This is a genomic window from Bacillus sp. z50, assembly GCF_058313585.1.
Window position 1 is genome coordinate 461,370 of sequence record NZ_JBZFQL010000003.1, and the last position, 115,343, is coordinate 576,712.

Sequence of the window (115,343 nt, forward strand, 5' to 3'; positions counted from 1 at the left end):
ATGACTGAGACATTTACACAGCTAGGGGTGGCCATGATTGCAGCAGTTGCAATTGTCTACTTTATCCTAGTTGTCACATTCCGTGAAGGATTGGCGCCATTTGCCATTCTGTTCTCCTTGCCATTTGCAGTAATAGGTTCATTTGTTGGATTATATCTAACTGATCAAACCATTTCTGTATCTGTTATGATGGGTCTGTTAATGTTAATTGGTATTGTTGTTACAAATGCCATAGTGTTAGTTGACCGTATCATTCACATGGAACGTGAAGGAATGAAGATGCGTGAAGCCATTCTTGAGGCTGGAGCAACAAGATTGCGCCCAATTCTCATGACTGCTATTGCTACAATTGGTGCAATGATACCAATGGCACTCGGTGATGGCGGCGGTGGAGGTCTTGTTTCAAAAGACCTGGCTATTACCGTTATTGGCGGTTTGATTAGTTCCACGCTATTAACTTTAGTAGTAGTACCGATTGTTTATGAGGTACTTTCTAAAATGCTTAAGAAGAATCGTAAGGATATAGTAGAAGACTAAACAACTAAAAACACAGTTTCCTAGCAACCTAGTTTGCTAACGAAACTGTGTTTTTTTGTCTAGCCATTAATCAATATGAGTATGAATTGTGGTATAATTCACAAATATAAATCAATTTAGGTTTAAGGAGTGAACGGAATGACGATGGAAGTAATGGCGGGTTATAACGTAATCGTTCTTACGGAAAAAGCCACAGATTCAAGAGCGGTTTTATGTCCGGAAAGAGGGGGCATCTTAATTCAGCTAACTCTTCATGGAAAGGACATTTTATATTTACAAGAGGAAACGTTTGCGGATCCAGCAAAAAATATCCGCGGAGGAAACCCGGTTCTGTTTCCAATCTGTGGTCCATTACCAAACAATGAATATCAATTAAACGGACATACATATACAATGCGACAGCATGGATTTGCCCGGAATAAAGCTTGGAAAGTAATCGATCAAGCTTCAAATTGGGCTACTTTACAACTGCAGGATGATGAAGAAAGCTTTAAACAATACCCTTTTCATTTTTCTCTAGAATTTACGTATAAATTGGAAGACGGAAAACTAAGTATCTACCAAACCTACAAAAATTTATCATCAGAAACCATGCCATTCTATGCTGGTTTTCATCCTTATTTTAATGCGAATCATCCAAACAGTCGTTATGAAATTCCAGCAACTCAATATGTTGATAATGAAGATGGCATAACAAAAAAGTACGAAGAAAATCTAAAAGATTTACCTATTCAGGATGCAAAGAATTTCAATCCGGTATCTGAAGGGATATCCAGACTAAGTAATAATCAAGACACTATAGAAGTAGAGTATAGCAACGACTTTACTACCATTGTTGTGTGGTCAGAACGGCCGGATCAATATGTATGTCTTGAACCATGGATGGCATTACCTGGTGGATTTGAACAGATGGAAGGTGTTGTTCGTTTACCTGCGCACGATGAGTTACAGGCTAAATGCAGTATCTCAATCAAGCTGGGATAAACCTGGAAGGATACAACTCGGTAAGGCTAGTTACCGGGTTTTTTTATTTGATTGAAAGGAATAGAAGGTTTTTTGTCGAAATAAGGGATAGGAGCATAACAGAGTAAATATCTATCCTCACGTATAGATAGTAAAAGATAAGCAGGGATGTGGAGCAATGTATTTACAGATTCAAGAACCGACGCAGAGAATATCGAAGGACAGTATATTGGTTTGGAGGCTGTCCAAAACACTTGGGCATGGAGCCACTATCCTCGTAGCTGGGGTATTATGGTATCTATCTGAAATGTATGAATGGAAAACGTGGATCACCTATACTTTAATCGTGCTTATAGGTTTGACAGTGCTTTCAGCTATTTATGAAATTTTATTTGAACCGTACTATAAATATAAAACCTGGAGATACGAGATTGACGAGGAATACGTTCAATTGAAGCGTGGCCATTTTATTGTAGAGCACATTGTGATTCCGATGGCAAAAGTAGAATATGTATCGACACATCAAGGCCCCTTCTTACGAAAGTATCAGCTTTATGATGTTGAAATAGGAACCACAACTACAAATCATACGATTCCAGCGATACCAGCTGAACAAGCGATCGCTTTAAGGGAGCAAATTGCGATTTTCGCGAAGGTTAAAGACCGTGATGAAAAAGGAATGGAGCAGGAGTTATGAATCACTCTAAAAAAAGACAGCATCCTGCCTGGATTCTTATAGAAATCGTTTCATTTATTAAAAGTCTCTTATTTATTATCATCTTCCTATTTATTTTAAATGCTGGCACAGAGACCGGTTGGGTTGTATGGGCGCGATATGCATTTTGGGCTGTTGTTGCCTGGGCCCTTATATACATTCCATTAAAATGGTATTCAAATACCTATGAATTGAACGAAGAAGCGATCGTTCTTCATGAGGGTGTGTTGGTTAAAAAGCTGCGTACAACAACCTATGAACGAATTCAGGACCATCATATTCAAACAAACTTTATTCATAAGCTGCTTGGGCTAACAACGATTAAACTTGAAACCGGGACTACGGATGACGAATCGACTCTAATCTTTGAGGCTGTTAGTTCAGAGGAAGCGGATCGCATCCTTGATTTAGTATACAGGAAAAATTCCAATCGGTTAGATGAAGCAAAAGAAGAAGAAGTCGTTGAAAAACAGATCTACTTCCGCTCCACTCAAAAAGATAACCTAAAAGCTGCGCTGACGTCATTCAGTTTTCTAGCCATTTTCCCTCTTCTGGCAGCTGTGTACTCAAATATTGATGATTTTTTTAATGTAGAGGAATCCACTAAAGCAGTGTTTACCTACTTTATGAATCACTTAGGTTTATTGGTTCCGTTGATTATAATTGCGCTTCTTCTTTCTTTTGGAATAGGATATATCCAAACTGTCATCAAGTATGGGAATTATGAAATAGCCGGTGATAATCAAAGGATTTATATTTCTAAAGGAGTGTTGAACAGAAACACTTTTTCTATACAAAAAAGCAGGGTTCAGGCGATTACGATTAAACAGTCTTTAATCAAGCGTCTTCTGGGGATGGCCGAGGTCAAGGTAGTAAGTGCCGGCCAAACAGAGAGTAGTGAACAGGAGATTAGTTCACTTTATCCATTTTTACCAAAGCATGAAGCCTATTCGTTAACGAATGAATTATTGCCAGATTATCATATTGAAGAAGAAATGACTCATTTACCGAAGCACGTATTATGGCTAAGGCTAATTCGCCCTTATTACTGGACGATTGCTGCTTTGATCGGTCTCTTTTTATTCAAGAAAGACTGGATTTGGTTGGCTATAGGTGTATTTGTAATTGAGCTGATTCTCCGCCTCCTTAATTATAAATTTACAAGCTATTTGCAAACGGATGCTTTCATCCAAGTACGAAATGGCGGTTTAATTACAGAAACCTTTTTAACAAAACGTAAGAATATTCAGCAAACCGTGAGTAAATATTCATGGCTGCAGCGTAAATTTAACGTGGCTACATTGGAATTCACCAATCGCTCCAAGCCGGTTGTCATTACTTCATTACCTGATGTACCAAAGGAAGTCGTTGTCGAATTTCATGAATGGTATAAGGGTAGTGAAAATATAAAAAGATTGTAAGTGCATCCAAAATTCCCCTGTAATTTACATAAGAAAAATGATACTATGGAGATAGAAATGTTATCTGTCTCACATGTAACTGATACGATCAGGCATGGTGGTAAAGTGATAGGTTAGAAGTAACCTATTTCTAATTCCGCCATGCCTTTTTTGTTCAATGGGACAGGATGAAGATTAATTTCTAAATACAATTCATATCTATAGACAGAGAGGAGCAATTAAGAATGGCATTTAGTTTTTTTAAGAAGAAAGAGAATAATTTGGTGGCACCGTTAAATGGTACAGTTATTTCAATTGAAGAGGTTCCCGATCCGGTATTCAGCCAAAAAATGATGGGAGAGGGTATTGCAATTCAGCCATCGGGCGGCCATGTATATGCGCCTATTAATGGAGAGATTATCATGATTGCTCCAACCAAACATGCCATTGCGATCCGTAGTAAATCTGGTATTGAGGTCTTAATTCATATTGGTCTTGAAACTGTTGCCTTAAATGGAGAAGGATTTCAGCCTTCTGTTAAAGAAGGAGAACAGGTGAGAGCTGGACAATTGTTGATAGAGGTGGATTGGGCGTATTTAGAGGAGCGAGTTGAAAGTACGGTTACTCCAATTATAGTGATGAATAGCGATAAGGAAATTACCTACGGCAGTAAGGGAACGTGTACACAAGGTGAAACGGTTATTATGACAATCTAAAACTATTTTTTATTATACATGAAAGGAGGTGATGAGAACTTTAGGAAAGTGCATTATTTTGAAAACGTTTTCAAAATCTGGTCAAATTTATGGCTTGAAAGCGTAGTCTAGCTCACTAATTAAAAGAAGTGGAGGGAGTAAAGTGAAGAAGTATATACAAAGGCTGGGCGGCTCGTTAATGTTGCCTGTCGCAGTTTTGCCTGCTGCTGCTGTTTTGATGGGACTTGGTTACTGGATTGACCCGAGTGGCTGGGGTGCAGAGAGTCCTGTGGCAGCCTTCTTAATCAAAGCCGGATCATCAATTATAGACAGTATTCCAATCCTGTTTGCAGTCGGTGTGGCGCTTGGAATGTCAAAGGATCGGGATGGTTCAGCTGCTTTAAGTGGCTTAGTTGCCTTTTTAGTTGTAACGACCCTGCTGGCACCGGAGACGGTTGCGATGTTAAAGGGGATTGAATTAGAAAATGTGCAACCAGGCTTTGATAAAATCAAAAATGCATTTGTCGGAATCATATCAGGTATTATAGCATCTTCCATGTATAACAGATTCAGTCATGTCAAGCTTCCGGATGCATTGGCTTTCTTTAGCGGTAAACGTTTGGTACCAATTATGACAGCCTTAGCCATGCTGGTTGTCTCTATCGTTTTACTCTTTGTTTGGCCTCCTGTTTATACAACACTGATTTCATTTGGTGAAGGTATCTCTAAATTGGGAGCTGTAGGTGCCGGTCTTTACGGATTCTTCAATCGATTATTAATACCAACCGGTCTACACCATGCGTTAAACCAAGTATTCTGGTTTGATGTTGCGGGCATTAATGATATCAGTAACTTCTGGAAAGGTGAAGGTGTAAAAGGTGTCACTGGAATGTATCAGGCCGGATTCTTCCCGGTAATGATGTTTGGGTTACCTGCTGCTGGATTGGCTATGTATCATACGGCGAAAACAAAACATAAGAAACAGATTGCTTCCTTAATGCTTGCTGCAGGCTTTGCTGCATTTTTTACAGGTGTGACAGAACCTCTTGAGTTTGCTTTTATGTTTGCAGCCCCATTATTATACTTAGTCCATGCTGTATTGACAGGAATTTCTCTAGCGGTTGCCGCCACTTTTCATTGGACAGCGGGGTTTGGATTCAGTGCTGGTTTTATAGACTTTGCCCTAAGTTTCAGATTACCGCTTGCTAATCAGCCTTATATGCTGATTGTCCAAGGATTAATTTTTGCAGTCATTTATTATTTCTTGTTCCGGTTCATTATTGTGAAATTTAATCTTAATACACCTGGAAGAGGAGAAGAATTGGAGAATGAGGCAAATGGAATGCAATCTGCTGCGGCCACTATTGAAAATAAATATGCTAGTTTAGCTGCTGCGATTTATACAGGATTGGGTGGGAAAGAAAATATCGTTTCTGTTGATAATTGTGCAACTCGCCTTAGACTGGAAGTCAAAAATATGGAAGCGGTTGATCAAAATAAAATTAAATCAACCGGTGTACATGGTATTAAGATAACCGGAAGGGAAAGTCTGCAGGTTATTGTCGGTACAAACGTTCAGTTTGTTGCTGATGAATTAAAAAAATTAGTAAAGAACTAGTTCATAATCGTTTTAAATGAAAGATACAATCATAGAATTTCAAGTGGATCCTATTAAATTGGCAACTTAGCTTCATTTTTTGCAGGCATCTAGCCTATAATGCAACTCAAACGAAAGCTCCTTCCAGTCGATATGGAAAGAGCTTTTTTTAGTATTACAAGTTCAACTATGAGAGAAGCGGTCAAAGCTATCAGCAATAAATAACATAATCATCCCTTTCTGCCTCGCAATCTCTCAATATGAATCGTAATATAGCCAATTTCCTCAGAGGGAAGATGTATGCCATGCTGTGTAGATAGATGTTCTGCGATTGTTTTAGCACATTGGTAAGAGGAAGGAAACTTACTGCTTATCATCATTAGCATTTCTTCATCCATTGTGCGTTCAGGAGCTTCATTGACTCTATACAGGGTGTAGCGAAAATGAGTTATTAAGCGCTCGTAGGAAAGTCCTGTTTCTTCTAAACTGATAGAAAAATAGTCCCTGATCATATGTACAATTTCATTAATAATAGAAGTTTGGCGCAGGGAGACTTGCAGATTTCCAGACGGAATAGATGCCGTATGCAGATGGAGCGCGATAAAGGCAGCTTCATCTATGGGCATTTGTATACCTATTTTCTCCTTAACATGATTGATCGCCCAAATGCCTATGTCAAACTCCTTTTTATATAAAACTCTTATTTCGGGGATAAGTTTATTTTTTATAAATATACCATCTTCATGGCGTTCAATCGCAAACGTAAGATGGTCTGCGAGAGCAATAAAGATATGGGGATTTAATTTTACTTGAAGGCAATCCTCAGCATACTGAATAATCTCCTGTGTTAGAATCATATGCTCATTGGGGATTTGGGGCAAAAGCTGATCAAAATGATCACTGTTTTTGATAACAAATAGTTTATCGATCTTATTCCTATTGATGATATCGTTTTTCCCTTTATTAAATGCAATTCCTGGACCCAGCGCAATTTTTTCCTGATTTTCATCCATGACAATAACGGCATTATTATTAAGGACTTTCTTGATTTTCATGCATCTTCATCTCCTGCAATCCTTGGCATATTAGTTTTATATCGATGGGAAAGTGGTTACTTCTATCATATTAAAATAGATAATAGATGTAAAATTTATATTTAATTGGAAGAAAATTGTGTAGTTGTTAAAAATATAACAGGAAATAGACGGTTTATAACGAAGTATGTAAAAGAAGTCTTTAGATTTTCAGTAAAGAGTCATTAATAGAGAAAAGGAGGCTGTGATGGTGTTGTCTACTATTAAATTACCAAGTCAAACTTTTATCGGCTGGGGTTCAATGGAGAGACTGGATGAAGGTTTGCAATCTATGAAAAGTAATAAAATCCTGCTAATCACTGACCAAATATTACTTGATATTGGATTGCTTACACCTTATATGACTCCATTGCAATCAAAATATAGAGTTGAAATTTACACAGATGTAGAGCCAGAGCCGACTCTTGCTTGTGCTCAACGATTGGTCGATTTTGCAAGAATAGAAGATTTTGATTGTATTGTAGGTATTGGCGGAGGATCGGTATTGGATTTAGCTAAGCTGGCCGCGGTTATATCTGACAATGAAGGGGATGTTGCCGACTATTTAAATTTAACTGGGACAAAACCAATCCTCCGTAAAGGGAAACAAAAAATATTAATCCCGACCACCTCGGGGACTGGAAGTGAAGTGACGGATATTGCCGTGTTATCACTTGATGGAACAAAAGATGTCATTACCCATAAGTATTTGTTGTCTGATCTGGCAATTGTCGATCCGCAGCTGACTGTTTCTGTACCAAGACGAATTACGGCTGCTACCGGTGTGGATGCTTTGACACATGCGATAGAGTCATATCTTTCAGTCCAAGCGAATGATGTGACGGATGGGATTGCCATTCAAGCAATTAAGCTTATTGGAGGGGCAATCCGCAGGGCTGTACAAAATGGTGAGACCCCGGAAGCAAGATCAGCAATGAGCCATGGGAGTTATCTGGCTGGCCTGGCTTTTCACAATGCAGGTGTAGCCGGTGTCCATGCACTTGCGTATCCACTAGGAAGTCAATACAAACTGCCTCATGGTGAATCGAATGCTGTATTGCTGCCTTATGTAATGGACTATATTAAGGAACATTGCCAGGATAAAATGAGTCATCTAGTAACGATGCTGGGAGATGAAAAGCAGACGCCATTCGAGGTGTTTCATCAATTGATAGAGGACGTTGGATTGCCTGTCACATTGAAAGAATATGGTGTGAAGGAAGCCTCGTTGGTAGGATTGTCCGATGATGCGAACAAACAGACAAGGCTGCTGGCCAGAAGTCCGCTCCCTTTAAATAAGGATGATATATTGAACATTTATCAGCGTGCATATAAAGGAGTGCCTTTGAGTAGGGAGGCGGGAGGCCGGTATGTATAAGAAAACGATAGAGCCGAGAGTTTCTGAAACAGATGGCATTGGCCATGTCAATAATACGACGATTCCCATTTGGCTTGAAGCAGCAAGGAACCCGATTTTTAAACTGTTTACTCCAGATCTCTCATTTCAGAAATGGAAAATGATCATTCTAAATATGAATATAGATTATAGTAGACAAATATATTTCGGTACAAATGTCGAAGTTTTCACATGGGTTAAACGCATTGGAAATACAAGCTTGGAGCTGTATGAGGAGATTCACCAGAATGGTCAGGTTTGTGCCAAAGGGACAGCAGTATATGTTAATTTTAATTTGGAGACTCAGAAAACAGAACCTATACCGCAACATTTAAAACATGAACTTTCCCAGCATGTATATATTGAAAATTGATTAGAGACTTACGGATTACGTAAGTCTTATTTCTATTAGGGCAGCTAGTTGGTACAGAACGGAAATGGCATGCATGAATAGTATGTTTATATACTTTTCTGAGGGGTATCCTGTTTTATTATGGACTATATATGAGGAGCTGTTGATATGAAAGGTATAAAAGAAATTCCTCGTGAAAAAACCGTTGATAACACCCTTACCCTATTATCAGAAGGGTACGAATTTATTTCTAACAGGCGAAAGCAATTCAATTCGGACATATTTCAGACTCGCCTTCTGGGACAGAAGGTTATTTGTATGACAGGAGAGGAAGCTGGAAGAGCCTTCTATGATGAAGATCGATTTATTCGTAAACCGGCAATTCCGATGAGAATTCAGAAATCTCTTTTTGGTAAAAATGGTGTACAAACGCTGGATGAAGAAGAACACCGACATCGTAAAGGGATGTTCATGTCGATTATGACACACCAAAGTTTGGACAAACTCCAGGAAATCACAAAAAAACAATGGATATCGGTTATCCCTAAATGGGAAAAGAGTAAAAAAGTGATTTTAATGGAAGAGGCTAAACAAGTTCTTTACAGGATTGCCTGTGAGTGGGCTGGAGTTCCGTTAAAAGAAAAGGAAGTAAAAAAGAGAGCAGAAGAAATGTTTAATTTAGTTGATTCTATTGGTGGAGTGGGTCCAAGATACCAAAAAGGCAGATGGGCAAGAAGAGACTCAGATAAGTGGGTTGCTGATATTATTGGACAAGTACGGGATGGGAAACTAAGAGCTGAGCAAGGTACTGCTTTATCGATCATAGCTAATCATCGTGATTTGACTGGTGAATTGTTGGAACCGGAATTGGCTGCGGTCGAATTAATTAATATCATTCGACCTGTGGTGGCTAATTGTTATTTTGTTGTATTCTGTGCTATAGCGATGCATGATTATCCTGAGGTACGTAAATTATTGAAAACCAATAATGAAGTGTACAATAAAATGTTTGTACAGGAAGTACGTCGCTATTATCCTTTTGCACCATTTTTAGGAGCCAGAGTCCGCAAAGACTTTTATTGGAATGAATATCCGTTCAAAAAAGGGACATTGGTTCTTTTGGATCTATACGGAACCAATCATCATCCGAATCTTTGGGATGATCCAGATACATTTAACGTTGAGCGATTTAGAGAATGGAAGGACAGCCCATTTGCCTTTATTCCACAAGGCGGCGGAGATTATGATAAGGGACACCGTTGTGCAGGGGAATGGGCTACCGTCAAGATTTTGCAAACAACTGTTGATTTTCTAGTTAAAGATATTGATTATGAAGTACCCGAACAGGACTTAGCAATCAGTAAGACCAGAATACCAACCTACCCAAAAAGTGGATTCATTATCCAAAATGTAAAAAGTATTTAAATGAAGGGCACCCAGAGTGGGTGTCTTTTTTATGTTAAAGGGATTATAGGAAGCCACCTGTCTCTTGATGGGCTATTTTAATAAATATATAACCCCAGGGTGCATATAGGACACTTTTCTGCTATACGCATAATAGTGAGGCTAAAATTCGGGAGGTCTGAATTATATGTATCCATACTATAAGTATTTAAGGAAGGAAAGATATTGTAAAGATGTACCGATTGCTTTTCCTCCTCAACATCAAAGCGAGCATCCGGGGTTGGAATATGTAATGAATCCTAGACCTATATCTGAAAATCCATACTACAAAGGGAGCGGAAAGCTGGAGAGGAAGACTGCGCTTATTACAGGAGGAGATTCAGGTATTGGCAGAGCGGTCGCCTATTCTTTTGCGAAAGAGGGTGCGAATGTTGCTATTGTATATCTGTATGAGCATGAGGATGCCGAGGAAACAAAAGAAAGAATCGAGAAGCTAGGGGTTAAGTGCCTGCTTATATGTGGAAATCTTACCCATGAGGATATGTCAGTGGCTGCCGTTCGTCAATGTTTGGACGAATTTGGAAAGATCGATATTTTGGTAAATAATCATGCTGTACAGTTTGTTCAAAAACGGATTGAGGATATTACGGAGGAACAACTTGATTTAACATTTCGTACGAATATTTATTCCTATTTTTTTATGGTGAAGGCTGTCCTGCCACATCTCCAGCGTGGGTCTTCTATTATAAATACAGCTTCCGTAACAGCATATAATGGTCACCCTAAGCTATTGGATTATTCAGCAACGAAAGGGGCGGTTGTTACATTTACGCGTTCGCTTTCTCTTTCTTTAATAAAAAAGGGGATTCGGGTAAATGGTGTAGCTCCAGGACCAATTTGGACACCGCTGATTCCGTCTTCATTTTCAGCTGAAGAGGTAAAGACTTTTGGAACATTAACTCCTGAGGTACCGATGAAGCGAGCAGGCCAACCATTTGAAATTGCCCCCAGCTATGTATTTTTAGCATCAGATGATTCGAGCTATATGTCGGGGCAAATCCTCCATCCAAATGGAGGGGATATGGTAAGTTCGTAACAAGTAGTGACGAAACTGCAAGCCAAGGCATCCCCATCTGAATTGATCGAATATAGTATAGGTTTAGATTGTATCCATTGATATATCGTCCCATTCCTCATCCAAGATATTAATCATCCAATTTAGAGCATATCTTCTCTCGTAAACAACACCGGGACTAATTTCAACCGGAAATTCTTCATTATTCATACGAGTTTCGGCAATAGCCCAATGGAGTCTGTACAAAAGATCGAGTGCATCCAGTATTTCATTTTTGTCCCGATAGGAAGCCCGTTCCAATAGCTCTTCCTTGGTAGAATGCAATACAAGATCATAAAGTGTTTCTACATCGGATAAAGTATGTGGGAATGGAAGATCGGGTATCAGATTAATGGCCCATAAAAGGGCAGAGTTACATTCAATTTTCCAGGAGTAGGTGTTATATTCGTCCTGGTCAGGTTCTTCATTCTCAATGAACTCTTTTTCCTCAGGAGAAAATAATTCTTTCGCATTGTAACTCTCTAAAAATTCGTCGATCGTTTCATCGGGGGCACCGCTGCCTTTAGCCGATACTATGGTGATGGCAATAATTCGGTCAATCACCTGTTCAATATCTTTAAAATGCAGGCTATTTTCACTTTCTAATGTATGTAAGTGTGTATTTATTGGGATTCCCATCTCTTTTAATAATTTTTCTGTCCGCTTTTTTCTTCCTATTGGACTATTCATTTAAATCTCCTCTTTCTGTACAAAGGCCTGCCTTTTATCTTGTAAATATGGATAATCATTTTGTCATGATGATTTTAACATATTTTGGTTAAATGATTGAATATTCTGCACTGGGAGGAGAATTTTGTAATTTTTTTTATGTAAGAGGGTTTGTATAAGAGAGGTTTGATTTGAGTGGGCAGTTCACTCAGAAAGATAAGGTAGTGCAAAAGAAAAAGAACGATGACATTACCACAGGATGTGGCGAATTTAGTCTTCGTTCCTTAACCCAGCCCTTCAGCCTTTTGCTTAATCCAGATTCAGGGCCTAGGAGCTCAGGACATAAGCATGAACTCTACAGGAGGGAGAACACCTCCTTCCGAGTTCCTGTCTTATGCTCCTCGCTTCTGGGCAAGCCGTCTCCGCTTTTTGCTTAATCTAGCTTCAGGGCCTAGCCGCTCGAGGTCGTAAGAATAGCCGCTACGGGAGGAAGAATCGTTCTCCCTGCGCGCCTCTTCTTACGCTTGTCGCGGCTGAGCGGGGCCCTTCAGCCTTTTGTTTTTTTCCATTTAGCTTTTTCCGCGAGTGCGGCGCGTTGGTTTTCTTTTCGGTTTAGGTAGGCGAGTTCGCGTTGGAGTTTTAGGTAACTGGCAAAGCGTTCTTTACTCAGCGTTTTATTGGATATTGCCTCCTGTACTGCGCAACTTGGTTCGGTTTTGTGTTTACAGTCTGTGAATTTACATTGTGAAGCTAATTCTTCTATATCAGTGAAACTATGACTGATTCCTTCGTCGGCTTCCCATAATTGTAATTCCCTCATTCCGGGAGTATCAATTATGATCCCTCCTCCATTAAGGATAACTAGTTCTCGGTGTGTAGTTGTGTGTCTCCCTTTATCGTCATCTTCCCGAATGGATTTAACCTCTAGGATGCTGTCTCCGTATAGTACATTTGTTAATGTTGATTTACCGGTACCAGATGAACCAAGTAAAGCAACTGTTTTACCTTCTTGGATATAAGGGTCTAATTGCTCTAAACCTATCCTATTTTCCGCACTGATAGCATGAATGGGTACACCTAATGAGACTGCCTCTACTTCTCTGATTTTTTGATCAACATCATCACATAAATCAGATTTGCTTAAAATAATGACAGGATTTGCTCCGCTTTCCCAAGCCATTAATAAGTAACGTTCCAGCCTGCGCATATTAAAATCGGTGTTAAGTGCGTTGACTAAGAAAATGGTATCGATATTGGCTGCGACAAGTTGCTCTTCAGTAGTCACTCCAGCTTTCTTTCTTGAGAATTTACTTCTTCTTGGCAGTACTGCGTGGATGGTTGCTTTTTGCTCCTCTTTTCGGGAAGTGATGGCAACCCAATCACCGACTGCGGGAAAATCTGAGCTTTCCTTTGCTTCATGACGCATTTTGCCTGTAACTTCAGCTAAAAGATTACCATCTGCCGAGAAAACACGATACATACCTTTATGCTCTAAAGCCACGCGGCCTACTGTATATTCTTTATTGCTATATTGTTTGAAAGCTTCTTCAAAATGCTGATTCCAACCTAATTGTTTTAAATTCAATTTAAATTCCTCCATATGATTGTTTTTGATTGCAAAATAAAAAGGAGGCCAAATACGTTGGTCTCCTTCATGTCGTTTCTGTGTTATAGACAGATCGGACAAATAAAAACCATGGGCGCACACAGCCCATGGATATATGCAAATTCAATCATGTTAAAATAAAGGAATTTTATGCATCCTTACCAGAGGGCTGTGATATGAAATTGACAGAAACTATATTTACGATTTGAGTTTCCATAATACATTCCTCCTTTAAGTAAGTGATTACATTAACTATAGTTTAATTATGTATGATTTGCAAATGAATTATTCAGTTTATTCTAAAATGTTTGTATATGACATATGTCATGTTCACCTATTGACGTTTATGACTAGTTTGGAGTTGAACTATTCTATAACATTAAGAATAAATATTGTTATAGAGGTGAATAAAATGTCCAAGGAGAAGAATATATCCTTAAGAAAACAAATTGCTCCCTATGAAAAGGCGAATACAAAATCAAGTGTAAAACAAATTCTAAATACATTTATTCCGTTTTTAATTCTTTGGTTTGCTGCCTATCAAAGCCTGGAAATTTCGTATTGGCTGACATTGTTTTTTGCGGTACTTACATCCGGTTTTGTTATTAGATTGTTTATTATCTTCCATGATTGCTGCCATCAATCCTTTTTTAAAAATAGGAAATGGAACGACATTTTAGGGACGATAACTGGAGTTATTACCATGTTTCCATATGAACAGTGGAAAAGAAGTCATTCCATTCACCATGCGACAAGCAGTAATTTGAATAAGCGTGGAACCGGAGATATTTGGATCATGACTGTCGAGGAATACAAGATGGCCTCGTTTAAGGAAAAGTTAATATATCGACTATATCGGAATCCAATTGTCATGTTTGGATTAGGTCCAATCTATTTATTTTTAGTTACAAATCGTTTCAATCGTAAAGGTGCCAGAAGAAAAGAACGCATAAACACGTATATTACCAATCTATCTATCGTCGTCATTTATGCGTCTATGTGCTTGCTCATCGGTTGGAAAGAATTTTTATTGATTCAATTGCCGATCTTGTTTATTGCAGGTGCTCTGGGAATCTGGTTATTCTATGTACAGCATCAATTTGAAGATTCATATTTTGAGGAAGAAAAAGATTGGGACTATGTCAAAGCGGCAATCGACGGAAGCTCCTATTATAAACTTCCAAGAGTTCTTCAATGGGTGACAGGGAATATAGGATTTCACCATGTCCATCATTTAAGTCCAAGAGTACCAAATTACCATCTTGAAAAAGTCCATAATGAGACTGCTCCTTTACAGCAAGCTACAACCATTACGATATCTTCAAGCTTAAAGGCCATCCGTTTTCGCTTATGGGATGAAAAAGGTAAAGGATTTGTGAGCTTTAAAGATATAAATGGGCGTGCTGGTAAGGTAAAATCATAATTTAGATGTTACAAAAAAATACAGTAAATTTACTGTATTTTTTTAATTTACTGGTATATGCTGAAGTAAAATCAATGGAGGGGGAGAGGGCAATTGAACGCTTTGAATCAATTATTTCCAAATAATAAAGGATTGAATCTTTATATTTGGCTTGTATTTAGTATTCTCCCTTTCTACTTCATTTTCCACACAAAATCTATTTTTATGATGGTGTCAGGAGTCATTCTTATTCTGCTATTTTTTATTAGTAATCGTATTTCAGCCATTTCAAAAGGTGGATTTGTTTATTTCTGGGTAGGAATTCAAATGGCAATTTGTATAGCTATGTCATTAATTTTTGGATTTGTTTATTTTTCACTCTTTCTGGCTTATTATATTGGAACTGTTGAGAATAAGGTAGGTTTCTTTATTTTATATGGTATTCATGTTGGAGGCACAGTACTGACGGTTAATTGGGGATTCATTACTCAGAATCCACTCTTCTTTTCACAATTTCCTTTTATTTTAATATGTGTAATTGGTGTTATTTTACTTCCATTGAGCTCCTATAATATTCACAAAAGAGAAAGGCTGGAGGCTGAGCTGAAAGATGCTCACAAACAAATATCAGATTTAGTTAAGCTTCAGGAACGCCAGCGAATTGCAAGGGACTTACATGATATTCTTGGTCAGAAACTCTCGTTGATTGGACTGAAAAGTGATTTGGCCGGTAGGCTGGTACAAATAAATCCGGAGCAGGCAAAGAATGAATTGAAAGATATTCAAGTGACTGCAAGAACAGCATTAAAAGAAGTGCGTGACATTGTAGCTGATATGAGGGGCACCAAAATGGAGGATGAATTAATCCGTATCAAGCAAATATTGAGAGCAGCTCAAATGGAATTTTATGTTGAAGGAGAAGAGAGTATCCAGAAGATTCCGCTGCTTGTGGAAAATGTATTGAGTATGTGTTTAAAGGAAGCTATTACTAACATCGTGAAGCATAGCAGGGCCAATGAATGCAGACTCGATATTAAAAAAACGCATACAGAATTAACAATGATTATTCAGGATAATGGAACAGGAATTGTTGAAAAAGAAATGGGTAAAGGGAATGGATTAAAGGGAATGAGGGAGCGGCTTGAATTTGTGAATGGAAGCCTTGATATTCGGGTTAATTCAGGAACAGAATTAATTTTTAAAATTCCACTGATAGAGCGGAACGTTCAACAGGAGGTAATGGCATGATTAAAATCGTAATAGCTGAAGATCAAAGAATGCTGCTTGGTGCATTAGGCGCATTGTTAGATTTAGAACCAGATATGACGGTAGTTGGTAAAGCTAAAAATGGAGAGGAAGCTATATCCATGATCAAACAGCATAAGCCAGATGTTTGTGTGATGGATATAGAAATGCCTGGAAAAAGTGGACTCGATGTCGCAGAAGAATTAAAAGGAAGCGCATGCAAAGTAATTATACTTACAACCTTTGCGAGATCAGGTTATTTTGAAAGGGCACGAAAAGCGGATGTACGCGGGTATTTGTTAAAGGACAGTCCGAGTGAAGAACTGGCCAACTCTATCAGGGTTATTATGGATGGACGACGTATTTATGCACCCGAACTGGTTGACATGATTTATGAAGAGGAAAACCCTCTTACGGAACGTGAACAGCAGGTTTTGGGCTTAATAGCTGATGGGAAAAATACGAAGGAAATTGCCAATCAACTATTTATAACAACAGGGACGGTTCGAAACTATATCTCTGTCATACTTGATAAACTGGACGTCAATAATCGAATAGAAGCTATCTCTCGATTTAAAGAAAAAGGCTGGTTTAAGTAGAATATGTTATAATTTTTAAAAAATATGATTGATAATGTTATAATATACCAGTAAAATCTAAATTATATGATGAAATATAGGTAAAATAGGATTGAACAAATGTAGTAACATGTTCCTATTTTGCTTTTTCATTTATCGGAGGAAATATTCCTTTTAAACATCTTTAGATCTACATTTCTATTACCTCAGAGTATGACACTTCTTAGTACAGCAAGTTTTACATCTAGATGAGATGAATTTGCTACTTCAATTCTATTAGAATGATTAAACCACTACACACAGATAATAAAATAGTATATTCCCATGATAATAAGAGGTTATTTCATGAATCTTATCTAAGTATAATTACCCCAAAAATGGAAAACATTGTTTTAATTTGGTTGACGGACAAACTTTATATACATATAATTCTAAGTAGTCCATATAATATCAGAAAATATAAAATATTGCCGCAAATATCAGCAAGGGGGAAGTATTTTGATTGTCTTTGATCATGTAAATAAGTATTTTGGTGATTTTCATGTTCTAAAAGATATAAATCTACAAATTGAAAAGGGAGAAGTAGTAGTCGTAATTGGACCTTCGGGATCTGGTAAAAGTACGATGCTCAGATGTATTAATCGTCTCGAAGCGATTAATAGCGGTACTTTAAAAGTAAATGGTATTTCGGTGACGGATAAAAAGACAAATATCAACGAGCTTCGTCGTGATATCGGTATGGTATTTCAGCATTTTTATTTATATCCTCATAAAACAGTCCTTCAAAATATAACATTGGCTCCTATGAAAGTGTTGGGTAAGTCTGAAGAGGAAGCCGTAAAGACCGCAAAACTATATCTTGAAAAAGTAGGTATCCCTGATAAGGCAAATGCATTTCCTGCCCAGCTTTCCGGCGGGCAGCAACAGCGTGTTGCTATTGCGAGAGGATTAGCGATGAATCCGGAAGTTATGCTTTTTGATGAACCAACCTCTGCTCTCGATCCTGAGATGATTGGTGAAGTATTGGATGTTATGAAAGCGCTGGCGAAGGAAGGCATGACGATGGTTGTCGTCACGCATGAAATGGGCTTTGCGAAAGAGGTTGCTAATCGTATTGTCTTTATGGATGAAGGAAAAATTTTAGAAGAATCCACACCGGCTGAATTCTTTACGAATCCACAGGAAGAAAGGGCTCGTTCATTCTTAAGCCGTATTTTAAATCATTAATAAGGGGGAAAAAGAATGTCATTAAAAAAGTTTTGGAAGGTATCAATACTCTCAATCATTGCTGTATTCATGTTGACAGCCTGCGGTAGTAAAGAAGAAACAACCGGAGGATCATCTGAAAACGGTCTGGAAAAAATTAAGGATAAAGATAAAATCGTATTTGGTGTGAAAAATGATACACGTCTGTTTGGATTGAAAAATACAAGCACTGGTAAAGTAGAAGGCTTTGATGTGGACATTGCAAAAGCATTGGCTAAAGAGGTAATCGGGGATGAAAATAAAGTAGAGTTCGTAGAAGTAACTTCTAAAACGCGTGTGCCACTGCTACAGAATGGAAAAATTGACGCTGTTGTTGCCACTATGACAATTACAGAGGAACGTAAAAAAGAAGTAGATTTCACAGATGTTTATTTTGAAGCAGGTCAATCATTGCTTGTTAAAAAGGGAAGCAAAATTAAAAGCATAGATGATTTAAAAGCAGGTACCAAAGTTCTTGCTGTTAAAGGTTCTACTTCTGCTATTAATATAGCAGAAAAAGCACCGGATGCAGAAGTTCTGCAATATGAAAACTATGCAGAAGCTTTTACAGCACTTAAATCCGGACAAGGAGATGCTTTAACAACGGATGATGCCATCCTGTATGGAATGGTTGATGAAGATCCTTCGTATGAATTAGTTGGCGGACAATTTACGGAAGAGCCATATGGAATCGCTGTTAAAAAAGGTAATACAGAATTAGTGGATGAATTAAATAAAGCTCTAAAAACAATTAAAGATAACGGAACTTATGATGAGATACTTAATAAATGGATCAAAAATAAATAATTTCTCCAATCAGGATGGGCATACAGGCTCATCCTGATTGATTAAGAGGAGTGAATCAATTGCTGGATTTTTCTATACTCGCAGAAAATATGGATATGTATTTAGAGGGTTTTCTAAAGACGATACAAATAAGTTTATTAGCCCTCGTAGGAAGCTTTTTTTTAGGAGCAGTGATCGCAGTCATGAGGATTGCGCCTTTCAAGCCACTTAATTGGATTGGGACTGCCTATGTTGAATTTGTACGAAATATCCCCTTATTGATCATTGCATTTCTCTTTTATTATGGGGCGAAAATGCCAGGCTTTGCGGCGGGATCATTAGCATTAACGATCTATACGGCGGCTTTTATAGCAGAGGCCATTCGTGCAGGGATTCTTTCAATTCACAAAGGGCAAATGGAAGCAGCCCGTTCATCAGGCTTAACCTATGGGCAGGCCATGAGAATGATTGTTTTGCCTCAGGCTATAAAAGTTGTTATTCCTCCATTAGGCAATCAATTTATTAATTTAGTCAAAAATTCATCCATTTTGGCTGTCATTGCTGGCGGTGAATTAATGTATCAGGCTGATTTGATCTCTCTCCACACATTTGTTGTATTTGATGTCTATATTTTTGTTGCTATATTCTATTTGGTTATCACCATTCCACTCAGTTTAGGTGTAGGGTATTTAGAAAAACACCTGGCAAAAAGCTCGTAAGGAGGCGTAATCATGGATTTTGCAGGAGCATATACGCCCGATAATCTTAAATTTTTAGTAGATGGATTTCTTGTTACGCTAAAGGTTGCTGTAATTTCTATTATCCTTAGTTTTATTATCGGGGGGATATTAGGAATAATCCGTTATGCCAAGGTACCATTGTTATCAAAGATTGTGGCGGTTATCGTAGAAACGATCCGAAATCTGCCACTAATCCTAATTATTTTCTTTGTTTATTTTGGTTTACAGGATCCAAGCAGAGGCTGGTCCTTGAATATGAGTGTAACGACTGCGGCCATTATGGCGTTAACCATTTTTGAATCTGCCATGATTTCAGAAATTATCAGAAGTGGCCTAAACTCAGTGCCAAAAGGACATATAGAAGCAGCTCGTTCATCAGGTTTAAATTACATACAGACACTTATTCATATTATTTTGCCACAGGCCTTGCGGAACATGGTTCCACCTATTGTTAGTCAGTTTATTTCCTTGTTAAAAGATACATCATTAGCGGTTATTATTGCATTGCCAGAACTGACACATAACGGCCAGATTATTTACGCGCAAAACGGGAACTATATTTACCCCATCCTGATTCTCGTTGCACTTATGTATTTTGTGGTTAATTACGGTTTATCCTTAGTTGCAAGAACATTAGAGATTAAAAGGGCTTAGAGTGTGTACTTAGCATCATCCTTAAGGAGGGATGATGCTTTTTGCACATTAGTTTAGGTATATGTCATATACATAAAGAAAAATGGTTCATTTAATTAACTCGATGTATCTTGGTATAGATATAACTATTTTTTTATAGGGCATATTTATAGTATGATAGTCAATGAGGTTGTTCTAAAGATATCTCACTAACAGGATTATCGTTTTACTCATGAATGTGATTTTAGCGATTTCCAACCATTTGCAGTGATTTCCCAGAGTGAATCATGTATATAATAAGATATGACAAATATAAATTCAGAAGGTTGAGAGTATGAATAAACAAAAAACAATTGAAGAATTGCAGCAGATTATTCAAGCAGAACATATTAAACAGGATGAACCTTTACGTGAATATACATTTACTAAAACGGGTGGGAATGCAGACTTTTTGGTGTTGCCTACAACCTATGAAGAGGTTCAAAATACGATACTTTATGCACATAAGAATGATATTCCGTTGACGATTTTAGGAAATGGATCGAATTTAATTGTTAGAGATGGTGGAATTAGAGGAATTGTCCTGATTCTAAACCATTTAGATAAGATTTATATGGAAGATGGAAAAATTATTGCCCAGAGCGGTGCAACCATTATTGATGTATCCCGATTTGCTTTAGAACAGAAGCTGACGGGATTAGAGTTTGCTTGCGGAATCCCTGGTTCAGTCGGTGGAGCTGTGTATATGAATGCTGGTGCTTACGGTGGAGAAATTTCACAGGTCATTGAGTCAGCTATCGTGTTAAATGAGAAGGGTGAGCTTCTTACATTGACGAAGGATGAGATGGAGCTTACTTACCGTAGCAGTTTGATCGCCAAGCAAAATTATATCGTTTTAGAAGCCCGTTTTGTTCCAGTACCGGGAGATGTAAAAGTAATTAAAGAAAAAATGGATGAGTTAACCTTTTTAAGGGAGTCCAAGCAACCGCTTGAGTATCCTTCCTGTGGAAGTGTATTTAAACGTCCGCCTGGCTATTTTGCGGGTAAACTGATTCAGGATAGCGGTTTGCAAGGGGCTCAAATTGGTGGAGCACAGGTATCTACAAAGCATGCCGGTTTCATCATTAACACTGGCGATGCTACTGCTACTGACTATCTGGCGCTGATTAAGCATGTTCAGGACACGGTTAAAGCTAATTTTGGCGTCAGCCTGGAAACAGAAGTAAAAATAATTGGTGAAGAAGAATAGAATTTGATAAATTGAATGTCTGGCCCCTCATAAAAGAGGGGCTTTTTTAGTGTCAATTCTTATGCAAAAGGGTATAAAGGAGCAAAAAAGTTTAGATTTTCCCGAAATAGGATATAGTAATAAGTAGGGGAAAATGGTTTGTTTCAAAAAAATACATAGAAGGAGTGGTTGTTTGCAGCCAAAGATAAGTATAAAAAATGTTGTAAAAGTGTTTGGAAAATCTCCACAATCTGCACTTGAATTATTGAAGCAGGGCTCTTCAAAAAAAGATATCTTAAAGAAAACAGGATGTACGATTGGGGTTAATAATGCCAATCTTGATATCTATGAAGGAGAAATTTTTGTTGTTATGGGGTTATCGGGGAGTGGGAAATCCACGTTGATTCGAATGTTAAACCGTCTAATTGCCCCGACATCCGGTGAGATTTTGATTGATAATGAGAATATTGTTAACATGTCACCGGCTGAATTACGTGAAACTAGAAGAAAGAAAATTAGTATGGTGTTTCAAAACTTCGCCCTATTTCCTCATAAAACTATCCTGGAGAATACAGAGTATGGATTGGAAATTCAAAAAATACCTGAACAGGAACGAAAACAGAAGGCAATGGAATCACTAGAAGTAGTTGGCCTAAAAGGATATGAAGATCAATATCCATCCCAATTGAGCGGCGGGATGCAACAGCGTGTTGGACTTGCGAGGGCTTTGGCCAGTGATACAGATATTCTTCTTATGGATGAGGCATTTAGTGCCCTTGATCCACTTATCCGCAAAAGCATGCAGGATGAGCTGCTGGAGATCCAGGATAATTACAAAAAAACAATTGTGTTTATTACGCATGACTTGGATGAAGCTTTAAGAATAGGTGACCGGATCGCTTTGATGCGTGATGGCAGGGTAATTCAAGTGGGAACTCCTGAGGAAATCATGATGAATCCTGCCAATGATTATGTTGAACGATTTATTGAAGATATCGATTTGTCACATGTTCTGACTGCGTCTTCGATTATGACTCGGGCGGAACGTATTACAATTGACAGAGGTCCTCGTGTTGCCTTACAAATTATGAAAGACAGGGGATACTCCAGTATATTTATCGTAGACCGCAAGCAGACACTGCTTGGGGCGCTCTCCGCCGACCAGGCAAGAGAAGCTATTCTAAAGAAAATCCCTATAGAAGAGGTCATGACAAAAGAAGTGCCAACAGCATTGGAAAATACGATTCTATCTGATTTGCTCGACGATATGGCAAATGCACAAATCCCATTAGCAATCGTTGATGAAGCTAACAGATTGAAGGGTGTTCTTGTACGTGGTGTTGTCATTGGAGCATTGGCTGGTAACAAAGATGTACTCCAAGATAAGGAGGAAAGTCAATGAACCTAGAAAAATTACCGATAGCTTCTGGAGTAGATCGTTTTATTGATTGGGTAACAGAAGTATGTGGACCACTATTTAATTGGATTTCGATGTTCATTCAAACTATTATTGATACAAGTGTGGAAGTACTGGGCTTAGGACCTTCCATTCTGTTAATTATCCTGATTACTCTGCTAGTTTTATATACAAATAATTGGGGCATGGCATTATTAACGTTTATAGGATTATTATTGATTGATAATTTAGGATTATGGGATGCTATGATTCAAACATTGGCATTAGTATTGGCATCCGTACTGATTACGGTTATTGTCGGAGTCCCAATTGGTATTTGGGCGTCACAGAGTAATACGGTGAAGAGAATTGTAATGCCGATTCTGGATTTCATGCAAACGATGCCTGGCTTCGTTTATCTGATTCCTGCCATCCTTTTCTTTGGAATTGGAGTCGTTCCGGGAATCGTGGCCTCTTTTATTTTCGCTGTTGCGCCGACGATTCGAATGACGAACTTAGGAATCCGGGAGGTTCCGGCAGATTTAATAGAAGCTTCTCAAGCCTTTGGTTCCACCACGTGGCAGAAAATCACAAAGGTCCAACTGCCATTGGCTGTTTCAACGATAATGGCCGGAATCAACCAAAGTATCATGCTTTCTTTATCTATGGTGGTTATGGCATCCCTTGTTGGTGCGCCTGGATTGGGTGCCGAGGTATACCGTGCCGTTTCGCAAATAGCAGTAGGTGAAGGATTCGAAGCTGGTTTAGCACTTGTTATCATTGCAATTATTTTAGACAGATTATCGCAAAACCTCAGAACTCCTGTATATGAAAGAGTAATTGCTAAGAAATGGGTTTATAGTTTCATCATCTTAATTTTCCTTGGAGGATACGCATATATAGCATTATCTTCTTCTGCAGAAACAGGTACAAAAGATGATGCTTATGTGGGCAATCAGGTGGATTATAAAATTGTGGGTATTGAGCCTGGAGCAGGAATTATGTCAGCAACTGAAGAAGTGTTGAAGAAATATGGACTGGAAGAAGACTGGACTTTGCAGGAAGGATCATCTGCTGCTATGGTTGCTGAGCTTCAAAAAGCTTACGATAATCAGGATCCAATTATTCTGACAGGTTGGACACCGCATTGGAAGTTCCAAAAATATGATCTGAAATATTTAGATGATCCCAAGAATGTATATGGCCAAAGTGAAAACATCCATACATTGGTCCGAAAAGGTTTGAAAGAAGAGTTGCCTGGAGCAGAACAAATCTTAGATCAATTTTACTGGACTCCAGCTGATATGGAAGAGGTAATGGTGGACATGGAAGGAGGAATGACACCAAAAGAGGCAGCCGCCAAATGGATTGAAAAATATCCAAATAAGGTGGATCAATGGCTGACAGGTGCAGAAAAGGGAGAAGGACAAAGTATTAGTCTAATCTATGTTGCCTGGGAGTCAGAGATCGCATCAACAAATGTTATTGGTGAAGTATTAAGAATGCATGGATATAGTCCGGAATTAAAGCAGGTAGAAATTGGGCCGATGTTTGCATCAATTGCCAATCAAAAAGCAGATGCCATGGTTGCGGCTTGGCTGCCATTAACTCATAATGCCTACTATGATAAGTATAAGGAAGATTTAACCGATCTGGGTCCAAATCTAAAAGGTGCCAAGAGTGGACTCGTTGTTCCTACTTACATGGATATAGATTCAATCGAGGATCTAGTGAAAGAATAATTGAGTAAATGACATATTGTTTTGCAGATGATTTAGGGCATGAGTTCGGTACTTTACTGGACTCATGCTTTTTGTTTTGCCTGCATGATAAATCAGAAAGTTGGACGGCTGCATAAAGGGGTGGAACAATGTGGTGCCTCAAAGGATGTTAATCTTTTTTACGTGATCTTTTTGTAAATTTAAATGTTCAATAATTGAAACATATTAGCGTTTATGCTGGAAAGTACAAAATTCTCTTGAATTCGAGGTAAAAGGCGATAAAGAATCGCCTTTTATCTTTCAATCACTCGATTTAATTCTGAATTTAGTATTCGTAATCCTTCCTGACTTAACACAATCTTTCCATTGGCTAATGAAATATTCTGATTACTGACTTCACCTGTAATGGCACAAGCCTTACCCGGTGTATATTTTTGCAGGATAATTTTGTCTTCATCCGTAAAAATCTCTATAGAATCTTTTATGTTAATATCAAGAGTTCTTCTAAGTTCAATCGGCAGTACAATTCTGCCGAGTTCATCGACTTTTCTAACAATCCCAGTTGACTTCATTTTCACACCACTTTTCTTTCCTTTTTATAGAATAATAGTCTTAAATTGGTTATAAGTAAATAGTTTTGCTCAAATATTAACATGATTGTAATACTAAATGCTATACCAGTAATAATAATATATATACCAATATTTCGATTGACCTTCTGCATTTTTGGTATAATTTGTCGCCTTAATGGACAATTTACATAAGAAGGAGGTGGATGTTATGGCTAAAATTGGTGTGGAGCAATCTTTATCAGACGTTCAACAAGCTTTACGTGATAAAGGACATAATGTAATCGAATTAAAACAGGAAAATGACACACAAGGGTGTGACTGCTGTGTTGTATCCGGCCTGGATATTAACGTAATGGGTATGCAGGATACAGCAACAAAAGCTTCAGTGATCAACGCTGATGGTCTTACTGCTGAGGAAGTATGTCAGGCAGTTGAAAACAGAATTCAATAAAAAATAACGGCTGCCGTGTACAAGCAGCCGTTATTTTTTTTCTAAGAAATAGATTTACATCAATACGATCGTACAGGGGATATAAGGTGAAGATGAGACGGATTGTTAACTGGTTCAATCAAGACGGGTCTTAAGGATCCGCCAAAACTTAATTTTACTTCTTTTTCTTTTATGGCTTTTAAAGCATCGAGTAGAAATTCTCCATCAAGAGATATACTTAAATTAATTTCACCTTGAACCATTCTGATATCCATTATTTCTTCGATTTTCCCCATGTCTGTTGAGTTTGATGCAATCTTTATTTGTTTACCATCTATCATTTCAATCAATATATTGTTATTTTTCCATTCACTTGCAAACAGCCGAGCCCGATCTATCCCCTTTAATAACTTTACTGTATCTAGTATCATGACGGTTTTCGAATCGGCTGGTATAAGTTTAGAGATGCCAGGGAAATTACCTTCAATAAGTCTGGAATATAATGAGGTAGTCGACGATTTGAATACGATATAATTGTCTAATATGTAAATATGTATAAGATCTTTTTCATTATTCATTAGTTTTGTGAGCTCAGTAAGGCTGGCACCAGGAACAATGAAAGAAGCTTCAATTTGTGAGTTTATTGGTACTTTCCTTAAAGCCAGTCGATGGGAATTGGTCGCAACACAGGTTAGCTTATTCTCTTTAAACGACATATTCACACCAGTTAGAACAGGTCTTGTTTCACTTTTGGAGACTGCAAATGTAGTTTGTTTGATTATTTCCATTAAGGCAGAGCTGTGTATCTGTATAAAATGGTTTGTCTTTATTGAAGGGTAAGTGGGATACTTGCCAGGATTAAATCCATTTAGGTATACCATGACTTCATCAGATTGAATTTTAGCTACGTTATTTCCAGTTACCTTTATATGAATATCATCAGATAATTTTTTTACAACTTCACATAAATATTTAGCTGGAAGAACTGCGCTGCCAGTTTCATCTATGTTTAATATCCGGATACCGTTCATTTCTAAAGGAATTATTTTTTCTATTGCAATATTGGAATTGCTGCCAATCAGGATTAAACAATCCTCCTTAGCGACCAACTTTATGCCTGTTAGAATTGGTAAAAGCGATTTTGTTGTCACTGCCCTGCTAACATCGGATAATGCCTCGTTGAAATAATCTTTACTTATTGTAAGTTCCATTAGAAGTCTCCCAAGTCCATAATTAGTTTCATGTATATTCAATTCTCCAAAAAGAATCATATTCCTTCTTTCAGCATGAATCCTTCCGGTTAACTTACTAGCCATTAAGTTGCATAAAATTAAGTAAAGGCTCCCCGCTAACAAAATGTTAGTTATGATATACCTATATTCTATAATTCACTCAAAATTCCTCCTAAATATAGACCGAATCTAGATTGCAAGTGAAATAGCGGAAAGGAAACTGATGATTAGGATATTCTAGGGAGAGTAACAGGGGGAATCCCGCCGATTCGGCAGGAAATCCAGCGGGAAAGAGGCAGAAACCAGCCAATTAGGTGAATAAACCAGCGGAAAGCAGGAATAATCAAGCCGGATTGAGGAAAAAACCAGCCAGCGCCTGCCCATAGCGCTTAAGATTACCTCTTATAAAACAAAAAAGCCTCCGATGGTAAAAATCGAAGGCTTCAATACTATAATTTTATAAAGCTTGAACTTTTCTTGCCTGAGCATGGTAAACCTGATAAAGCAATAATGCACCTACAGTCAGAATAGCTCCTGAAATATAAGGGAGTCCAACGGCGAATGAATACAGTAAACCTCCAAGTGGCGGGCCTATGATCCTGCCAAGGGAATCAAAGGATGAAAGTAGTCCGGTTGAGCTGCCGTGTCCTCCTGTTGAGGTCTTTGTCAGCAATGCAGTGACAGCTGGACGAATAAGCCCATTGCCTAACCCGAAGATTGTTATAAAGAGTGTTGCAGTCCAGAAGCTATTGGTAAATAGGATTAGTATAAACCCGATGATTGAAACGATTAGCCCGATTTGAATGACTCGGCCTTCTCCCCATTTCTTCGTCATAATTCCAATGAGTCCTCCCTGCACAATCGCACTGCCAAATCCCATAATCATAAAGATATATCCTAATTGGACCGTATCAATTCCAACCTTATTAGCGGCAAAATAAGCAAAAGTTGCTTCAAGACCAGCCATAGACAAAGATACGACGCATTGAAGCACAAACAAGATAGAAGCAGCACCGCTAAAATTCATCCACATCGATTTGTTGCCCGAGCTTTGTTTTCCTAATTGTTCAGCTGTTAAGGATTCCTTAAGAACAATAAGTACTAATAAGAACGTCAAAGTAGAGAGGATTCCGGCAATTAAGAAAGGCGTATTTAAGCTGGATTTTGAAAGAATCCCGCCAATTGCTGGACCGAAGATGAAGCCTAACCCGGTCGCTGCTCCTATAATCCCCATTCCTTTTCCACGATCTTCTTCAGTCGTAATATCTGCTACATAGGCCATGGTAGTTGGCATATTGGCTGAGGAAAGGATACCACCAATGATCCGTGCCACAAACATTATCCATAATGAATTGGCTATGGCCATGATGAAGAATGATAAAGCCAGACCAAATATACCGATTAACATGACTGGTTTTCTGCCGATTCGATCCGATATCTTTCCCCAAATCGGAGCGAAAATTAACTGCATTAACGAATAAACTGCCATTAGTAAGCCAAGCTGGGTAGGTGTGCCGCCGACCTCTTCTGCTAAAAATGGAAGGACCGGAATGATAATCCCGAAGCCAACCATCACTAAAAACATGACCAGGAATAGAACGGGCAATATTTTTTTATTTTCCATGAGTTTCTCCTCTAAAACCGCTCAAAATGCTTAGATAATTATGTGTCTATGAAGTATAAAAAAATCTATGTATCAAGCGGTTATATTAATAGTTATATTCTTTTCAACTGTACATAATCAATATTTCTAACGTCAATTGTAAAGCTTTTCATACAAATATAATAGTTTCGCCTACACAAATATTTTTAGTTTTGTTTGACATTTTATCGACACATTATGGTCGTAAGATTTTTTATAGAAAAGCTTTTCTAAGGATTTACCCGGTATAGATTGTCAGAAAGGATGAAAAAGATGAACTTTATAAAAAGGGCTTTTTTAAGTGTAAAAGCCAGAAAAGGGAAGAGCATTCTACAGTTAGTTGTATTCACAGTTATCTGTGTGCTTGTTTTATCTGGCGTATCGATACAAACAGCAGCAAACAAATCAGCAGAGCTCGCAAAACAGAGTCTTGGCAGTGAAGTCACACTAAGTGCTGATCGAGAAAAATTAATGGAGCAGCAACGGCAGGAGCGTGAAAATCAAGAAAACAGAGAACCTGTTAGATTAACAGAAGAGCCTGTCGCGGTTGAGGATGCAAATGAATTACTATCTTTGTCACAGATAAAAGGATATAACTATTATTCTACTACATTTGGAGTGGCTGGAAATTTTGATCCAATAGAAACAGAGTCAACAAGTACAACAAATGAAACGAACAAAAATGGCCAAGGTCCGGGATTTGGAGGAGGCGGCAGTCCAAGTATGGCGGATGCCGATATTAGTCTCCAGGGAGTAGCTTTTACAGATACAACAAGCGAATTTATGGATGGAGATGCCGAAATGGTAGAGGGCACTCATCTATCAGATGACCATTTAAATAAAAATGTAGCCATTATCGAAGAGACACTGGCTGGAGAGAACGAATTGGTAGTTGGGGACCAATTAGAGGTGACCTCTTCAACAGATGAAGATACAACTGTTGAAGTCGAAATAATCGGCATTTACAAAACTTCTTCAATATCTACTGATTCAGGTATGATGAACTTCACTGCCATGAATCCGTATAACAAAGTATATGTACCATACACACTTGTTAATGAATTGAAGGGTGAAGATTACAAGGATACAATCGAAAGCGCAGTCTACTACATGAATGACCCAGCGGATACGGATTCTTTTATTGAGGATGCAGAAGCGACCGGAGCTATTGATACGGACATATTTAAATTGGATGCCAACGATCAGTTGTATCAACAAATGGTTGAACCAATTAACAATGTAGCATCCTTTTCTAAGAACGTTGTCTATCTCGTGACTATTGCAGGTGCGATTATTTTAGGACTGATTGTAATGCTTGGTATACGGGAGCGTAAATATGAAATGGGCGTACTGCTTGCCATTGGAGAAAAGAAGAGCAAGTTGATAGGGCAGTTTATTGTAGAAATACTAATCATTGCTGTATTTGCACTTGGTATAGCTTCTGTCACTGGTAATGTAGCAGCTGATAAAATCGGCGATCAATTATTATCCCAACAAGTAGAAACGGATACACAATCCACAATGGATCCATTTGGCGGTAAAGGAATGCAAATGGAAGGCGGCATGGGCCCTGGAATGGGAGGAGGAGGAAACGCTCCTGGTGCACCGAATCAGGCACAGGTGGAAACAGCTCAAGTGGATGATCTAGATGTTAAAGTAACTGCTTCCGATCTTGGTATGTTAACCGGTATTGGTTTACTGATTGCCATCCTGGCTACATTGATCCCATCATTATCCATACTTCGATTGCAGCCAAAAGCAATACTTTCAAGACAGGATTAGGAGGAACCGTAAATGAGCGCATTATTGGAGTTTAAGGATCTAAGTTATTGGTACAGACATAATAATAAACAGCATGATATAGTAAAGAAAATTAATGTTTCTTTTAATAAAGGATTATTTTATGCAATTGTCGGTCCTTCCGGTTCAGGAAAAACTACGCTTCTCGCCTTGGCGAGTGCGCTGGATGCTCCTAAGGATGGACAGGTATTATACGAAGGAAAAGATATTAGAAAAATTGGATATACCACGTTTCGAAATAAATATGTTTCGATTGTCTTCCAATCCTATAATTTACTGCCCTATATGACTGCGTTACAAAATGTCACTACAGCGATGGAGATTACCGGAAATAAGGTTAAGGACAAAAAACAGTATGCACTCGAGATGCTTAGAAAAGTGGGCATCGATGAAAAGCAGGCTGGACAAAAGGTGCTCACACTGAGTGGCGGTCAGCAGCAACGTGTCTCCATTGCACGAGCCCTTTGCTGTAAATCAGATTTAATTGTAGCAGATGAACCGACTGGAAACCTCGATGAGGATACCGCTCAAGACATCATTAAGTTATTTATGCAGCTGGCACATGAGGAAAATAAATGTGTCATCATCGTTACGCATGATCAGCATATTGCTGACATTGCAGATCAAACGATTCGCCTTTCTAAAGGCCAAATAACGATTGTTAATAATATAAGCGAACATTCGCACCAATAAGTGAATTTTGTTTAATGAAAATCTCCGAGTTATCGGGGATTTTTGTCCTATCTTTTAATCCTCGAGGAGTGAGTACGAAAGATGCAAAAAATCATGATTGTAGAAGATGAAAAAGCCATCAGCCAGGTTTTAAAGGCTTACTTGAAGAAAGTAAACTACGAAGTTGAACAAGTATTTACAGGTGGTGAAGCCATTGCTAAATTTGAGGAGTTTCAACCGAATCTTGTTTTGCTCGATGTTATGCTTCCAGGTATGAGTGGATGGGATATATTAAAAGAAATTCGTACGAAAAGCGCATGCCCTGTTATTATGCTCACAGCACTTGGTGATATTAATTACAAGCTCACAGGCTTAAATGATGGAGCTGACGACTATATCACTAAACCCTTCATTGGAGATGAAGTGGTTGCCCGTGTCCAGGCAGTATTGAGAAGATCTGGACAGGTCATTGATGATAAGGAAAAGAAACAGTTTGGCGCGTTGTGCATTAATATGAAAGCTCATAATGTTACATTAAATGGAGTAGAGCTTGACTTAACACCGCGCGATCTCTCACTGCTCATCTTCTTGGCACAAAATCCTAATCAATTATTTACGAGAGATCAATTAATTGATCATGTATGGGGGATGGATTACGACGGCAGTGACCGAGCGGTAGATTTGTCCATCAAAAGGCTGAGAAAGTCTCTGCAAAACTGGCCTGCATCTGAAGGAGAAATTAAAACTCTGCGAGGATTGGGGTATCAATTAAGTGTCTATGAAAAAAAATAATAAACTGCAAATGTATTTTCTGAAGCACTTGGGTCAAAAAAAGAAAAACCATCCGACTAAACGTGTCAGTTTGTTGAAATACTGGACGACACGATATCTGGTTACCCTGTTTATTGGACTTATTGTCATAGGATTCCTTACAGGAATCATTATCAGGCAATCCACTCTTAATAAGAACCTGGATATTAATAAATATTTGGCTGAGGAAGTAGCAGCGCGAATACTGGATCAAATGGTTGGAACTGATATTCAAACAGAGCAGAATCCAGAGGTTTTTGCCAATCGAAAAAAATTATTAGAGGTCAGCGGCAATCCGTCCATTTATGTGGTGGATGTAAATGGAAAAATAGTAATTGAGAATCGTTCAAGTAATCACCTTAATGTATCTTCATTTTCAACTGCACTGCTTAATAGTAAGGATGAAGTGAAACAATTAAACAATATTGGTGGCAGAGATTATTATTTGGTTAAGCGGCCTATGATTGTGAATGATACGGTGATTAGTTGGATTGTCGTTATGCAATCTGAGGATGAGTTAACTGCAGTAGATCAGGAATACAAATTACTTTTGATTATGATTTTAAGTTTGGCCTTGCTCGGATGGGTTGCGATTTACTTTTTATCCAAAAGACTGGTTAAGCCGATTGAGAATGTAGCTGAAGCAGCTAAGCAGGTTCAAAAAGGAAATTATAATATTGAACTTATTGAAGAGGTAAATGAACAGGAAGTTTATGATTTAGTCCATTCCTTTAAGGAAATGGCTATTAAATTGGAGCAGCTTGAAGCTATGCGAGCTGAATTGCTGGCAGGTGTAACACATGAATTAAAGACGCCTGTAACGTCTATCAGCGGTTTGCTTCAAGCCGTTAATGATGGAGTTGTAACAGGGGAAGAAGCAAAAGAGTTTCTGGCCATATCCTTACAGGAAACGACTCGTATGCAAAAAATGGTGGGAGACTTATTGGAGTTCAACTCCTTTACAGCCAATGCCATCCCTGTTAACAGAGAGTCTGTAAAAATTGGTGAGGTCATTAATGAAATGATTTACCAATGGGATATTGTGCAGGATGATCAACTTGTTAAAGTTACTGTACAGCAACCAAAAGAAGATATGGTAGTATCGGCGGACCCTCTGCGATTGCAGCAAATTATGATTAATCTCTTGAATAATTCCAAGCATGCTATTCAAGGAGAGGGAACGATAGAGGTCCGTATTTATAAATATGATGAGGATCATGTCGCAATCGATGTACAGGACAGCGGTTCGGGAATCCCGCTTGCCGAGCAGGATTTAATATTTGAACGTTTTTATCGAGGAGAAGATAAAAAATACAAAATCCGCGGTCTAGGACTAGGACTCCCATTCAGCAGAATGCTCGCCAATGCAATGGATGGAGATTTGGTATTAACGAATAGCAGTGAAGAAGGTACAACCTTTACTATAGTACTGAAGAGCCTTATCTTAAGGAACGAAGACTAAGAACGCCACGTCCTGTGGCAACGTCTTCATGACCTACATCCTGTAGGCCCGTGAGGAGCATAAGACAGAGGCTCGAAGGGGGATGTTCTTCCCCGAAGAGGCTATGCTTATGTCCCGAACTCCTAGGCTCTGAAGCCGGATTACCATAGTGCTGAAGAGCCTCGTTTAAGGAACGAAGACTAAAAGCGCCACTTCCTGTGGCAACGTCTTTGTGACCTACATCCTGTAGGCCCCCAGAACATAATGATTATGTTTAAAAGCTGCCAAAGAACAGGCAGCTTTTAAATTTTTTAAGAGGAGAAAAGATTTTGACATTTTGTTGACACATACAGTTAGTAAATTAGATAGTGAGAAGAGCAGAAATGCAATTATTCTACAATTATCGTAATATATTAAATAGACAGTTTAATGAGTGAGGAGAGGAATTTGGATGGAAAACAATAACCGTCGTGATTATGATGATTTTGATAGACCAATAGATACTGCTAATCAGGATAATATTCAGATTCCTGCATTACCAGATGAGAAAGATATTGAAACAGAAATTATTTCATATCGTGGATATCATGAACTAAGCTCTGCCAAGGAAGAAGATATGACAGATGAAAATAATGAACAAGTAAATGAATGTTTGGAAGTACAACCGCTTCAAGCATCTGATGATCAAGCAGAGGTTAGATCTAAAAGAGAGAAGAAAAAAAGGTCCAGATGGCTGACACCAGTCATTACCGCAATTCTTGGTGGAATGGTGGCACTTGGAGCAGGTTCTTACTTAGGTTTTGTTGATTTATCAGGCGTACTGCCAGGTGATGATGGACCTGTTAAAACAGCCATTGCTACAAATGATAAGGTAAATGATGAGGATGGCCTGAAGATTGTTGACTCTACGAAAACAACCTCTGAACTAATTCAAATGATTGAGGAGGTTTCTCCTGCGGTTGTAGGTATAGTGAATATACAAAACTCATCTAATTACTATGACTACCGCCAACCAACAATCAATGAGGAGTCCAATAACAGCCAGGAGAGCGGGACTGGTTCTGGGGTTATTTTCAAAAAATCGGGAAAAGATGCATTTATTGTGACCAATAATCATGTTATTGAGAATGCAGATACTATTGAGGTGTCCTTGGCAGAAGGTACAAGGATAACGGCTGAACTGGTTGGAACAGATCCATTAACAGACTTGGCGGTATTAAAAATTGATGGAAGCAAAGTGACAAAAGTAGCCGAATTCGGAGACTCTGAAAAGCTAAGTGTTGGTGAACCAGTGTTGGCAATAGGTAACCCTTTGGGTCTTGACTTCTCGGGGTCCGTAACCCAGGGAATTATCAGCGGATTGCAGCGTACAGTAACGGTTGCTACATCTGCTGGTGAATGGGATATGGATGCAATTCAAACGGATGCAGCTATAAACCCTGGGAACAGTGGCGGAGCGCTTGTCAATTCCGACGGACAAGTTATTGGTATCAACAGTATGAAAATATCATCTGAAGAGGTTGAGGGAATAGGGTTTGCTATTCCAAGTAAGGATGTTTCAGATATTGTTAATGACCTTCTTGCCGATGGAAAAGTACAACGTCCATATATTGGTGTAGGCTTGCAATCTATATCCGAAATACCTCAATATGTATTGCAGCAACAATTGAATCTTCCTTCCGAGATAACAAGTGGAGTGTTAGTAACTCAGGTGGAAACCGGTTCTCCCGCTGCTGAAGCAGGTATAGAGGCTAAGGACGTGGTAGTGGCAATCAATGATGCGGAAGTCACTACACTTGGGGAGTTCAGAAAATACTTGTATTCTAATGCTGCAAATGGAGATAAGGTCAAAATCAAGCTTTATCGAAATGGAGTGGAGAAAACCGTATCTGTTACAGTAACGGAGAAATAATAACTGAGAATAACTGTCGACTGCCTTGCCCCCTTGGGTAGAAGACATTATTTAAATAGATGAAGATTTCGCTTTGAAGCCTTATTTTAAGGCTTCTTTTTTTTGCATTTATGAGCAAGTTGGTATTTTCGTGTACATATATATAGAAGAAAAGATATGAGGGAGATCAAAATGGGAGTGTCGTACTGTCCTAAACGGAAAATATTCCATTTGCAAGCTGGTGAAATGAGCTATGTGATAAAAATCTATCATCAAGCATATCTGTCTCATTTATATTTGGGGAAAAGGATCAAGGATGTGAATGAAAGCAATCAATTACAGTTTAAGTACCGATTGTTCTCTCCACAACCAGAAGGGTTTGACAGAACGTTTTCCCTTGATACGTTGCCTCAGGAATATCCAGCAAACAACACTGATTTTCGTACGCCGGCCTATCAAGTTCAATTTTCGGATGGTTCAGCCGTTACTGATTTAAAATATAAACATTTTCACATATATAAGGGGAAACGAAAATTAACCGGATTACCTGCTACGTACATTGAAGAAGAAGAGGAAGCAACCTCTATAGATTTTACCCTTATGGATAATCAAACGGGGCTTCAGGCGATATTGACGTATAGTACATACGAACAATCCAATGTGATCACTCGGTCAGTCCGGTTTATCAATCATGGAGATAACCCAGTGAGTATACTGAAAGCCATGAGTGCTTCTGTTGATTTTAGAGAAAGCGAATTTGATTTGCTCACTTTATATGGCGCCCATGCAAATGAATGTAATCTATCCAGAAAACGTTTAACAGCCGGAAGCCATCTCATCGAGAGCAGACGTGGGGCCAGCAGTCATCAGCATAATCCCTTTATGTGCCTGGCAAAGCCAGATGCAAATGAAGAGTATGGAGAAGTATACGGTTTCAGCCTGGTTTATAGTGGGAATTTTATAGCGCAGGCTGAGGTTGATCAGTATGAAACCACGCGCCTTTCCATTGGTATTAATCCCTTTAATTTTAGTTGGCATTTGGGGAGTGGAGAAATCTTTCAAACACCGGAAGTCGTTATGGTTTATTCTTATAAGGGTTTCAGTGACATGTCGAGAACTTATCATGAATTATATCGTTTTCGATTGGCGAGAGGGCAGTACAGAGATTGTCTGCGGCCAGTATTGTTGAATAACTGGGAAGCTACTTATTTTAAATTTAACTCTGACAAGCTTTTACTGCTTGCACAAGAAGGCAAGGATCTTGGAATTGAATTATTTGTTCTGGATGATGGATGGTTTGGAAAACGTAACAACACTAAAACTTCTCTTGGAGATTGGTCTGTAAATAAGCAAAAATTGCCTGGTGGGTTAAAAAAGCTGGCAGAGCAAATTAATCGGCTTGGGATGAACTTTGGGCTTTGGTTTGAACCGGAAATGGTATCTATGGAAAGTGACTTATATCGAAATCATCCCGATTGGTGTATTCAAGTTCCCAATCGCCCGAAATCATTAGGACGTCATCAATTGGTCCTCGATCTAACAAGAGTCGAGGTATGTGAGTACATTATTGAATCGGTTTCAAATGTCTTATTATCTGCTCCTATTAGCTATGTGAAGTGGGATATGAATCGACATATGACGGAAGTGGGGTCACTTGCTTTACCTTTAGAACGCCAAAGAGAAACAGGGCATCGCTACATTCTGGGACTCTATTATATATTAGAGGTGTTGACTACCCGCCATCCAACGGTCTTATTTGAGAGTTGTTCGGGGGGAGGGGGAAGATATGATCCAGGGATGCTGTTTTATATGCCTCAAGTATGGACGAGTGACAATACAGATGCTATCTCAAGGTTAAAAATCCAGCACGGAACAAGCCTTGTGTATCCACCGGTGACAATGGGTGCTCATGTGTCAGCAAGCCCAAATCATCAGGTGCATCGTCACACTTCTTTAAACATGCGTGGACATGTTGCTATGTCAGGAAATCTAGGATACGAGCTGGATTTTTCCAAACTGAGTCAATTAGAAAAGAAAATGATTAAAGACCAGATTTCCTTGTATAAGGAAATTCGTTCGATTATACAATTTGGCACGTATTATCGATTACTTAGCCCATTTGCAGGAAATCAGGCAGCTTGGCAATTTGTTAGTCAAGATTTATCTGAAACGGTTGTGATGTATTTCAGAATGATGGCACAGCCTGCAGAACCGTTCCGTATTCTGAGGCTCAGGGGGTTAAATCCCGAGAAAGAATACCTCGATAAACATACATCCTTAATATATGGTGGAGATGAATTAATGTATGCAGGACTTTCTATCCCGGAAATGAGGGGGGATTATTGCAGTATGTTTTGGAGGCTCGCCTTTGAAGGTTACGAAAAGATTAATAATATAGAGTTCTAGCTTTTATGAGTTTAGATTAATATACTGAGACTTCTAAAAATAATAATTTACTTTGGATATATTTTCCTCTAAACTTCAAGTATAGATGTATTTAGAAGGAGAATCAGATGACAAGTGAATTCATTGCAAAGTTATTTATTAATCTATTTATCATTCTGATTATTATTCAATTCATTTACTTTTGGCATGTTAAATATGGGGTACTTGGAGTGATTAATCCTTTAATCGTTGGAATTGGTCAAGCGATTGCGATTCTTGTTAATATTGTATTCTTCACTGCTGAATCACCTCCTGGCATTCAGATCATGAATTTTAGTTCTATATCCATTGTTATCGGTATATTTTATGGTGGGTATGCAATCGGTATCAGTTTATACATGCTGACATTTACTGCGTCTATCCTTTACACCTCTTCATTTGAATGGTTTCACTTTTTTTCAGGCATGTTTGTCCTTTTCTCTGCAATGGTTATGAGAAAGCAATACTTCAAACTAATGACCAGGCAGCGTTTAGTTGCCTCCTTTGTAACGGCGCTTATTTCCTCTTTGGCTATTATGGAGATTTTTACAATTATAATGATTAACGATATTAAAACACTAAATCAAATTTTATATGTTTTCTTGTATATAACTGGAACGGTCTGGCTTGTTTATTCAATAGAAAGGCTAGAGAAAAACAGAAACTTTAAAAGTAAATTGATTGATACGGAAAAGATGCAGTCTGTCAGTCATTTAGCAGCCTCAATTTCACATGAAGTTCGTAATCCATTAACAGCCACGAAAGGATTTTTACAATTATTAAGAAGTGATGAGAATCTTACGAAGGAAAAAAAGGAGCAGTATATTGATATTGCGCTATCCGAATTGGACCGGGCTGATAACATTATTAAAGATTTTCTGGCGTTTGCTAAACCGCATATTAACAGTAAAGAAGATATCAATATTCAAGCAGAGTTGAATAAAGTAGCTGATATTGTTCAGCCGCTGGCTACTATGCGAAATGTACGTATTCAGATTGAAGTAGCTTCCTTTATAGTGAGAGGAGAAAAGCAATTATTTCAGCAATGTTTCGTTAATATCTTAAAAAATGGAATCGAATCAATGGGTCATGGGGGTTCTCTTACAATCAACACGGATCATAAGAGAAAAGGTGTAGATATACATATCATCGATACGGGCATTGGTATGACCAATGAACAATTAAAGCGTTTGGGCGAGCCCTATTATTCAACAAAAGGGGTAGAAGGAACAGGTCTTGGAATGATGGCGGTATATCGGATAATTGATTCGATGAAAGGGTCAATCCGTGTAAAAAGCAAGCCTGGTGAAGGGACAGCCTTTACCATCTATTTTCCGGGACAAGAATAAATAACTCCATAAATGGAGAAGACCTGAAGGGTTATAGCCCATTCAGGTCTTTTTATGCCTTTAATCAACATGGTATAAATCAGTCGGTATCCCATCAAGAAATGGACTCATTTCATCACTGCTAACCAGATAGAGTTCGTGCATAGCTCTTGTACAAGCCGTATAGAATAATTTTCTCTCCAATTCGCGGCTATAGGTTTCTTTTGATGCATCAAAAATAATGACAGCATCGAATTCAATTCCTTTTGATAAATAGGAAGGCAGAATTAATATTCCCTTATTATACGAATAGGTGTTTTTTTGCATGAGCTGGACATCGAGGTTTTTTGATAATTCTACGTAGGCATTCCGAGTTTCTTCTTCTGTTTTGCATATAATCGCAATGGTTTGATGACCAGCGTTCTCCAAAGAAGCGATCAGATTCATTATTTCCTGGGTCCGTTCTGAATTGTTATTTACGATTTTTATTGTAGGTTTTGGCCCAGTTCTATTAAATGGCTCAATTTGGACATTGCCCAAAATTTCCTTCGTAAAGTCAACAATTTGACGGGTTGATCGGTAGCTCTTTGTCAGAACCATCTTCTCAAAGCTCTCTGACTCATACAGCTCATTAGACAGAAGGGTTGGCGCATTCATCGAATGAGCATAAATAGCCTGATTAAAGTCGCCTAAAATGGTCATTTTACTATTTGGAAAAAGTTGTTTAAGAACAGCAAATTGAAATGGCGAATAATCCTGTGCCTCATCAATAAATAAGTGCCGGATAATATTATTAGTTTTTCGCCCCTCCAATTGTGCCTTTAAATAAATATAAGCTGTTGCATCTTCATTGGCTAATTGGTTTTGTTTGCATTTGTCTAAGGTGTAATCACAAATCCTTGGCCATGATTCAGGATAATCTGCATCATTGATATATTTATAGCCATTAAGGAAGAAGTTCTTATAGATAGCTTTTACATGGATAAATTTTAGATTTTTAATGGCTTTTTTTATTGGATTAAAATATTTACGAACTAATTTTTTTGCCAATTCATCTTTCTCGTGTTCAAAATCATTAAATGTGTCCTCTGACCAGCGATCTTTTGCCTGAATCTCCAAATAAGTCTCGGTATATTCATCTGTTTCAAGTAACTCTAGTTCATCTTCTACCCATTCTTTTTTATATTCGAGTTTTTCTTTATGATCCAGCTTTTGTAAAAGCCAATCCTTCACGGTCTGCATACGAAGTTGGATAGGACTCCTGTTATCAAGAGAGTAAAAGTATTCCGCAATTTCACTTGCCGAAATAAGTGTTTCACCGCGAAAAGAAATTGTTTTAAATTTTAAATCCTGTCGACTGAGATGGTGAATATAGGCATCTATCAATTGTTTATACTGCAAATGGGATTTAAAACGAATTCCTTCAAGTCGAGCCTGGTAATATTCATCCTGTTCATTTTTCAATACGTATTCCATTTGCTGAAAAGGATCCTCGATATCAAATTCGTTACCTACATACTTTTCGATATAATCCTGAAAAGTAATTTGTTGCATGTTTTCTTCACCTAAATTAGGCAGAACAGTGGCTATATAGCTGTTGAATAAGGGATTTGGAGAAAATAATAAGATATGATCTGATTTAATCTTCCCAAAATAACGATATAGTAAAAAAGCCACGCGCTGAAGGGCAGCCGAAGTTTTACCGCTTCCGGCCACACCCTGGACGACCAAATACTTACTTTGTACGTTACGAATAATTTTATTTTGCTCTTTTTGAATCGTGGCAACAATATTCTTCATTTGATTATCCGCACGGGTGCCAAGAACTTCTTTTAAGAGTTCATCCCCTATTGTTAAGCCGGTATCAAACATACTTTTAAGCTTTCCATTTTTGATGATATATTGTCTCTTTAGCTCCATCGTGCCCGTGATGGACCCTTCGAGTGTTTGATATTCAGCGGGTCCGGGTGAGTGGTCATAGTATAGACTCGAGATTGGGGCACGCCAATCATAGATCAGGAAATTTTCATTGTTCTGATCCATTAGAGAAGCAATTCCAATATAGACTTGATCTATTTGTTCTTCACCGTCTTCATGAAAATCAATCCTGCCGAAATATGGGGAGTCTTTAAGTAGGTCCAGTGTTTTTAGTTGCTTCGTAATCTGATGTTGGGTTCTTTCTCTTTCTGACAGTAATTCAGATTGCTGTTTTATGCTCGCCAATGTTTCGACTGCATCCTCAACATTGTCCATATTGACGGTGACATCTTCCCAAAAGGTTTTGCGAATATAAATGACTTCATCCTTGAGTCCACCTGATGATTGGTTCAGCTTATTGGCTTTATTCTCAATAATCTTGATAATGGTTGATAGTCGTTGTTCTTCCTGTTGTTTAGCAAAATTTTGTTCGGTCATATCCTGTCCTCCTAGTGATTCGGATATTGATACACAGTCATACTTTCTATAATGGTTGATTTTGGTGAATATAATGAAAGACGGATCAAATTATTCTTTTCCAAACTATAAAATATCAATACCCGGTATCGGTGACATTTAAATCCTGTCATCAATACCGGGTATTGGTGGGTTAAATTACAGTTTAGTTGAATGAACTTCTTTCTGTTGATCTGCATCTTTTTCAAAGAACAGGATTAGAGAAGGCAGTAATAGGCCTCTTACAAGGAATGTATCCAATATAATGCCTATTGCTACAATAAAACCAAAAACAAATAAAACGGCAATGGGCTGCGTCATTAATACAGCGAATGTGGCCGCAAGAATAATTCCTGCGGAGGAAATGACACCGCCTGTATTGGCCACCGCGATTTCTACGGCTTTTTTAACAGGGTGCTTTTCACGTTCTTCTTTGTATCTGGATATTAAAATAATATTATAATCGATACCCAGTGCTACAAGGAATACGAAAGCATACAGCGGTACACGGGTGTTAATAGCATCAATACCAAATAGGATATCTGTTAAAAATGTTCCAAGACCTAAAGCTGCCAGGAAGGATAGCAAAATCGTTCCCATCATATAGATAGGCATCTTGAATGATCTGGTCAAAACAAATAGTAGAACTAAAATGAGTAATGTTTCTGCAATGACAATCACGATAATATCTCGATCATTAATAGTTCGATCGTCCACTTTGGTAGCAGTTTCTCCAGCGAAGTATAGCTCCCCTTCAATGTCTGCTTCTTTTAAGAGTGTATCTGATTTGTCTCGTATAGACTCTAAAGCATCTAAGGATTCTAATGCATATGGACTTTCTGAAAATGAAAGGCTGTACTGTAGTGCTTTCCCATCTTCAGTAGCACCTGATTGGCGAATACTTGCCACCAGATTTTGTTCTTCAAGTGACTTTGCAAGTTTTTCACTTTGTTCCTTTGAAATAGATTGTTCAGATTTAAGTAAAACAGTTGTTGGTGCCAAGTCACCTTTATCGAACTTTTCTTCCACAATCTCATAGCCTTCGCGAGATTGCATATCCTCTGGGAATCCTTTTACTGTATCAAATTCATATTTTATATTAAATATGTTTAAGGCAGAGATAAGCAGAATAGCAAATACAATTCCTCCAGCCATTAAAGGCTTGGTGGTAACAAAGTTTGCAGTTCTGGACCAGAAAGTAGCTTTTGTTTGATTACTTTCCCCAACCTGAGGGACCTTAGGCCAAAAGGATTTTCGGCCAAATAGGGTAAATAAAGCCGGAACGAGTGTCACTGATGCGATCATGATGATAAACATCGTTGTGGCAAAGGTAGGTGCAAAGCTTTGATAGTCCCCATTTTTAGCCAGGAATAGGACAAGCATGGCAGCCAAAACCGTCCCGCCTGAGAAGAAAACAGGTTCGCCTGTTTCTCGCATCGCCAAACTCATTGCTTCATGCTTGCTGGTATAACGTTTCAGTTCTTCTCGATATCGTGCAAAGACAAATAGAGAATAATCTATTACAGCTGCAAATAAGAGAATGGTCATAATGGATAGAGATTGGGTACTCATTTCCAAACCGGCTTTTCCCATTATACCAAGTACCTGATCAACCACTATATACACAAAACCGGCTGCCAGAAGTGGAATAAGTGCCAATAATGGGGAACGATAAATAACAATTAACAGGATTAGAATCAATCCAACTGTTGAAAATAATAAAACAAGGTCGGCTTTTGAAAATAAGCCCAATGTATCAGCGGCAATTCCCGCCGGTCCAGTAATCTTGAATGTCATGTCAGCAGTGGTATCTTCTACTGCAGCATAGATATCCTCAATGCCGGCTTCAATCTCTTTTGATTCAAGTGAGCTTTCGAAATTAAGCGGAATAACAGCTGTTGTTTCATCCTTTGATAAAAATTGTGCCTGTGCCTGTGGAGGCAGTTGAGAAAAAGGAACTGCTTCCTTAACACCCTCTATATTTTCCTTAATAATGACATCCATCGCTTGACTTATTGTCTGCGTGTCTGCTTTTCCTGACTCAGCTGAGAATACTAAAAGGGCTGGGACCCCCTGATCATCTTTAAAATATTTGTTCAGTTCTTCGTTGGCAATAACGGATTTTGCATCATCAGGTAATGTTTGTATACTCGACACATCATAATCTTTGGCACTTGGTGCAAATAAGAATAATCCTAAGGTCACCACTAACCATGCAATTAACGTTATCCACATGCCGCGTTTAGTAGTAACCCTATCTGTTAGTGCGGCTAATAATCTCTTCAATTAAATTCCTCCTTCAGGAAAGGTTATGGGAATTATACGCATACCATAATTTAATTAAATAATTTATACAGCAATTTATCAAATTTGATGATTCCTTAAATTGTACTAATATTGTCTGTACACTGAATCGTATTGGTTGAAACATTCCATATAGTAAGATATAAAAAGAATAAATGAGCGTATAGAAGGAAAGAAGGTAACAACTTGGAAACAAAGACATGCAGTGAAACAAGAATTGTAAAAACAAACCGTATATTTCCGAGCGATGTAAACGATCATAATACGTTATTTGGCGGAAAGTTAATGAGTGATATTGATATGACAGCTTCACTTTCAGCGACGAGACATAGCCGTAAAACGGTGGTTACGGCTTCAACAGATTCTGTAGATTTTCTAAATCCCATTACAACCCGGGACTCTGTATGTTTGGAGTCATATGTGACCTATACTGGTAAGAGCTCTATGGAGGTATTTGTAAAGGTAATTGCTGAAAATTTAATGAGTGGAGAACGTAAAATTGCAGCCACAGCATTTCTTACTTTTGTTGCACTAGATGAAGGAGGAAAGCCATGTCGTGTTCCAACCATCGTCCCTGAAACTGAGGAAGAGAAGAAACTGAATGAGACAGGGAGCATTCGCGCTGCTAAACGAAAACTGCATCGTATTCAAAGTAAGGAGCTTGCTGAATACATCACAACAAAAAGACCGTGGGAATAACAAGATGTTACTAAAAAGAAATGCAGAAAATGGGGACAGCCATGATCTACATTTCTTTTTTTGATTCCAATCACCAGCTAATGTCTTTTTTTAACCGATAGGATGTTATAGCCGCGTACTCCCTGACATGTGACTTTAGCCTTGAAATTTTAGGTGTTTTAGCTGGGATCCCAGTTAATTTTAAACCTAGTTTCTCAGCTATTTTGATTGTTCGATAGAGGTGGTAATCATTTGTTACAACGGCCCCAGAATTTAGGTGGCTTGGTATAAGTTCTTTCGAAAATGATATATTTTCTTTCGTGTTTGTCGAAGCATCTTCGAGGATTAATCTGTTGCTTGGTATACCGTATTCCTCTAATCCTCTTTTCATTGCCTCAGCTTCTGAAATATCCTCACCCTCTCCCTGGCCACCGGATAGGATTGCCATACATTTAGGATGGTTTATTAAAAAATCAGCCGCAGCATCAATACGGTACTTTAGTGACAGAGATGGTGTTTCACCTTTTACTCTTGCACCGAGTACAATAATATAATCAATTGTTTCCTCCTGTTCTTGATTAGCGTAGCGATACATATTGAATTGAAGAATGGATATGTAAATAAGTAAGATTATTATAATAGCTATAAAACTTATGAATAGCATCCTTTTCACCTTTGGCAGCTCCTTTACACATTTCTAAGATAATCATATAGGAAATATGGAGGGATGTGTAAAACAAAAAGGTAATAATTAACAAAAAAGTTCAAAATGTAAGCATTTATTTGAATGGAATCTGAGTTATTATTAAGGCAGAAGGATCATATACAAAGTTTTAACCTATAAAGAGGCTCAATCAATGTGTTTGTCTCGTAAAAGGTAAGTCACTGGAGAAGGCGAACAAAGTAAAAATATTTATTATATCCTTAAAATTAAATGGAATCGCAGCATAAAGTGTGCGAATTATTCTAATCTTACAGATTATGTAAAGGGATATGATAGAGGATACAGGGATAGAGAAATAATATACAGTTAAGTTTCTTGTAATGTTAGAATACGGAACCTGCACAATCAGCTGATTCGTATTTTATAAGTAACCGATGACAAATTTATTTCAGCTGTTTATGATTGAGTCTCTTTGTATGTTAACTGATGGATCCTTCGATTACGGAAATAGGGAAATGAAAAAAGAGATTGGAGGTTGAGAAACCATCTGATCTCTTTTTTTATAGAAGTTGATTTTAACAGGACAATCCTAGATAGTCTTAGGAGCATCAGGACGGATGTCCGTTTTAAAAATAGTGCCTATTCTTCTTGCTTGTAAATACTGTGTTTCGGAATGGCCATCTCATCAAAATTGGATGCTAGGATGTTAAGCTCTTTTTTTAAATATTCCTCAAGGAGAGGAAGACCATGACCTGTTACAGCAAAGTTTGGATTTAGCTGGTTTAATTGTATGACTGAATCTTTTGCGGCTTTCCAGTCTGTTGTGAAATAACGGGGCGGACCGCTGATTTCTTGTTTTTGAGTAAGGACTTTATAAAGGGATTCCTGTTTTACACCAACAAATGCATCTCCGGCAATCAGGAAGCCGTCATCTTCTCGGTATAATGAAATATGTCCAGGTGTATGCCCAGGCGTATGGATCCATCTCCATCCAGGCATTTCAGGAACACTCCCATCAGCAGGAAGAGGTTGCACTTTATTGCCAAGATCAATGCCGTGATTAGGAAAGAAGCGGGCAATATCCGGAACAAGTCCGCCCTCTGCTTTATAGTCAGGTTCAGGATAATTCTTTTGTCCGGTTAAATAAGGGATTTCCAGCTCATGTGCATATACGGGCACATCCCACTTATCCAGTAATTCTTCGAGTGCACCAACATGGTCAAAGTGGCCGTGTGTTAAAATAATCGCTTTTGGCATACTGCCTTCACCGAACCGTTTGTTTACTGCTTCAATAATTTCGTCATCTGCTTTAGGCATACCGGCATCAATCAGAACAAAATTGTCTTGATTAGGAAGTCCGGCCAGTGTCACATTGACAATTTGCGTATTCAGGACATAAATATCTTCTTTTACCTCAATACCCATTCCGCTTGTAGAGGAAGTTAAAGGAATATATGTATGACGGAATGTTTGTTTAGATTTATGTTCCATAAAAGATCACTCCTTTAGTCAGCTCTTTAGTAGTATGTACCCTTATTACTTTTCTCATTAACACTAATCATGGAAAATAGAAAAAATTAACGATTTCAAGATTCCTTGCAGATGCAAATGTTTGTAGTTCAAATCTATAAAACTGGTACAATTAGAATCCATTAAAAATAGTAAAAAGAAGAACTGTATTGCAGAAAGTGGAATTGATAATGATTTATATGTATAATTATCTTTTTCAGGAATTATATTCTTGATGCCGTGTCAGTTGTGATTTTATCTTGTTCAAGTATAATAAAGAAAATGGCTACTGGCCTAACTAGTAATGAATATGGTGGTTTATCATGTCTAACAATAAAAATTTCACGTCGAGAATAGATTATGGTCTTCTATTTATTGTATTTTTGCTTTTTATAACAAGCTGTATGGCTATATATAGTGCACAAACGACAGGTCAATATGCCGAAAACTTTCTTGTAAAGCAAATTGTCTGGTATATCGTAGGAATCAGCCTTGCATTTGTGATCATGAGATTTGATGCTGACCAAATGAAAAAAATGAGCTGGTATTTATACTTCTTTGGCTTATTTCTATTGATGACCATTATAATTGCACCAACAAGTATTGCTCCAGTTGTCAATGGAGCAAAGAGCTGGTTTAGATTTCCTGGTATTGGTTCAATTCAGCCATCGGAATTTATGAAGGTATTTCTAATTTTGGCGTTGGCGGCTCTTATCCAAAATCATCATTTGAAGCATCGGATTAAAACACTTCAAACGGACTTCATCCTTTTATGTAAAATCGTACTTACTACAGCTATTCCGATTTTGCTTGTCATGAAACAGCCCGATTTGGGTACTTCTCTTGTCATGATTGCGATTATGGTTGGGATGATTTTTGTATCGGGTATCACTTGGAAATTGCTTTTACCGATATTTGGCGGTGGCACACTGTTAGTTGGAGTTATTTTTTACCTCGTTGTATGGCATCCAAATATTATGGAGAAATATTTCCATGTTAAACAGTATCAATTTGGGCGTATATATGCATGGCTTGATCCGTATAACTATACTTCCTCAGAAGGATACCAGTTAATTAAATCACTATTAGCGATTGGATCCGGCACCACATCCGGTAAGGGATTTGGAAATAGGGAAGTTTACTTGCCAGAAGGTCACACAGATTTCATATTTGCTGTCATTGGAGAAGAATACGGATTCCTTGGTTCAAGTATTGTCATCAGCTTATTCTTCTTATTGATCTATAACATGACAAAAATTGGACTTGAAACTAAAAATGATTTTAATACCTATATATGTGTTGGTGTAATCTGTATGCTGACTTTCCATGTGTTTGAAAATATTGGGATGACGATCGGCTTGCTGCCGATTACCGGTATTCCTTTACCATTTTTAAGCTATGGGGGAAGTTCATTGCTCGGCAATATGATGGCGCTCGGATTAATATTCAGCATAAGATACCATCATAAGAAATACATGTTTTCTACATCTTCATAAGGAAATTAACATTGAATACCTCTTGCTGATCTTAAATCGGCAGGGGGTATTTTTTGTTTAATAACAATCTAATATGGCTCAAAATAGATGTTTTTTATGAATGATAAATTACTATTTTATATTTAGTTTAAGAATATGTTACATGGCATTTATTGTTATTTTTTATTTTATAATAAAGAGATAGTCATATAAAACCACATAAGTGCGAACTATATAAATAATATGTAAAGAAAAGGTGAATGAATGAGACAAAAGTCATATGGAAAATTACCGGGTTTATTTATAGGATATTATCCGGTATTTCTCACTCTGTTTCTCTTGTTATTAGGCTTGAATTTTATAGTAATCCTATTTGATTATGAACATTTGGAATTTGGAACAATCCTCCTCTCTGGTTTATTGATTTTTGTTATTAGTCTTCAATCCTATTACATATCCAGACAGCCAATAAACGTGGGTGATATGGAGAGGGGACAATCTATTAATTCGATTTTATATGGAATCATTATCAGTGATTCCCAAGGGAAAATTATTGATATAAATCGAGTTGGGAGTGAGATCCTTGGAATAGCAGCTGAAAGTGCTTCTTCTGTATCATTGATTGATGGCCTATGGGGACTCGTAGACAGAAATGGAAATCTAATGCATAAAAATGATATCCCAATATCGGTTTCATTAAATACGTGTAAACCGGTTGAAAAAGAAGTTATAGGCATAAAAAATTTCAAATTTCAACAGCCTATTTGGCTCGAAGTTAGTGCCAATCCTGTTTTAAATGCAGATAAACATATAGAAGCAGTTGTACTCGTATTCAGTGAGATAACTGACCAATTTAATTCAATAAAACTATTAAATGAAAAAAATGAACAATTACGGCAAATGTCATTCACAGATTATATTCTAAATATCCCAAATCGACGTTATTTTAATTCTTATTTAACTGAGGTTTGGCTTGAATCTAAAAAGTCTGGAACACCTGTTACATTATATTTAATCGAAATTGATTATACGAAGGAGTATAGGAGAGATCAGGAATTTACCTATAGTGACCAAGTATTAATGGAAGTATCTAAAAAATTATGCGTGGCAGTGAACGGAGAGGGAGTGGTAGCTCATATAGAGGGAAGCAGATTTGCTGTCATCTTTTCAGGACTATTTGGTAAACAAATAAGAGAGAGGCAAGCCGAATTAAGAAATGGGCTTATTCAGCTTGTAGATGAAAATAAATTAGCATCTAATATAATTGATTTCACTGTATCTATGGGAGCGTCTACACGGGTAGCGACAGACAATTTAGATTACTCTATTCTTATAGAAGAAGCAAATGTTGAATTGAATCAGGCAAAAATAAGTAGTGCTGCGAGAATGTAAATGACGTTCCAATTAAACAAATATGTATAGAGTTAAAAAAAGTATGTATTTTAATAATAAATTTATTAAAAATACATACTTTTTTGTGTTTTTATCTACTTTTAATTATTTTAATATAATTTTTTGATAATATTAAAGAAGAGATATTATACATTTTGATAGTAATAGAATAGAAACTATATTCAAATCATACGTATTGTTACTCGCTCCCATACTATATTACTGCAAGGATAAGGTCCAATCGATCAGCATCCGGTATGTTTGTAAAATAATTTAAATGTCAATGGAGTGAAATAAGGTTAAGTAGAATCTTGCCTTAAAGGGATTTTTATATTGTTATCAGCTCTAAACATATTTTGTTTGCAAGCTGAATTTAATAGAAGAATTGATAGTAAACTGAACAATACATATAAGTGGGTGTTCGAATGAAAGCAAAAGCAATTCAATTATTAAGACAAGTTGACCTATTTTCGTGCTTATCAGAAAAAGAGATAAAAGAACTGGAGCCTTTTATATATGAAAGAACATATAAGAAGGGTCAATATCTATTTTTTGAAGGAGATCCGAGACTCAGGATATATATATTGCTTGAAGGCTTTGTTATGCTTGAAAAATCGAATCAACAGGGTAGCTTATTATATACAAGTTACGTCAAAAAGAACACGGTCTTTCCTTATATGGGCTTATTTAAAAATGAGGACTACAATCACAGTGCCGTTGCAGAAACAGATATTCGGGTCTTCTATATGGTAGCGGATGCATTCGAAAGTATTGTGGCAAAAAACTCTGCACTTCTTAAAAAAGTAATCCTACAAGTCAATGAGTTGCTTGCGGTACAAGAAAATCGAGTTAAAAACGTTATGACCCCTAGTGCACATGTAAGAGTGTTGAATACGATTGATTATTTAATGAATGATTTGGGTGAAGAAGAATCAGGGGTCATTCGTATTAACTGTCCGATTACAACAACCAAAATTTCTGTTATGTCCGGAACCTCCAGAGAAACCGTAAGTATGGTCGTAAATAAATTAAAGAAGGATCAGATTCTATCCATAAAAGATCGAATGCTTCATATTCATAAACCTGAATATTTTGAAGAAGAAGTTATATGAGGAAAATTTATGAACTGATTAATTGAAAATCTCTCCATCTCCCTACTATAATAGGAATATTATACTAAAGGGATGGAGGGGTAATGTGATCAAAACTTCCTATCATACACTGGGAGCAGTTATATTTATTTGGGGGTTAGTATTACAACTGAAATGGCCCGGTCAGGATGAAACTATAGGCCATCAACTGTTTCAAGCGTACTCTATTCCTGTTACAGCCGAGATTGGGGTCTCTTATGTTTGGATTGTATCCATTATCATTCAGGTCAGCGGAATCTTGTTATTTTTGAAATGGCTATTTATGGAGCATCCTCAGATTTTAAAGAAATATATGAAATTTGAACCGGTATTCTTGGTTGTCTTATTGTTTGCTATTCCTTTTGTAATTAACAGTCTATTAAGTACTTCTGCCAAAACGTATATTTATGCTGCTGAGAATGGAGCTAATGCTATAGAATATTTGGAAAGCGAATGTACAATAGAAGAGCAGGATGAAGGTAATCTGTATGAATGCAAAATTATACTGCAAAATTATGAGCATCAATCACAGCAGGTAACGTTGCATTTTCCTGTTTCCGATTCGGTAAAGAAAGAAAAACAAGTAACAGCTTATTTACAGGTTCATGAAAAAAAAGAGATTAGAGTGCAATTTACAGCTGATGAATTAGCCGCTTTCGAAGGGGTACCTGAATTTACAATTCAATCATAATGGTCTTAATAGAAAATATCGGAGAACCGTGTATCATAGAAGCGGTTCTCCGATATTTTTTATTGAAGGTTAGCTGGGATTACATTTCCTGCGGTGCTTCCATTCCTAATAAATGCATGCCTTCTTCAAGAACGATGGTAATTGATTTTATTAAAGCCAAGCGATTTTGCAATTCACTGTCATTCTCTAATATGCGTATATGTCCATAATAGCGATTAAATGATTGAGCCAAGTCAATCAAGTATTTAGCAATAACGGATGGCTCCATTTTTTTGAAAGACCGCTCAATCACGGATGGAAATGCCAGCAAATGCTTTACAATATCAAAGCTATATTCATCACTCAAGCCTGCTGATGCACTAGCAGGAGTAAAGGCCTTTCTAAGAATAGAATGGGCACGAGCATTTGTATATTGTAAATAGGGACCAGTTTCACCTTCAAATTTTAGGATGTCTTCGAGCGAGAATTCAATATTATTCATACGGTCATTTTTCAAATCGTTGAATATAACAGCTCCTACGCCTACTTGTCTTGCAACCTCATCTTTGTTATTTAAATCAGGATTTTTATTCTCAATATTCTTACGAGCAAGCTCGATTGATTCGGCCAGCACTTCCTCGAGGAGGACCACTCTTCCTTTACGAGTCGACATTTTTTTGCCGTCTTTCATAATCATTCCGAATGGTACATGTGAAATGTCGTCAGCCCAGTCAAATCCAAGTTTCTTTAAAACAGCTTTAAGCTGTTTAAAATGTAAGGATTGTTCATTTCCGACTACATATACAGCCTTGGCAAAGTCGTAGGTACGGTAACGGTATAAAGCAGCTGATAAATCCCGTGTTACATAAAGAGTCGCACCATCGGATTTTTTGATTAAACAAGGTGTTAATCCCTCTTCCTCTAATTTGACTACCATGGCACCCTGATCTTCTACAAGCAGGCCGCTATTCTCAATTATTTCTATAACCTCTGCCATCTTATCATTATAAAAAGCTTCCCCATTAAAAGAGTCGAATTGAATGCCAAGCAGCTCATATATTTTCTCGAATTCCTTCAGGGATTCTTCTTTGAACCATTTCCATAATTTCGTGGCTTCTTCGTCCCCATCTTCCAGCTTTTTGAACCAGTCACGTCCCTGTTGCTCTAGCTCAAGTTCTGTTTCGGCTTTTTCATGAAAGATAATATATAACTTTAAAAGTTCGCTGATGGGACTCTTTTTAACTTTTTCTTCATTTCCCCAAGCTTTATAGGCTACAATTAATTTTCCGAATTGAGTGCCCCAATCACCAATGTGATTAATTTTAACAGGGGTATAACCGCATTTTTTAATAATATTGGCTATAGAGGCTCCGATTACTGTGGAGCGAAGGTGCCCCATCGAAAAGGGCTTGGCGATATTGGGTGAAGACATATCAATTGCGATATTTTCACCATGTCCAAGAGAAAGTGTGCCGTACTGATGTTGATCAGTTAATATCGTATTCATTACTCTTTCACTGATAGACTTTTTATCGAGGAAAAAGTTAACATACGGTCCAATAGCTTTTACATCCTCATAACGTTCATCCTTTAGTTGGTCAGCTAATGTTACTGCAATTTTCTGCGGAGATTGCTTCCACAGTTTTGCGAGAGTGAAACAGGGAAATGCCAAATCTCCATGCTCTTTGTTCTTTGGGGTTTCGACCAAAGACAAGCATGTTTCAAGATTTAAGTCACCTTTTAGTACTTCATTCATATGAGAAGCTACATCTAGTTTTATATCCATATCCTCAGCCTCCGTAAAATATAATAAAAAAAGCCCGCCTCTTAAAAATCTTTAAGAGACGGGCTGTAAACCCGCGGTACCACTCTGCTTGTTCTAATGAACCACCTTAACTTTATAACGGAAAAGTCCGGCCCAAACTACTAAAGTTGTTCGAATGAGCATTTCAGAAGGGCGTTCCTTAAAACCATTAATACCAGGCTCTCACCATTCCCGGCTCGCTATAATTTGTATTTTAAGTACTATTCTTCATCATAAATATTATCTTTATTATTTTATATACAAATAGTATAGAAATTCCGAATAGAAAGTCAATACAAAATATTCTTTTGTATGAATATATTGCTCATCTATGCACAAATGAGTATAAATAGAATTATAGAACTTAGTAAAAGGAGTATTTTATTATGAATAAGGAAAAAAGACTCGCTATTATTAAGCAGGTAATTCAGAATAATGAAATTAAAACTCAGGAACAGCTGGTCGAAGAATTATCTAAGCAAGGGTTGCATATTACACAAGCCACCATTTCTCGAGATATCCGGGAATTAAGCCTGGTAAAATATCCATCTAAGACCGGAGGGACGAAGTATGGATTTATCGGAGATCATAAGTACAATGACACAATGAAACTACGTAAAAAAATGCAAGACGCATTATTAAATATTGAAAGAATAGAATATTTTATTATCCTAAAAGTATTACCTGGCCATGCCCACTCATTTGGGGCAATTTTAGATGAACTTGAGTGGGAAGAGAAGGCGGCAACTATATGTGGGAATGATACCTGTATGATTATTTGCCGTACAATCCATCAAGCAGAGGCCCTGGAAGAAAGGTTAAGAACAGTTGCAAATTTATAAGAAATATTTTTTTATATTTCAAGTATGATATGCAAAAAAATATACATAGTTATGCGAAATAATAGGAAATTAAAAATAATTAATTGAATATTCATACATAAACTTTTCTATTTAAAGAGATTTATGTGAGGATTTACACATTTTTTGTGTGTAAAAAATCACAAATCTCTTTTTTTCGTTCCTTTACACTAAAAATGTAAGAAAAATAAGGTGTGCAGGAGGAAAGGCAATATGACAAATCCAATTCATGTTACTTCTGAAATCGGCACTTTAAAAACTGTAATGTTAAAGCGTCCCGGAAAAGAAGTAGAAAATCTTACTCCGGAATATCTGGAGAGACTATTGTTTGATGATATTCCTTATTTGCCGATTATTCAGGAAGAGCACGATTATTTTGCTAATACACTAAGAGATCAAGGAATAGAAGTTTTATACCTTGAGAAGCTTGCTGCAGAATCTCTTACAAATCCTGAAGTGAAAGAGGAATTTGTTAGCCGCATGCTTGAAGAAAGCAATGCAAAGGTACAGGGTACATTTGAAAATCTTAAAGAGTATTTATTATCATTTTCAAATGAAGACATGGTTGACAAAATTATGTCCGGTATCCGCAAAAATGAACTGGAGATCAGCAAAAAAACACATTTGTATGAATTGATGGAAGACCATTATCCATTCTATACAGATCCAATGCCAAACCTGTATTTTACGCGGGACCCGGCAGCAGCTATCGGAAACGGTTTAACAATTAATAACATGCGCGAACCTGCAAGACGCAGAGAGTCCATGTTCATGGAATATATTATCAAGCATCATCCACGTTTTGCTGGTAAAGATGTTCCTGTATGGCTTGACCGTACTTATCATAACCCAATTGAGGGGGGAGATGAACTGGTATTAAGCCCAGAAGTAGTCGCAATCGGTGTTTCAGCAAGAACATCTGCTAAAGCAATCGAAAAATTCGCGCTTAGCATCTTGAATAAACAAAATCAATTCAAGAAAGTAATAGCTATTGAAATACCTAGCTGCCGTGCATTCATGCACCTGGATACTGTATTTACAATGGTAGACTACAATAAATTTACAATGCATCCGATGATTCAGGGACCTGGCGGTAAAATGAATATTTACATCCTTGAAAAAGGCGCTGATGAATTTAATGTAAATATCACACACCGTACTGACATTAAAGAGACTTTAAAAGAAGTGCTTAACTTGCCTGAACTTGAAATCATCCTTTGTGGTGACGGAGATGAAATCGCAGCTCCACGTGAACAGTGGAATGATGGTTCCAATACACTGGCGATTGCACCTGGTGTAGTTGTTACATATGACCGTAACTATATCTCAAACGAGTGCTTACGCAAACATGGTGTAAAAGTTATTGAAATCAAAAGCTCTGAATTGTCTCGTGGCCGTGGGGGCCCACGCTGCATGAGCATGCCTCTAGTACGTGAAGACATTTAATAAAAGATTTAGTTGATTAAAAGGTTATCGTTGGAGGGAGTATATAAAATGATTAAAACAAGACCAGACCTTAAAGGTAGAAGTTTCTTGGCTGAGAAAGATTTCACTGAAGAAGAATTCTTACACATGATTGATTTTGCTGCTGAGTTAAAGGAAAAGAAAAAACAAGGCATTCCTCACCGTTATATGGAAGGTAAAAATATTGCCTTATTATTTGAAAAACCATCAACTCGTACACGTTGTGCTTTTACGGTAGCTTGTACTGATTTAGGCGCTCATCCTGAGTATCTTGGAAAAGATGATATCCAACTTGGAAAAAAAGAATCTATTGAAGATACTGCTAAAGTTTTAGGCCGTATGTTTGATGGTATCGAATTCCGTGGCTTTGAACATGCAAAAGTGGAATCTTTGGCTGAGCACTCCGGAGTTCCTGTATGGAATGGTCTTACAGATTTATGGCATCCAACTCAAACTTTAGCGGACTTCTTAACAGTGAAAGAAAATGTAGGCCACTTAAAAGGCGTTAAATTCGTATACGTTGGGGATGGCCGTAACAACGTAGCAAACAGCTTACTTGTCGGCGGTGCAAAAGTTGGTATGGATGTACGTATCTGTTCACCGGAATCTTTATTCCCAGAAGCATCTATTGTTGAACTTGCTAAGGAATTAGCAAAAGAGTCCCAAGGCCGTGTAACAATCACATCTAATGTTGAAGAGGCAGTATCCGGCGCTGATGTTATCTACACAGATGTTTGGGTATCAATGGGAGAAGAAGACAAGTTCGCAGAACGTATCGCTTTATTAGCTCCATATCAAGTGAATATGGATATGATCAAAATGACTGGAAATGACAACGTGATCTTCTTACACTGCTTACCGGCATTCCATGACTTAGAAACTTCTTATGGTCGTGCGATTCATGAAGAGCACGGATTAGCTGAAATGGAAGTTACAGATGAAGTCTTCCGCAGCAAGCATTCCAAAGTATTTGATCAAGCTGAAAACAGAATGCATACAATCAAATCTGTAATGGCATTGACACTAGGAAATATTGAATAAGTAGATTAGCAGGGAATTGGTTCTACACAATTCCCTGCTACCATTATCAAATTAACGAGGTGAAGAAAAAATGGCAGAAGATAAAAAGATTGGCTTATTTGCCTTAATTGCCATTGTTATAGGTTCTATGATTGGAGGAGGAGCATTTAACCTTGCTTCAGATATGGCTGGTGCAGCTTCTCCCGGTGCAATTATTTTAGGATGGACAATTACTGGTATAGGGATGGTCGCGCTAGCGTTATCTTTCCAAAACTTGAATGATAAAAGACCGGATCTTGATGGTGGAGTTTATAGCTATGCTTCAGCTGGATTTGGTAAATTCATGGGATTCAACAGTGCTTGGGGTTACTGGCTGTCTGCATGGTTAGGTAACGTAGCATACGCTACACTTTTGTTCTCTTCCATTGGTTACTTTATCCCTATGTTTGAAGGTGGACAAAACATAGCTGCAATCATTGGTGCCAGCGTATTGCTTTGGGCTGTGCATGCTTTAGTATTACGAGGAGTTCACTCAGCAACACTTGTAAATACAATAACAACAATTGCAAAATTAGTTCCTATTTTCCTATTTATCATTATTGGTATTTTTGCTTTTAATGCGGATATTTTCTTAGACGACTTCTGGGGAACTGGTGCTGGCTTCAAATTTAGTGATGTTATGTCCCAAACAAAGAGCACTATGCTTGTAACACTTTGGGTGTTCATTGGGGTTGAAGGAGCGGTTGTTTTATCCAGCCGTGCGAAAGACAAAAAGGATGTTGGTAAAGCGACTGTCATTGGTTTGATTAGTACGTTAATCATTTACGTATTAATTAATATTATGTCTATCGGTGCAATGAATCGTGCAGAAGTAGCCGGTTTGGCTAATCCGTCTATGGCATATGTGTTTGAAGAAATGGTAGGTCCATGGGGAGCAACATTCATCAATCTTGGATTAATAGTCTCTGTCCTAGGTGCTTGGTTGGGCTGGACATTGCTGGCATCCGAGATTCCTTACTTAGCAGGTAAGGATAAATTATTCCCTAAATGGTTTGCAAAAGTTAATAAAAATGGGGCTCCGTCTAATTCTTTATGGATTACAAATGGTCTGATTCAAGTGTTCCTATTGACATTCCTTGTATCTGAGCAAGCTTATAACTTTGCATTTTCATTGGCATCTTCAGCTATTTTAATTCCGTATGCATTTACAGCATTCTATCAATTGAAATATTCCTTACAAGATACTGCCGCAGATCGCGTGAAAAACATTATTGTTGGTATTGTGGCAAGTGTATATGGTGTTTGGATGGTTTATGCAGCCGGTATTGGATACTTACTATTAACTATGCTTTTATATGCACCAGGTATCCTGATTTACAGAGCTGTACAGAAAGAAGCGAATATTAAACAAGTATTTACGAAAACAGAATTGGCTATTGCAGCAGCGTTTGTTGTATTTGCCGGTATGGCGATTGTTGGATTGATCAATGGAACTATTTCCATTTAATGAGTTCTAAATACAGACTGATTTTTGGAGGTATTGAATCAACTATGGAAAGAAAAAAAGTAGTGATAGCTTTAGGCGGTAATGCCATTCAATCCGGAGATGCCAGTGCAAAGGCTCAACAGCTGGCACTAGAAAAGACAGCTGAACAGCTTGCAACGCTTGTTGAAAATGGAATGGATATTATCATTTCGCATGGTAATGGTCCACAAGTAGGAAATATCCTTCTTCAGCAAAAAGCGGCTGATTCAGAGAAAAATCCAGCAATGCCACTTGATACTTGCGGAGCGATGTCACAAGGTATGATTGGATACTGGTTGGAAAATGCCATGGACAAAGCCCTAAGCAAAAGAGGAATTCATAAAGATGTAGTGGGCATTGTAACAAGGGTCGTAGTTGATGAAAACGATGGCGCCTTCAAGAATCCTACAAAACCGATTGGTCCTTTTTATACAGAAGAGGAAGCGATGAAATTGATCCAGGAGACTGGTGCTTCCTTTAAGGAAGATGCAGGCAGAGGTTGGAGAAGAGTCGTTCCTTCACCGAAACCGGTCAGCATCCTGGAGCATAAGAGCATTAATAGTCTTGTGGAAAGTGGAAAAATTGTTATTTCTACAGGAGGCGGCGGTATCCCAGTTATGCAATCTGACGACGAGTTGATTGGTGTTGAGGCAGTAATCGACAAGGATTTTGCTTCTGAGAAGTTAGCAGAATTAGTGGATGCAGACTCATTAATTATTTTGACTGCTGTAGACAATATCTACATAAACTACAATCAGCCTAATCAGCAAAAACTGGAATCTATTTCAACCAATGAAATAAAGGCATTGGCTGAAGAAGGTCACTTTGCACCGGGCAGTATGCTTCCTAAAGTAGAAGCTGCTATTCAATTTGCAGAATCAAGACCTGGCCGTACTACTATTATTACATCTCTCGAAAAAGCATTAGATGCATTGAAAGGAAATGCGGGAACGATTATATCTATGCAGGAAGAGACAGTAATGGCATAATGATGAAACACATACCCCAAATCATTAGATTTGGGGTATTTTATGTGCGTTTAATAGGAGCGAAAAAGTACGCCTTGTACATAGTATAAAACAGGTGCAGACTATTTTTTAAACTGGTTATTTTGGCTGTTTACCTTATTATAATGTTTTTCATGGTGCGGACCAGCATTGCCTTTTACACTTGCCGCACTGACTCCTTCTTTGCTTGGATTCTTTTTAAGCTTCGCCATTAAATTCACCTCCAGTAGTAGTTTGACCAAATAAAAACTTTCTAACAAATTACCATTTTTATGGCTTTTTTAATTGCGGAATTTTCGAAAATCTTTTATAGTTAAAGATGTAGGATTTTTATTCCATATTTTTTTGTCATAAAAATGAATGAGCATTCATTCAAATTAAAGGGGGATTAATGTTGAACCTTAAAATTAAAAAAGTAGCTGTACTTGGATCAGGTGTCATGGGTTCAGGGATTGCAGCACATTTAGCCAACATTGGAATTCCGGTTAAGCTATTGGATATTGTTCCAAGAGAACTTACCGCGGATGAGGGAAAAAAGGGGCTAACTCTTGAAGACAAGCAAGTCCGTAATCGATTGGCTCAAATGTCCATTCAAAAACTACTTAAACAAAAACCTGCACCGTTAACCTCCAAGAAAAATTTATCTTTAATTGAGCCAGGAAACTTTGAAGACGACTTGTCAAAAATTAATGATTGCGACTGGATTATTGAGGTCGTTGTTGAAAGACTTGATATTAAACAAAGTGTGTTTTCACAAATTGATGAATATAGAAAGCCGGGCAGTATTATTAGTTCAAATACATCCGGAATTTCCATTGAGGCAATGGCGGAAGGGCGTTCAGAAGATTTTCGCAAACATTTCCTTGGCACTCATTTCTTTAATCCACCTAGATATTTAAAGCTTTTGGAAATTATCCCGACAGAAGCAACATCGCCTGAAATAGTTAAAGCGATGAAACAATTTGGAGAAGATGTTTTAGGAAAAGGGGTTGTAATTGCTAAAGATACCCCGAATTTTATCGGTAATCGCATTGGGACTTACGGTTTATTGGTAACTGTTCGTGAAATGATGGAGCGCGGCTACAGTGTCGGGGAAGTAGATTCTGTAACTGGTCCTTTAATTGGCCGTCCAAAGAGTGCAACCTTCCGTACGCTGGATGTAGTGGGACTGGATACATTCGCGCATGTAGCTAAAAATGTTTATGACAATGTAGATAATGAGGAAGAAAAATCTGTATTTGAAGTACCTGAATTTATGAAAAAGATGCTTGATAACGGCTGGTTGGGAAGTAAGTCAGGGCAGGGATTCTTCCTGAAAAAAGGGAAAGAAATACTGGAGCTTGACCCATCCACTTTGGAATATGTAGAGCGTAAAAAGCTAAAAGCACCTTCGCTTGATATGGTAAAGCAGGAGAAAGGCGCCGCGAGAAAATTGAAAGCGCTTATTTATGCGAAAGATCGTGTCGGTGAATTGCTATGGAATGTAATCAGCCCTACTTTACTCTATTCAGCAGAACTACTTAGCGACATTGCCGATGATATTGTTGCAATCGATCAGGCCATGAAATGGGGATTCGGTTGGCAGCTTGGACCATTTGAAACCTGGGATGCAATTGGCCTAGAGAAATCCGTTGCCAGGATGCAGGAGGAAGGACGCAATATTCCTGAATGGATCACACAAATGATTGAAAACGGTAACACAACCTTCTATAAAGAAGGGGATAACGGAACCCTTTATTATGCAAATGGTGAATATCAAGAGGTTGAAGTAAACGAAAAAATCATAAATCTGAAGTTGATTAAGAAACAAAAAGGGGTCATTAAGAAAAATAGCGGTGCGAGCCTGATTGATATTGGTGATGGTGTGGCTTTGCTAGAATTCCATTCTCCGAATAATGCGATTGGCTTTGATATTATTCAAATGATCAATTATGCAATTGAAGAAGTGGATAAAAACTACAAAGGATTAGTTATCGGAAACCAGGGCAAAAACTTCTGCGTTGGAGCCAACCTGGCCATGATTTTAATGGAAGTACAGGACGACAATATATTTGATGTAGAAATGATTACACGTCAATTCCAGCAAGCAATGATGAATATTAAATACAGCAATAAACCGGTTGTCGCTGCGCCATTTAATATGACGCTTGGCGGAGGAGCTGAAATTTGCTTGCCAGCCGCAAAAATCCAGGCATCATCTGAGTCATATATAGGATTGGTTGAGACGGGTGTCGGTTTGTTGCCTGGCGGAGGCGGAAATAAAGAGCTGTATATTAAACATCTGGATAGCTTACCGAATGGTATTGATTTCGATATTACTAAAGTTGCTATTAAAGTGTTTGAAACGATTGCTACTGCCCAAGTATCTACTTCCGCTGATGAAGCAAGAGAGAATAACTTCCTGAATAGTAACGATGGAATCAGCTTTAATCCGGATCATCAGTTATACGATGCGAAACAGGCTGTTATTGCTTTACATGATACTGGTTATAAGCCACCGGTGCGCAAAAAAATTCCGGTATCAGGAGAACCTGGTTATGCGGCTCTGTTACTAGGAGCGCAATCCATGCTGTATTCAGGCTATATTTCAGAGCATGATTTGAAGATTGCCCAAAAAATTGCCTATGTTTTAGCTGGCGGTAAAGTGCCTTATGGAACAGAAGTAGATGAACAGTATTTACTTGATTTAGAAAGAGAAGCATTTATCAGCCTTGTCCAAGAAGGAAAAACACAGCAGCGCATGCAACATATGCTTGTTAAAGGAAAACCATTACGCAATTAATAGATCCGTATTTTGAGTGATTAAGAGGAGGATTGGCATGAGAGAAGCAGTGATTGTAGCCGGAGCCAGAACCCCGGTAGGCAGAGCCAAAAAAGGAACTCTTGCAAATGTTCGACCAGATGATTTAGGTGCATTAGTAGTAAAGGAAACGCTAAAACGAGCAGAAAATTACGATGGACCAATTGATGATATGATCTTTGGATGCGCTATGCCTGAAGCAGAGCAAGGGCTCAATGTGACTCGTAATATCGGTGCCTTGGCAGGTTTACCATACAATGTACCCGCTATAACGATCAATCGTTACTGTTCATCAGGACTGCAATCCATTGCTTATGGAGCAGAGCGAATTATGCTCGGACATTCTGAAACGGTCATTTCCGGTGGGGTTGAATCGATGAGTATGGTTCCGATGATGGGACATGTAGTTCGTCCCAATTCGAAACTGGCAGAAGCAGCTCCTGAATATTATATGGGTATGGGACATACGGCTGAAGAAGTTGCTAAGAAATTTGGGATTACCCGTGAAGACCAGGATGCCTTTGCAGTACGCAGTCACCAAAAAGCAGCACAGGCCATTCGGGATGGGAAATTTGAAGATGAAATCGTTCCTGTTGATGTCACTTTTCGTCAAGTAGGATCAGACAATAAATTAAAAGAGCGCTCCGTTCAATTTACAACAGATGAAGGAGTACGAGAAGGGACAACAACGGAAGTGCTTGCTAGACTGAGGCCTGCATTTTCACTCACAGGAACAGTAACAGCCGGGAATGCTTCACAAACCAGTGATGGAGCAGCAGCGGTATTACTGATGGATCGGGAAAAAGCCGAGGCGGATGGCTTCAAGCCACTTTTAAAATTTCGTTCTTTTGCAGTCGCAGGAGTGCCACCGGAACTTATGGGAATCGGTCCGGTAGAAGCAATTCCTAAAGCTCTTAAACTGGCAGGCTTAAGTTTATCTGATATTGGATTGTTCGAATTAAATGAAGCGTTTGCTTCCCAATCCATTCAGGTAATTCGTCAACTTGGATTGGATGAGGAGAGGGTGAATGTAAATGGCGGTGCCATTGCATTAGGACATCCACTTGGGTGTACTGGAGCTAAATTAACCTTGAGTCTCCTTCACGAGATGAAACGACGAAATGAGCAATTTGGAGTCGTAACGATGTGTATTGGCGGAGGAATGGGCGCGGCTGGAGTATTTGAATTATTAGCATAAAAAGTTATAAGCGATGAGATGATTGGCAACGAGAGCCCAGTCATCTCTAAATAAGGGGGAAGAAAAATGGCTAATCAAACAGAAGAAGTGTTAAAAGGCGGAGCGTTTTTAATTGAGGATATTGAAGCAGAGAATATGTTTACACCTGAGGACTATACAGATGAGCATAAAATGATTGCAAAAACGACTGAGGATTATTTAGTAAATGAAGTATTGCCTCAGGTGGAATATTTAGAGGATCATGAGTTTGACCGTTCTGTAAAACTATTGAAACAAGCTGGAGAACTGGGTCTATTGGGCGCAGATGTACCGGAGGAATACGGTGGATTAGGCTTGGATAAAGTTAGTTCCGCCCTTATTTCAGAAAGACTATCCCGTGCAGGAGGCTTCTCTATTTCTCATGGAGCACATGTTGGTATTGGTTCCTTGCCAATCGTTTTGTTTGGTAACGAAGAACAAAAACAAAAGTACCTTCCATTATTGGCTACCGGGGAAAAGCTAGCAGCCTATGCCTTAACAGAACCAAGCTCAGGCTCTGATGCACTTGGCGCAAAGACAACAGCAAAATTGAATGAAGCAGGAACTCACTATGTCTTAAATGGTGAAAAACAATGGATTACAAATGCAGGCTTTGCTGATGTATTTGTCGTATATGCAAAAATCGACGGTGACAAATTCTCTGCATTTATCGTAGAAAGAGAGTATCCAGGTGTGTCTACTGGACCGGAAGAAAAGAAAATGGGGATTAAGAGCTCTTCAACTAGAACATTAATTCTTGAGGATGCAGAAGTACCTGTTGAGAACCTATTGGGAGAAGCAGGAAGAGGTCATGTAATTGCCTTTAACATTTTGAATATCGGTCGTTATAAATTGGGAGTAGGAGCTGTTGGTGCTTCCAAACGAGGATTTGAATTAGCTGCTACGTATGCTAATCAACGCCAACAGTTTAAAACACCAATCTCTTCATTTAATTTAACAAAAGAAAAGCTCTCTACAATGGCTTCCAAAATATACGCAGCTGAAAGTTCCGTCTATAGGACAGTTGGTTTATTCGAGGAAAGAATGAGCCGCCTAAGTGATGAAGAAGTAAAAGATGGGAAAGAAGTAGCAAAATCAATTGCTGAATATGCAATCGAATGCTCCTTAAATAAGTTCTTTGCTTCCGAGGTTTTAGATTATGTTGTGGATGAAGCGGTTCAGCTTCATGGAGGCTATGGATTTATGGCTGAGTATGAAATTGAAAGAATGTACCGTGATTCTCGTATTAACCGTATATTTGAAGGAACAAACGAAATTAACCGTCTGCTTGTACCAGGTACATTCCTGAAAAAAGCTTTAAAAGGTGAATTGCCGTTATTACAAAAAGCACAGGAGCTGTCTGAAGGACTCATGATGCTTATGCCTGAAGAGCCAGGTACAGAGCCGCTTGATCAAGAAAAACATCTTGTGAAAAATGCTAAGAAGATTGGTATTATGATTGCAGGATTGGCTGCGCAAAAATATGGTACTGAGCTGGAAAAAGAACAAGAAATTCTTGTTAATATTGCGGATATTGCTTCTTTCGTTTATGCGATGGAATCAGTTGTTCTTCGTACAGAAAAAGCAATCAAAAAAGATGGCTTAGAAAAGAACAAACAAAAACTTCTTTATACTCAAATCTTCTGCCAGGAAGCATTTGGCGAAATCGAGAAGCATGCTAAAGAAACATTAGTGGCAACAGAAACTGGTGATACATTACGTATGATGACATCAGCTTTACGTAAATTCACACGTTTCACACCAATCAATGTAATCGCACTTAAACGTGAAGCTTCAGAAAAGTTAGTTGATGCTGAGCGTTACACTGTTTAATCCTTTATACTATGGAGGCCTGGTGAAAACCAGGCTTTTTCTTTTCCTGCTATGTTAGACCTGTTACCTTTTCTAGAGCAGAAGTATATCCGTTTAAGATAGATGAAAAAATGTGGTATGCTTCAATTGAGGTGATAAAACGATGATTACATTATACTGGTATCCTAAATGCGGGACATGCAGAAAAGCAAAGAAATGGTTTGATGAAAAGGGAATATCCTATCAAGAAGTTGATATAGCGCAAAATCCTCCATCGAAAGAAGAGCTAGAAATAATTTATCAAAAAAGTGAATTGTCTCTTCAGAAATTTTTTAACACAAGTGGGATGAAATACAGAGAACTTGGGTTAAAAGATAAAGTGAAGGATATGTCTGAAGATGAAATTCTTACCTTGCTTGCATCAGACGGGATGCTAATCAAGCGCCCAATCGCATTTGATGGAGAAAAAGTAACAGTAGGATTCAAAGAGGTAAATTACCAGAAAATCTGGGCATGAAACAATTGTCAAATAACCAGTTTGATGTCATGATAAATAGGAACCATACATACATTTTGGGGGGATTAAATCATGAGCATTCCAGCGGGATTACGTTATACAGCTGAGCATGAATGGGTTAAACAAGAGGATGGTAAGATTCGAATTGGAATAACTGATTTTGCTCAAAAAGAATTGGGAGACATCGTATTTGTGGAACTACCGGAAATAGGTGATCAATTGACCCGTAATGAACCGTTTGGCAGTGTAGAATCAGTTAAGACAGTATCTGAATTGTATGCGCCAATCAGTGGGACAGTTGTTGAAGTAAATGAAGAATTAGCGGATAGTCCAGAATATGTTAATGAATCTCCATATGAAAAAGCATGGATGGTAGTTGTTGAACCATCCGAAATCAGCGAATATGATGAATTAATGGATGCTGGCCAATACGAAACAGCGACTAAAGAAGAGTAGTCAATAGAGGGGAGAAGTTTGGGGTCATTCGTCAGCTTCTTTCCTTTTTATTATGTTTTTAGATCAATTGTTACTTTCCACTATGTTAGGGTAAGATACATATAATGAAAAAGACGAAGGCAATTGTCCAATCACATAGAACGTACTCTCCTAATAAAAGGTGATCAATCATGCAGGATGCTCAAAGTGAGAAAGTAATTATTGTGGAAGGTTCTACCGACCGCCAAAAAATACAATCTGTACTTAACGAATCTGTCGATATAAGATGTACAAATGGAACCATCAGTCTATCGAAAATGGATGAATTAGTAGACGAACTTGAACAGAGAGACGTGTATATTTTGGCTGATGCAGATGAATCCGGAGAAAAGCTGAGAAAACAGTTAAGACGAGAAATGCCAAATGCATCTCACATATATATTGATCGTACATACCGTGAAGTTGCTAATGCGCCAAGATATCATTTAGCAACGGTTCTTTTGGCAGCCAATATAGATGTAAAAGCCGAATTTTTAAAACAAATGAAGGATGTAATGAAAAATGAACAATCAAACCACGATAAATAAAGCGATCTATACTTTTACTCCTCTTTGCGGAACATGTCAATTAGCAGGTAAAATGCTTGATATTGCAAAGGAAGTCCTCCCAAATGCCTCTTTGGAAAAAGTCAATCTTAACTATGCTAAGGAACTTGCAGAAGAATATCAAATTCAAAGTGTACCATGCCTCATTTTAATCAAGGATAACCAGCCAATCGAGAAAATCTATGCCTTCCACTCAGTTCCCTATCTTGTTGATCAATTAAAGAGAATTACAGAATAAGAGCAGTTATTTCTCAGGAAATATGTCGATGAATATTTAACTAGAATCTTTTAAAGGTGCTGTTTCTATTTTACGCTGTCTATGTCAGAAGTTTTAATTGATTTGTAGAATTCTCTATAATAGCCTGTAATCTCAACCGATTAGACGATTGTTAAGTGGCTAACTGGAGGCATTTATTATAGTAAAAGAAGCTCCTCGTTATTTAATTTAAAAATTCTGAATAATCAATTGACTCATATTTTTCCATATGCTATAGTTTTAACAACTTAATACTTGGTTCTTATCAAGAGAGGTGGAGGGACTGGCCCGTTGAAGCCCGGCAACCGGTATTTATATAATACACGGTGCCAATTCCAGCGGATATAAATCCGGGAGATAAGGAGAGATGGAAAATGCCTGCCTCTTCTTGTGAAGAGGTTTTTTTCATTTACTCACTTCTCTATTTAAAATGAAATGGAGAGATGTAGAATGGCAAATGAAGAAAAGAAGTATCGGTTTGAAACAGTAGGTATACACGGAGGATTGCAGCAGGATTCGGTAACTGGAGCGAGAAGCGTGCCGATTTACCAGACGAATGCTTATTTATTTAAAGACACAGATCATGCTGCGGATTTATTTGGATTAGCTGAAACTGGCTATATTTATACTAGAATCCATAATCCAACTTCAAGTGTATTCGAAGAACGTATAGCAGAATTAGAAGGTGGCATTGGAGCTTTAGCGGTATCAAGTGGTGCTGCAGCTATAACACTCTCAATCCTAAATATTGCGGGAGCAGGTGATGAAATTATCTCTGCGTCCACTCTATACGGCGGAACCTACAATTTATTTGCCAATACTCTCCCTAAGTATGGTATTAACGTAAGGTTCGTGGATCCAAGTGACACTGAAAATTTTAGAGAAGCGATTACATCAAAGACCAGAGCTATTTTTGGAGAAACGATTGGAAATCCAAGCCTGCAGGTTCTTGATATTGAACGGGTGGCGGAAATTGCTCATGAAGCTGGAATTCCGTTAATCATTGATAATACATTTGCAACTCCTTATTTATCCCGTCCGATTGAGTTTGGAGCGGATATCGTCGTACACTCAGCTACGAAATGGCTGCTTGGAAATGGAACCACATTAGGCGGGGTCATAGTCGATGGAGGGAAGTTTGACTGGAATTCATCTAAATTTCCGGGCTTTACTGAACCCGATCCAAGCTATCATGATCTGATTTACAGTGAAGCAATTGGTGCAGCAGCATTTATTGTGAAGGCCAGAGTTCAGCTGTTGAGAGATTTAGGTCCATCCTTAAGCCCGTACAATGCCTTTCAATTTATTCTCGGATTGGAAACTCTGCATGTGAGGATGAAGGAGCATGTAGCCAATACGAGATTAATAGTTGACTATTTAAAACAGCATCCGGCTGTATCGTGGGTCTTGTATCCAGGAGATTCAGATCACCCTGATTACGAAAAAACGAAGAAATATTTACCCAAAGGTGCTGGAGCAGTCGTTGTTTTTGGAATAAAGGGTGGACGTGAGGCAGGTAAAAAACTGATTGATTCCGTTGAACTGTGGTCCCATGTGGCCAATGTGGGAGATGCAAAGAGCCTAATTATCCATCCGGCAAGCACGACTCATCAGCAACTAAGTGAAGAGGGATTAAAAGCATCAGGTGTACAGGAGGATTTAATCAGACTGTCTGTTGGAATTGAACATGCAGAAGATCTAATTGAAGAATTGGAGCTTGCGATTGAAAAAGCAACAGGTATAGCTTCCACTGAGGTGGTTGTGAAATAAATATTGAACATGCTATGCAGACTTTGGTGTTGACAGTTCTTTCTTCAACATGATAGGATAGCAAACAGTTAGATTTAATTGAATAGTTTAAGTACTCTTATCAAGAGAGGCCGAGGGAAGTGCCCTTTGACGCCCGGCAACCGGCAATCATTTATGATTGAAAAGGTGCCAATTCACACAGGATAATAAATCCTGGGAGATGAGAGAAAGGAACATGTTATAAATAAATCATGCCTTTCTGCCTCCGCAGAAAGGCATTTTTGTTTAACTGAAGTTATTCTTTAATTATAGGTTGATAGAAAGAGCAGGTGAACTTTTCATGATTACATTACGTGATGTATCGAAGACCTTCTCAGGAACATTTAAACGTTCATCAGCTGTCAAAGCAGTGGATCAAGTCTCATTATCTATTGAAAAAGGCGAGATCTTTGGAATTATTGGGTACAGCGGTGCGGGAAAAAGTACCCTCATTAGAATGCTGAACGGTTTAGAGAAGCCAACAGAAGGCAGTGTCTTGGTGGCAGGCAAAGATATGGCTGCTATAAAAGGCGCTGAATTAAGAAAAGCCAGAATGGAAATAAGTATGATTTTTCAACACTTTAATCTCCTCTGGTCAAGGACAGTCAGCGAAAATATAGAGTTTCCTTTAGAAATTGCGGGCGTACCAAGCAAGGTACGTAAAGAAAGAGTGAAGGAACTGGTAAGTCTGGTAGGATTAGATGGCCGTGAAAATGCTTATCCATCTCAGTTGAGCGGCGGTCAGAAGCAGCGGGTCGGTATAGCGCGCGCATTAGCGAACAATCCACAGGTTCTTCTTTGTGACGAGGCGACATCAGCACTTGATCCTCAGACTACAGACGATATTTTGGATTTGCTCGTTGATATAAATAAAAGACTTGGCTTGACAATCGTATTAATTACACATGAAATGCATGTTATTCGTAAAATCTGTCATCGCGTTGCTGTGATGGAGATGGGGAAAGTGGTCGAGAGCGGAAAAGTACTTGATGTATTTAAAAAACCAAATGCTCCGATTACTAAACGATTTGTACAGCAAGTGACTGAGCCAGAAGAAACGAAAGAGACGATTGAGCATTTGCTTGCTGAATATCCGACGGGGAAAGTTGTACAATTATCCTTTATTGGCGAATCAGCTGAAACCCCTGTTTTATCAGAGGTTATCCGCTCTTACAAAATCAATGTAAACATATTACAGGGTAAAATTTCGCAGACTCAGCACGGGTCCTATGGAACGTTATTTATTCATGTAGACGGTGATGCTGCTGAAGTGGCGAAAGCGATTGACTATCTCCACAATCAGGAAATTGGTGTGGAGGTGATTTCAGAATGATGGAAACATTATTACCAAATGTAGTTTGGGAACGAATTTATGAAAAGACATGGGAAACCTTGTATATGACAGGTGTCTCATTAATCGCAACTTTTTTCCTTGGAATTATATTGGGTCTGCTATTATTCTTGACCTCAAAGGGGAATATGTGGGAAAACAAAGTGATTTACGGAATTGTAGGTGCTTTCGTTAACATATTCCGTTCCATTCCATTCATTATTCTAATCGTGTTGTTAATTCCTTTCACAAAGGCATTAGTAGGAAGTATTATCGGTGTCAATGCGGCTTTGCCAGCTTTAATTATAGGTGCTGCTCCATTCTATGCGCGAATGGTTGAGATTGGATTGCGTGAAATTGATAAAGGTGTAATCGAAGCAGCAAGATCGATGGGGGCCACTTCCTTTACAATCATATGGAAGGTGCTAATTCCTGAATCTCTGCCTGCACTTGTTTCTGGTATCACAGTTACGGCAATTGCGCTTGTAGGTTATACAGCGATGGCAGGTATGATTGGTGCGGGCGGACTTGGAAACCTTGCCTATTTGGAAGGGTTTAGCCGCGGACAGACAGATGTCACGATTGTTGCTACTATTTTAGTATTGATTATTGTGTTTATTCTCCAATTTATTGGAGATTTTATAACAAGAAAATTAGATAAGCGCTAGGGAGGAAACCAAAGTGAAAAAGTTATCGTTCATACTTGTTTTAGGATTAACCCTATTATTGGCAGCCTGCGGTGGATCAGGAGATGAATCCAATTCCGGGGACAAAGAACTAAAAACGATTAAAATTGGCGCATCAAATGTTCCACATGCAGAAATATTGGAAGAAGCAGCAACTCTTCTTGAAGAAAAAGGTATTAAACTTGAAGTTGAAGTATTTACAGACTATGTAATGCCGAATAAAGCATTGGAAGATGGCTCAATTGACGCTAACTATTTCCAACACATCCCTTATTTTGAGAGTCAAGTGAAGGATAATGGGTATGATTTCGCCAATGCAGGCGGAATCCATATTGAACCGATTGGTGTTTATTCTAAAAAATACGACAGCCTGGATGACCTACCAAAAGGCGCAAGCATCATTATGAGCAGCTCAGTAGCTGATCATGGACGTATGTTATCTATGCTGGAAACAGAAGGCTTAATAAAGCTAAAAGAAGGCATTGATAAAACTAAAGCAACTGTGGATGATATTGCGGAAAATCCGAAGAATTTAAAGTTTAAAACGGATATTGAAGCACCTATGCTTACGCAGGTTTACAATAATGATGAAGGCGATGCAGTACTGATTAATTCCAACTATGCCATTGAAGCGGATCTTGTACCAGCTGAGGATGCGATTGCATTGGAAAGTGCTGATAATAATCCATACGTAAACATTATTGCTGTTAGATCTGAGGATAAGAATAAGGAAGAAATTAAAACATTGGTTGAAGTTCTTCATTCTAAAGATATCCAGGATTTCATTAATGAAAACTACAAAGGGTCCGTTATCCCATCAAATAAATAATAGACAAAAAAGGTGCAGCTATTCATTTAGCTGCACCTTTTTTATCATATAATAGGTGTATTATAAGATGCTTTTCCAATGAATTATTTTCTTCTCTGGTATTATTTTTCAGGATAATCAAGGATTTCCTAGAAGAAATACGCAATATCACTTTTAAGATGTGCTCAGTGTGGTATATAGACTTTGAGGGTTCTTCTGCAAAGTGATACCCTTATTATAATAAATGGAAAGGAATGATTCATTATCTTTGACAATCAGTTACAGCTTAGAGTAACAGATGAAATGGAAAAAGCGATGAGGCAGGCACATGGAGTTGGCTATGAAGTTTACAGTCAGAATCTTGAAGTGCGTATGAAAGTAGAAGAGAAGCGTGAACGTAGTTATATGAAGAGTAATCAAATCTTAAATGATGTGAATAGAAGAGTACATGGGTAAATGAATCAAGTGATAAAGTGAATAATTCTAAAAGTGATAATCATAAAAACAGGTAGCGGAAGAAAAATCAATTTCTCCTTCTACCTGTTTTTATGTTTTCAATTAGTGCAAAAATGTTACTGCCGTCTTTAAAATCAGGGTGGTTGGTAAAGATCATGCTGGTTCTTTTCTTTCGTGAAAATTAACATTATAATGTCAGTAAAGCTAAGTATTATGTTAAAATATTATGTCCATTTTATGTAATTTTCTCGTTTCAAAAAGTTGAATCTAGATTTGATTTGTTATAAGATTGTAATGAGAATAAATTGAGAATAGAAATAATCTAAAACTTTAGATGACTATATATTGGAGGTATAAGAATGGCTGGTTCAGTTCTTACAATTAAAGATTTACATGTTTCAATAGAAGGTAAAGAGATTCTTAAAGGGGTAAACCTTGAAGTTAAAGGTGGAGAAATCCATGCAATTATGGGGCCAAATGGTACAGGAAAATCTACATTGTCATCTGCTATCATGGGTCACCCAAAATATGAAGTAACAAGTGGTTCCATCACAATGGACGGTGAAGATGTTCTTGAAATGGAAGTTGACGAACGTGCTCGTGCCGGTCTATTTTTAGCAATGCAATACCCAAGTGAAATTACTGGGGTTACTAATGCCGACTTCATGCGTTCTGCTATTAACAGTAAACGTGAAGAAGGAGACGAAATTTCCTTAATGAAATTCATTAAAGAAATGGATAAAAAAATGGATCTATTAGAAATGGATCAAGATATGGCTCAACGTTATTTAAATGAAGGCTTTTCCGGCGGTGAAAAGAAACGTAATGAAATCCTTCAATTATTAATGCTGCAACCAGCCATTGCGATTCTTGATGAAATCGACTCCGGTTTAGATATTGATGCGCTGAAAGTTGTTTCCAAAGGAATCAACCAAATGAGAAACGAAGATTTTGGCTGCCTAATGATTACTCACTATCAACGCTTATTGAACTACATTACTCCAGATTATGTTCACGTAATGATGCAAGGTAAAATCGTGAAATCCGGTGGAGCAGAACTAGCGCAACGCTTAGAAGCAGAAGGATATGACTGGATTAAAAAAGAATTAGGTATTGAAGACGAAACAGTAGGAATTGAAGCATAAGCAATAGGAGGATCGTTATGACAATCGAAACTACATTACTCGAAAAAGATGTTGTATCATCTTTTTCAAAAGCACATAGTGAGCTTGCCTGGCTTGAAAGCTTCCGTTTAGACGCCCTTTCTGCCTCAGCTGAGCTACCTATGCCGAGACCTGATAAAACGAAGATTGATAAATGGCAATTAGAGGATATGAAAGTGAACTCCGTTGCAAGCGAGACATTTACATCTATTGATGAACTTGCTGAAGACGTGAAAAAGCTGATCAATCCTGATGAGAACAGAAGTTTGTATGTACAACGAAACAATACAGCTGCTTATTTGACAGTATCTCAGGAACTTAAAGATAAAGGTGTTATTTTTACAGATATCAGGACTGCTGCTAAAGAACATCCTGAACTTTTGCAAAAATACTTCATGACTACAAGTGTTCCTGTAAAAACGAATAAGCTTACAGCTTTACATGCAGCACTCTTTAATGGTGGAGCTTTTCTTTATATCCCACGCAACGTGGTTATTGAAGAACCCATCCAGGCTATCTTCATGATTGATAATGCTGAGACTGAATTATATAATCACGTACTTGTTGTTGCTGAAGAGAGCAGCTCCGTAACGTACGTTGAAAACTATATTTCATTGGTTGACGGCAAAGAGACTATTGGAAATATCATTTCTGAGGTTATCGTCGGCAACAATGCGGTCGTTAAATATGGTGCAGTTGATACATTATCTAAAGATATGAAAACCTATGTAAACCGTAATGCATATGTAGGAAATGATGGACGAGTGGAATGGGCATTGGGCTTAATGAACGATGGTAATACTATTTCAGAGAATATTACAAACCTACATGGTAATGGTTCATATGGTGATACTAAAACAGTAGTGGTTGGTACTGGTAAACAAACTCAAAACTTTACAACTAAAGTTGTTCATTTTGGTAAAAACTCAAATGGATATATCCTGAAGCACGGTGTTATGAAGGATGAAGCATCCTCCATTTTTAATGGTATCGGTAAGATTGAACATGGTGCCACTAAAGCTGATGCTGTACAGGAATCCAGAGTATTAATGCTTAGTCCGAAAGCACGTGGGGATGCAAACCCTATTCTGTTAATTGATGAAGATGATGTAACAGCTGGACACGCAGCTTCTGTAGGCCGTGTGGATCCAATTCAGCTTTATTATTTAATGAGCAGAGGGATCAGTAAAACAGAAGCAGAACGTTTAATTATCCATGGGTTCCTTGCCCCAGTAGTAAATCAATTACCTGTTGAAGCTGTTAAAAAGCAGTTGACTGAGGTAATTGAAAGGAAAGTTAAATAATGATTCCAACGAATATTAAAGAACTTTTCCCAATTTTAAATGAGAAAGTCAATGGTCATTCATTAGTATATCTGGACAGTGCCGCAACTTCGCAGAAGCCAGCATCCGTTATTCAGACTATTGATGAGTATTACAAGCGGTATAACTCTAATGTACACCGTGGTGTTCACACACTTGGAACGATGGCCACGGATGCTTATGAGGGAGCACGTGAAAAGGTAAGAAAGTTCATTAATGCGAAATCCATCGAAGAAGTTGTCTTTACAAGAGGGACAACGACTTCGATTAATACAATTGCTGCCAGCTACGGGAAAGCTAACCTAAAAGCTGGTGATGAAATTGTTATCAGTATGATGGAACATCATAGTAATATCATTCCATGGCAGCAAGTAGCTAAAGCAACCGGTGCGACATTGAAATATATCCCGCTTGAAGAAGACGGTACTATTTCACTTGAAACAGTCAAAGAAGTGATTACTTCAAACACGAAAATCGTTTCAGTTATGCACGTATCGAATGTGCTTGGTGTCATCAATCCGGTTAAAGAAATTGCGAAAATTGCCCATGAAAATGGAGCAGTAATGGTTGTAGATGGTGCGCAAAGCACTCCGCATTTGAAAGTGGATGTTCAGGATCTTGACTGTGATTTCTTTGCCTTTTCTGCACATAAAATGTGTGGACCAACTGGCATTGGTGTCATGTACGGGAAAAAGGAATACCTCGAGAATATGGAACCAATCGAATTTGGCGGAGAGATGATTGATTTTGTGGGATTGCAGGATTCTACATGGAAAGAGCTGCCTTGGAAATTTGAAGGCGGTACTCCAATCATTGCAGGTGCCATTGGACTTGGAGCTGCAATTGATTTCTTGAATGAGATTGGTCTTGATAATGTAGAGGCGCATGAGCATAAGCTTGCTGCTTATGCACTTGATAAATTATCAAGTATAGAGGGGCTCCAAATCTATGGACCTAAAAATCCGGAATCAAGAGCTGGTGTAGTAACTTTTAACCTTGAGGATGTTCATCCGCATGATGTCGCTACCGTTCTGGATGCAGATGGAATAGCTATTCGTGCCGGGCATCACTGTGCACAACCGCTTATGAAATGGTTAAAAGCTTCGTCTACGGCGAGAGCAAGTTTTTATGTATATAATACAGAACAAGATATCGACCGTTTAGTCGAAGGACTCGTTAAAACAAAGGAGTATTTCAGTAATGGCTTCTAATAATTTAGATACCCTTTACAGGCAAGTGATCATGGATCACTATAAAAATCCACGAAATAAAGGAAGCCTGGAAGACGGCAGTCTTGTGATAGATATGAATAACCCTACTTGTGGAGATCGTATTCATCTTACACTTAAAGTAGAGGATGGTATTGTGCAAGATGCAAAGTTTGATGGAGAAGGTTGTTCCATCTCTATGTCATCAGCTTCCATGATGACTCAAATCGTCAAAGGCAAAAGCAGTGAGGAAGCATTAAAGCTTGCTGGTATATTTTCGAACATGATACAGGGCAAGGAATATGACGAAGGCGATCTTGATCTTGGTGATATAGAGGCCCTTCAAGGTGTGAGTAAATTTCCAGCACGTATTAAGTGTGCGACACTTGCTTGGAAAGCTATGGAAAAAGGGCTTAACGAAAACTAAAATGACATGTTTTAGCTGAGAGTGAAAAACAGCTAGAACTAAGTAAGAAGGAGGAAGCGATCGATGGCTAAAAAAATGCCTGATATCGGTGATTATAAATATGGCTTTCATGATAAGGACGTTTCCATCTTTCGTTCTAAACGCGGTTTAACTAAAGGGATTGTTGAAGAAATCTCTCGTATGAAGAACGAACCACAATGGATGCTTGACTTCCGCTTGAAGTCTCTTGAACATTTTTATAACATGCCAATGCCACAATGGGGAGGCAATCTTTCAGATTTAAACTTTGATGAGATTACGTATTATGTAAAACCATCTGAGAAGTCCGAGAAATCATGGGATGAAGTTCCTGAGGAAATTAAACGTACATTCGATAAACTTGGTATTCCTGAAGCTGAACAAAAATACCTAGCCGGTGTATCAGCTCAATATGAATCCGAGGTTGTGTACCATAATATGAAGGAAGACCTGGAAGCAATGGGAATCGTATTCAAAGATACAGATTCCGCTTTACGTGAAAATGAAGATCTTTTCCGTGAACACTTTGCTAAAGTAATTCCGCCATCTGATAATAAATTTGCTGCATTGAACTCTGCAGTTTGGTCCGGTGGATCATTTATCTATGTCCCACCAGGTATTAAAGTAGATACACCATTGCAAGCATATTTCCGTATTAACTCTGAAAACATGGGTCAGTTTGAGCGTACTTTAATCATCGTTGATAAAGATGCGTCCGTACATTATGTAGAAGGCTGTACGGCTCCTGTTTATACAACAAATTCACTTCACAGTGCTGTTGTTGAAATCATTGTTAAAGAAAATGCTTATTGCCGTTACACAACAATCCAAAACTGGGCAAACAATGTATATAACCTTGTTACTAAACGTACAGTAGTAGATGCTCACGGTACAATGGAATGGGTAGATGGAAACATCGGCTCCAAGCTTACCATGAAATATCCAGCTTGTATTTTACGCGGTGAGGGTGCCCGTGGTATGACGCTTTCCATTGCTATTGCAGGTAAAGGTCAACACCAGGATGCAGGTGCTAAAATGATTCACTTAGCTCCAAATACATCTTCTACGATTGTATCTAAGTCAATTTCTCAGCATGGCGGTAAAGTGAGCTATCGTGGGGTTGTGCACTTTGGTAAAAGGGCTGATGGAGCACGCTCTAATATCGAGTGTGATACACTCATTATGGATAATCAATCAACTTCTGATACGATTCCATACAATGAAATCCACAATGATAATATCTCACTTGAGCATGAAGCGAAAGTTTCCAAAGTATCTGAAGAGCAGCTCTTCTATTTAATGAGCCGCGGTATCTCAGAACAGGAAGCAACAGAAATGATCGTTATGGGATTCATTGAACCGTTCACAAAAGAACTTCCAATGGAATATGCAGTTGAAATGAACAGATTAATTAAATTTGAGATGGAAGGTTCTATCGGTTAATACTGAGACAACTCTTTCCACTATATTAAGAATCCGAATTTATTTTCGGATTCTTTTTTTATCGTCTCCAAAGTTGAAGGGGAATCACCTATACCCTACCTATGGCGTAGCTATGCCCCACCTCCACCTATACCGGGGTAAAGGTGCAGGATGTGTGAAAGGTGGAGGAAGCCACCTATGACGCGGCTATGCCCCATCTTTACCGAAGGAAGAATAAGCAATGCAACTTATATTAGCCATGAACCATATAATTTAGACTCCATAGCATCTGCCTCTATTTTATTTAAATAGGTCTAATAGATTTTATTAAACAATAACACTTGGATAATAACAGAATATTTAGTAGTATTTAGTAATCCTTATATTGTTTTTATAATTAGGGAGGATAGATATGGACTTTATTAACAGGTTACAAAGTTATATCAGCATTGATTGGCCTCAACTCAAAAGTTATGGATTAACAATCCTATACACTTTTATCATCACCTATGCTTTGATTTATCTCGTCAGGTTTATTCTTCACAAGTTCTTTAAGCATACAAATTTTTTGATTGAGAAAAAGGAACAAACAATTGAATCTGTAGTACGCAACACGTCTAATTATTTGGGTTTCTTTATTATTATTCTTGCCATGATTAAACCCTTCGTGGATATCAAAAATATACTGGTTGCCGGCGGAGTGGTAGGAATTGTAGTTGGACTGGGTGCCCAAAAAATTATGACTGATCTTCTGGCAGGGTTTTTTATGATATTCGAAAAACAATTTCAGCGAGGGGATTTTGTCCACGTAAATGGGGAAATAGATGGTGGGACAGTAGAGGATATGGGATTTAGAGTGGTGAAAATCCGATTACTTAACGGAAAACTAATGACAGTTCCAAATGGTGAAATTCGCAAAGTAGAAAACGGAAATGTTGAAAGGAGAAGAATTTTTGAGAGCGTAATTGTTAGTTTCCAAGAGAATCCTGCAAAAATAGAAGAGTTACTTGCTGAGGTATGTGATGAACTCAACCAAAAGCAAATCCATTATCTCAAAACTGATTTAAAAGGAGAATATCTCGAACCCTATCAAGTTCATGGCTTATCTTCATTAGATAGCAGTCCGTATGGCTTACGATTTTCAATCAAAGCTACAGTAAGCGATGAGTACTATATGGAAGCAGCTCAAATGGCTAAGAAAGTTATGGCGCAGAAAATGTATGAAAATCGTATTGGTTTAGCATCGCAACAATTTGCCGTACAAGATAGACAAAAGGATTATATAGAACACTAAGAAATGCCGTTACGTAGTGGTAACGGCATTTCTTAGTGCTGTTTAATTTTCATTAAACCATAAACCATTGATTCCATATCTCTCTTTAAATCTCTATTCTACTTTTTCTCAGCAAGCCATGCAGCAACTTTCTCTGCATCCTCGCCTTTGATTATTCCTGCAGGCATTCCTTTCGCACCGTTATTGATTATATCCAGGATTTCGTCCTTACTCATACTATTTCCGATATCCTCAAGCTTTGGTCCGGCATAGCCTTCTAAAGCATTGCCATGGCAGGAAGCACAGTTATTGGCATATATTTTTTCTTCTTCTGTTAGTGGTTTTTGCGATTCTTCTTCATTACCAGAAGAGCATGCAGTTAAAGAAAAAACTAAGCCTGCCAGTAAGAGGGCTTTATTGTACATAGGAATCATTCTCCCTTCAGTTCTATTTAAGAATTACTTTACTTGAGTTTATTATTTTGTCAATATAAAGACTTCTCTGTCAATCCGATAGAAGTGGATCTATGACAAAGGACTTAAATTCAAAAAATAATGACTACAGTTAGACAAATACATAAAGCAGGCATATAATAAGTATGTGAAGTATTTCACAATCTGTAAGGTGAAGGTGTTCACAAATTGTTTACAGACTGATTTTAAATAATCTGATAAAATTAAATTGTCAGATAGGATGTTCAGTAATTTTTTTCACTAATAGGGACGCATTTTATCCCTGTGGGACTATTTACGACCAATACTAGGTTTTCTATAAGGAGGAAATTGAAATGGCTGTTAAAGAAGAAAAAATAGAAGAAGTCCTTAAGGTATCTGAGATGATTGAAGAGTTAATCGAAAATGGAAAATCGGCCCTGCGTACATTTGAGACATTTGATCAAGAAAAAATCGATGAGATTGTTCATCAAATGGCAATTGCCGGTCTTGATCAACACATGCTTTTAGCTAAAATGGCGGTGGAAGAGACTGGCAGAGGGATTTACGAAGATAAATGTACTAAAAACATGTTTGCAACGGAATATATTTGGCACAGTATTAAATACGATAAAACGGTTGGTGTCATTCGTGAAGATCAACAAACAGGTGTCATGGAGATTGCAGAGCCTGTCGGAATTGTTGCAGGTGTCACACCAGTTACGAATCCTACTTCGACTACTATGTTTAAAGCTTTAATATCTATTAAGACACGTAACCCAATTATATTTGCTTTCCATCCATCAGCACAAGAATGCTCCAAGAAGGCGGCGCAAGTCCTGCATGATGCTGCCGTAGCTGCAGGTGCTCCTAAAGGATGTATTCAATGGATTGAGCACCCATCCATTGAAGCTACAAAGCAATTAATGAATCATAAAGATATCGCATTAGTGCTTGCGACAGGCGGAGCAGGAATGGTTAAATCAGCTTATTCTACAGGTAAGCCGGCACTCGGTGTAGGTCCTGGTAACGTACCTTGTTATATTGAAAAGTCAGCTAAAGTAAAACGTGCAGTCAATGATGTTATTTTATCGAAGTCTTTTGATAACGGCATGATCTGTGCCTCTGAGCAAGCTATTATTGTAGATGATCAGATCTATGAAGAAGTTAAACAAGAGTTTATAAAAAATAACTGCTATTTTGTAAATGATAAAGAATTAAAGAAACTTGAACGTCTTGTTATTGATGAACAATCATGTGCCGTTAATGCTCATATTGTTGGAAAATCTGCTAATGAGATAGCTGAAATGGCTGGAATTAAAGTACCTGAGCATACCAAAATAATAATTGCCGAAATTGATGGTGCAGGTCCACAATATCCTTTATCTCGTGAAAAATTAAGTCCGGTATTGGCGTGTATCCGTGTTAAATCTACGGAAGAGGGCTTTGGTGCATGTATGGATATGCTGAACTTAGGTGGTCTTGGACACTCGGCCGTTATTCATAGCACCAATGAACAAATCCAACGGGAATACGGAATAAAAATGAAAGCATGTCGTATTATTGTAAATTCCCCATCTGCTCAAGGAGGAATTGGTGACATCTATAATGCCTTCATTCCATCTTTAACACTTGGTTGTGGCTCTTATGGAAATAACTCAGTTTCTGAAAATGTATCAGCTACTCACTTGATTAACGTGAAGATGATGACACAGCGTCGTAATAATATGCAATGGTTTAAATTGCCGCCAAAAATTTATTTTGAGAAGTATTCCACACAGTATCTAGCAAAAATGAGAAGAATCAAACGTGCCTTTATTGTAACGGATCCAGGCATGGTAAGCCTTGGTTATGTTGATATTGTTAAAGAATATTTATGGAAAAATAAAGGGATTGAAGCAATCGAAATGTTTGCGGATGTTGAACCGGATCCATCTGATGAAACAGTATTCAAGGGTGCTAAATTAATGCATAGCTTTGAGCCGGATGTAATTGTCGCTCTGGGCGGTGGTTCTGCGCTGGATGCAGCGAAGGGCATGTGGTTATTCTATGAACAACCGGAAACATCATTCTTTAACATTAAACAAAAATTCATTGATATCAGGAAACGTACGTATAAATATCCTGACTTAGGTGAAAAAGCCCAATTTGTTGCCATCCCGACCACTTCCGGTACTGGTTCTGAAGTAACGCCATTTGCGGTTATTACGGATAAAGAAACGAATGTAAAGTATCCGCTGGCTGACTATGCCTTAACACCGGATGTAGCAATCCTGGATTCCCAGTTTGTCATGACTGTTCCTAAAAATATCACAGCTGATACAGGGATGGACGTTTTAACACATGCCATTGAGGCTTATGTGTCTGTAATGGCAAATGATTATACAGATGGTTTAGCCTTAAAAGCTATTGAACTAGTCTTTAATAATTTAAAAACAGCGTACCATGACGGAGCGAATGAGGAAGCTCGTGAGAAAATGCATAATGCATCCTGTATGGCAGGGATGGCCTTCTCCAATGCCTTCCTGGGTATTAATCACAGCCTAGCACATAAGATTGGAGCTGAATTCCATATCCCGCATGGCCGCTCTAATGCAATTCTTATGCCGCATGTTATTCGTTACAATGCCATTCGTCCAAGAAAACATGCGCTCTTCCCTAAATATGAATACTACTGTGCGGATGAGCGATATGCTCAAATAGCCAGAATACTGGGACTACCTGCAAGCACAACTGAAGAAGGGGTTCAGTCATTAATAGAGGCTGTCACTGAGCTGGGTAAATCATTGGAAATCGATATGAGCATTAAAGGACAAGGAATAACTCAAGAAAGATTTGAGGAAAATGTAAAAATATTAGCAGAGCGTGCATTTGAAGACCAATGTACAACTGCCAATCCAAAATTACCTCTAATCAGTGAACTGGAAGAAATCTTAAGAGAAGCGTACAAAGGAGTTTAATAATCTGGTAAAAAAGACGGCATGAAATGTGCCGTCTTTTTTGTATATAGGATTAAATGTAGTCCTCCATAACAAAGGAGCACCATTCACCAAGGATCTGTATTCATATGCTATTATATGACGTAGGAGGAGATCCTTTATGATTTATATTGGTGTAACTGGTTGGGGTGATCATGATACCCTTTATCCTTCAACTATTAAGCCTAAAGATAAGCTGGCTGAGTACAGCAGCCATTTTCCGGTAGTGGAAGTTGATGCCTCCTTTTACGCGGTACAGCCGATTAGGAACGCTGAGAAATGGGTTAAAGAGACACCTGATTCTTTTAAATTTATAGTTAAAGCCTATCAAGGAATGACGGGCCATCAGCGTGGCGATATCCCTTTTGAATCAAAAAAAGACATGTTCCATGCTTTTAAGGATTCCTTAAAGCCGTACAGTAACGCGAATAAGCTGGCCTTGGTTTTGTTTCAATTTCCCCCATGGTTTGATTGTAAAAAAGAAAACGTCAGTTATTTAAGGTATTGCAAGGAAATGATGGGCGATTGTAAGGTGGCCTTGGAATTCAGAAATCAATCATGGTTTAGTGAGAAATATCGTGAAGCAACCTTGTCTTTTATGAAAGAAGAAGGGTGGATTCATTCAATTGTGGATGAACCGCAAGCAGGCGAGGGTTCAATCCCGACAGTACCAGTTGCAACCGATTCCGAAGTTACACTTGTGCGGATGCATGGAAGAAATGTGTATGGCTGGAATAAACCGAATGATGCAAATTGGCGGGAAGTTCGATATTTATATAAATACAATGAAGAAGAACTGCTTGAATGGAGAATGAGAATCCAGGAGTTAGCAAAGGATACAAGGGATATCATTGTCTTATTTAACAATAATTCCGGTGGAGACGCCGCTGGTAACGCAAAGGAATTTCAACAAATGCTCGGGATAAGCTATCAAGATTTAAATCCGAGACAAATGGATTTGTTTTAACTTGATTCAGCAGAAGTCTCCCCACCTCGATTAGGTCGTGAGATAAATCAGTAGGAGTTCAAACTTCGACTGAATCAAGTTAAAAGCCTCCAGCGGTTGGAAGGAACATCGCAAGGATTTATTAGGCAGATACGCCTGGACGATTTTTCTCTGCAATAACGTCGAGGTGTTATTAATGATATAAACAACCGATGAGCTATAATCAAGCAGCTTTGTCTCTTTATTACTAAATCATTGGAAGGCGGATTATATGAGTTATATTTTATTAATAATTGTGGGGTTAGCTGCCGGCTTTTTCGGTTCCCTTGTTGGATTGGGCGGAGGTATTATCATCGTTCCGATTCTATTATTTTTATCAGGTGGAATCCTCGGTGCCCTCAGCCCCCAAATGGCAGTGGGTACTTCTCTGTTTACCCTGATTTTTACGGGGCTGTCTTCTACTCTTGCTTATTTAAAGCAGAAGACTGTGGACTATAAAAGTGCATATTTATTTTTGATTGGGATTGCGCCAGGCAGTTTGATTGGAGGATGGGCCAATTCCTATTTAAATGTGGATGCCTTTAATATCCTGTTTGGAATCCTTATGGTTTTCATGTCCTTTCTCCTTATGGTCAGAAATGAACTGAAGCCAAAAAAGAAGAATTTCAACGGGATGGTTACACGTACATACATAGATAAGGAAGGGCGTGAGCATCAATATGGTTACAAAAAAAGTAGCGCCATATTGGTCTCTTTTGCGGTCGGCTTTCTCTCTTCGTTATTTGGGATAGGCGGAGGCTCTTTGATGGTACCGGTTATGTTGATTGCGTTCCATTTTCCTCCCCATGTCGCTGTCGGGACATCGATGTTGTTAATATTCTTCTCTTCCATTATTGGATCCATTAGCCACATTTTTCAGGGCCATGTCAATTGGCTTTATGCATTGGCGCTAATACCGGGTGGATATATTGGAGCAAAATTGGGTGCCTTTGTAAATACGAAAATGAAAAGTACAACCTTGGTCATCGCACTCAGAATCATGCTGGTAGTAGTTGGCATAAAATTGATCTGGGAAGGGGTACAAGCGTTAATTTAGAGGTGGGAATATGAAGGAAACAATTCATTTGTTTCATATAAATGATATACATAGTCATTTTGAGCATTGGAATAAAATTGTAACATATATGAATAATCAGCAGGCGGCATATGAGGAAGCCGGAGATATTGTGTTTAAGCTCGATATAGGTGATCATGTTGACCGATTTCATCCTTTTACGGAAGGTACAATGGGAAAAGGAAATATTCAATTATTAAATGAAGCGGGCATAAACGGTGCAACGATTGGCAATAACGAGGGAATTACATTACCCCATGATGAATTGGATCATTTATATGAGGAAGCCGAATTTCCAGTTACCGTTGCCAATCTTTATAAACCTGATGGAAGCAGACCTAGCTGGGCTTTGCCATATTATATTAGGGTAACGCCTAAAGGAAGGCGTATTGCTTTTTTTGGCGTAACAGCTCCATTTACTGAATTGTATCATCTCCTAGGGTGGTCCATCACAGATCCATTTTATGAGGTCGAACGTATTATAAATGAATTAAAGGGAAAAGCAGATATTATAATTTTATTATCTCACTTAGGCTTACCAAGTGATGAGGTTATCGCAGCCAAACATCCGGAAATTTCTCTGATTATTGGAGGGCATACTCATCATATTTTGCATAGTGGAAAAAGGATTAACCAAACTCTTTTATGTTGTGCAGGTAAATATGGAATGTACGTCGGTCATGCAGAAGTAACAATAGATGAAGGATTTATTTCTACACGGGCCGGTCTTGTAGATATGCGATCGGATGGATTAACGGTAGCAGATCAGTTGATGGCAGATAAACTGTATGAAATCGGAAAGACAACTCTCAATGAAACGATACTAACTCTAGAACAGCCGTTAAAAACTGACTGGTTTCATGATTCAGATCTTTCTAAATTACTTTGCCAAGGGGTGAAGGAATGGTGTGAAGTGGACATCGCCTTATTAAATTCAGGTCTACTATTGGATGGTTTGGATGCTAAAGATGTGACTAAATATGATATCCACAAAATTTGTCCTCACCCAATTAATCCATGTATATTAACCATTACAGGAGAAAAATTAATACAAATTTTAAATTTGACTCGTAATCCCGACTGGCCTCATCTGCAAGTAAAGGGTCTTGGCTTTAGGGGGAAAATAATGGGAGCATTTGTTTATGACGGTGTTCAATTGATAGATAGGGATAATCAGAGCTGTTGGTTACATAATGGTAAACAAATTAATACACAGGAGCTGTACAGGGTGGCCATCCCTGATATGTTTACGTTTGGCCATCTTTTTCCGGAAGTCAGAGAGGTTGAGAACAAAACCTATTTGATGCCAGAATTTCTTAGAGATATTCTTGCCTGGAAATTAGCGCAGCTTGCATCTTAACGGCATTTTTTAGGGTGAGCAGCCATATACTTTATGAATGGTACTGGAATAAGGGGTGGTGCTCATGATTGAATTTGTGCCCTTTGAAATAGACGGTAAATTATATAAGGGTGTGAGTGTACAGCTTCCAAAGACATCTCTACTGGCAATTGCCGGACAGAAGGGATATATTATGTGCGGAGCACTGGATATTGGATTATTGAATGAAAGGCTCAACGAACGTAGGATTATTGCCGGAAGAGCGGTAGGGGTACGTACCCTAGAGGAATTATTGAATGCTCCGCTCGAATCAGTAACGGAAGAGGCCAAAAGAAGAGGGATTGTTCCAGGAATGCTTGGAAAAGATGCAATTCAATTTATGTAGAGCAACTCCTAAAGGGGGTGCTCTTTTTTTGTTAACGGAACTAATGAAATAGTGTAATTAAAAAACAAATTTTTATAATATATGCCAAAAAATGAAAATAATTTCAGGTTAATCTGTTATAATATAGGATAAGATGTCAAATTATAGACATTAAATCTTTTCCTAAACAGAGGTATAAAAATGAGAATCGTTCAGACAGCTTATTTAACTTCGGGTGCCGTTTTAGGAAAGCCAATCGTTGATATCAAGGGGCGTACCCTGTTGCATAAAGGTGTGCAAATTACAGATTGGCAGATTAAACGGCTGCAGAAATATAATATTCCTTATGTTTATATTGATGATATAGAAACCAGTCATATAATTCCTGAGGATATCATTTCAGATAAAATCCGAAGAGGAGCTATTGTAACAATTAAAGATACCTTTGATAATATGAAGAATGAAGTCAAGCAATCTAAAAGTATAGTCATAGAAAAGGCTGCATTGACTATGTCAAAGCAGGTTGATCAACTGACAGCCGAATTAAAAGGCCATCAGGATTTATTTCATATTATTTCTGATATCTATGCATTTGACAATTATGTTTTTAACCACTCTTTAAATGTGGCACTATATTCACTGGCCATCGGTCTGGAATTAAAGTTAAAGCCAGATGTATTAAAAACATTGGGACTTGGTTCAATCTTGCATGATGTGGGGAAAATGGCCGTTCCGGAGGAAATCCTCTTTAAACCAGGAAAACTTCTGGAAAGTGAGTTCCAAATTATTAAACGGCATTCGGAAGAAGGATTCCATATACTCAGACAGGTCCACAATCTTTCATTGCTCGTGGCTCATTGTGCATATCAGCATCATGAACGGCTTGATGGCAGCGGGTATCCTCGAGGACTAAAAAACAATGAAATTTTATACATGGCTAAAATTATTGCTGTAGCAGATGTTTTTGATGCTGTTACATCTAAACGTGTGTATCGGGAAGCGATGCTGCCAAGTGAAGCTCTGGAACTGTTGTATGCAGGTACAGGTACTAAATTTGATCGGGAGATTGTGGATGCATTCAAGAGGTCGATTGCCATTTATCCAGTCGGCATCACTGTTGAATTAAATGATGGACGAAAAGGAATCGTATCTAGGCAGAATGCAGGCTACAGTGATCGCCCTGTCATAGAAGTGTATGAAAGAAATGGTGAGCAGCTCCCATTTAGATATGAAGTTGATTTGAAAATACAGCTGGATGTAACCATTAAAAAATGTGATACAACCTTCAGCAATCATACAATGAAATTAAGCTAATAAACCTCTTCTTACAAGCATAGGTATACTTGTAAGGAGGGGATTTTTTATGTATAGACGTAAACGGATTAAAAGGAAACGATCTATTATGCGGGGTCCCTTGCCGGTTAAGCATGTCCTTATTATAACATTTTTGTTCTTTATGGGAACGAGCCTAATCAGTCTTTGGATCGTGAATGCGGCTATTGAACCTACATTGATGCGTTATGCAGAATCTGAAACGAAAAAACTTACCAGCTTGGTTATTAATCAAGCAATTAAAGAAACTCTTTCCACACATAATGATATGGACAAAATTATTACAGATATACCCAAGCAGGGAGACGATATAGCTGTGGATGGAATCCAGTTTAACACAGAAATTATTAATAGAATCCGTTCGGAAACCTCTTTGCTTATCCAAAATCAATTAAGTGAAATAGAAAATGGTAATTTATCATCCTTTGACTATCTGAAGGATCGAGTAAGGGTGAAGGAAAATGGTTCAAAGGGAATTATACATGGGGTTCCGCTCGGGAAAGCAACGAATAATGCCTTACTTGGTAATCTTGGTCCAAAAATCCCGGTGGAAATGGAAACAATCAGTGATATACAAAGTGATGTCAAAACGACCCTGGAGCCATACGGAATCAATAACGCCCTGATTAAGGTTTATTTAGAGGTTGAAGTTCATGCCCAGGTTATTATCCCATTTGCTTCAAAGCCGACGAAGATTAAAACCACTATTCCAATGGGAATGAGAGTCGTGTCCGGTCATGTTCCTACTTATTTCAATGGGAGTGGGACAGGGGGATCCCCTGCTATCCAACTACCTGCAAAATAGGGGTCTGTTCAATAGAAAAAGGCTTGAATCTTGTTTTATACAGGACCCAAGCCTTTCTAGTTTACTTTGCCTTCGCGGCTTTTTCAGCTCTTTCCCAAAGCTTTAAATACGGATATGGATTAAAGGACCATTCAGTGCGGCCGTTTTCTTTATACATCCCATAATGAAGATGAGGAGGGAATTTTCCAGATGTACCGGGGGGACCATATCCAGAGCTGCCAACACCTCCAAGGAGAGTGCCTGGTTCAACTAATTGACCAACCTCAATCCCTTTTGCAAATCCATTTAGATGTGCAAAATAATGATAGGTGTTATTGATATCACGAATGCCAATTCTCCACCCGCCAAATTTATTCCACCCCTTTAGCTCTATAATTCCATAACAGGTGGATCTTACGGGTACACCATAGCCTGCAAAAATATCTGTACCTTCATGAGAACGACGGCCACCCCAGCCACGGGCAACTCCCCATGTGCTTGTATATGTATAATGGCTGCCAAGTGGAACAGGAAAAGCTTTTTTCTGCAAATCAATGGTTTGATGTTTTTTAAATAATTGAGCATTGCTCATAATAATACTTACTGCTCGATCTCTTTTATAGTATTCCCATATACCGATACGGAAGTTATCTTTATCTACTCCATAGGATAGTAAATATTGATTTATCGCAGCTAATTGATCATATTCATTAAAGGGATCTGCTTTACCATCTTGATCACCATCAATCCCCATGCCACCAAAAAAAGAAATGGTTAAAGGGTTAGTGTCTTTGGTATTTGGATTTGAGATTCCGGTCCACTTATCTGCTGGAATTAGAATACCAAGTGTATTTGGGTCCGATAGGTCTTTTCGAGCCAATCTGATACTTCGTTCATATTGATCAAAAGCAGCTATATAGTACCAAGGGAGTTGGGTGGAGTCTTCTACACGTTTGTACATTTCCATCCGTTTTTTTAATAGTTGCTGCTCATCTTGACTGGCTGATGCTTGCACAGGTATGCAGGGGGAGATATAAGCTGCCAGAATGAATAGAATCAATATACGATAGAACATTTGGAACACTCCTTTACTGTTCGTTAGTATACCGATAAATGAGGATGATTATTTTAGTAGGAAATTGGAAAGTGATTGTAAAATCTGTAAGGTAGCTCATTATAATAACAGTAGGTAAACATGGATAAAGAAAATGGAGGGCTAGAGAAATCCACATCATAAATAAAAAACTTCATGGTTATATGTGGGGAATGATATAATAAGGAAACAAATTACGGAATAAATGAGTAAGAGGTGAACAAATGATTACCATTAATAACACTCAATATGAGATTGTAGAAGAACATGGAGACGGGTTTAATGAAGAGACCTTTAAAAGCCGTTTTAGTGAGATATTGAACCGTTATGACTATATACTTGGGGACTGGGGATATGGACAACTTCGCCTTAAAGGGTTTTTTGATGACCAGAATCAGAAAGCATCCTACGATAATAAAATAAGTACCATCAAAGAATATCTGTATGAATACTGTAACTTTGGCTGTTCGTACTTTATTTTAAAGAAAACTAAAAAGTGAGTGAAAAGCCCCCAATTCTTCGTAATTGAGGGGCTATTATTTTAACCGCTGTGCAGAGTTAAATGACCTCGTCTAAGAATTTTTTCCACTCCAATGCCTCATCACTCGTTATAGAAAAAGCATATTCCAAATAGCCGGGCTCCTCTAAATCGTCTGGTCCAATAATGGCGAAACGGTTCCCTTGCATATCCAACACAAGTGTTTTTCCATAGAAACGATCGGTTCTGGTTAAAGCTAGGTCAATTCTGCTGTTTTCACCCATGAAACTGACAAATCTAGTTTTTGTATCATACGTGTCATCGTAAAGAAAAAATCGCTCGGACATATGGGTTCCTCCATTTTGTTATTATCATTTGATTCTTCTAAATCCTATGGTTTTTATACTGGAGACTTCTAGTCTTATTCTAACATTTTTCAACAAAAAATTTTAAAAAAAGGATATAATAGGAATATACTGAAAGTTTAAGGCTCTAATGTTAAATCCCAACTATGCTTTTGTGAGAGGATTGTGTAATATGGTTCATTCCTATAATGGAGGAACAAAATGGAGTAAGTGGATGTCCATTTTTCTTCTTGATTCGAGACTTCTGTTCTATCCTCCGAAATTTACAATAAGAAACCCAATTGTATCAAGGATAAAAAAAGCATTTGGAAATCAAGGTGAAATTGCAATTGTTGTATTTCATATTAGCAAAATGGATGAATTAAAGGAAATGGCTGGTGAGCAAGCCTATTACTCCTTCTTTCATGATTTAAAAAAAGAATTTGAAATAGCTATTAAAAAATATATTTACAGAACAAATATTATGGGAGTACAAGATTTTAATCAGGATAGCATTGTCTTGTATGTAAGGAGTCCTTTGTGCACACCAGGAACTGACCAGTTGGATAATATAATAGGGAATATACACCAGTCAGTACAGGAATCTGACATATATAGATATTCGCCAATTGAGCTTACAATCGGACGTGGATATATGTACTGTGACCGGACCTATATAAATATTGAAACAACGGTTAATCGGGCCTTTGTTTTAGCTCATTCCATGGCTCGTAATGAGGTGGAGCCAGATTATAATGATATGATTCATCAGCTTACTGGTATTATCCATGATAAATCGATTCGCTTGATGTCACAGGCTATCTTAGAAGTAGAAACGGGTAAGGTTAAAGCATGGGAAATGCTATCAAGAGGACCGTCCGGAACGAAGCTTGAAAATCCGTTAACGTTATTTGCAGTCGCTAAACAAACTGGCAGATTGTTTACTCTTGAAATGATTGTGTTGGAAAAGGTATTTCAACACATCCAAATGACGGATATAGAGGGTGATATCTATATCAATTTTACACCAATAACAATGGGAGAACGTAATTTTCCTGGCCATGTAGAGATGTTATTAAAAAAATATGAGATTGAACCATCCGTGGTAGTGTTTGAAATAACCGAGAGAGATTCGATTGAAGGAGTTCATCTATTAAGATCAAATGTCAGCTATTTACGTTCACTTGGAATTAGAATAGCTATTGATGATACAGGAGCTGGCTATGCAAGTTTGCATATTATAGGAGAAGTATTGCCGGATATCATAAAAATCGATCGTACAGTTATACAAAATATTCATTCAAACCGTGTGAAAGAATCTATGCTTAAGGGTCTGCTGCTCATTGCTAAAGAAACGGGTTCTCTTGTTGTTGCAGAAGGAACAGAAAATGAAGATGAGGCTATGGTGATGGTACGGAATAAGGTAGACCTTGCTCAGGGTTATTTTTATGGGAGACCCCAATTTCTTGAACTTTCATTAGCAACCATTTAAGCTTAAAAATGGATAGTATATGTGGTGAGATTGATGAGGAGGAATACAGGATGTACTTCGTAGATCGAGAAGCAATTGAGGATAAACTGCTTTATTTAGAAACTCAGACAAATCTTCTGAAAAGTAAAGGAGAATGGACTGAGTCTACTATTGAGAAACTGGCATTAGAGCGTATCTTTCAAACCATCATTGATGCCGTTCTGGATGTAGGGAATTCAATGATAGATGGTTTTATTATGAGAGATCCAGGCAGCTATGAAGACATAATCGATATCCTGCTGGATGAAAAAGTGATTGATTCAGCGATGGAGATTGATTTAAAAACATTGCTCCCATACAGGAAAGAACTCGTGCAAGCCTACACAGCTATTCATCACGGGCAACTGCAAAAAGCAGTATATGAAAATTTGAACACTATTCAACAATTCCCTGCATGTATAAGAAGCTATATTGAAACTGAATTAGGTGTCGTAACAGCTTTTAAACCATATGATAAATGATACGTACATAAACGATGAGCCAATATGCTTATCGTTTTTTTAATGATTGTGATAATCGTTTGAGTTAGACATTTTGGGTACTTTTGAATTTTAAATACTTTGATAAAAGAAGGTGCTATGATGGAAATCTGGAACTTAACTGAAAATCCTGCAGGTAATACTTATCAGCAATTATTAGAAGTCTTATGTGATTACTCGGACACATTCTATTTTGTAACACGGAAAGAATTAACTTATAAACAAGAAATACTTGAACAATTTTGCATGGTTCACCTGTACTACACATGAGGAATTCGGTGAATTTTCCATTCGTTCGGAATTTTATAGGAAGTTAATTGGCCAAATAGAAGGCTTAAAAGTAGAAAAAGAGGATTAAACTACTTGGGTATGTCCTAATTAGCATCAGGAGATAATTAGACGGGCTTCCGCTTTTCGATTGAATGCTACTGTGGTAAAGTAAATGAAGTAAATCTAACACGTCCAGGAGAGAACAATGCGTATGAAAAAGTATAAAGGTTATTTAATTGATTTAGATGGAACAATGTATAAGGGAACAGAACGAATTTTGGAGGCTGTCCATTTTGTGCAGGAACTAAAAAGACAAGAGATTCCTTATTTATTTGTAACGAATAATTCATCACGTACTCCTGAGCAGGTAGCTGAAAAGCTGCGCCAATTTGACATTCCTGCTACAGGGGAACAAGTTTTTACAACAAGTATGGCTACAGCAAATTATATATATGAGAAAAAACAAGATGCATCTGTTTTCATTATTGGGGAAGACGGTATCATTGAAGCCTGTAAAGAAAAAGGATTTACCATTAAGAATGAAGATGCTGATTTTGTGATTACTGGAATTGATCGTGGAATTACATATGAAAAATTATCGGTTGCCTGTCTCGCAGTCCGTAATGGAGCAACATTCATTTCTACCAATGCTGATATTGCCATTCCAACTGAGAGAGGGCTCTTACCAGGTAATGGATCATTAACTTCTGTTGTTACTGTGTCTACTCAAACGGAGCCTATATTTATCGGAAAGCCTGAATCAATTATTATGGAACAGGCGATGAAGGTGCTGGGTGTCTCTAAAGAAGAGACGTTGATGGTTGGAGATAACTATGATACGGATATTATGGCTGGTATGAATGCTGGGGTTGATACATTGCTTGTTCATACTGGTGTTACGACCAGAGAACATTTAAAAGGCTATGACCGCAAGCCAACTTATACAATTGATTCATTGGATCAATGGACTATTTAATCTGAAAAAAGGCTCACAACTCATGATTAATTCTCGAGTGTGAGCCTTCTTTAATGATTTTACTCCACGTTTTCAATACGGTGTGCCAGCCGGCTAGAGGCAGCAGCTGCGATGGCGCCGACAATATCATCTAGAAAGGTATGACATTCTCCGGTTGATTTATCATTTAATCGCTTCAGGATACCGGGCTTAAGTTTATCTACATATCCATAGTTGGTAAAGCCAATGGAGCCATATACATTAACAATGCTTAATGCAAGAATCTCATCCACGCCATACAAACCTTCATCGACACCAATAATGGATTGTATTGGTTCCTCCAATAAGCCCTTTTCAGCTAACATATCTAATTGAATGCCGGTTAAAATGGCATTTTGAACCTCGCGTTTTGAAAGTACGCGTTCCACGTTGTAAATACAATCTTCCAATTGCAAATCATCATGGTATTTATGCTGGAGATACATAACTAATTCACCGATATCTTTTACCGATACGCCGCGATCTATTAGCCATTGTCTTGCAGTCTGTTCCGTTTTATCAATTGATTTATCTTTCATTAAGTGTACACCGACTTCCATTTATAATACGTACAAATAGTGGTTGATGAGCATATTAAAAGGCCTTCTTCCTTATCGGCTAATCATCTATCCTTGCAATCTTTGTAAAATCCATATCGCTTTAATTATGAAATATTCTTCTTTTTATATCTTAGTAAGCATGCTAATAAGAGGTGATTATTTGCTGAATAAAATTTGCATCCATAAGAAGACACCCATTTAGTATGCGGAGAAGAATTTACTTTGCTTATGGTTCAAATATATTTTTAGAATATTGTGTATAATAGAACGGTAGGGTAAAATTATTTTAATTTTTAATTAATTTAATATTGTAAACGGTTATGTTTATATTTATAATGTCTTCTATACATAAACAAATGTATTTTTGTGGTAGACAAAAAGGGGGAGATAGGGTGAAACCAATTACAATTGGATTACTGGGACTGGGAACTGTCGGAACAGGTGTGGTACAAATCATTCAGAATCACCAGGAAAAACTGATGCATCAGGTTGGTTGCCCGGTAGAGATTAAAAGAATCCTTGTTAAAGATAAATATAAAGATAGAGCAATGGATGTATCATCCGAACTTATAACGACTTCCGCAACAGACATCATCTCTGATCCTGAAATAGATATCGTTATTGAGGTAATAGGCGGTGTGGAAGATACTTACTTGTTGCTGATGCAGGCTTTAAATAATAAAAAACATATAGTAACAGCTAATAAAGATCTGATGGCAGTCTATGGACCGGATTTATTGCGTACTGCTTCAGAGAATGGCTGTGATTTATTTTATGAGGCAAGTGTAGCTGGGGGTATCCCTATTTTACGAAGCTTGGTAGATGGACTTGCATCAGATCATATTACAAAAATAATGGGCATTGTAAATGGTACTACGAATTATATTATGACGAAAATGACCAAGGAAAAAGTCTCTTATCAGGAAGCGTTAAAAGAAGCACAGGATCTTGGCTTTGCTGAAGCAGATCCAACTGCCGATGTAGAAGGCTTAGATGCAGCAAGAAAGATGGCGATTCTGGCAACCTTGGGCTTTTCAATGAATATTGGATTGGAAGATGTGAAGGTACAGGGGATTACAACTGTTTCTGATGCGGACCTAGCGCTCTGCAAAAGGCTTGGATACACTATGAAGCTGCTTGGGTTTGCCAATCGAACCGAAAATAAAGTGGAGGTGAGCGTCCAGCCCACCCTTTTACCGGAGGAACATCCTCTTGCTACCGTAAATGACGAATATAATGCGGTGTATGTATATGGGGAGGCAGTTGGTGAGACCATGTTTTACGGACCTGGAGCCGGCAGTCTGCCAACAGCAACAGCAGTAGTATCGGATCTTGTTGCCATCATGAAAAATATGAGGCTGGATGTAAATGGGCGAAGTGCAGTTATACCTCAATTTGATAAAAAATTAAAAACGAATGAAGAAATTAATAGCAAATTTTTTCTGCGGATTCATGTGAAGGATGAAGTTGGTGTTTTTGCACAGCTAACTGCTATTTTTGCTAACCATGGAATAAGCTTTGAGAAAATCATGCAGCTGCCAATTAAGGTCAACGAATTATCGGAAATTGTACTTGTATCACATAAGGCTCCAGTGGCTAATTTTGAAAACGTATTGCGTGAGCTGGAAACCAATGAAAAAGTTTACTCCATAAAAAGTACGTATCGAGTTGAAGGGGGAGCATAGAATGAGCTGGAATGGGTTACTGCAGGAATTTAAAGAATTTTTACCGGTGAATAACCAGACCCCGAATTTAAGTCTGTTGGAGGGGAATACGCCGTTAATTCGCTGTCATAATCTTTCAAAGGAGTTGGGGATTGATTTATATGTTAAATATGAAGGTGCCAATCCAACAGGCTCCTTTAAAGATCGGGGAATGGTGATGGCAGTAGCAAAAGCCATAGAAGAAGGCAGTGATACGATTATATGTGCTTCAACCGGCAATACATCCGCTGCAGCTGCAGCCTACGCAGCCCGATCCGGGCTACGCTGCATTGTTGTTATTCCTGATGGGAAAATTGCCATGGGTAAGTTAGCTCAGGCAGTTATGTATGGAGCCGAAATCTATGCCATTAAAGGGAACTTCGATCAGGCATTGGCTATGGTCCGCTCCATCAGTGCCAAATTTCCCATCACACTTGTCAATTCGGTGAATCCTTACAGAATTGAAGGGCAAAAAACGGCTGCTTTTGAGATATGTAAACAATTGGGTAAGGCCCCTGATGTGCTCGCAATACCGGTTGGAAATGCCGGTAATATTACAGCGTATTGGAAAGGGTTTAAGGAATATCATGAGCAATGCCAGAGTGGGCTTCCGGAAATGAGAGGATTCGAAGCGGAAGGTGCGGCTGCGATTGTACATAATCGGGTGTTCGAACAACCAGAAACCATAGCCACTGCGATTCGTATCGGAAATCCGGCCAGTTGGGAATATGCCGTTGAGGCGGTAAAGGAATCAAACGGAAAAATAGATGAAATCAATGATGATGATATTATCAAGGCTTATCAGTTATTAGCCAGAAAAGAAGGAATATTTGCCGAACCAGCTTCCTGTGCTTCCATTGCAGGTATCTATAAACAATTGCAAACAGGAGAAATAAAGAAGGGACAAACAGTTGTCGCAGTATTAACCGGTAACGGGCTTAAAGACCCAAATACGGCTGTGGAGTACAGTCAAATACAACCAACTGTTATTGAAAACGATGAAGAAGAATTGGTAAGATGCTTTGGCGGTGTAGTCTCATCATGAACCAGCCTGACATGTTGCGTATTAAAATACCGGCAAGTACAGCCAATCTGGGACCGGGATTTGACTCAATTGGAATCGCACTGGGCTTGTATTTGACGATAGAAGCAATGCCATCAGATGAATGGATGGTTATTATCAAATCGGATGAATTAAAGAAAACTCCTTCGGATGAAAGTAATTTTATTGTTCGGATGGCTAAGAAAGCTGCAGCCTATTTTGGGGCAGAAATGCCGGTCTGCAGATTGATGGTGAAAAGTGAAATACCGTTGGCAAGAGGTCTGGGCAGCAGTGCGTCAGCAATTGTAGCGGGACTTGAGCTTGCCAATGTCTTTTGTAATCTGAATTTGAGCAAGGAAGAAAAACTAAGATTTGCGAGTTTAGAGGAAGGGCATCCAGATAATGTGGGTGCATCCATTTACGGTGGCATGATTGTCGGCATTCATAATGATTGTGAATCAACCCTTGTATCATTACCGATTGGGGATGTCGGGGCAATTGTAACGATTCCTCCGTTTGAGTTGAACACTGAAAGAGCACGTGAAGTATTGCCAACTCATCTGTCCCATTCTCAAGCTGTTTCTTCAAGTGCTGCAGCGAACATTTTGGTAGCCGCTGCTGCTACAAATGATTGGAAACTGGTTGGAGAGATGATGGAAAGAGATGATTTCCATGAAAAGTATCGAAGTGAGTTAATGCCTCACTATTCTAGAATTAAACGTTTAGCAAAAGAGGAAGGAGCTTATGGCAGTTCAATCAGCGGTGCCGGGCCAACCATTTTTTCTTTAGCTCCTTCACATTCTGTTCCACTTATTTGTGAACGTCTTAAAGGAGAGTTTCCTGAAATGAATATCCTTCATATTCCAATGGTCAATACGGGTTCTATTATACAACTGACGGATTTAAATTAAAAACAGCGATTCCCCAATTATAGGGGAATCGCTGCTATTTGTGTTTTGATCATTAGAAAACTTGTTCAACTTCAACAACGCCTGGAACTTCTTCAAGAAGTGCACGTTCGATGCCAGCTTTCAATGTGATTGTGGAGCTGGGACAGCTTCCGCAAGCCCCTAAAAGACGTAATTTTACAATTCCATCATCCACATCAACCAGCTCACAGTCGCCGCCGTCGCGAAGAAGAAATGGACGTAATTTATCTAGTACTTCCTGAACTTGCCCAAATAATTCTTGTTCTGCCATGGCTATCGACTCCTTTCCTAATCATATTATAATGATTTTACCTTAAAAAAGCTATCTACATTCCTTAGCTTATAGTTAAAATTTGTTTCCTATATTAAATTTATGTATGATGAAAAGAAAAGCGATAAAATAGGGGGAAAACAGGTGACGGTTGCAAATTTATATGTATACGGAGCCACACAAATATGTGCAAGCTGTGTTGGAATGCCATCATCAAAAGAAACATATGAATGGCTGCAGGCTGCCTTATCGAGAAAATTCCCAAGTCACCCATTAACGATCACATACATCGATATTTTTAACCCACCAGAAGATCCGAAAATTAAAGAAATAGCTGAGAAAGTTGCCGAAGGAGAATATTTTTATCCTTTAGTCATCTTGGACGGGAAAGTAGTCGGAGAAGGAAGCCCTCGATTAAAGATAATAACTGAAGCTTTACGAGATTACGGATATAAAAGTGAATAATTATTTGGATAAAGCTTGCAGCCTACTTTTAGGGTCTGCAAGCTTGTTTTTTAATAATCGATATATTCGAACCATCAACATAGGGTCCTATTATCCATTATGATACTTGTACATCCACAAAACCCCTGACTTTAACAGCCGCGCCATTCTGCCAGTAATAATAGTACGTTCAGACATTAGTCCGAAACCATGTTTTTTACCAAGGGATCCTAGAATTCCCTTCAGTTTAATTGGAGGGAAGGATTCAGGGAGCGGTTCTCCGGCCCATTTTTTAACCAGTACCTGATAAATTTGTTCACCTTGCCCCTCTGCCAATTGCGCACTTGGGGCATGTCCAAGGCTTGCGCAATCTCCAATGACAAATACATCTGGATAGCCTGGGATGGTGTGCTGGACTGTCAGTTTTATTTTGTTACCGCTGTCTTTTTCAACAGGCAGTTCTCTGACTGGCTGTACTGGCTGAATGCCAGCGGTCCAAACAATGGCATCACATGGAATGGAAACGTCACCATTATAAAGCAGGTTAGGTTCTATCTTAGTAATATTACTATTTGGGACTAAGTCTACACGATGTTCATGAAACCAGCTTTCCACATAATTACTAAGTTTTTTAGGAAATGCTGATAAAATATGGTCATTACGGTCAAAAAGCTTAATATTTAAATCCGGGCGTCCTTCAATCAATTCACTAGCTAGTTCAATTCCGCTTAATCCTCCGCCAATGATGGCAACTACTTTACCTGGTCCGAGGTTATTCAGTGCTTGATAGGTACTGCGAGATTTATCAATAGACTGTATGCTATAGGTATATTCTGCGGCTCCAGGCACATTATGATAATTGTCCTCACAGCCCAGGCCGATAATCAGTTCATCATATGTAAGCGGTTCCTGATCTTTTAATAGAACTTTCTTATTTGATAAATCGATAGAGGATACTTCACCGTACTTGTATTGAATTCTTTCGTGCTGAGGAAATGATACACGAATAGTGTGGTCAGAAATGGAACCAGCGGCAAGCGCATAAAATTCAGTTTTTAAACAATGATAAGGAATTCGATCGACCAAAGTAACATGAATATCTGCGGGAAAATGATGATCAGTGAGCTTGTTAAGTATTCTCATACCACCATACCCACCACCGAGGATGACTAAGTTTTTCATAGAAATGACGACTCCTTTGTTGGGATACAATTTTCTAATTTTAAACTATGCTAGAATACTAAATTCAAAGTAGTGCTATAAAAATATTAAATTATTATAATAGATGTCAATATTGTAAAATTCCATACAAAGTATATCGAAAATAGGAAAAAATAACAACTGAATTGTGTATAATTTGTGAAAAGTCACATTATTACTCCGTTTCGGATGTCCTAATTTAAAAACATTTTCTCTATCACATCTCTCGGCAGATGGAGTATAAAAAGGTAACTGATTCACCTTAATTAATTGACTATTATATCATTTTAGAGTAGGATTTTGGTTGTGCTAAGGGGTGACAATAGTATGAAACCAATAATTGAATTTTGTGTCAGTAATCTTGTCAGCGGTTCACAGGCCGCTATGGAGATTTTAGATAAAGATCCTAATTTGGATGTTATTGAATATGGGTGTCTTAGTTATTGTGGAATTTGCTCTGCCAGTATGTATGCCCTTGTAAATGGAGAAGTCGTAACAGGGGACAGTCCGGAAGAATTAGTAGATCATATTTATGAATATCTGGAAGAGAACCCAATGTTTTAATATAATAAAAAGGGAAGAAATAGGCATACTCTGCTTATTTCTTCCCTATTTTTTGTATAAAGAATTACTCATCATCATTGGTATCTTCAGTATAAGGATCTTCCTCATATGGTTTTAAATCGCCAAAGGATGTCATGATACCTTCTTCATCCAATAAATCCTTTAATTGCTCAAGTTCTGCTGTAGGATAGATTTGAACATTTTTCCCTTCAATATCGTTTCCAGCGAAATTTTCAATATCCTCCACATATCCAATATATTCATCGGAATTTAAATAGACCTGATCATAGTGCTCTTTTGGATCATAATAATCAGATGGGGTATCTGAACTCCCCCACTCCGCAACAGCCTGCCAGGAATCTTCTTCATCAAAGCCATTTACTTCTGTCTCATGCTTTTTTTCATATAATGGATGCAGGACCTGTTCTTCTATTGGACGTTCGTGAGAAACGGTTTGCTCAGTACTGTGCTCGATGCAATAAGTGGTAGATGGTATTGCTTGAAGCCGCTCAAAAGGGATGTCTTTACCGCATACTTCACATTTACCATAGGTTCCTTGTTCAATTGCCTGTAAAGCTCTATTTACCTGATTAAGTTCATTCTCAAAATGTTCATTTAAGGCTAGGTCTTTACCACGTTCATATAGCTCAGTGGCGGTATCCGCAGGATGGTTATCATATGTAGAGAGTTCTCCTACATAATTATAAAAATTTTCATCTTCCCCTATGCCAAAATGATTATTCAGGGAAATGTGATGTTCAAGTTCCTTTTTTTCATCTGCTAATTTTGATTGAAGATTGGATTGTTGTTCGGAAGAAAGCATCAAGGAAACTCCTTTCAATTTCGTCTTTCTATTTTCTTTCATTCCGCTGCTGTTTATGTAAAAAATATTAATTAATCTTTTGGATAAAATAATATAGTCATTTAGGTAAAGTGTTATTTAAAAGCGTATATCTTATTCAAAAACGTGCGAACAGCAGCATATTATGGGCAGTTTTAAGGTTGAGAGGACACCGGTTAATGTATATACTAATAAATAGAGGATTTAATTTCCTTCTAACTTTTTATAAGGGGGAAGAATGGTAATGAATAATGATGTCATTATTGTAACAGAAGCAGCAGCTTTTCAAATAAATACGATGATAAAAGAAAGCGGGGAAGATCAGCCATATTTGCGTGTTTCCGTCCATGGTGGAGGGTGCAGCGGTTTATCGTATGGCATGAACTTTGAGCAAAAAAAACAAGATAGTGATATTGAAACCATACAGCATGAAATTCATTTTCTTGTGAATAAAGAGGACGCGCCTATCCTGACTGGAACGCGTATAGACTATAAACAATCGATGCTCGGCGGAGGTTTTACGATTGATAATCCGAATGCCATTGCCACATGTGGTTGTGGGTCTTCATTTCGTACAGCTAAAGTTACGGGTAATCCAGAGCAATGTTAAACTAACAAATCAATACTGATTTAGTTGGAATTCCTTCTTTAAACAGATGCGATCAAAAAGGTATCTATTGAGAAGGAATTTTTTATATGAGACTAAGGCATTTTAAGGTTCCTGCTAAATACAAAAATAACCTCTCCCAATAAGAGCGGGGAGAGGGAGACTAGTTGTTTTTATATTACACTTCAGCCAAGGCTTCCTTAATAGGAAAAGGGCCTTCAATACAATAAAATTTCTTATTAAAAGTCGTATCTATTTCTAATGTATCAACTAAAACCTGTGCAACTTCATTACGTGAAATCATTCCATCATCATCGATAGATTCTGCCGCCAGTATTTTAAATGTGCCATCAGAATCAATCATTTTGCCTGGACGGACAATTGTATACTTTAACCTACTGGATCCAGTTAAATAATTCTCCGTCATCCTTGTTTCCTCCAATAAGGAATAAAGAACACATGGTGCTTCATCCGGTTTGTCAGCATAAACGGAGCTTAGCATGACGAAGCGCTCTATGCCCGCTTTTTCACACTCACGTATAAAGTGGATAGCTCCGTGCTGTGTTACATGGGAGATCGTATCATGAATACTAGGATTTGTTACATCGACTGCGTAAATAACTGCGTGCATGCCCTCCAATTGGAGAGAATCGGTTATTTCTCCGAACATGGGTTCAGCACCAAGACTTCTAACTAATGAAGCAAGATTTTCATCATGTACTAAACAGTATGCCTGATGAGAAGACTTATTCAAAAGCTCAAGTACTCGCTGGCCTGTGCGATTGTTTGCACCGACTATTAACACATTCATTGTAATCACCTCACTAGTAACTCATACCCGCTTCATAGGGGGCCTGACTCTGGTATTTACTAGTACGTAAGGGAAGAATTTGTATACATACAAAGAGGGAAGGTTGGGTTCTAAAAAAAGAAGGAATTCAGAATGTGTTAGCATAGGAGCTTACATCCTGAATTCCTTTATTTATTCTGCATGGCGCGTCTTGACCAGTTTTAATTCAATAAATCAATCCTTAAACATACTTGTACTGTGAAGGGGCTGGATTCTTGCTTTAGGATCCATATATGCTTTTGCATTGTTAATAGCCGTAGGAGCTTCACCAAATCCACAGGCAATTAGCTTCACTTTCCCATCATATGTGCAAATATCTCCTGCTGCATATATACCAGGTATATTAGTTTCCATTTTGCTATTCACAATGATGGAATTTTTCTCGATATTAAGTCCCCACTCTTTAATAGGTCCAAGTGAAGAAACAAAGCCAAACGTAACTAATACGTCATCAACATCAATCGTTTCTTTATGATCCCCGGTTGCATCATCCAACACGATTTGTTTAATGGATTCCCCATCGCCAACTAATTCAGATGGTATATATGGAGTCTTTATGATTACACTTGAATTTTTAAGATTTTCCACACTATGTTCATGGGCACGGAATTTATCCCGGCGATGAACAAGGGTTACTTCCTCGGCGATAGGCTCAAGCATTAATGCCCAGTCTACTGCAGAGTCCCCTCCGCCACATACGACGACTTTTTTACCGGCAAATTTATTTAAATCATCAACAAAATAATGAAGATTTTTCCCTTCATAATTAGACGCATTTTCAAGTTCAAGGCGCCTTGGCTGGAATGCTCCATTACCGGCTGTGATGATGATCGTGTTTGAATAATGAACTTCCTTATCGGTTGTTACTTTAAAAACGCCATCTGCCTGTTTTTCAACATTCTCGACAGCTTGTTCAAGGCAAATGGTTGGATCGAACTTAGCCATTTGTTCCTTTAGGTTATTAACTAATTCTTGAGCGAGTATTTTGGGAAAACCCGCTACATCATAAATATATTTCTCGGGATAGAGTGCGGATAATTGTCCGCCTAGCTGGGGCAGACTTTCGATGATTTTCACTGAGGCTTGCCTCATACCACCATAGAAAGCAGTGAACAATCCTACAGGTCCTCCACCTATGATCGTTACGTCATATACTTTTTGATCTTCTTTCACTTGATTACCCCCTATATTGTAAATAAATCTTTAATAAATAGTACCATATATCTTGGTATAACGTTCCTCTAAAGGATATGTGTGTATATAAAGATAATAAGAGTAAATATTCAAAAAAGTCAAAGGTAATACCGTTACTTATTTTTTTATCCTTTTTATATCCAGCGCTTGAAAAAATAACCAAAAGAGAATATAGTAATCTATAGCGAAATGTTAATATTTTGTGACATTTTTGACGTGATATACGTGAATGATATCACAAGATGTTTGAATTTTTATATCATATAAAAAAGGTGGACGTGATACTAGTGAAAAAGCCTCAAATTGTTATTCTAGGAGCCGGTTATGGCGGATTGTTAACAGCTAAGCGTTTGCAAAATAAAATTAATGTGAATGAAGCTGAAATTACACTAATTAATAAGCATCGTTATCATTATGAAACAACTTGGCTGCATGAAGCGTCAGCGGGTACCATACATCACAATAAAGTACGTTATGATATTAGCAGTATCATCGATCGTAATAAGGTAGCCATGATTGAAGATACCGTTGTAGAAATAAAAAAAGATGAGAAAGTGATAGTTTGCGAGAATGGTACTGTTTCATATGATTATTTAGTAGTTGCTTTAGGTGCTGAATCTGAAACATTTGGTATTGAAGGATTAAAGGAATATGCATTCAGTATTTCCAGTGTGAATAAAGCACGTCATATTCGTGAACATATTGATTATCAGTTCTCCCAATACCAAACGGATAAAAAGGAAGAAAGACTGACTATTATAGTAGGCGGTGCTGGATTTACAGGTATTGAATTTATTGGAGAGCTTGCTAATCGTATGCCAGCTCTTTGTGAAGAATATGATGTTGATCCTAATAAAGCGCGTATTATTTGTGTAGAAGCAGCACCTACAGCATTGCCAGGCTTTGATCCGGAGCTTGTACAATATGCTGTTGCACGATTGGAGAAAAAAGGTGTTGAGTTTATGATTGGCACACCAGTCAAAGGCTGCACGGAAGAGGGAATTCTTGTCGGAAAAGGCGAAGACGATACAGAATTAATAAAAGCCGGTACAGTTATCTGGGCTGCGGGTGTCAGAGGAAGCAGTATCATTGAAAAGTCAGGTATTGAGGCGATGCGAGGCCGTGTGAAAGTAGAGCCTACTTTGCAGGCGCCCGGTCTTGAAAATGTTTTTGTCATTGGAGATTGTGCGTTAATCATTAATGAAGAGATTAATCGTCCTTACCCACCAACAGCTCAAATTTCTATGCAGCAGGCAGAAGTTTGCTCTGAAAATATTGCTGCCCTTATTCGAGGAGAGAAAATGAAAGATTTCGTATTTGAACCAAAAGGCACTGTATGTTCACTTGGGGATGATGATGCTATTGGAGTCGTTTTTGGCAAAAAATTAAAAGGTACAAAAGCAGCTGCGATGAAAAAAATCATTGATAATCGTGCCTTATACATGATGGGTGGCTTGCCGCTTCTCATGAAAAAGGGTAAATTTAAATTAATCTAATAAAGGTATAATATACTTCGAAAGAAAGCTGTCCGATTATACTCGAGACAGCTTTTTGTATAGATAATTAAAAAAATCTAGGAAAAGGTGCTCATATGTTAGAAAGAAGCAAATATGTCTGGTTAGGTGTAGCAGGATTGGTCGTAACAAAGGATGGCAGATGGCTTGTTGTGAAGAAGTCTTATGGCGGTTTAAAAGGGAAATGGTCATTGCCGGCAGGTTTTGTACAGCCGGGAGAAACAGCAGATGAAGCAGTGGTTAGAGAGATTAAAGAAGAGACGGGGATTGAGACGAAAATCATTGGATTATTTGGCCTTAGAACAGGTGTTATACGTAATGAGATCAGTGATAATATGCTGCTGTTTTTATTGGAACCAATTTCCGGAGAGATTTCGATACAAAAAACTGAATTATTGGATGTCGCTTTTATGGACCAGGAGACAATTAAAAAGGATCCGGACAGTTCATTGTTATTGACGGAGTTAAATGAAAAGCATGCATCCCTTCATAAGAAACCGCTTGAAGGAATCAATCCTGGGGATGTCTTTCAATACACCGCTTATAAATTATTTATATAATTTATAAGCGGTGTATAAGGAAGTATTTAAAAGGAAATTTAACTTGTATACGCTTACATTAAATTACTGAGTCTTTTGGGGTGCTTTTCATTTACCAAATTTTCTGTTATATTATCAGAAAATTCAATTAAATTAGGGGTTGATCATATTATGAATCAAAAAGCCTATCAGTGCCCGTATTGCTATGGAAAGGGATATTTTCAATTATTGCTTGGAGGATCTGAAACATGCTCATGTTGCGGAGGAAGTGGTAAAACAAAAAACACTAAATAAATGTTATTTTTCAAAAACAACCCAATTGACGAAAATTATTCCATCCTATAAACTTACTTTTGTACGACTAAGGGGGAGTTATAGAGAATGGGCATGTCAATTCCGGTTGTAATTATATCAGTTGTATTGTTCTTTATTCTTTTTTTCGGATTGGGCTTTATTTTAAATATGTTATTTAGAAAGACATGGATTATGGCCGTTATTTATCCTTTGGCAGCATTATATTTTATTAACAGTGTTAAGTTAACGGAGTACTTTGTAAATCCATCTTCTAGCTTTCAATCATTAAAAGAGCATTTATTCAATCTTGCCTCTGCAGATGCAATTATCCTAGCCGCAGGTTTAGCAGGGTCGATTGTTTCAGGTATCGTTATAAGAATACTTCGTACCATGGGATACAGAATGTTTTAACCCTTTTCGAGCAATCGTTAAAGGGTTTTTTATTTGAAAAAATATAGATAGTTCTGAAAAACGAATAGATAATCTGGTATTGGGAAAAATGGTTTGTGTGAAAGGAGAAATCGTCACATGGACCATACTTTTAAATTTATCAGAGCAATTTCACTCGTTTTTTTATTCTTACTGGCTACCGTTGTAACCCTTTCATATTTTACAGGAATTAGTGTTCATGAGTTTCCTGTTTTTCGCCATATACATTCTAAAATAGTAAGGGAAAATCCTAAGCCCAAAGAGCAAATATCGTTATCAAGCTATGACACAACTTCCTCTGTTAAACAAATAAAATCAGCGTCCACGCTGGAAGAAAATGATAATTGGAATAAATACCCGGCTAAAGAAGTGATTGCTACAGGTTATACAGCAGGATACGAGTCAACTGGGAAAAATCCAAACCATCCCAGCTACGGAATCACCTATTCCGGTGTTAGGGTAAAACGTGACTTATATTCAACGATTGCAGCGGACACAAGTGTCTTTCCAATTGGGACCATTCTTTTTATCCCATCCTATGGGTATGGAGTGGTTGCTGACACAGGTTCAGCCATAAAGGGGAATAAAATAGATCTTTATTACGATACCGTGGACGATGTATATCAGAAATGGGGAAAAAAACAGCTGAAGGTCTATGTAGTCAGTATGGGAACAGGCAAGCTGACTGAACCTGAGCTAAAAGCTTTGAATGAGACAGAGAGCTTGCAAGTATTTAGAAATCAAATTATTAATAATAAGTAGCGAAATATTTTTCTTCCTTTACCGTTCCTCAAGGGCGGTTTTTTTATGATTTAAACTCGGTGTTCGCTATATAGCTTTTTTATATACTTCCCAGTTTAATTGCACGATTAATAAGTGGTAATAATACCGATACATGACTTTCCTCTGTAAACTCTCTGAACTGTATGTGAATACCGTATTGATGCAACTGATTAAGTTCTTCGGAAATTTCAGCAGCATTTTTATTCATTCCGCTAAAGTGTAGCTTTTCCAGCTCGCCTACCCCGACCAAAATCTTTATTTGCCGCTCTGATTGCTTTACCTTATGGGTGAATGCTTCTTTCTCACTTCTAAAAAACTGTGTATCCCAATGTATAGAGGGGCTTCCTGCAATGTATGTATGAAAAGTATCTGGCTCTGAAAAAAGAGTTTGTAAAACAAATAATCCGCCTAGTGAATGTCCAAACAGTGTTTGTTTGTCTATATTGACCGGCAGATGGCGTTCAATTTCAGGTTTAACTTTCTCTTTAATAAATGTAATGAAAGATTCAGCTCCGCCATGAGACGGCCATTCCAAGCCTGCTGGGTGCGGCGGTAAATTCTCTTTTGATATTGGCCTGGTAAAATCATAGACACGGTAAGGAGAGAATGGCTGATCTGTGTGATAACCAATTCCAACAATAATCGCTGGATACACGCCAGTTTTTTCCGGCTTTCTCATTTGCACACGCATTGCATCAACAAAGGTGCCAAATACAGAGTTTGCATCCAACACATAGATAACCGGGTATCCTTCAGGAGGAGGAACAGTATCCGGCTTGTAAATAAAAATACGATAAAACCGGTCCTGAATCTGATTGTACAGATCTATTCCCCAGGTATTTGGTAAAGAAACATTTTGCTGCCAAGGCAAGCTGTCTTCCATAGGATCTTTTTTGGGTGTCTCTCTCATTTATTGACCTCTTTTCATTTGGATTCAAAAGATTATTTGACAAATTAAGTATAAATCATTCAAAAATTTACATGAAATTAATTGAAAATTCCAGTTTGTTAGTATATATTTTATATAATACTTGATAATGATTATCATTTTCAATACTTTCTGCGATAAATATGGGGGTAGGTAAAACAATAGTTAAGTTAGAGTGAAAGCGAGTACATAGAAAAAGATTAGATGGGGGAAGAGGGAAAATGAGTATTAAAAAAAATTTATTAATAGTGGGTTTATCCGCAATGACTTGCCTTGGATTGGCAGCATGCAATAGTACGGAGACACAAATAAAACAATCCGACAATAAAGTTCAAGCTGATGAAAGCAAGAAATCAGAAGATAAAACTCAAACGATTACATACCTAGATAAAGAATATACGGTTCCTTCTGAAGTGAAAAAGATTGCTACAGCGAGTCTTGAATCCATGGAGGATGCAGCAATTTTAGGAGTTAAGCCTGTAGGCGCTATTACAATTGCCGGAGAACTGCCTGCTTATTTGGCTGAAGATTTGGCTGGTGCCAAGTCGATAGGGGAAAAAACACAGCCAAATTATGAAACGTTACTTGGATTAAAGCCTGATGTAATCCTTTGGACTTCCAAAGCGAAGGAGAATGTTACTGAACAATTAACGAAGGTTGCACCAACATTCCCATACTCCCATATCTCAACAAATTGGGAAGATAACTTAAATTTAATGGCTCATTTGACAGGTAAAGAAACTGAAGCAGAAATGATTATTTCTGGTTATAAGAAAGATGCTGAGGAAGCAAAAGAACAATTGGGTGAATCTCTGAAAGGGAAAAAGGCAATGGTCCTTCGTATCCGAGGAGGCAATGTCTATGTGTATCCGGAAAGTATGTACCTTAACCCAGTTCTATACAATGATTTAGGACTTGAGGTACCTGAAGTGGTAAAATCTGCGAAGGCACAGGAAGTTATCTCAATGGAAAAGCTTGCGGAAGTGAATCCGGATTATGTGTTCCTTCAATTTGAAGAAAGTGAAAATGCTGATAAACCGAAAGCATTAGAAGAACTAGAAGCTAATCCAATTTGGAAAAGTATGAATGCTGCTAAAAACGGAAAAGTATTCGTTAATACTGTGGATCCTCTTGCCCAGGGCGGTACGGCATGGAGTAAGACGGCTTTCCTCGAAGCTGCAACCAGCTCTTTGACTGAATAAGGTTGATGGTGTATGGATAAGAGGAAAATACCTTTACTGATAATATGTGCGGCACCCATTCTTATACTCCTTATCATCCTGTTATCCGTTTTTTATGGAGCCAAAAATATAGATTATATAACGATTTGGAATGCCCTTTTTCATTATGATGCCGGTAATGTGGACCATGCCATTATTATGACATCCCGTTTACCGAGAGCAATAGGCGCACTTCTTGTTGGATCTTTCCTTGCTATATCAGGTGCACTAATGCAGGGGATGACAAGAAACTATCTTGCATCCCCTTCCATTATGGGGGTGGTAGACGGTTCAGCTTTTATCATTACTGTATCAATGATTTTCCTGCCGAATATGACATCTATTGAAATGATTTTGTTGTCAATGGTTGGTTCAGCGCTCGGTGCAGGAATTGTTTATGGATTTGGCTCTATGCTTCCCAATGGTTTATCACCTGTTCGTTTGGCAATTATAGGTACTGTAATTGGGACGTTTCTGAGCAGCCTGTCTCAAGCATTGGCCTCCTATTACCAAGTCTCCCAGAATATTAGTTTTTGGTATAATGCGAGATTGCATCAAATAGATTCAGAGCTCCTTGGACTGGCTGTACCAATTGGAATAGTTGGAATCTTCCTTGCCTTACTAGTTTCCAAATCCGTAACGATTCTTTCTCTTGGTGAAGAAGTTTCAATCAGCCTGGGCCAGCGTACCGGATTAGTCAAAGTAATTTGTATTTTGTCTGTTATTTGTTTAACGGGTACGGCAATTGCATTAGTAGGAAAAGTTGGTTTCGTAGGCTTAATCATTCCGCACATTAGCCGTATGCTTGTCGGCGTTGATTATAAATGGATAATTCCTTGTGCAGGCATACTCGGGGCTGTATTTCTTGGTTTATGTGACGTTTTAAGCAGGTTTATTAATTATCCCTTTGAAACACCGATTGGCGTTGTGACTGCATTGATTGGTGTACCATTCTTCCTCTATTTAATCAGAACAAAAGGAGGAAGAGGCCTTGCATAAAGTTTCAAAACTAAGATATTACATAACATTATGGCTGATTGTACTCGCTATTACAGCAGTCATCGTTTATAGCTTGATGGCCGGAACCTTTCAATTGTCTGTTATCGATGTAATAAAGACATTAGCACGAATAGACGTAAATCCGGAACACGATTTGGTCATCTTTGATTTTAGGTTACCGAGGATTCTGATTGGCTGTCTGGTTGGGATTGGGCTTGGAATAGCCGGTGCTGTGATTCAGGGAGTGACGAAGAATGGCTTGGCCGATCCAGGAATACTTGGTATTAATGCCGGTGCTGGTACGGCTGTAGTTTTATTTATGTTTTTCTTTCATAGCGTATTTCAAGGAATGACATGGCTCTCCATTATGGCTATGCCCTTATTTGGTCTCGTTGGAGGATTGCTGGCGGCCTTAATTATATTCGCCTTTTCATGGAAAAATGGTTCCCTTGATGTAGAACGACTCATCTTGACTGGAATAGCGATTGGTTCAGCTTTTGGTGCCGTTTCCTTATATTTGTCGCTGAAAATGAAAGCAACTGATTTTGAAATGGCAGTTGTGTGGATCACAGGCAGCATTTATGATGCCAATTGGCTTTACATACTTGCCATGGCCCCCTGGCTGTTTATATGTATACCGATCATTCTAAAAAAGGCCTATATACTTGATTTGCTCCAATTAGAGGATAGTAGCGCTATCAGTTTAGGTATAGCCATTAATAAAGAAAAATCAATCTTACTTCTCAGCAGTATCGGCTTAATAAGCGCTTGTGTATCAGTATCAGGCAGTATTGGATTTATTGGCTTAATGGCGCCGCATATATCGCGCTATCTTGTTGGTGTTCAAAATAGATTTGTTATCCCTGTGAGTGCAGCAATCGGTGCGCTGTTGGTAGTCTCTTCTGATTATATTGCCAAAACAATCATTGCCCCTGCTGAACTGCCAGTTGGTATTATCGTATCCATTATTGGGGTACCATTCTTCTTGTATTTACTCAAAAAGGCGAAAGCATAAAGGGGGGATATTTGATATGAGTATTCTGCGTACAGAAAATCTTGAAGCCTGTTATGAAAAAAAGACCGTGTTTCAAAATTTAAACTTAGACATTACTAAAGGAAAAATAACGACTATTATTGGACCGAACGGTTGTGGAAAATCTACTTTATTAAAAACGATGGGACGTATACTGAAACAAAAGCAAGGGAAGGTATTTTTGCAGGAGCAAGATATGAACACGATTTCAACGAAGGAGATTGCCAGACGGCTTTCTATGCTGCCGCAAAGCCCGGTTGCACCGGGATTGTTGGGTGTGGAGGAATTGGTATCCTATGGACGTTATCCACATCGTAAAAATAATAAAATAATGACGAATGAAGATATGGAAATCATTGAATGGGCAATGGATATAACAAAAACATCCCCTTTCCGAAACCGAAGCATCGCAAGCTTATCTGGTGGGCAAAGACAAAAGGTTTGGCTAGCCATGGCCCTGGCTCAGAAAACAGACATCATCCTCTTAGACGAGCCCACAACATACTTGGATATGGCCCACCAGCTGGATGTATTGCAAATTATTCAGGAACTCAATCGCCAAGAAAAAAGTACAATTGTAATGGTTCTTCATGATATTAACCATGCCTCCAGATACTCAGACCATATCATAGCCATGAAAGACGGCAGTATAATCAAATCCGGCACACCAACCGAAATCATTAACCAAGAAGTACTAAAAACCGTATTCCAAATAGAAGCCAGAATCATCATCGACCCATATGACCAAGCGCCGGTATGTATAGGGTATAAATCAAAGTGCTGAAGCGGCTTGCTCAGAAGCGAGGAGCATAAGACAGGGGCTCGGAAGGAGGAGTTCTTCCCTCCTGTAGAGGTCATGCTTATGACCTGAGTTTCTAGCCGTTGAAGCCGGATTGCATAAAAGCTGAGGCGACCATTTCAAGGAACAAAGACTAAGAACGCCATGTCCTGTGACAACGTCTTTGTGACCAACATCCTGTTGGCCTCCGCAACTAATTCACAGAGGATAATAGTCCTCTGTTTTTTTATGTCTAAAGGAAGGGTAAAATAGGCAAGATATGTCGGGGTAAATCGTTTAATTTTTCAGTGAATGGAATGCGTCATTTGTTCTAAATTATGATGCCAATGGTAAGATAATAGGTAAGGATAGTTAATGTCAGTAAGAAAAGGCATGAATAAAGATAAACGATCAGGAGGAGTAGTATGTTTAAAGTTTATAATGAAAATCCGAGTCAACTACATATGCCTGTTTTGGTAACTGGAGCATTTAATCATCCAGTTACGCTTGCAGCGACTTTATCGGAAGCGGATAAAATGATGAATAGTAAGCTTCAGGAGCTTGCCAAGGTTGGAGATATTTCCGCTCGGAAGAAAAAAGTTTCGACATTGCATACACTTGATCTTATTCCACCGGAGAGATTGGTGTTCGTTGGATTGGGGAAACAAAAAGATTTAACATTCGAAGAGCTGAAAGAAGCATTTGGCAAAATGTTTCAGAAAGTCGAAGGTCGTGGATGGACAAAGATTAGCGTCGACTTAACGTCATTCCTGACAGATGTCATTACGGTGGAGGATGCAGCACATGCTTTAGGAGAAGCATTAGCCTTGTCTACGTATGAATTTGAAGGATATAAGCATAAGAAAAATGAACCAGATCAGAAAATAGAAGAGGTTTCTGTATATACGGAAGCCGACCGAGAGCTAGTTGAGTCTTCCCTTTTTGTTGGATATACATATGGAAAAGGAACCAATTCAGCTCGGACTTTAGTAAATCTTCCAGGTAATATGCTAACGTCTACAGATATGGCCAATTATGCTAAAGGGCTGGCTGATAAGTATCAGTTTGAGTGCGAAATCCTTGAAAAAGAAGATATGCAGGAGCTTGGAATGGGAGCCTTGCTTGCCGTCAACCAAGGATCTGCTGAACCACCTAAAATGATTGTCCTAAAATATCAAGGGAAATCTGACTGGACAGATGTAATTGGTTTGGTTGGCAAAGGAATTACATTTGATACAGGCGGATATTCAATAAAGACAAAAGCAGGGATAGTTGGAATGAAAACGGATATGGGGGGAGCAGCCGCTGTCCTTGGAGCTATGGAGATAATTGGGGAATTGAGACCTGAACAAAATGTTGTGGCTGTTATTCCATCAACAGATAATATGATTTCCGGAAATGCCTTCAAACCGGATGATGTCATAGTTTCCATGGCTGGTAAAACAATTGAGGTCTTGAATACAGATGCCGAGGGGCGTCTTGTGTTGGCAGATGCGATTACATATGCTAAACAGCATGGAGCGGATTATTTAGTTGATGTAGCTACATTAACCGGGGGAGTTATTACAGCATTAGGTGTAGAAATGACAGGTGCGATGACAAATCATGAAAGCTGGTTTGAGGAAGTCTTAAAAGCATCTGATGAAGCTGGAGAACCCATGTGGAGATTGCCAATTACCGAAAGGGATAAAGCGCGTGTTCGCAATAGCAAAATAGCTGATCTTAATAATTCGCCGGGAGCAGAGGGGCATGCCATTATGGGAGGTGCATTTGTTGGTGAGTTTGCCGAGGAGACTCCATGGGTGCATTTAGATATAGCTGGTACATCTACAAGACGTTCCAGCTATGAACTTGGACCATCAGGTGCTACTGGTGTAATGGCGAGGACATTGGCTGTATTGGTTGAACGTTTTGGTTTGGATGGTGAAGATTAATCTAATCTCATAAATAGATTTAAATGTGAATGTTATCCTTGTAAGAGGGCATACGCCCTTACCTGCTGTTAGGTTTCTGCATACATAATAGTGTAGGCATTTAAACAAACAGGAGGTATTTTACAGATGGATTACAGACAGAGAAGACCATGGGGCAGACCGTGGGGCGGACCGTGGGGAAGACCATGGGGTAGACCAGGTTTTGGTTTTGGATTTGGAGGTCCGATCGGGGGATTTGGTTTAGGATTAGCCGGCGGATTAATAGGTGGAGCATTGCTTAGCAGACCATGGGGATATGGATATGGTTATCCTCCGTATGGATATGGGTCCCCATGGGGATATGGTGGCGGATTTTATTAATAATAATTTGTAAACAAAACCAGCAGTTATCAAACTGCTGGTTTTTAGCTCCATCGTATGACTACCCCAACTTCACAACAGGGAGGACTGGTTTGTTTATCAGCAAAAACCAGCCGAATTCCCTCCGGATCGTAATAGATGGAAGGAGCTATTCGAATACCGGTTGAAAGCAATAATCGATTCACTTCGCTTAGGTTATTAAACTCAGAGGCTGCCATAATTTGACGAGCTAAATCTTGAGATGCAGAGATCTGATTGGCAATTCTTAATGCTTCAGTCAGATAGGACGCGGTTCGATTGGCAGAATTCTTAAATTTTGTTGTATCTATAGCAGGAACTTTTCTGTTATATGAAGAATAAGAATTCATACCAGTAACAGATGGATGGATCCATGTGGGTATGTGGTAATGAGGACCTAGACTTTGAGCCCAGTTATAAAACTGTTGATTTGCATACATATGGGCACCTCCTCTTACGAAATAAAATACCTTATAACTATATATAAGAGAAGGTAGATTGTATTAGACCAAAAAATAAGCAACGGTTAGGTTGCTTATTTAGGGGATAGATGATGTTCGTTTAGATATCGTTGCGATGCTCGACTAAATCAATAACACCAAGAGCAATATGGGCAAGCCCAAATCCAAATAGTGCATTGGCAATCATTTTATTGCTATTATGCTTTTGTTTAAGGGCATAACCAGTAGCAGCAACAGCGGTACCTAATACAGTTGGAACCATTCCTTCTCGAAGATCCATTTGACCAATCCTCCATCATCTAGATATGCTTTTTGTAAAGTCTTACAGATATCCAGTTCATCTTTTTTCGAAGGGATTCACCTTAAAAATCAGAATAGGAATCAGTTGTAAGAAAGCTTTACTCCTTTATTTTTCCGCTCTTTATCTAATTCATAACAAATAAGCAATGGAAAGGATGCCTTTAATTGGATTTAAGTAAAACATTGATGGGTACATTAGGGATAGAAATAGTTGAGGTCTGTGAAGGAAGAGTTGTTGCAACCATGCCTGTTGACCATCGGACACACCAGCCGATGGGACTTCTTCACGGTGGCGCATCGGTGGCTCTTGCCGAAACGGTCGCCAGTCTTGGTGGATATACAATGGTTGACGAGGAGAAAGAAGCAGTCGTTGGTTTAGAGATTAATGCGAATCATCTTAAAAGCAAAAGGGAAGGCTTGGTGACCGCAACAGGAAATATTGTACACAGAGGAAAAAAAACAATGGTATGGGAAATTAAAATAACGGATGAAGAGAACGAATTAATATGTATCAGCAGATGTACGCTTGCTGTTATTCAAATAAAAAAATGAGGATGTTTTACAAGGTCTAAAGCGATCTTGTAAGCATCCTCTTTTTCTGTCATTAGCTATTTTTTTGTTTTTTTGCCTTTTTTAAATCATCACGCACACTATGTTTCCACAATTTAACGCCTGTATTATAGGCTGCACGGCTGATTAAATGTCCGGCAACCGGAGCTGTCATAAAAATAAAGAAGATAGCTAACAGGATACGGGAGTTAAAATGGCCCTCTGTAATCCAGAAATATAAGAATGTGCCAAGCAATACAAGGGTTACACCCAAAGTGGATGTTTTAGAAGCTGCATGGTTCCGCGTA

The 115,343-nt window shown here is 38.2% G+C and carries 111 protein-coding genes, 2 riboswitches and 1 other annotated feature (2 of these 114 cut by a window edge); of the genes, 86 read left to right on the forward strand and 25 right to left on the reverse strand.

The features are described from left to right. The 6 genes from AC4G3N_RS11580 to nagE form a co-directional block, all read left to right on the forward strand. A protein-coding gene (locus AC4G3N_RS11580; RefSeq protein WP_139892234.1) for an efflux RND transporter permease subunit crosses the window boundary here: on the forward strand, positions 1 to 537 show its end. 2,562 nt of this gene lie to the left of the window's left edge; the window shows 537 of its 3,099 coding nt (coding positions 2,563-3,099); its start codon lies beyond the left edge, outside the window; its stop codon occupies positions 535 to 537. A 138-nt stretch (positions 538 to 675) separates the two neighbouring features. After that, complete coding sequence (locus tag AC4G3N_RS11585; protein ID WP_139892235.1) at positions 676 to 1,521, forward strand: aldose epimerase family protein; 846 nt, start codon at positions 676 to 678, stop codon at positions 1,519 to 1,521. Between the two features lie 157 nt (positions 1,522 to 1,678). Continuing rightward, entirely contained in the window at positions 1,679 to 2,197 is a 519-nt protein-coding gene (locus tag AC4G3N_RS11590; RefSeq protein ID WP_066106323.1) for a PH domain-containing protein, read from the forward strand. Further along, on the forward strand, positions 2,194 to 3,636 hold the full coding sequence (locus AC4G3N_RS11595; protein ID WP_139892237.1) for a PH domain-containing protein: 1,443 nt from the start codon (positions 2,194 to 2,196) through the stop codon (positions 3,634 to 3,636). The genes AC4G3N_RS11590 and AC4G3N_RS11595 overlap by 4 nt, the downstream gene beginning before the upstream one ends. Before the next feature lie 224 nt (positions 3,637 to 3,860). Then, positions 3,861 to 4,331 carry a PTS sugar transporter subunit IIA gene (locus tag AC4G3N_RS11600; RefSeq protein WP_066106329.1) on the forward strand — a complete coding sequence of 157 codons (471 nt, stop codon included), beginning with the start codon at positions 3,861 to 3,863 and terminating at the stop codon, positions 4,329 to 4,331. A 142-nt stretch (positions 4,332 to 4,473) separates the two neighbouring features. Continuing rightward, positions 4,474 to 5,928, forward strand: coding sequence for an N-acetylglucosamine-specific PTS transporter subunit IIBC (gene nagE, locus AC4G3N_RS11605; protein WP_490552468.1), 1,455 nt, complete (start codon positions 4,474 to 4,476; stop codon positions 5,926 to 5,928). 209 nt (positions 5,929 to 6,137) lie between these two features. Here the strand turns inward: nagE and AC4G3N_RS11610 are convergent, their stop codons facing one another. After that, positions 6,138 to 6,962 (reverse strand): PRD domain-containing protein, encoded by an 825-nt coding sequence (locus AC4G3N_RS11610; RefSeq protein WP_066106335.1) that lies wholly within the window; start codon positions 6,960 to 6,962, stop codon positions 6,138 to 6,140. Positions 6,963 to 7,188: 226 nt separating this feature from the next. On the opposite strand from AC4G3N_RS11610, the gene AC4G3N_RS11615 reads away from it, so the two are divergent. From AC4G3N_RS11615 to AC4G3N_RS11630, 4 genes are all read left to right on the forward strand, one after another. Further along, complete coding sequence (locus AC4G3N_RS11615; RefSeq protein ID WP_491090245.1) at positions 7,189 to 8,358, forward strand: iron-containing alcohol dehydrogenase; 1,170 nt, start codon at positions 7,189 to 7,191, stop codon at positions 8,356 to 8,358. After that, on the forward strand, positions 8,351 to 8,749 hold the full coding sequence (locus AC4G3N_RS11620; protein WP_066106341.1) for an acyl-CoA thioesterase: 399 nt from the start codon (positions 8,351 to 8,353) through the stop codon (positions 8,747 to 8,749). Before AC4G3N_RS11615 ends, AC4G3N_RS11620 begins: the two co-directional genes overlap by 8 nt. A 147-nt stretch (positions 8,750 to 8,896) precedes the next feature. Further along, the gene (cypC, locus tag AC4G3N_RS11625) at positions 8,897 to 10,153 is read left to right on the forward strand and encodes a CYP152 family fatty-acid peroxygenase CypC (protein ID WP_491090246.1); all 1,257 of its coding nucleotides are present in this window, start codon (positions 8,897 to 8,899) and stop codon (positions 10,151 to 10,153) included. Between the two features lie 166 nt (positions 10,154 to 10,319). Beyond that, positions 10,320 to 11,228: an SDR family oxidoreductase gene (locus AC4G3N_RS11630; protein WP_066106347.1), complete on the forward strand. Its 909-nt coding sequence runs from the start codon at positions 10,320 to 10,322 to the stop codon at positions 11,226 to 11,228. Positions 11,229 to 11,291: 63 nt separating this feature from the next. Here the strand turns inward: AC4G3N_RS11630 and AC4G3N_RS11635 are convergent, their stop codons facing one another. Both AC4G3N_RS11635 and rsgA read right to left on the reverse strand, forming a co-directional pair. Continuing rightward, positions 11,292 to 11,936, reverse strand: coding sequence for a DUF4272 domain-containing protein (locus tag AC4G3N_RS11635; RefSeq protein WP_491090247.1), 645 nt, complete (start codon positions 11,934 to 11,936; stop codon positions 11,292 to 11,294). Positions 11,937 to 12,462: 526 nt separating this feature from the next. Beyond that, on the reverse strand, positions 12,463 to 13,500 hold the full coding sequence (gene rsgA / locus AC4G3N_RS11640) for a ribosome small subunit-dependent GTPase A (protein ID WP_491090248.1): 1,038 nt from the start codon (positions 13,498 to 13,500) through the stop codon (positions 12,463 to 12,465). 433 nt (positions 13,501 to 13,933) lie between these two features. Between rsgA and desA the strand changes: the two genes are divergently transcribed. From desA to AC4G3N_RS11690, 10 genes are all read left to right on the forward strand, one after another. Beyond that, a complete protein-coding gene (desA, locus tag AC4G3N_RS11645; RefSeq protein WP_139892242.1) occupies positions 13,934 to 14,944 on the forward strand; it encodes a Delta(5) desaturase DesA in 1,011 nt (336 codons plus the stop codon). Between the two features lie 93 nt (positions 14,945 to 15,037). Then, entirely contained in the window at positions 15,038 to 16,171 is a 1,134-nt protein-coding gene (locus AC4G3N_RS11650) for a sensor histidine kinase (protein WP_491090249.1), read from the forward strand. Then, a complete protein-coding gene (locus AC4G3N_RS11655) occupies positions 16,168 to 16,767 on the forward strand; it encodes a response regulator transcription factor (RefSeq protein ID WP_139892244.1) in 600 nt (199 codons plus the stop codon). The genes AC4G3N_RS11650 and AC4G3N_RS11655 overlap by 4 nt, the downstream gene beginning before the upstream one ends. A 477-nt stretch (positions 16,768 to 17,244) precedes the next feature. Next, positions 17,245 to 17,973 (forward strand): amino acid ABC transporter ATP-binding protein, encoded by a 729-nt coding sequence (locus tag AC4G3N_RS11660; protein ID WP_066106365.1) that lies wholly within the window; start codon positions 17,245 to 17,247, stop codon positions 17,971 to 17,973. 15 nt (positions 17,974 to 17,988) lie between these two features. Then, complete coding sequence (locus AC4G3N_RS11665) at positions 17,989 to 18,798, forward strand: transporter substrate-binding domain-containing protein (protein WP_148630689.1); 810 nt, start codon at positions 17,989 to 17,991, stop codon at positions 18,796 to 18,798. Between the two features lie 62 nt (positions 18,799 to 18,860). Further along, positions 18,861 to 19,496 (forward strand): amino acid ABC transporter permease, encoded by a 636-nt coding sequence (locus AC4G3N_RS11670; RefSeq protein ID WP_140461923.1) that lies wholly within the window; start codon positions 18,861 to 18,863, stop codon positions 19,494 to 19,496. A gap of 12 nt (positions 19,497 to 19,508) precedes the next feature. Beyond that, the gene (locus AC4G3N_RS11675) at positions 19,509 to 20,171 is read left to right on the forward strand and encodes an amino acid ABC transporter permease (RefSeq protein ID WP_139892246.1); all 663 of its coding nucleotides are present in this window, start codon (positions 19,509 to 19,511) and stop codon (positions 20,169 to 20,171) included. A gap of 313 nt (positions 20,172 to 20,484) precedes the next feature. Then, positions 20,485 to 21,399: a UDP-N-acetylmuramate dehydrogenase gene (murB, locus tag AC4G3N_RS11680; protein ID WP_139892247.1), complete on the forward strand. Its 915-nt coding sequence runs from the start codon at positions 20,485 to 20,487 to the stop codon at positions 21,397 to 21,399. A gap of 172 nt (positions 21,400 to 21,571) precedes the next feature. Further along, positions 21,572 to 22,780 carry a quaternary amine ABC transporter ATP-binding protein gene (locus AC4G3N_RS11685; RefSeq protein ID WP_066106383.1) on the forward strand — a complete coding sequence of 403 codons (1,209 nt, stop codon included), beginning with the start codon at positions 21,572 to 21,574 and terminating at the stop codon, positions 22,778 to 22,780. Further along, a complete protein-coding gene (locus AC4G3N_RS11690; RefSeq protein WP_066106386.1) occupies positions 22,777 to 24,516 on the forward strand; it encodes a glycine betaine ABC transporter substrate-binding protein in 1,740 nt (579 codons plus the stop codon). The genes AC4G3N_RS11685 and AC4G3N_RS11690 overlap by 4 nt, the downstream gene beginning before the upstream one ends. Before the next feature lie 272 nt (positions 24,517 to 24,788). Here the strand turns inward: AC4G3N_RS11690 and AC4G3N_RS11695 are convergent, their stop codons facing one another. Next, positions 24,789 to 25,067, reverse strand: coding sequence for an AbrB/MazE/SpoVT family DNA-binding domain-containing protein (locus AC4G3N_RS11695; RefSeq protein WP_066106388.1), 279 nt, complete (start codon positions 25,065 to 25,067; stop codon positions 24,789 to 24,791). A 208-nt stretch (positions 25,068 to 25,275) separates the two neighbouring features. Between AC4G3N_RS11695 and AC4G3N_RS11700 the strand changes: the two genes are divergently transcribed. Next, entirely contained in the window at positions 25,276 to 25,518 is a 243-nt protein-coding gene (locus AC4G3N_RS11700) for a YkuS family protein (protein ID WP_066106389.1), read from the forward strand. Between the two features lie 59 nt (positions 25,519 to 25,577). Here the strand turns inward: AC4G3N_RS11700 and dnaN are convergent, their stop codons facing one another. After that, a complete protein-coding gene (gene dnaN / locus AC4G3N_RS11705) occupies positions 25,578 to 26,708 on the reverse strand; it encodes a DNA polymerase III subunit beta (RefSeq protein ID WP_066106897.1) in 1,131 nt (376 codons plus the stop codon). Positions 26,709 to 27,186: 478 nt separating this feature from the next. Continuing rightward, a complete protein-coding gene (locus AC4G3N_RS11710) occupies positions 27,187 to 28,353 on the reverse strand; it encodes an MFS transporter (RefSeq protein WP_491090250.1) in 1,167 nt (388 codons plus the stop codon). A 291-nt stretch (positions 28,354 to 28,644) separates the two neighbouring features. Between AC4G3N_RS11710 and AC4G3N_RS11715 the strand changes: the two genes are divergently transcribed. From AC4G3N_RS11715 to AC4G3N_RS11745, 7 genes are all read left to right on the forward strand, one after another. Then, positions 28,645 to 30,153, forward strand: coding sequence for an ABC transporter permease (locus AC4G3N_RS11715; protein WP_491090251.1), 1,509 nt, complete (start codon positions 28,645 to 28,647; stop codon positions 30,151 to 30,153). A 12-nt stretch (positions 30,154 to 30,165) separates the two neighbouring features. Continuing rightward, entirely contained in the window at positions 30,166 to 30,864 is a 699-nt protein-coding gene (locus AC4G3N_RS11720) for an ABC transporter ATP-binding protein (RefSeq protein ID WP_066106398.1), read from the forward strand. An 81-nt stretch (positions 30,865 to 30,945) separates the two neighbouring features. Next, the gene (locus tag AC4G3N_RS11725) at positions 30,946 to 31,635 is read left to right on the forward strand and encodes a response regulator transcription factor (protein ID WP_139892251.1); all 690 of its coding nucleotides are present in this window, start codon (positions 30,946 to 30,948) and stop codon (positions 31,633 to 31,635) included. Next, positions 31,622 to 33,115 carry a HAMP domain-containing sensor histidine kinase gene (locus AC4G3N_RS11730; protein ID WP_491090300.1) on the forward strand — a complete coding sequence of 498 codons (1,494 nt, stop codon included), beginning with the start codon at positions 31,622 to 31,624 and terminating at the stop codon, positions 33,113 to 33,115. The genes AC4G3N_RS11725 and AC4G3N_RS11730 overlap by 14 nt, the downstream gene beginning before the upstream one ends. Before the next feature lie 430 nt (positions 33,116 to 33,545). Then, a complete protein-coding gene (locus AC4G3N_RS11735) occupies positions 33,546 to 35,006 on the forward strand; it encodes a S1C family serine protease (protein WP_491090252.1) in 1,461 nt (486 codons plus the stop codon). A 171-nt stretch (positions 35,007 to 35,177) separates the two neighbouring features. Continuing rightward, positions 35,178 to 37,391, forward strand: a complete 2,214-nt coding sequence (locus tag AC4G3N_RS11740) for an alpha-galactosidase (protein ID WP_491090301.1) — start codon at positions 35,178 to 35,180, stop codon at positions 37,389 to 37,391. A 107-nt stretch (positions 37,392 to 37,498) separates the two neighbouring features. Next, complete coding sequence (locus AC4G3N_RS11745) at positions 37,499 to 38,758, forward strand: sensor histidine kinase (protein WP_140461736.1); 1,260 nt, start codon at positions 37,499 to 37,501, stop codon at positions 38,756 to 38,758. A 60-nt stretch (positions 38,759 to 38,818) separates the two neighbouring features. On the opposite strand, the gene helD is transcribed toward AC4G3N_RS11745, so the two are convergent. Then, positions 38,819 to 41,152, reverse strand: coding sequence for an RNA polymerase recycling motor HelD (helD, locus tag AC4G3N_RS11750; protein WP_491090253.1), 2,334 nt, complete (start codon positions 41,150 to 41,152; stop codon positions 38,819 to 38,821). A 177-nt stretch (positions 41,153 to 41,329) separates the two neighbouring features. Next, the gene (locus AC4G3N_RS11755; protein ID WP_491090254.1) at positions 41,330 to 43,456 is read right to left on the reverse strand and encodes an MMPL family transporter; all 2,127 of its coding nucleotides are present in this window, start codon (positions 43,454 to 43,456) and stop codon (positions 41,330 to 41,332) included. 204 nt (positions 43,457 to 43,660) lie between these two features. Here AC4G3N_RS11755 and AC4G3N_RS11760 point away from each other — a divergent pair, with 204 nt between their 5' ends. Further along, a complete protein-coding gene (locus AC4G3N_RS11760; protein ID WP_140461734.1) occupies positions 43,661 to 44,173 on the forward strand; it encodes an acyl-CoA thioesterase in 513 nt (170 codons plus the stop codon). A gap of 70 nt (positions 44,174 to 44,243) precedes the next feature. Here the strand turns inward: AC4G3N_RS11760 and AC4G3N_RS11765 are convergent, their stop codons facing one another. Together AC4G3N_RS11765 and AC4G3N_RS11770 are read right to left on the reverse strand one after the other, a co-directional pair. Continuing rightward, a complete protein-coding gene (locus AC4G3N_RS11765) occupies positions 44,244 to 44,816 on the reverse strand; it encodes a YdcF family protein (RefSeq protein WP_491090302.1) in 573 nt (190 codons plus the stop codon). Positions 44,817 to 45,455: 639 nt separating this feature from the next. Further along, on the reverse strand, positions 45,456 to 46,307 hold the full coding sequence (locus AC4G3N_RS11770) for an MBL fold metallo-hydrolase (protein WP_491090255.1): 852 nt from the start codon (positions 46,305 to 46,307) through the stop codon (positions 45,456 to 45,458). A gap of 341 nt (positions 46,308 to 46,648) precedes the next feature. Between AC4G3N_RS11770 and rodA the strand changes: the two genes are divergently transcribed. The 4 genes from rodA to AC4G3N_RS11790 all read left to right on the forward strand — a co-directional run bounded on the left by rodA (position 46,649) and on the right by AC4G3N_RS11790 (position 51,013). After that, the gene (rodA, locus tag AC4G3N_RS11775) at positions 46,649 to 47,821 is read left to right on the forward strand and encodes a rod shape-determining protein RodA (RefSeq protein ID WP_066106425.1); all 1,173 of its coding nucleotides are present in this window, start codon (positions 46,649 to 46,651) and stop codon (positions 47,819 to 47,821) included. A gap of 243 nt (positions 47,822 to 48,064) precedes the next feature. Next, on the forward strand, positions 48,065 to 49,192 hold the full coding sequence (locus AC4G3N_RS11780) for a sensor domain-containing diguanylate cyclase (protein WP_066106428.1): 1,128 nt from the start codon (positions 48,065 to 48,067) through the stop codon (positions 49,190 to 49,192). A 425-nt stretch (positions 49,193 to 49,617) separates the two neighbouring features. Further along, positions 49,618 to 50,304: a Crp/Fnr family transcriptional regulator gene (locus tag AC4G3N_RS11785; protein WP_066106431.1), complete on the forward strand. Its 687-nt coding sequence runs from the start codon at positions 49,618 to 49,620 to the stop codon at positions 50,302 to 50,304. Between the two features lie 85 nt (positions 50,305 to 50,389). After that, positions 50,390 to 51,013 carry a hypothetical protein gene (locus AC4G3N_RS11790; protein WP_139892259.1) on the forward strand — a complete coding sequence of 208 codons (624 nt, stop codon included), beginning with the start codon at positions 50,390 to 50,392 and terminating at the stop codon, positions 51,011 to 51,013. 79 nt (positions 51,014 to 51,092) lie between these two features. Here the strand turns inward: AC4G3N_RS11790 and argS are convergent, their stop codons facing one another. Beyond that, positions 51,093 to 52,778, reverse strand: coding sequence for an arginine--tRNA ligase (gene argS / locus AC4G3N_RS11795; RefSeq protein ID WP_140461733.1), 1,686 nt, complete (start codon positions 52,776 to 52,778; stop codon positions 51,093 to 51,095). A 51-nt stretch (positions 52,779 to 52,829) separates the two neighbouring features. Continuing rightward, positions 52,830 to 53,040: a binding site (T-box leader), on the reverse strand. A 142-nt stretch (positions 53,041 to 53,182) separates the two neighbouring features. On the opposite strand from argS, the gene argR reads away from it, so the two are divergent. From argR to arcC, 5 genes are all read left to right on the forward strand, one after another. After that, the gene (gene argR / locus AC4G3N_RS11800) at positions 53,183 to 53,638 is read left to right on the forward strand and encodes an arginine repressor (protein WP_066106440.1); all 456 of its coding nucleotides are present in this window, start codon (positions 53,183 to 53,185) and stop codon (positions 53,636 to 53,638) included. Between the two features lie 231 nt (positions 53,639 to 53,869). After that, entirely contained in the window at positions 53,870 to 55,102 is a 1,233-nt protein-coding gene (gene arcA / locus AC4G3N_RS11805; RefSeq protein ID WP_066106443.1) for an arginine deiminase, read from the forward strand. 48 nt (positions 55,103 to 55,150) lie between these two features. Next, the gene (argF, locus tag AC4G3N_RS11810) at positions 55,151 to 56,161 is read left to right on the forward strand and encodes an ornithine carbamoyltransferase (protein ID WP_066106447.1); all 1,011 of its coding nucleotides are present in this window, start codon (positions 55,151 to 55,153) and stop codon (positions 56,159 to 56,161) included. A 70-nt stretch (positions 56,162 to 56,231) separates the two neighbouring features. Continuing rightward, entirely contained in the window at positions 56,232 to 57,647 is a 1,416-nt protein-coding gene (arcD, locus tag AC4G3N_RS11815; RefSeq protein ID WP_066106450.1) for an arginine-ornithine antiporter, read from the forward strand. Positions 57,648 to 57,691: 44 nt separating this feature from the next. Continuing rightward, positions 57,692 to 58,654, forward strand: coding sequence for a carbamate kinase (arcC, locus tag AC4G3N_RS11820; protein ID WP_066106453.1), 963 nt, complete (start codon positions 57,692 to 57,694; stop codon positions 58,652 to 58,654). Positions 58,655 to 58,755: 101 nt separating this feature from the next. On the opposite strand, the gene AC4G3N_RS11825 is transcribed toward arcC, so the two are convergent. Next, entirely contained in the window at positions 58,756 to 58,884 is a 129-nt protein-coding gene (locus tag AC4G3N_RS11825; RefSeq protein ID WP_077248114.1) for a YuzL family protein, read from the reverse strand. 179 nt (positions 58,885 to 59,063) lie between these two features. Here AC4G3N_RS11825 and AC4G3N_RS11830 point away from each other — a divergent pair, with 179 nt between their 5' ends. From AC4G3N_RS11830 to AC4G3N_RS11915, 18 genes are all read left to right on the forward strand, one after another. Beyond that, complete coding sequence (locus AC4G3N_RS11830) at positions 59,064 to 61,454, forward strand: 3-hydroxyacyl-CoA dehydrogenase/enoyl-CoA hydratase family protein (protein WP_491090256.1); 2,391 nt, start codon at positions 59,064 to 59,066, stop codon at positions 61,452 to 61,454. A gap of 37 nt (positions 61,455 to 61,491) precedes the next feature. After that, the gene (locus AC4G3N_RS11835) at positions 61,492 to 62,670 is read left to right on the forward strand and encodes an acetyl-CoA C-acetyltransferase (RefSeq protein ID WP_140461732.1); all 1,179 of its coding nucleotides are present in this window, start codon (positions 61,492 to 61,494) and stop codon (positions 62,668 to 62,670) included. Positions 62,671 to 62,736: 66 nt separating this feature from the next. Then, a complete protein-coding gene (locus AC4G3N_RS11840; protein WP_140461731.1) occupies positions 62,737 to 64,521 on the forward strand; it encodes an acyl-CoA dehydrogenase FadE in 1,785 nt (594 codons plus the stop codon). A 142-nt stretch (positions 64,522 to 64,663) separates the two neighbouring features. Next, positions 64,664 to 65,017, forward strand: a complete 354-nt coding sequence (locus AC4G3N_RS11845) for an arsenate reductase family protein (protein ID WP_066106466.1) — start codon at positions 64,664 to 64,666, stop codon at positions 65,015 to 65,017. Between the two features lie 72 nt (positions 65,018 to 65,089). Beyond that, a complete protein-coding gene (gene gcvH / locus AC4G3N_RS11850) occupies positions 65,090 to 65,473 on the forward strand; it encodes a glycine cleavage system protein GcvH (protein ID WP_066106469.1) in 384 nt (127 codons plus the stop codon). Positions 65,474 to 65,643: 170 nt separating this feature from the next. After that, complete coding sequence (locus AC4G3N_RS11855) at positions 65,644 to 66,039, forward strand: toprim domain-containing protein (protein ID WP_066106472.1); 396 nt, start codon at positions 65,644 to 65,646, stop codon at positions 66,037 to 66,039. After that, the gene (locus AC4G3N_RS11860) at positions 66,014 to 66,295 is read left to right on the forward strand and encodes a thioredoxin family protein (protein WP_066106475.1); all 282 of its coding nucleotides are present in this window, start codon (positions 66,014 to 66,016) and stop codon (positions 66,293 to 66,295) included. The genes AC4G3N_RS11855 and AC4G3N_RS11860 overlap by 26 nt, the downstream gene beginning before the upstream one ends. A gap of 277 nt (positions 66,296 to 66,572) precedes the next feature. Then, a riboswitch (SAM riboswitch) is annotated at positions 66,573 to 66,677 on the forward strand. 86 nt (positions 66,678 to 66,763) lie between these two features. Beyond that, positions 66,764 to 68,083 carry an O-acetylhomoserine aminocarboxypropyltransferase/cysteine synthase family protein gene (locus tag AC4G3N_RS11865; protein ID WP_491090257.1) on the forward strand — a complete coding sequence of 440 codons (1,320 nt, stop codon included), beginning with the start codon at positions 66,764 to 66,766 and terminating at the stop codon, positions 68,081 to 68,083. Positions 68,084 to 68,177: 94 nt separating this feature from the next. Next, a riboswitch (SAM riboswitch) is annotated at positions 68,178 to 68,289 on the forward strand. A 113-nt stretch (positions 68,290 to 68,402) separates the two neighbouring features. Further along, entirely contained in the window at positions 68,403 to 69,434 is a 1,032-nt protein-coding gene (locus AC4G3N_RS11870; RefSeq protein ID WP_066106481.1) for a methionine ABC transporter ATP-binding protein, read from the forward strand. Further along, complete coding sequence (locus AC4G3N_RS11875; protein ID WP_066106484.1) at positions 69,431 to 70,099, forward strand: methionine ABC transporter permease; 669 nt, start codon at positions 69,431 to 69,433, stop codon at positions 70,097 to 70,099. The genes AC4G3N_RS11870 and AC4G3N_RS11875 overlap by 4 nt, the downstream gene beginning before the upstream one ends. A gap of 13 nt (positions 70,100 to 70,112) precedes the next feature. After that, complete coding sequence (locus AC4G3N_RS11880) at positions 70,113 to 70,946, forward strand: MetQ/NlpA family ABC transporter substrate-binding protein (protein ID WP_066106487.1); 834 nt, start codon at positions 70,113 to 70,115, stop codon at positions 70,944 to 70,946. Positions 70,947 to 71,228: 282 nt separating this feature from the next. Next, on the forward strand, positions 71,229 to 71,381 hold the full coding sequence (locus AC4G3N_RS11885) for a YuzK family famiily protein (protein ID WP_175354290.1): 153 nt from the start codon (positions 71,229 to 71,231) through the stop codon (positions 71,379 to 71,381). A 359-nt stretch (positions 71,382 to 71,740) separates the two neighbouring features. Then, positions 71,741 to 72,526 (forward strand): Fe-S cluster assembly ATPase SufC, encoded by a 786-nt coding sequence (gene sufC / locus AC4G3N_RS11890; protein ID WP_066106490.1) that lies wholly within the window; start codon positions 71,741 to 71,743, stop codon positions 72,524 to 72,526. A 17-nt stretch (positions 72,527 to 72,543) separates the two neighbouring features. Beyond that, positions 72,544 to 73,848, forward strand: a complete 1,305-nt coding sequence (gene sufD, locus AC4G3N_RS11895) for a Fe-S cluster assembly protein SufD (protein ID WP_491090258.1) — start codon at positions 72,544 to 72,546, stop codon at positions 73,846 to 73,848. Beyond that, entirely contained in the window at positions 73,848 to 75,077 is a 1,230-nt protein-coding gene (locus AC4G3N_RS11900; RefSeq protein WP_140461728.1) for a cysteine desulfurase, read from the forward strand. The genes sufD and AC4G3N_RS11900 overlap by 1 nt, the downstream gene beginning before the upstream one ends. Then, positions 75,067 to 75,501: a Fe-S cluster assembly sulfur transfer protein SufU gene (gene sufU / locus AC4G3N_RS11905; protein ID WP_066106504.1), complete on the forward strand. Its 435-nt coding sequence runs from the start codon at positions 75,067 to 75,069 to the stop codon at positions 75,499 to 75,501. Before AC4G3N_RS11900 ends, sufU begins: the two co-directional genes overlap by 11 nt. 63 nt (positions 75,502 to 75,564) lie before the next feature. Beyond that, positions 75,565 to 76,962, forward strand: coding sequence for a Fe-S cluster assembly protein SufB (gene sufB / locus AC4G3N_RS11910; protein WP_066106507.1), 1,398 nt, complete (start codon positions 75,565 to 75,567; stop codon positions 76,960 to 76,962). Between the two features lie 391 nt (positions 76,963 to 77,353). After that, entirely contained in the window at positions 77,354 to 78,235 is an 882-nt protein-coding gene (locus AC4G3N_RS11915; protein WP_148630705.1) for a mechanosensitive ion channel family protein, read from the forward strand. 98 nt (positions 78,236 to 78,333) lie between these two features. Here the strand turns inward: AC4G3N_RS11915 and AC4G3N_RS11920 are convergent, their stop codons facing one another. Then, positions 78,334 to 78,639, reverse strand: a complete 306-nt coding sequence (locus tag AC4G3N_RS11920; protein ID WP_490552409.1) for a c-type cytochrome — start codon at positions 78,637 to 78,639, stop codon at positions 78,334 to 78,336. A gap of 362 nt (positions 78,640 to 79,001) precedes the next feature. Between AC4G3N_RS11920 and adhE the strand changes: the two genes are divergently transcribed. The 7 genes from adhE (at position 79,002) to yunB (ending at position 87,523) form a co-directional block, all read left to right on the forward strand. Further along, on the forward strand, positions 79,002 to 81,605 hold the full coding sequence (adhE, locus tag AC4G3N_RS11925) for a bifunctional acetaldehyde-CoA/alcohol dehydrogenase (RefSeq protein WP_140461725.1): 2,604 nt from the start codon (positions 79,002 to 79,004) through the stop codon (positions 81,603 to 81,605). 139 nt (positions 81,606 to 81,744) lie between these two features. Further along, positions 81,745 to 82,590: a DUF72 domain-containing protein gene (locus AC4G3N_RS11930; RefSeq protein ID WP_491090259.1), complete on the forward strand. Its 846-nt coding sequence runs from the start codon at positions 81,745 to 81,747 to the stop codon at positions 82,588 to 82,590. Between the two features lie 250 nt (positions 82,591 to 82,840). Next, entirely contained in the window at positions 82,841 to 83,665 is an 825-nt protein-coding gene (locus AC4G3N_RS11935; protein WP_491090260.1) for a sulfite exporter TauE/SafE family protein, read from the forward strand. A gap of 10 nt (positions 83,666 to 83,675) precedes the next feature. Further along, positions 83,676 to 85,043 (forward strand): bifunctional metallophosphatase/5'-nucleotidase, encoded by a 1,368-nt coding sequence (locus tag AC4G3N_RS11940; protein WP_490558753.1) that lies wholly within the window; start codon positions 83,676 to 83,678, stop codon positions 85,041 to 85,043. Between the two features lie 64 nt (positions 85,044 to 85,107). After that, positions 85,108 to 85,407, forward strand: coding sequence for a YunC family protein (locus AC4G3N_RS11945; RefSeq protein WP_066106526.1), 300 nt, complete (start codon positions 85,108 to 85,110; stop codon positions 85,405 to 85,407). A gap of 180 nt (positions 85,408 to 85,587) precedes the next feature. Beyond that, a complete protein-coding gene (locus AC4G3N_RS11950) occupies positions 85,588 to 86,700 on the forward strand; it encodes an HD-GYP domain-containing protein (RefSeq protein WP_491090261.1) in 1,113 nt (370 codons plus the stop codon). A 49-nt stretch (positions 86,701 to 86,749) separates the two neighbouring features. After that, complete coding sequence (yunB, locus tag AC4G3N_RS11955) at positions 86,750 to 87,523, forward strand: sporulation protein YunB (protein ID WP_491090262.1); 774 nt, start codon at positions 86,750 to 86,752, stop codon at positions 87,521 to 87,523. Between the two features lie 61 nt (positions 87,524 to 87,584). Here yunB and AC4G3N_RS11960 read toward each other — a convergent pair whose 3' ends face one another. Beyond that, the gene (locus AC4G3N_RS11960) at positions 87,585 to 88,577 is read right to left on the reverse strand and encodes a M23 family metallopeptidase (protein WP_066106532.1); all 993 of its coding nucleotides are present in this window, start codon (positions 88,575 to 88,577) and stop codon (positions 87,585 to 87,587) included. Between the two features lie 242 nt (positions 88,578 to 88,819). Between AC4G3N_RS11960 and AC4G3N_RS11965 the strand changes: the two genes are divergently transcribed. Continuing rightward, positions 88,820 to 89,095, forward strand: a complete 276-nt coding sequence (locus AC4G3N_RS11965) for a YutD family protein (RefSeq protein WP_066106535.1) — start codon at positions 88,820 to 88,822, stop codon at positions 89,093 to 89,095. A 58-nt stretch (positions 89,096 to 89,153) separates the two neighbouring features. Here the strand turns inward: AC4G3N_RS11965 and AC4G3N_RS11970 are convergent, their stop codons facing one another. Then, positions 89,154 to 89,420: a DUF3055 domain-containing protein gene (locus AC4G3N_RS11970; protein WP_066106537.1), complete on the reverse strand. Its 267-nt coding sequence runs from the start codon at positions 89,418 to 89,420 to the stop codon at positions 89,154 to 89,156. A gap of 190 nt (positions 89,421 to 89,610) precedes the next feature. On the opposite strand from AC4G3N_RS11970, the gene AC4G3N_RS11975 reads away from it, so the two are divergent. From AC4G3N_RS11975 to AC4G3N_RS11990, 4 genes are all read left to right on the forward strand, one after another. Then, entirely contained in the window at positions 89,611 to 90,909 is a 1,299-nt protein-coding gene (locus AC4G3N_RS11975) for an EAL domain-containing protein (protein WP_491090263.1), read from the forward strand. 50 nt (positions 90,910 to 90,959) lie between these two features. Continuing rightward, positions 90,960 to 91,409 (forward strand): DUF86 domain-containing protein, encoded by a 450-nt coding sequence (locus tag AC4G3N_RS11980; protein WP_066106543.1) that lies wholly within the window; start codon positions 90,960 to 90,962, stop codon positions 91,407 to 91,409. 120 nt (positions 91,410 to 91,529) lie between these two features. Next, positions 91,530 to 91,697, forward strand: a complete 168-nt coding sequence (locus AC4G3N_RS11985; RefSeq protein ID WP_491090264.1) for a hypothetical protein — start codon at positions 91,530 to 91,532, stop codon at positions 91,695 to 91,697. 211 nt (positions 91,698 to 91,908) lie between these two features. Further along, positions 91,909 to 92,673 (forward strand): TIGR01457 family HAD-type hydrolase, encoded by a 765-nt coding sequence (locus AC4G3N_RS11990; RefSeq protein ID WP_491090265.1) that lies wholly within the window; start codon positions 91,909 to 91,911, stop codon positions 92,671 to 92,673. A gap of 59 nt (positions 92,674 to 92,732) precedes the next feature. Here the strand turns inward: AC4G3N_RS11990 and AC4G3N_RS11995 are convergent, their stop codons facing one another. Next, the gene (locus tag AC4G3N_RS11995) at positions 92,733 to 93,230 is read right to left on the reverse strand and encodes a phosphatidylglycerophosphatase A family protein (protein WP_491090266.1); all 498 of its coding nucleotides are present in this window, start codon (positions 93,228 to 93,230) and stop codon (positions 92,733 to 92,735) included. A 413-nt stretch (positions 93,231 to 93,643) separates the two neighbouring features. Here AC4G3N_RS11995 and AC4G3N_RS12000 point away from each other — a divergent pair, with 413 nt between their 5' ends. Genes AC4G3N_RS12000 through thrB form a run of 3 tightly spaced genes read left to right on the forward strand, consistent with a single transcriptional unit; the run spans position 93,644 to position 96,907 of the window. Then, entirely contained in the window at positions 93,644 to 94,936 is a 1,293-nt protein-coding gene (locus tag AC4G3N_RS12000; protein WP_180349984.1) for a homoserine dehydrogenase, read from the forward strand. Between the two features lies 1 nt (position 94,937). After that, positions 94,938 to 95,999 carry a threonine synthase gene (thrC, locus tag AC4G3N_RS12005; RefSeq protein WP_066106550.1) on the forward strand — a complete coding sequence of 354 codons (1,062 nt, stop codon included), beginning with the start codon at positions 94,938 to 94,940 and terminating at the stop codon, positions 95,997 to 95,999. After that, positions 95,996 to 96,907 carry a homoserine kinase gene (thrB, locus tag AC4G3N_RS12010; protein WP_066106554.1) on the forward strand — a complete coding sequence of 304 codons (912 nt, stop codon included), beginning with the start codon at positions 95,996 to 95,998 and terminating at the stop codon, positions 96,905 to 96,907. Before thrC ends, thrB begins: the two co-directional genes overlap by 4 nt. A gap of 52 nt (positions 96,908 to 96,959) precedes the next feature. Here the strand turns inward: thrB and AC4G3N_RS12015 are convergent, their stop codons facing one another. Further along, positions 96,960 to 97,196, reverse strand: coding sequence for a NifU family protein (locus AC4G3N_RS12015; protein WP_066106557.1), 237 nt, complete (start codon positions 97,194 to 97,196; stop codon positions 96,960 to 96,962). A gap of 102 nt (positions 97,197 to 97,298) precedes the next feature. Between AC4G3N_RS12015 and AC4G3N_RS12020 the strand changes: the two genes are divergently transcribed. Next, a complete protein-coding gene (locus AC4G3N_RS12020; protein WP_066106560.1) occupies positions 97,299 to 97,661 on the forward strand; it encodes a YuzD family protein in 363 nt (120 codons plus the stop codon). A gap of 90 nt (positions 97,662 to 97,751) precedes the next feature. Here AC4G3N_RS12020 and AC4G3N_RS12025 read toward each other — a convergent pair whose 3' ends face one another. Next, positions 97,752 to 98,822, reverse strand: coding sequence for an NAD(P)/FAD-dependent oxidoreductase (locus AC4G3N_RS12025; RefSeq protein ID WP_066106563.1), 1,071 nt, complete (start codon positions 98,820 to 98,822; stop codon positions 97,752 to 97,754). A gap of 345 nt (positions 98,823 to 99,167) precedes the next feature. Between AC4G3N_RS12025 and AC4G3N_RS12030 the strand changes: the two genes are divergently transcribed. Next, positions 99,168 to 99,404, forward strand: a complete 237-nt coding sequence (locus AC4G3N_RS12030; RefSeq protein ID WP_066106566.1) for a YuzB family protein — start codon at positions 99,168 to 99,170, stop codon at positions 99,402 to 99,404. Between the two features lie 64 nt (positions 99,405 to 99,468). Here the strand turns inward: AC4G3N_RS12030 and AC4G3N_RS12035 are convergent, their stop codons facing one another. After that, positions 99,469 to 100,227, reverse strand: a complete 759-nt coding sequence (locus AC4G3N_RS12035) for a TraR/DksA C4-type zinc finger protein (RefSeq protein WP_066106567.1) — start codon at positions 100,225 to 100,227, stop codon at positions 99,469 to 99,471. Positions 100,228 to 100,489: 262 nt separating this feature from the next. On the opposite strand from AC4G3N_RS12035, the gene AC4G3N_RS12040 reads away from it, so the two are divergent. Further along, positions 100,490 to 100,855, forward strand: a complete 366-nt coding sequence (locus tag AC4G3N_RS12040; RefSeq protein WP_066106916.1) for a HesB/IscA family protein — start codon at positions 100,490 to 100,492, stop codon at positions 100,853 to 100,855. 175 nt (positions 100,856 to 101,030) lie between these two features. On the opposite strand, the gene AC4G3N_RS12045 is transcribed toward AC4G3N_RS12040, so the two are convergent. Together AC4G3N_RS12045 and AC4G3N_RS12050 are read right to left on the reverse strand one after the other, a co-directional pair. Further along, the gene (locus AC4G3N_RS12045) at positions 101,031 to 101,663 is read right to left on the reverse strand and encodes an NAD(P)H-binding protein (RefSeq protein ID WP_066106570.1); all 633 of its coding nucleotides are present in this window, start codon (positions 101,661 to 101,663) and stop codon (positions 101,031 to 101,033) included. A gap of 213 nt (positions 101,664 to 101,876) precedes the next feature. Beyond that, positions 101,877 to 102,875, reverse strand: a complete 999-nt coding sequence (locus tag AC4G3N_RS12050; RefSeq protein ID WP_066106573.1) for an NAD(P)/FAD-dependent oxidoreductase — start codon at positions 102,873 to 102,875, stop codon at positions 101,877 to 101,879. Positions 102,876 to 103,174: 299 nt separating this feature from the next. Here AC4G3N_RS12050 and AC4G3N_RS12055 point away from each other — a divergent pair, with 299 nt between their 5' ends. The 5 genes from AC4G3N_RS12055 to spsC all read left to right on the forward strand — a co-directional run bounded on the left by AC4G3N_RS12055 (position 103,175) and on the right by spsC (position 106,434). Then, on the forward strand, positions 103,175 to 104,392 hold the full coding sequence (locus tag AC4G3N_RS12055; RefSeq protein WP_225983739.1) for an NAD(P)/FAD-dependent oxidoreductase: 1,218 nt from the start codon (positions 103,175 to 103,177) through the stop codon (positions 104,390 to 104,392). A gap of 95 nt (positions 104,393 to 104,487) precedes the next feature. After that, positions 104,488 to 104,970 carry an NUDIX hydrolase gene (locus tag AC4G3N_RS12060; RefSeq protein WP_140461717.1) on the forward strand — a complete coding sequence of 161 codons (483 nt, stop codon included), beginning with the start codon at positions 104,488 to 104,490 and terminating at the stop codon, positions 104,968 to 104,970. Between the two features lie 150 nt (positions 104,971 to 105,120). After that, positions 105,121 to 105,243: a YuiA family protein gene (locus tag AC4G3N_RS12065; RefSeq protein WP_175354293.1), complete on the forward strand. Its 123-nt coding sequence runs from the start codon at positions 105,121 to 105,123 to the stop codon at positions 105,241 to 105,243. A gap of 87 nt (positions 105,244 to 105,330) precedes the next feature. Then, positions 105,331 to 105,654, forward strand: a complete 324-nt coding sequence (locus AC4G3N_RS12070) for a YuiB family protein (protein ID WP_066106581.1) — start codon at positions 105,331 to 105,333, stop codon at positions 105,652 to 105,654. A gap of 117 nt (positions 105,655 to 105,771) precedes the next feature. Beyond that, positions 105,772 to 106,434, forward strand: a complete 663-nt coding sequence (spsC, locus tag AC4G3N_RS12075; protein WP_139892282.1) for a stationary phase survival protein SpsC — start codon at positions 105,772 to 105,774, stop codon at positions 106,432 to 106,434. Positions 106,435 to 106,513: 79 nt separating this feature from the next. Here spsC and AC4G3N_RS12080 read toward each other — a convergent pair whose 3' ends face one another. After that, the gene (locus AC4G3N_RS12080; RefSeq protein ID WP_491090267.1) at positions 106,514 to 107,365 is read right to left on the reverse strand and encodes an alpha/beta hydrolase; all 852 of its coding nucleotides are present in this window, start codon (positions 107,363 to 107,365) and stop codon (positions 106,514 to 106,516) included. 245 nt (positions 107,366 to 107,610) lie between these two features. Between AC4G3N_RS12080 and AC4G3N_RS12085 the strand changes: the two genes are divergently transcribed. The 6 genes from AC4G3N_RS12085 (at position 107,611) to ymaG (ending at position 113,707) form a co-directional block, all read left to right on the forward strand. Further along, entirely contained in the window at positions 107,611 to 108,585 is a 975-nt protein-coding gene (locus AC4G3N_RS12085; protein ID WP_066106925.1) for an iron-hydroxamate ABC transporter substrate-binding protein, read from the forward strand. 12 nt (positions 108,586 to 108,597) lie between these two features. Then, a complete protein-coding gene (locus tag AC4G3N_RS12090) occupies positions 108,598 to 109,602 on the forward strand; it encodes a FecCD family ABC transporter permease (RefSeq protein ID WP_066106591.1) in 1,005 nt (334 codons plus the stop codon). Further along, positions 109,595 to 110,617, forward strand: a complete 1,023-nt coding sequence (locus tag AC4G3N_RS12095) for a FecCD family ABC transporter permease (RefSeq protein ID WP_066106594.1) — start codon at positions 109,595 to 109,597, stop codon at positions 110,615 to 110,617. The genes AC4G3N_RS12090 and AC4G3N_RS12095 overlap by 8 nt, the downstream gene beginning before the upstream one ends. A 16-nt stretch (positions 110,618 to 110,633) precedes the next feature. Next, positions 110,634 to 111,419 (forward strand): ABC transporter ATP-binding protein, encoded by a 786-nt coding sequence (locus tag AC4G3N_RS12100; RefSeq protein ID WP_066106598.1) that lies wholly within the window; start codon positions 110,634 to 110,636, stop codon positions 111,417 to 111,419. 419 nt (positions 111,420 to 111,838) lie between these two features. Beyond that, complete coding sequence (locus AC4G3N_RS12105) at positions 111,839 to 113,347, forward strand: leucyl aminopeptidase (protein WP_066106601.1); 1,509 nt, start codon at positions 111,839 to 111,841, stop codon at positions 113,345 to 113,347. Positions 113,348 to 113,473: 126 nt separating this feature from the next. Further along, entirely contained in the window at positions 113,474 to 113,707 is a 234-nt protein-coding gene (gene ymaG, locus AC4G3N_RS12110; protein WP_066106603.1) for an inner spore coat protein YmaG, read from the forward strand. A gap of 44 nt (positions 113,708 to 113,751) precedes the next feature. On the opposite strand, the gene AC4G3N_RS12115 is transcribed toward ymaG, so the two are convergent. Together AC4G3N_RS12115 and AC4G3N_RS12120 are read right to left on the reverse strand one after the other, a co-directional pair. Continuing rightward, positions 113,752 to 114,165 (reverse strand): YuzC family spore coat inner layer protein, encoded by a 414-nt coding sequence (locus AC4G3N_RS12115; protein WP_066106606.1) that lies wholly within the window; start codon positions 114,163 to 114,165, stop codon positions 113,752 to 113,754. 121 nt (positions 114,166 to 114,286) lie between these two features. Further along, on the reverse strand, positions 114,287 to 114,466 hold the full coding sequence (locus AC4G3N_RS12120) for an asparagine synthase (protein ID WP_066106609.1): 180 nt from the start codon (positions 114,464 to 114,466) through the stop codon (positions 114,287 to 114,289). A 206-nt stretch (positions 114,467 to 114,672) separates the two neighbouring features. On the opposite strand from AC4G3N_RS12120, the gene AC4G3N_RS12125 reads away from it, so the two are divergent. Beyond that, entirely contained in the window at positions 114,673 to 115,038 is a 366-nt protein-coding gene (locus tag AC4G3N_RS12125) for a hotdog fold thioesterase (protein WP_066106926.1), read from the forward strand. Between the two features lie 52 nt (positions 115,039 to 115,090). Here the strand turns inward: AC4G3N_RS12125 and mnhG are convergent, their stop codons facing one another. Then, a protein-coding gene (gene mnhG, locus AC4G3N_RS12130) for a monovalent cation/H(+) antiporter subunit G (RefSeq protein ID WP_066106612.1) crosses the window boundary here: on the reverse strand, positions 115,091 to 115,343 show its 3' portion. Its footprint extends 101 nt past the window's final position; the window shows 253 of its 354 coding nt (coding positions 102-354); its start codon lies off the right edge, out of view — the gene reads right to left on this strand; its stop codon occupies positions 115,091 to 115,093.

Bases quoted from the DNA above. Each gene is read 5' to 3' on its own strand.
- AC4G3N_RS11980 (WP_066106543.1), top strand. From the start codon at position 90,960: ATGTACTTCGTAGATCGAGAAGCAATTGAGGATAAACTGCTTTATTTA.
- AC4G3N_RS11770 (WP_491090255.1), bottom strand. From the start codon at position 46,307: ATGGAACATAAATCTAAACAAACATTCCGTCATACATATATTCCTTTA.
- yunB (WP_491090262.1), top strand. From the start codon at position 86,750: ATGTATAGACGTAAACGGATTAAAAGGAAACGATCTATTATGCGGGGT.
- AC4G3N_RS11620 (WP_066106341.1), top strand. From the start codon at position 8,351: ATGTATAAGAAAACGATAGAGCCGAGAGTTTCTGAAACAGATGGCATT.
- AC4G3N_RS12030 (WP_066106566.1), top strand. From the start codon at position 99,168: ATGAAACCAATAATTGAATTTTGTGTCAGTAATCTTGTCAGCGGTTCA.
- AC4G3N_RS11595 (WP_139892237.1), top strand. From the start codon at position 2,194: ATGAATCACTCTAAAAAAAGACAGCATCCTGCCTGGATTCTTATAGAA.
- AC4G3N_RS11740 (WP_491090301.1), top strand. From the start codon at position 35,178: ATGGGAGTGTCGTACTGTCCTAAACGGAAAATATTCCATTTGCAAGCT.
- AC4G3N_RS11975 (WP_491090263.1), top strand. From the start codon at position 89,611: ATGGTTCATTCCTATAATGGAGGAACAAAATGGAGTAAGTGGATGTCC.
- AC4G3N_RS12100 (WP_066106598.1), top strand. From the start codon at position 110,634: ATGAGTATTCTGCGTACAGAAAATCTTGAAGCCTGTTATGAAAAAAAG.
- AC4G3N_RS12045 (WP_066106570.1), bottom strand. From the start codon at position 101,663: ATGAATGTGTTAATAGTCGGTGCAAACAATCGCACAGGCCAGCGAGTA.
- rodA (WP_066106425.1), top strand. From the start codon at position 46,649: ATGTCTAACAATAAAAATTTCACGTCGAGAATAGATTATGGTCTTCTA.
- AC4G3N_RS12065 (WP_175354293.1), top strand. From the start codon at position 105,121: ATGAATCAAAAAGCCTATCAGTGCCCGTATTGCTATGGAAAGGGATAT.
- sufU (WP_066106504.1), top strand. From the start codon at position 75,067: ATGGCTTCTAATAATTTAGATACCCTTTACAGGCAAGTGATCATGGAT.
- argR (WP_066106440.1), top strand. From the start codon at position 53,183: ATGAATAAGGAAAAAAGACTCGCTATTATTAAGCAGGTAATTCAGAAT.
- AC4G3N_RS11865 (WP_491090257.1), top strand. From the start codon at position 66,764: ATGGCAAATGAAGAAAAGAAGTATCGGTTTGAAACAGTAGGTATACAC.
- AC4G3N_RS12015 (WP_066106557.1), bottom strand. From the start codon at position 97,196: ATGGCAGAACAAGAATTATTTGGGCAAGTTCAGGAAGTACTAGATAAA.
- AC4G3N_RS11610 (WP_066106335.1), bottom strand. From the start codon at position 6,962: ATGAAAATCAAGAAAGTCCTTAATAATAATGCCGTTATTGTCATGGAT.
- AC4G3N_RS11920 (WP_490552409.1), bottom strand. From the start codon at position 78,639: ATGTACAATAAAGCCCTCTTACTGGCAGGCTTAGTTTTTTCTTTAACT.
- AC4G3N_RS11785 (WP_066106431.1), top strand. From the start codon at position 49,618: ATGAAAGCAAAAGCAATTCAATTATTAAGACAAGTTGACCTATTTTCG.
- AC4G3N_RS11855 (WP_066106472.1), top strand. From the start codon at position 65,644: ATGCAGGATGCTCAAAGTGAGAAAGTAATTATTGTGGAAGGTTCTACC.
- AC4G3N_RS11960 (WP_066106532.1), bottom strand. From the start codon at position 88,577: ATGTTCTATCGTATATTGATTCTATTCATTCTGGCAGCTTATATCTCC.
- AC4G3N_RS11745 (WP_140461736.1), top strand. From the start codon at position 37,499: ATGACAAGTGAATTCATTGCAAAGTTATTTATTAATCTATTTATCATT.
- AC4G3N_RS11700 (WP_066106389.1), top strand. From the start codon at position 25,276: ATGGCTAAAATTGGTGTGGAGCAATCTTTATCAGACGTTCAACAAGCT.
- AC4G3N_RS11735 (WP_491090252.1), top strand. From the start codon at position 33,546: ATGGAAAACAATAACCGTCGTGATTATGATGATTTTGATAGACCAATA.
- AC4G3N_RS12025 (WP_066106563.1), bottom strand. From the start codon at position 98,822: ATGAAAAACTTAGTCATCCTCGGTGGTGGGTATGGTGGTATGAGAATA.
- AC4G3N_RS11985 (WP_491090264.1), top strand. From the start codon at position 91,530: ATGGAAATCTGGAACTTAACTGAAAATCCTGCAGGTAATACTTATCAG.
- AC4G3N_RS11830 (WP_491090256.1), top strand. From the start codon at position 59,064: ATGTTGAACCTTAAAATTAAAAAAGTAGCTGTACTTGGATCAGGTGTC.
- AC4G3N_RS12105 (WP_066106601.1), top strand. From the start codon at position 111,839: ATGTTTAAAGTTTATAATGAAAATCCGAGTCAACTACATATGCCTGTT.
- arcD (WP_066106450.1), top strand. From the start codon at position 56,232: ATGGCAGAAGATAAAAAGATTGGCTTATTTGCCTTAATTGCCATTGTT.
- sufC (WP_066106490.1), top strand. From the start codon at position 71,741: ATGGCTGGTTCAGTTCTTACAATTAAAGATTTACATGTTTCAATAGAA.
- desA (WP_139892242.1), top strand. From the start codon at position 13,934: ATGTCCAAGGAGAAGAATATATCCTTAAGAAAACAAATTGCTCCCTAT.
- spsC (WP_139892282.1), top strand. From the start codon at position 105,772: ATGGACCATACTTTTAAATTTATCAGAGCAATTTCACTCGTTTTTTTA.
- AC4G3N_RS11695 (WP_066106388.1), bottom strand. From the start codon at position 25,067: ATGAAGTCAACTGGGATTGTTAGAAAAGTCGATGAACTCGGCAGAATT.
- ymaG (WP_066106603.1), top strand. From the start codon at position 113,474: ATGGATTACAGACAGAGAAGACCATGGGGCAGACCGTGGGGCGGACCG.
- AC4G3N_RS12120 (WP_066106609.1), bottom strand. From the start codon at position 114,466: ATGGATCTTCGAGAAGGAATGGTTCCAACTGTATTAGGTACCGCTGTT.
- AC4G3N_RS11730 (WP_491090300.1), top strand. From the start codon at position 31,622: ATGAAAAAAAATAATAAACTGCAAATGTATTTTCTGAAGCACTTGGGT.
- AC4G3N_RS11600 (WP_066106329.1), top strand. From the start codon at position 3,861: ATGGCATTTAGTTTTTTTAAGAAGAAAGAGAATAATTTGGTGGCACCG.
- helD (WP_491090253.1), bottom strand. From the start codon at position 41,152: ATGACCGAACAAAATTTTGCTAAACAACAGGAAGAACAACGACTATCA.
- AC4G3N_RS11970 (WP_066106537.1), bottom strand. From the start codon at position 89,420: ATGTCCGAGCGATTTTTTCTTTACGATGACACGTATGATACAAAAACT.
- thrC (WP_066106550.1), top strand. From the start codon at position 94,938: ATGAGCTGGAATGGGTTACTGCAGGAATTTAAAGAATTTTTACCGGTG.
- AC4G3N_RS11655 (WP_139892244.1), top strand. From the start codon at position 16,168: ATGATTAAAATCGTAATAGCTGAAGATCAAAGAATGCTGCTTGGTGCA.
- AC4G3N_RS11765 (WP_491090302.1), bottom strand. From the start codon at position 44,816: ATGCTATTCATAAGTTTTATAGCTATTATAATAATCTTACTTATTTAC.
- AC4G3N_RS11665 (WP_148630689.1), top strand. From the start codon at position 17,989: ATGTCATTAAAAAAGTTTTGGAAGGTATCAATACTCTCAATCATTGCT.
- arcA (WP_066106443.1), top strand. From the start codon at position 53,870: ATGACAAATCCAATTCATGTTACTTCTGAAATCGGCACTTTAAAAACT.
- AC4G3N_RS12115 (WP_066106606.1), bottom strand. From the start codon at position 114,165: ATGTATGCAAATCAACAGTTTTATAACTGGGCTCAAAGTCTAGGTCCT.
- AC4G3N_RS11940 (WP_490558753.1), top strand. From the start codon at position 83,676: ATGAAGGAAACAATTCATTTGTTTCATATAAATGATATACATAGTCAT.
- AC4G3N_RS12020 (WP_066106560.1), top strand. From the start codon at position 97,299: ATGTATGATGAAAAGAAAAGCGATAAAATAGGGGGAAAACAGGTGACG.
- AC4G3N_RS11915 (WP_148630705.1), top strand. From the start codon at position 77,354: ATGGACTTTATTAACAGGTTACAAAGTTATATCAGCATTGATTGGCCT.
- AC4G3N_RS11950 (WP_491090261.1), top strand. From the start codon at position 85,588: ATGAGAATCGTTCAGACAGCTTATTTAACTTCGGGTGCCGTTTTAGGA.
- AC4G3N_RS11615 (WP_491090245.1), top strand. From the start codon at position 7,189: ATGGTGTTGTCTACTATTAAATTACCAAGTCAAACTTTTATCGGCTGG.
- argF (WP_066106447.1), top strand. From the start codon at position 55,151: ATGATTAAAACAAGACCAGACCTTAAAGGTAGAAGTTTCTTGGCTGAG.
- AC4G3N_RS11860 (WP_066106475.1), top strand. From the start codon at position 66,014: ATGAACAATCAAACCACGATAAATAAAGCGATCTATACTTTTACTCCT.
- AC4G3N_RS11690 (WP_066106386.1), top strand. From the start codon at position 22,777: ATGAACCTAGAAAAATTACCGATAGCTTCTGGAGTAGATCGTTTTATT.
- AC4G3N_RS11990 (WP_491090265.1), top strand. From the start codon at position 91,909: ATGAAAAAGTATAAAGGTTATTTAATTGATTTAGATGGAACAATGTAT.
- AC4G3N_RS11935 (WP_491090260.1), top strand. From the start codon at position 82,841: ATGAGTTATATTTTATTAATAATTGTGGGGTTAGCTGCCGGCTTTTTC.
- AC4G3N_RS11945 (WP_066106526.1), top strand. From the start codon at position 85,108: ATGATTGAATTTGTGCCCTTTGAAATAGACGGTAAATTATATAAGGGT.
- AC4G3N_RS11885 (WP_175354290.1), top strand. From the start codon at position 71,229: ATGGAAAAAGCGATGAGGCAGGCACATGGAGTTGGCTATGAAGTTTAC.
- AC4G3N_RS11630 (WP_066106347.1), top strand. From the start codon at position 10,320: ATGTATCCATACTATAAGTATTTAAGGAAGGAAAGATATTGTAAAGAT.
- AC4G3N_RS11995 (WP_491090266.1), bottom strand. From the start codon at position 93,230: ATGAAAGATAAATCAATTGATAAAACGGAACAGACTGCAAGACAATGG.
- AC4G3N_RS11590 (WP_066106323.1), top strand. From the start codon at position 1,679: ATGTATTTACAGATTCAAGAACCGACGCAGAGAATATCGAAGGACAGT.
- AC4G3N_RS11635 (WP_491090247.1), bottom strand. From the start codon at position 11,936: ATGAATAGTCCAATAGGAAGAAAAAAGCGGACAGAAAAATTATTAAAA.
- AC4G3N_RS11585 (WP_139892235.1), top strand. From the start codon at position 676: ATGACGATGGAAGTAATGGCGGGTTATAACGTAATCGTTCTTACGGAA.
- AC4G3N_RS11965 (WP_066106535.1), top strand. From the start codon at position 88,820: ATGATTACCATTAATAACACTCAATATGAGATTGTAGAAGAACATGGA.
- sufD (WP_491090258.1), top strand. From the start codon at position 72,544: ATGACAATCGAAACTACATTACTCGAAAAAGATGTTGTATCATCTTTT.
- sufB (WP_066106507.1), top strand. From the start codon at position 75,565: ATGGCTAAAAAAATGCCTGATATCGGTGATTATAAATATGGCTTTCAT.
- arcC (WP_066106453.1), top strand. From the start codon at position 57,692: ATGGAAAGAAAAAAAGTAGTGATAGCTTTAGGCGGTAATGCCATTCAA.
- adhE (WP_140461725.1), top strand. From the start codon at position 79,002: ATGGCTGTTAAAGAAGAAAAAATAGAAGAAGTCCTTAAGGTATCTGAG.
- AC4G3N_RS12070 (WP_066106581.1), top strand. From the start codon at position 105,331: ATGGGCATGTCAATTCCGGTTGTAATTATATCAGTTGTATTGTTCTTT.
- AC4G3N_RS11845 (WP_066106466.1), top strand. From the start codon at position 64,664: ATGATTACATTATACTGGTATCCTAAATGCGGGACATGCAGAAAAGCA.
- AC4G3N_RS11825 (WP_077248114.1), bottom strand. From the start codon at position 58,884: ATGGCGAAGCTTAAAAAGAATCCAAGCAAAGAAGGAGTCAGTGCGGCA.
- AC4G3N_RS11870 (WP_066106481.1), top strand. From the start codon at position 68,403: ATGATTACATTACGTGATGTATCGAAGACCTTCTCAGGAACATTTAAA.
- AC4G3N_RS12060 (WP_140461717.1), top strand. From the start codon at position 104,488: ATGTTAGAAAGAAGCAAATATGTCTGGTTAGGTGTAGCAGGATTGGTC.
- AC4G3N_RS11840 (WP_140461731.1), top strand. From the start codon at position 62,737: ATGGCTAATCAAACAGAAGAAGTGTTAAAAGGCGGAGCGTTTTTAATT.
- AC4G3N_RS11835 (WP_140461732.1), top strand. From the start codon at position 61,492: ATGAGAGAAGCAGTGATTGTAGCCGGAGCCAGAACCCCGGTAGGCAGA.
- gcvH (WP_066106469.1), top strand. From the start codon at position 65,090: ATGAGCATTCCAGCGGGATTACGTTATACAGCTGAGCATGAATGGGTT.
- AC4G3N_RS11930 (WP_491090259.1), top strand. From the start codon at position 81,745: ATGATTTATATTGGTGTAACTGGTTGGGGTGATCATGATACCCTTTAT.
- AC4G3N_RS11715 (WP_491090251.1), top strand. From the start codon at position 28,645: ATGAACTTTATAAAAAGGGCTTTTTTAAGTGTAAAAGCCAGAAAAGGG.
- murB (WP_139892247.1), top strand. From the start codon at position 20,485: ATGAATAAACAAAAAACAATTGAAGAATTGCAGCAGATTATTCAAGCA.
- cypC (WP_491090246.1), top strand. From the start codon at position 8,897: ATGAAAGGTATAAAAGAAATTCCTCGTGAAAAAACCGTTGATAACACC.
- AC4G3N_RS11725 (WP_139892251.1), top strand. From the start codon at position 30,946: ATGCAAAAAATCATGATTGTAGAAGATGAAAAAGCCATCAGCCAGGTT.
- AC4G3N_RS11900 (WP_140461728.1), top strand. From the start codon at position 73,848: ATGATTCCAACGAATATTAAAGAACTTTTCCCAATTTTAAATGAGAAA.
- AC4G3N_RS11780 (WP_066106428.1), top strand. From the start codon at position 48,065: ATGAGACAAAAGTCATATGGAAAATTACCGGGTTTATTTATAGGATAT.
- AC4G3N_RS12035 (WP_066106567.1), bottom strand. From the start codon at position 100,227: ATGCTTTCTTCCGAACAACAATCCAATCTTCAATCAAAATTAGCAGAT.
- AC4G3N_RS12090 (WP_066106591.1), top strand. From the start codon at position 108,598: ATGGATAAGAGGAAAATACCTTTACTGATAATATGTGCGGCACCCATT.
- AC4G3N_RS11710 (WP_491090250.1), bottom strand. From the start codon at position 28,353: ATGGAAAATAAAAAAATATTGCCCGTTCTATTCCTGGTCATGTTTTTA.
- AC4G3N_RS11675 (WP_139892246.1), top strand. From the start codon at position 19,509: ATGGATTTTGCAGGAGCATATACGCCCGATAATCTTAAATTTTTAGTA.
- thrB (WP_066106554.1), top strand. From the start codon at position 95,996: ATGAACCAGCCTGACATGTTGCGTATTAAAATACCGGCAAGTACAGCC.
- argS (WP_140461733.1), bottom strand. From the start codon at position 52,778: ATGGATATAAAACTAGATGTAGCTTCTCATATGAATGAAGTACTAAAA.
- AC4G3N_RS12080 (WP_491090267.1), bottom strand. From the start codon at position 107,365: ATGAGAGAGACACCCAAAAAAGATCCTATGGAAGACAGCTTGCCTTGG.
- AC4G3N_RS12125 (WP_066106926.1), top strand. From the start codon at position 114,673: ATGGGTACATTAGGGATAGAAATAGTTGAGGTCTGTGAAGGAAGAGTT.
- dnaN (WP_066106897.1), bottom strand. From the start codon at position 26,708: ATGGAACTTACAATAAGTAAAGATTATTTCAACGAGGCATTATCCGAT.
- AC4G3N_RS11875 (WP_066106484.1), top strand. From the start codon at position 69,431: ATGATGGAAACATTATTACCAAATGTAGTTTGGGAACGAATTTATGAA.
- AC4G3N_RS11720 (WP_066106398.1), top strand. From the start codon at position 30,166: ATGAGCGCATTATTGGAGTTTAAGGATCTAAGTTATTGGTACAGACAT.
- AC4G3N_RS12040 (WP_066106916.1), top strand. From the start codon at position 100,490: ATGAATAATGATGTCATTATTGTAACAGAAGCAGCAGCTTTTCAAATA.